This window comes from Streptomyces filamentosus, assembly GCF_014654895.1.
GTDB lineage: Bacteria > Actinomycetota > Actinomycetes > Streptomycetales > Streptomycetaceae > Streptomyces > Streptomyces filamentosus.
Window position 1 is genome coordinate 3122501 of the sequence record NZ_BNBE01000001.1, and the last position, 111014, is coordinate 3233514.

106 protein-coding genes, 2 rRNA genes and 2 pseudogenes (2 of these 110 running past the window's edge) are annotated in these 111014 nt (G+C 72.9%); 63 read left to right on the plus strand and 47 right to left on the minus strand.

The genetic code is table 11. The features are described 5' to 3' along the window. The 10 genes from IE326_RS14155 to IE326_RS14200 form a co-directional block, all read left to right on the plus strand. Positions 1 to 1168 (plus strand): 23S ribosomal RNA (locus tag IE326_RS14155); it begins 1955 nt to the left of the window's first position. A 77-nt stretch (positions 1169 to 1245) separates the two neighbouring features. Next, a 5S ribosomal RNA gene (gene rrf / locus IE326_RS14160) occupies positions 1246 to 1362 on the plus strand. A 68-nt stretch (positions 1363 to 1430) separates the two neighbouring features. Next, positions 1431 to 2078: an HAD family hydrolase gene (locus IE326_RS14165; RefSeq protein WP_150228990.1), complete on the plus strand. Its 648-nt coding sequence runs from the start codon at positions 1431 to 1433 to the stop codon at positions 2076 to 2078. A gap of 43 nt (positions 2079 to 2121) precedes the next feature. After that, positions 2122 to 3318 carry an MFS transporter gene (locus IE326_RS14170; protein ID WP_150228988.1) on the plus strand — a complete coding sequence of 399 codons (1197 nt, stop codon included), beginning with the start codon at positions 2122 to 2124 and terminating at the stop codon, positions 3316 to 3318. Then, positions 3287 to 4462, plus strand: a complete 1176-nt coding sequence (locus IE326_RS14175; RefSeq protein WP_150228986.1) for an acetoin utilization protein AcuC — start codon at positions 3287 to 3289, stop codon at positions 4460 to 4462. Before IE326_RS14170 ends, IE326_RS14175 begins: the two co-directional genes overlap by 32 nt. Before the next feature lie 97 nt (positions 4463 to 4559). Further along, entirely contained in the window at positions 4560 to 5375 is an 816-nt protein-coding gene (locus IE326_RS14180) for a phosphatase (RefSeq protein WP_150228985.1), read from the plus strand. 127 nt (positions 5376 to 5502) lie between these two features. Continuing rightward, the gene (locus IE326_RS14185; protein WP_150228982.1) at positions 5503 to 5712 is read left to right on the plus strand and encodes a helix-turn-helix domain-containing protein; all 210 of its coding nucleotides are present in this window, start codon (positions 5503 to 5505) and stop codon (positions 5710 to 5712) included. Positions 5713 to 5864: 152 nt separating this feature from the next. Then, entirely contained in the window at positions 5865 to 5963 is a 99-nt protein-coding gene (locus IE326_RS14190) for a 30S ribosomal protein bS22 (RefSeq protein WP_003948845.1), read from the plus strand. Positions 5964 to 6111: 148 nt separating this feature from the next. Continuing rightward, on the plus strand, positions 6112 to 7173 hold the full coding sequence (locus IE326_RS14195; protein ID WP_190041670.1) for an NAD-dependent epimerase/dehydratase family protein: 1062 nt from the start codon (positions 6112 to 6114) through the stop codon (positions 7171 to 7173). Between the two features lie 15 nt (positions 7174 to 7188). Continuing rightward, positions 7189 to 8274, plus strand: a complete 1086-nt coding sequence (locus IE326_RS14200; RefSeq protein ID WP_190041671.1) for a lysophospholipid acyltransferase family protein — start codon at positions 7189 to 7191, stop codon at positions 8272 to 8274. A gap of 85 nt (positions 8275 to 8359) precedes the next feature. Here the strand turns inward: IE326_RS14200 and IE326_RS14205 are convergent, their stop codons facing one another. The 3 genes from IE326_RS14205 to IE326_RS14215 form a co-directional block, all read right to left on the minus strand. Beyond that, complete coding sequence (locus IE326_RS14205) at positions 8360 to 9631, minus strand: DUF5667 domain-containing protein (RefSeq protein ID WP_190041672.1); 1272 nt, start codon at positions 9629 to 9631, stop codon at positions 8360 to 8362. Positions 9632 to 9977: 346 nt separating this feature from the next. After that, positions 9978 to 10763, minus strand: coding sequence for an ECF subfamily RNA polymerase sigma factor, BldN family (locus IE326_RS14210; RefSeq protein WP_030755383.1), 786 nt, complete (start codon positions 10761 to 10763; stop codon positions 9978 to 9980). 579 nt (positions 10764 to 11342) lie between these two features. Continuing rightward, positions 11343 to 12308, minus strand: a complete 966-nt coding sequence (locus IE326_RS14215; protein ID WP_150228975.1) for an HAD family hydrolase — start codon at positions 12306 to 12308, stop codon at positions 11343 to 11345. A gap of 101 nt (positions 12309 to 12409) precedes the next feature. On the opposite strand from IE326_RS14215, the gene IE326_RS14220 reads away from it, so the two are divergent. The 7 genes from IE326_RS14220 to IE326_RS14250 all read left to right on the plus strand — a co-directional run bounded on the left by IE326_RS14220 (position 12410) and on the right by IE326_RS14250 (position 19263). Continuing rightward, the gene (locus IE326_RS14220) at positions 12410 to 12691 is read left to right on the plus strand and encodes a glutaredoxin family protein (RefSeq protein WP_150228973.1); all 282 of its coding nucleotides are present in this window, start codon (positions 12410 to 12412) and stop codon (positions 12689 to 12691) included. A gap of 272 nt (positions 12692 to 12963) precedes the next feature. Beyond that, a complete protein-coding gene (locus IE326_RS14225; RefSeq protein WP_150228971.1) occupies positions 12964 to 13758 on the plus strand; it encodes a redox-sensing transcriptional repressor Rex in 795 nt (264 codons plus the stop codon). Then, a complete protein-coding gene (locus IE326_RS14230; protein WP_190041673.1) occupies positions 13755 to 15110 on the plus strand; it encodes a glutamyl-tRNA reductase in 1356 nt (451 codons plus the stop codon). The genes IE326_RS14225 and IE326_RS14230 overlap by 4 nt, the downstream gene beginning before the upstream one ends. Then, positions 15107 to 16084 (plus strand): hydroxymethylbilane synthase, encoded by a 978-nt coding sequence (gene hemC / locus IE326_RS14235; protein WP_150228966.1) that lies wholly within the window; start codon positions 15107 to 15109, stop codon positions 16082 to 16084. The genes IE326_RS14230 and hemC overlap by 4 nt, the downstream gene beginning before the upstream one ends. Continuing rightward, positions 16081 to 17751: a bifunctional uroporphyrinogen-III C-methyltransferase/uroporphyrinogen-III synthase gene (locus IE326_RS14240; RefSeq protein ID WP_190041674.1), complete on the plus strand. Its 1671-nt coding sequence runs from the start codon at positions 16081 to 16083 to the stop codon at positions 17749 to 17751. Before hemC ends, IE326_RS14240 begins: the two co-directional genes overlap by 4 nt. 95 nt (positions 17752 to 17846) lie before the next feature. Further along, a complete protein-coding gene (gene hemB / locus IE326_RS14245) occupies positions 17847 to 18851 on the plus strand; it encodes a porphobilinogen synthase (protein WP_190041675.1) in 1005 nt (334 codons plus the stop codon). 139 nt (positions 18852 to 18990) lie between these two features. Next, complete coding sequence (locus tag IE326_RS14250) at positions 18991 to 19263, plus strand: DUF1876 domain-containing protein (RefSeq protein ID WP_150232808.1); 273 nt, start codon at positions 18991 to 18993, stop codon at positions 19261 to 19263. 67 nt (positions 19264 to 19330) lie between these two features. Here IE326_RS14250 and argS read toward each other — a convergent pair whose 3' ends face one another. Continuing rightward, the gene (gene argS / locus IE326_RS14255) at positions 19331 to 21097 is read right to left on the minus strand and encodes an arginine--tRNA ligase (protein WP_150228960.1); all 1767 of its coding nucleotides are present in this window, start codon (positions 21095 to 21097) and stop codon (positions 19331 to 19333) included. Positions 21098 to 21329: 232 nt separating this feature from the next. Here argS and lysS point away from each other — a divergent pair, with 232 nt between their 5' ends. Further along, positions 21330 to 23051 carry a lysine--tRNA ligase gene (gene lysS, locus IE326_RS14260; protein WP_150228958.1) on the plus strand — a complete coding sequence of 574 codons (1722 nt, stop codon included), beginning with the start codon at positions 21330 to 21332 and terminating at the stop codon, positions 23049 to 23051. 135 nt (positions 23052 to 23186) lie between these two features. Here the strand turns inward: lysS and IE326_RS14265 are convergent, their stop codons facing one another. From IE326_RS14265 to IE326_RS14275, 3 genes are all read right to left on the minus strand, one after another. After that, positions 23187 to 24557, minus strand: coding sequence for a DUF2637 domain-containing protein (locus IE326_RS14265; protein ID WP_373310194.1), 1371 nt, complete (start codon positions 24555 to 24557; stop codon positions 23187 to 23189). A gap of 167 nt (positions 24558 to 24724) precedes the next feature. Beyond that, entirely contained in the window at positions 24725 to 25468 is a 744-nt protein-coding gene (locus IE326_RS14270; protein WP_150228954.1) for a DUF3558 domain-containing protein, read from the minus strand. 113 nt (positions 25469 to 25581) lie between these two features. Beyond that, positions 25582 to 26475: a DUF3558 domain-containing protein gene (locus tag IE326_RS14275; protein ID WP_190041677.1), complete on the minus strand. Its 894-nt coding sequence runs from the start codon at positions 26473 to 26475 to the stop codon at positions 25582 to 25584. Between the two features lie 173 nt (positions 26476 to 26648). Here IE326_RS14275 and IE326_RS14280 point away from each other — a divergent pair, with 173 nt between their 5' ends. After that, a complete protein-coding gene (locus IE326_RS14280; RefSeq protein WP_150228952.1) occupies positions 26649 to 27842 on the plus strand; it encodes an RtcB family protein in 1194 nt (397 codons plus the stop codon). Between the two features lie 80 nt (positions 27843 to 27922). Here IE326_RS14280 and IE326_RS14285 read toward each other — a convergent pair whose 3' ends face one another. Both IE326_RS14285 and IE326_RS14290 read right to left on the minus strand, forming a co-directional pair. After that, positions 27923 to 28684 carry an SDR family NAD(P)-dependent oxidoreductase gene (locus tag IE326_RS14285; protein WP_150228950.1) on the minus strand — a complete coding sequence of 254 codons (762 nt, stop codon included), beginning with the start codon at positions 28682 to 28684 and terminating at the stop codon, positions 27923 to 27925. A 56-nt stretch (positions 28685 to 28740) separates the two neighbouring features. Then, positions 28741 to 29076, minus strand: a complete 336-nt coding sequence (locus IE326_RS14290; RefSeq protein ID WP_190041678.1) for a YnfA family protein — start codon at positions 29074 to 29076, stop codon at positions 28741 to 28743. A 77-nt stretch (positions 29077 to 29153) separates the two neighbouring features. On the opposite strand from IE326_RS14290, the gene IE326_RS14295 reads away from it, so the two are divergent. Next, positions 29154 to 29687: a hypothetical protein gene (locus IE326_RS14295; protein ID WP_229915328.1), complete on the plus strand. Its 534-nt coding sequence runs from the start codon at positions 29154 to 29156 to the stop codon at positions 29685 to 29687. Between the two features lie 47 nt (positions 29688 to 29734). On the opposite strand, the gene IE326_RS14300 is transcribed toward IE326_RS14295, so the two are convergent. Further along, positions 29735 to 31171, minus strand: coding sequence for an FAD-dependent oxidoreductase (locus IE326_RS14300; protein WP_190041679.1), 1437 nt, complete (start codon positions 31169 to 31171; stop codon positions 29735 to 29737). 100 nt (positions 31172 to 31271) lie between these two features. Here IE326_RS14300 and IE326_RS14305 point away from each other — a divergent pair, with 100 nt between their 5' ends. Then, complete coding sequence (locus tag IE326_RS14305) at positions 31272 to 31832, plus strand: TetR/AcrR family transcriptional regulator (RefSeq protein WP_190041680.1); 561 nt, start codon at positions 31272 to 31274, stop codon at positions 31830 to 31832. Positions 31833 to 31952: 120 nt separating this feature from the next. Here IE326_RS14305 and IE326_RS14310 read toward each other — a convergent pair whose 3' ends face one another. Then, positions 31953 to 32687 (minus strand): Mut7-C RNAse domain-containing protein, encoded by a 735-nt coding sequence (locus tag IE326_RS14310; RefSeq protein ID WP_190041681.1) that lies wholly within the window; start codon positions 32685 to 32687, stop codon positions 31953 to 31955. A 76-nt stretch (positions 32688 to 32763) separates the two neighbouring features. Between IE326_RS14310 and IE326_RS14315 the strand changes: the two genes are divergently transcribed. Further along, a complete protein-coding gene (locus tag IE326_RS14315) occupies positions 32764 to 33204 on the plus strand; it encodes a GNAT family N-acetyltransferase (protein ID WP_150228938.1) in 441 nt (146 codons plus the stop codon). Here IE326_RS14315 and IE326_RS14320 read toward each other — a convergent pair. The 3 genes from IE326_RS14320 to IE326_RS14330 form a co-directional block, all read right to left on the minus strand. Next, positions 33188 to 33760, minus strand: coding sequence for a GNAT family N-acetyltransferase (locus tag IE326_RS14320; protein WP_190041682.1), 573 nt, complete (start codon positions 33758 to 33760; stop codon positions 33188 to 33190). The two genes, IE326_RS14315 and IE326_RS14320, sit on opposite strands and share 17 nt — an antisense overlap. Positions 33761 to 33774: 14 nt before the next feature. After that, positions 33775 to 34830, minus strand: a complete 1056-nt coding sequence (locus IE326_RS14325; protein ID WP_190041683.1) for a helix-turn-helix domain-containing protein — start codon at positions 34828 to 34830, stop codon at positions 33775 to 33777. Positions 34831 to 35128: 298 nt separating this feature from the next. Continuing rightward, positions 35129 to 35365 (minus strand): hypothetical protein, encoded by a 237-nt coding sequence (locus tag IE326_RS14330; protein ID WP_150228932.1) that lies wholly within the window; start codon positions 35363 to 35365, stop codon positions 35129 to 35131. Between the two features lie 255 nt (positions 35366 to 35620). On the opposite strand from IE326_RS14330, the gene IE326_RS14335 reads away from it, so the two are divergent. Further along, positions 35621 to 36484, plus strand: a complete 864-nt coding sequence (locus IE326_RS14335) for a substrate-binding domain-containing protein (RefSeq protein ID WP_229915329.1) — start codon at positions 35621 to 35623, stop codon at positions 36482 to 36484. A gap of 71 nt (positions 36485 to 36555) precedes the next feature. Here IE326_RS14335 and IE326_RS14340 read toward each other — a convergent pair whose 3' ends face one another. Both IE326_RS14340 and IE326_RS14345 read right to left on the minus strand, forming a co-directional pair. Beyond that, positions 36556 to 36987 (minus strand): MerR family transcriptional regulator, encoded by a 432-nt coding sequence (locus IE326_RS14340; RefSeq protein ID WP_190042244.1) that lies wholly within the window; start codon positions 36985 to 36987, stop codon positions 36556 to 36558. Between the two features lie 147 nt (positions 36988 to 37134). Then, entirely contained in the window at positions 37135 to 37734 is a 600-nt protein-coding gene (locus IE326_RS14345; RefSeq protein WP_150228930.1) for a hypothetical protein, read from the minus strand. A gap of 258 nt (positions 37735 to 37992) precedes the next feature. Here IE326_RS14345 and hemL point away from each other — a divergent pair, with 258 nt between their 5' ends. The 8 genes from hemL to IE326_RS14385 all read left to right on the plus strand — a co-directional run bounded on the left by hemL (position 37993) and on the right by IE326_RS14385 (position 46281). Continuing rightward, positions 37993 to 39300: a glutamate-1-semialdehyde 2,1-aminomutase gene (gene hemL, locus IE326_RS14350; RefSeq protein ID WP_190041684.1), complete on the plus strand. Its 1308-nt coding sequence runs from the start codon at positions 37993 to 37995 to the stop codon at positions 39298 to 39300. A gap of 44 nt (positions 39301 to 39344) precedes the next feature. Continuing rightward, entirely contained in the window at positions 39345 to 39992 is a 648-nt protein-coding gene (locus IE326_RS14355; RefSeq protein ID WP_150232797.1) for a histidine phosphatase family protein, read from the plus strand. Positions 39993 to 40253: 261 nt separating this feature from the next. Next, on the plus strand, positions 40254 to 41504 hold the full coding sequence (locus tag IE326_RS14360; RefSeq protein WP_150228928.1) for a polysaccharide deacetylase family protein: 1251 nt from the start codon (positions 40254 to 40256) through the stop codon (positions 41502 to 41504). Positions 41505 to 41581: 77 nt separating this feature from the next. Continuing rightward, positions 41582 to 42199: a TlpA family protein disulfide reductase gene (locus IE326_RS14365; protein ID WP_150228927.1), complete on the plus strand. Its 618-nt coding sequence runs from the start codon at positions 41582 to 41584 to the stop codon at positions 42197 to 42199. 6 nt (positions 42200 to 42205) lie between these two features. Then, positions 42206 to 42943, plus strand: a complete 738-nt coding sequence (locus tag IE326_RS14370; protein WP_150228925.1) for a cytochrome c biogenesis CcdA family protein — start codon at positions 42206 to 42208, stop codon at positions 42941 to 42943. A 3-nt stretch (positions 42944 to 42946) separates the two neighbouring features. After that, on the plus strand, positions 42947 to 44632 hold the full coding sequence (gene resB / locus IE326_RS14375) for a cytochrome c biogenesis protein ResB (protein ID WP_150228923.1): 1686 nt from the start codon (positions 42947 to 42949) through the stop codon (positions 44630 to 44632). After that, positions 44629 to 45717, plus strand: a complete 1089-nt coding sequence (ccsB, locus tag IE326_RS14380; RefSeq protein ID WP_190041685.1) for a c-type cytochrome biogenesis protein CcsB — start codon at positions 44629 to 44631, stop codon at positions 45715 to 45717. The genes resB and ccsB overlap by 4 nt, the downstream gene beginning before the upstream one ends. Before the next feature lie 36 nt (positions 45718 to 45753). Continuing rightward, positions 45754 to 46281 (plus strand): SRPBCC domain-containing protein, encoded by a 528-nt coding sequence (locus IE326_RS14385; protein WP_190041686.1) that lies wholly within the window; start codon positions 45754 to 45756, stop codon positions 46279 to 46281. Between the two features lie 22 nt (positions 46282 to 46303). Here the strand turns inward: IE326_RS14385 and IE326_RS14390 are convergent, their stop codons facing one another. From IE326_RS14390 to IE326_RS14415, 6 genes are all read right to left on the minus strand, one after another. Continuing rightward, positions 46304 to 47776 (minus strand): MFS transporter, encoded by a 1473-nt coding sequence (locus IE326_RS14390; protein WP_190041687.1) that lies wholly within the window; start codon positions 47774 to 47776, stop codon positions 46304 to 46306. Between the two features lie 172 nt (positions 47777 to 47948). Further along, positions 47949 to 49130: an FUSC family protein gene (locus IE326_RS14395; RefSeq protein WP_229915464.1), complete on the minus strand. Its 1182-nt coding sequence runs from the start codon at positions 49128 to 49130 to the stop codon at positions 47949 to 47951. A 316-nt stretch (positions 49131 to 49446) separates the two neighbouring features. Further along, positions 49447 to 50979 (minus strand): ABC transporter substrate-binding protein, encoded by a 1533-nt coding sequence (locus IE326_RS14400; protein WP_150228911.1) that lies wholly within the window; start codon positions 50977 to 50979, stop codon positions 49447 to 49449. Positions 50980 to 50983: 4 nt separating this feature from the next. After that, the gene (locus tag IE326_RS14405) at positions 50984 to 53044 is read right to left on the minus strand and encodes a hypothetical protein (protein ID WP_190041688.1); all 2061 of its coding nucleotides are present in this window, start codon (positions 53042 to 53044) and stop codon (positions 50984 to 50986) included. A 214-nt stretch (positions 53045 to 53258) separates the two neighbouring features. After that, positions 53259 to 53711, minus strand: coding sequence for a nucleoside deaminase (locus IE326_RS14410; protein ID WP_150228906.1), 453 nt, complete (start codon positions 53709 to 53711; stop codon positions 53259 to 53261). Positions 53712 to 53742: 31 nt separating this feature from the next. Further along, the gene (locus IE326_RS14415; protein ID WP_190041689.1) at positions 53743 to 54027 is read right to left on the minus strand and encodes a GntR family transcriptional regulator; all 285 of its coding nucleotides are present in this window, start codon (positions 54025 to 54027) and stop codon (positions 53743 to 53745) included. Positions 54028 to 54332: 305 nt separating this feature from the next. Here IE326_RS14415 and IE326_RS14420 point away from each other — a divergent pair, with 305 nt between their 5' ends. The 3 genes from IE326_RS14420 (at position 54333) to IE326_RS14430 (ending at position 56997) form a co-directional block, all read left to right on the plus strand. Next, positions 54333 to 54677 carry a hypothetical protein gene (locus tag IE326_RS14420; RefSeq protein ID WP_190041690.1) on the plus strand — a complete coding sequence of 115 codons (345 nt, stop codon included), beginning with the start codon at positions 54333 to 54335 and terminating at the stop codon, positions 54675 to 54677. Between the two features lie 697 nt (positions 54678 to 55374). After that, a complete protein-coding gene (locus IE326_RS14425; RefSeq protein ID WP_190041691.1) occupies positions 55375 to 56121 on the plus strand; it encodes a DUF6879 family protein in 747 nt (248 codons plus the stop codon). 24 nt (positions 56122 to 56145) lie between these two features. Beyond that, the gene (locus IE326_RS14430; RefSeq protein ID WP_190041692.1) at positions 56146 to 56997 is read left to right on the plus strand and encodes a helix-turn-helix domain-containing protein; all 852 of its coding nucleotides are present in this window, start codon (positions 56146 to 56148) and stop codon (positions 56995 to 56997) included. 86 nt (positions 56998 to 57083) lie between these two features. Here IE326_RS14430 and IE326_RS14435 read toward each other — a convergent pair whose 3' ends face one another. Then, positions 57084 to 57707: a flavodoxin family protein gene (locus tag IE326_RS14435; protein WP_190041693.1), complete on the minus strand. Its 624-nt coding sequence runs from the start codon at positions 57705 to 57707 to the stop codon at positions 57084 to 57086. Positions 57708 to 57951: 244 nt separating this feature from the next. Between IE326_RS14435 and IE326_RS14440 the strand changes: the two genes are divergently transcribed. Beyond that, positions 57952 to 58872, plus strand: a complete 921-nt coding sequence (locus tag IE326_RS14440; RefSeq protein ID WP_150228902.1) for a DMT family transporter — start codon at positions 57952 to 57954, stop codon at positions 58870 to 58872. On the opposite strand, the gene IE326_RS14445 is transcribed toward IE326_RS14440, so the two are convergent. Beyond that, a complete protein-coding gene (locus tag IE326_RS14445) occupies positions 58784 to 59665 on the minus strand; it encodes a LysR family transcriptional regulator (protein WP_150228899.1) in 882 nt (293 codons plus the stop codon). The genes IE326_RS14440 and IE326_RS14445 overlap by 89 nt on opposite strands. A gap of 55 nt (positions 59666 to 59720) precedes the next feature. After that, the gene (locus IE326_RS14450) at positions 59721 to 60119 is read right to left on the minus strand and encodes a PLD nuclease N-terminal domain-containing protein (RefSeq protein WP_190041694.1); all 399 of its coding nucleotides are present in this window, start codon (positions 60117 to 60119) and stop codon (positions 59721 to 59723) included. 90 nt (positions 60120 to 60209) lie between these two features. Between IE326_RS14450 and IE326_RS14455 the strand changes: the two genes are divergently transcribed. The 3 genes from IE326_RS14455 to IE326_RS14465 are packed head-to-tail and all read left to right on the plus strand — an operon-like array spanning position 60210 to position 63263. Further along, positions 60210 to 61661, plus strand: a complete 1452-nt coding sequence (locus IE326_RS14455) for a menaquinone biosynthesis decarboxylase (protein WP_150228895.1) — start codon at positions 60210 to 60212, stop codon at positions 61659 to 61661. Further along, a complete protein-coding gene (gene mqnP, locus IE326_RS14460; RefSeq protein ID WP_190041695.1) occupies positions 61661 to 62563 on the plus strand; it encodes a menaquinone biosynthesis prenyltransferase MqnP in 903 nt (300 codons plus the stop codon). Before IE326_RS14455 ends, mqnP begins: the two co-directional genes overlap by 1 nt. 10 nt (positions 62564 to 62573) lie before the next feature. Next, the gene (locus tag IE326_RS14465; RefSeq protein WP_150228891.1) at positions 62574 to 63263 is read left to right on the plus strand and encodes a UbiX family flavin prenyltransferase; all 690 of its coding nucleotides are present in this window, start codon (positions 62574 to 62576) and stop codon (positions 63261 to 63263) included. Here the strand turns inward: IE326_RS14465 and IE326_RS41440 are convergent. Further along, positions 63260 to 63385, minus strand: a complete 126-nt coding sequence (locus IE326_RS41440) for a hypothetical protein (protein WP_267882329.1) — start codon at positions 63383 to 63385, stop codon at positions 63260 to 63262. The two genes, IE326_RS14465 and IE326_RS41440, sit on opposite strands and share 4 nt — an antisense overlap. A 125-nt stretch (positions 63386 to 63510) precedes the next feature. Between IE326_RS41440 and IE326_RS14470 the strand changes: the two genes are divergently transcribed. After that, on the plus strand, positions 63511 to 63966 hold the full coding sequence (locus IE326_RS14470; protein ID WP_030495192.1) for an Lrp/AsnC family transcriptional regulator: 456 nt from the start codon (positions 63511 to 63513) through the stop codon (positions 63964 to 63966). Between the two features lie 49 nt (positions 63967 to 64015). Then, a complete protein-coding gene (gene mqnE, locus IE326_RS14475) occupies positions 64016 to 65179 on the plus strand; it encodes an aminofutalosine synthase MqnE (protein WP_030755248.1) in 1164 nt (387 codons plus the stop codon). Positions 65180 to 65233: 54 nt separating this feature from the next. Here the strand turns inward: mqnE and IE326_RS14480 are convergent, their stop codons facing one another. Then, positions 65234 to 66100 (minus strand): AraC family transcriptional regulator, encoded by an 867-nt coding sequence (locus IE326_RS14480; RefSeq protein ID WP_150228889.1) that lies wholly within the window; start codon positions 66098 to 66100, stop codon positions 65234 to 65236. A gap of 96 nt (positions 66101 to 66196) precedes the next feature. Then, positions 66197 to 66730: a GNAT family N-acetyltransferase gene (locus tag IE326_RS14485; protein WP_150228887.1), complete on the minus strand. Its 534-nt coding sequence runs from the start codon at positions 66728 to 66730 to the stop codon at positions 66197 to 66199. Positions 66731 to 66932: 202 nt separating this feature from the next. On the opposite strand from IE326_RS14485, the gene IE326_RS14490 reads away from it, so the two are divergent. Then, positions 66933 to 67199, plus strand: coding sequence for a DUF4229 domain-containing protein (locus IE326_RS14490; RefSeq protein ID WP_150228885.1), 267 nt, complete (start codon positions 66933 to 66935; stop codon positions 67197 to 67199). A gap of 46 nt (positions 67200 to 67245) precedes the next feature. Here the strand turns inward: IE326_RS14490 and IE326_RS14495 are convergent, their stop codons facing one another. From IE326_RS14495 to IE326_RS14510, 4 genes are all read right to left on the minus strand, one after another. Beyond that, a complete protein-coding gene (locus tag IE326_RS14495; RefSeq protein WP_190041696.1) occupies positions 67246 to 67812 on the minus strand; it encodes a GNAT family N-acetyltransferase in 567 nt (188 codons plus the stop codon). Then, the gene (locus tag IE326_RS14500; protein ID WP_190041697.1) at positions 67809 to 68363 is read right to left on the minus strand and encodes a lasso peptide biosynthesis B2 protein; all 555 of its coding nucleotides are present in this window, start codon (positions 68361 to 68363) and stop codon (positions 67809 to 67811) included. The genes IE326_RS14495 and IE326_RS14500 overlap by 4 nt, the downstream gene beginning before the upstream one ends. Beyond that, positions 68363 to 70156: an albusnodin/ikarugamycin family macrolactam cyclase gene (locus IE326_RS14505; RefSeq protein ID WP_190041698.1), complete on the minus strand. Its 1794-nt coding sequence runs from the start codon at positions 70154 to 70156 to the stop codon at positions 68363 to 68365. Before IE326_RS14505 ends, IE326_RS14500 begins: the two co-directional genes overlap by 1 nt. 75 nt (positions 70157 to 70231) lie before the next feature. Then, a complete protein-coding gene (locus IE326_RS14510) occupies positions 70232 to 70363 on the minus strand; it encodes an albusnodin family lasso peptide (RefSeq protein ID WP_190041699.1) in 132 nt (43 codons plus the stop codon). A gap of 543 nt (positions 70364 to 70906) precedes the next feature. Here IE326_RS14510 and IE326_RS14515 point away from each other — a divergent pair. The 5 genes from IE326_RS14515 to IE326_RS14535 all read left to right on the plus strand — a co-directional run bounded on the left by IE326_RS14515 (position 70907) and on the right by IE326_RS14535 (position 76952). Further along, positions 70907 to 71452, plus strand: coding sequence for a GntR family transcriptional regulator (locus IE326_RS14515; RefSeq protein WP_190041700.1), 546 nt, complete (start codon positions 70907 to 70909; stop codon positions 71450 to 71452). Then, a complete protein-coding gene (locus IE326_RS14520) occupies positions 71452 to 72219 on the plus strand; it encodes a GntR family transcriptional regulator (protein WP_190041701.1) in 768 nt (255 codons plus the stop codon). The genes IE326_RS14515 and IE326_RS14520 overlap by 1 nt, the downstream gene beginning before the upstream one ends. Positions 72220 to 72707: 488 nt before the next feature. Beyond that, positions 72708 to 74039 carry a dicarboxylate/amino acid:cation symporter gene (locus IE326_RS14525; protein ID WP_190041702.1) on the plus strand — a complete coding sequence of 444 codons (1332 nt, stop codon included), beginning with the start codon at positions 72708 to 72710 and terminating at the stop codon, positions 74037 to 74039. A 153-nt stretch (positions 74040 to 74192) separates the two neighbouring features. Next, a complete protein-coding gene (locus tag IE326_RS14530; RefSeq protein WP_190042245.1) occupies positions 74193 to 74783 on the plus strand; it encodes a TetR/AcrR family transcriptional regulator in 591 nt (196 codons plus the stop codon). A 288-nt stretch (positions 74784 to 75071) separates the two neighbouring features. Beyond that, positions 75072 to 76952, plus strand: coding sequence for an AMP-dependent synthetase/ligase (locus IE326_RS14535; RefSeq protein ID WP_150228880.1), 1881 nt, complete (start codon positions 75072 to 75074; stop codon positions 76950 to 76952). Between the two features lie 13 nt (positions 76953 to 76965). Here the strand turns inward: IE326_RS14535 and IE326_RS14540 are convergent, their stop codons facing one another. Continuing rightward, positions 76966 to 77619: a pyridoxine/pyridoxamine 5'-phosphate oxidase gene (locus IE326_RS14540; protein ID WP_190041703.1), complete on the minus strand. Its 654-nt coding sequence runs from the start codon at positions 77617 to 77619 to the stop codon at positions 76966 to 76968. 80 nt (positions 77620 to 77699) lie between these two features. Next, positions 77700 to 78878: a thiolase C-terminal domain-containing protein gene (locus tag IE326_RS14545; RefSeq protein ID WP_190041704.1), complete on the minus strand. Its 1179-nt coding sequence runs from the start codon at positions 78876 to 78878 to the stop codon at positions 77700 to 77702. Positions 78879 to 78984: 106 nt separating this feature from the next. Between IE326_RS14545 and IE326_RS14550 the strand changes: the two genes are divergently transcribed. Next, positions 78985 to 80157: an acyl-CoA dehydrogenase family protein gene (locus IE326_RS14550; protein WP_150228873.1), complete on the plus strand. Its 1173-nt coding sequence runs from the start codon at positions 78985 to 78987 to the stop codon at positions 80155 to 80157. Beyond that, complete coding sequence (locus tag IE326_RS14555) at positions 80157 to 80630, plus strand: nitroreductase/quinone reductase family protein (RefSeq protein WP_190041705.1); 474 nt, start codon at positions 80157 to 80159, stop codon at positions 80628 to 80630. The genes IE326_RS14550 and IE326_RS14555 overlap by 1 nt, the downstream gene beginning before the upstream one ends. 145 nt (positions 80631 to 80775) lie before the next feature. Here IE326_RS14555 and IE326_RS14560 read toward each other — a convergent pair whose 3' ends face one another. After that, positions 80776 to 81423, minus strand: coding sequence for a TetR/AcrR family transcriptional regulator (locus tag IE326_RS14560; RefSeq protein WP_150228869.1), 648 nt, complete (start codon positions 81421 to 81423; stop codon positions 80776 to 80778). A gap of 415 nt (positions 81424 to 81838) precedes the next feature. Here IE326_RS14560 and IE326_RS14565 point away from each other — a divergent pair. Beyond that, positions 81839 to 82612, plus strand: a pseudogene (locus IE326_RS14565) (VOC family protein); the annotation flags it as partial. Positions 82613 to 83022: 410 nt separating this feature from the next. Continuing rightward, complete coding sequence (gene afsK, locus IE326_RS14570; RefSeq protein WP_190041706.1) at positions 83023 to 85380, plus strand: protein serine/threonine kinase AfsK; 2358 nt, start codon at positions 83023 to 83025, stop codon at positions 85378 to 85380. Here afsK and IE326_RS14575 read toward each other — a convergent pair. After that, the gene (locus tag IE326_RS14575; RefSeq protein ID WP_229915330.1) at positions 85377 to 85970 is read right to left on the minus strand and encodes a hypothetical protein; all 594 of its coding nucleotides are present in this window, start codon (positions 85968 to 85970) and stop codon (positions 85377 to 85379) included. The genes afsK and IE326_RS14575 overlap by 4 nt on opposite strands. Before the next feature lie 113 nt (positions 85971 to 86083). Between IE326_RS14575 and IE326_RS14580 the strand changes: the two genes are divergently transcribed. Further along, the gene (locus tag IE326_RS14580; protein WP_229915331.1) at positions 86084 to 86752 is read left to right on the plus strand and encodes a hypothetical protein; all 669 of its coding nucleotides are present in this window, start codon (positions 86084 to 86086) and stop codon (positions 86750 to 86752) included. Here IE326_RS14580 and IE326_RS14585 read toward each other — a convergent pair. The 3 genes from IE326_RS14585 to IE326_RS14595 are packed head-to-tail and all read right to left on the minus strand — an operon-like array spanning position 86718 to position 89063. Further along, positions 86718 to 87494, minus strand: coding sequence for an enoyl-CoA hydratase/isomerase family protein (locus IE326_RS14585; protein ID WP_150228863.1), 777 nt, complete (start codon positions 87492 to 87494; stop codon positions 86718 to 86720). The genes IE326_RS14580 and IE326_RS14585 overlap by 35 nt on opposite strands. Beyond that, entirely contained in the window at positions 87491 to 87916 is a 426-nt protein-coding gene (locus IE326_RS14590; RefSeq protein WP_150228862.1) for a Zn-ribbon domain-containing OB-fold protein, read from the minus strand. Before IE326_RS14590 ends, IE326_RS14585 begins: the two co-directional genes overlap by 4 nt. Positions 87917 to 87920: 4 nt before the next feature. Further along, positions 87921 to 89063: a lipid-transfer protein gene (locus tag IE326_RS14595; RefSeq protein WP_030754648.1), complete on the minus strand. Its 1143-nt coding sequence runs from the start codon at positions 89061 to 89063 to the stop codon at positions 87921 to 87923. A gap of 91 nt (positions 89064 to 89154) precedes the next feature. Between IE326_RS14595 and IE326_RS14600 the strand changes: the two genes are divergently transcribed. Together IE326_RS14600 and IE326_RS14605 are read left to right on the plus strand one after the other, a co-directional pair. After that, positions 89155 to 90705, plus strand: a complete 1551-nt coding sequence (locus tag IE326_RS14600) for a FadD3 family acyl-CoA ligase (protein ID WP_190041707.1) — start codon at positions 89155 to 89157, stop codon at positions 90703 to 90705. A gap of 143 nt (positions 90706 to 90848) precedes the next feature. Next, positions 90849 to 91535 carry an LppU/SCO3897 family protein gene (locus tag IE326_RS14605; protein WP_190041708.1) on the plus strand — a complete coding sequence of 229 codons (687 nt, stop codon included), beginning with the start codon at positions 90849 to 90851 and terminating at the stop codon, positions 91533 to 91535. On the opposite strand, the gene IE326_RS14610 is transcribed toward IE326_RS14605, so the two are convergent. Next, positions 91520 to 92965 carry a DUF2079 domain-containing protein gene (locus IE326_RS14610; RefSeq protein WP_190041709.1) on the minus strand — a complete coding sequence of 482 codons (1446 nt, stop codon included), beginning with the start codon at positions 92963 to 92965 and terminating at the stop codon, positions 91520 to 91522. The genes IE326_RS14605 and IE326_RS14610 overlap by 16 nt on opposite strands. 95 nt (positions 92966 to 93060) lie before the next feature. On the opposite strand from IE326_RS14610, the gene IE326_RS14615 reads away from it, so the two are divergent. Together IE326_RS14615 and IE326_RS14620 are read left to right on the plus strand one after the other, a co-directional pair. Next, the gene (locus IE326_RS14615) at positions 93061 to 93735 is read left to right on the plus strand and encodes a response regulator transcription factor (RefSeq protein ID WP_150228854.1); all 675 of its coding nucleotides are present in this window, start codon (positions 93061 to 93063) and stop codon (positions 93733 to 93735) included. Then, a complete protein-coding gene (locus IE326_RS14620; RefSeq protein ID WP_190041710.1) occupies positions 93728 to 95224 on the plus strand; it encodes a sensor histidine kinase in 1497 nt (498 codons plus the stop codon). Before IE326_RS14615 ends, IE326_RS14620 begins: the two co-directional genes overlap by 8 nt. Before the next feature lie 8 nt (positions 95225 to 95232). On the opposite strand, the gene IE326_RS14625 is transcribed toward IE326_RS14620, so the two are convergent. From IE326_RS14625 to afsR, 3 genes are all read right to left on the minus strand, one after another. Beyond that, a complete protein-coding gene (locus tag IE326_RS14625; RefSeq protein WP_170313828.1) occupies positions 95233 to 95370 on the minus strand; it encodes a hypothetical protein in 138 nt (45 codons plus the stop codon). A 307-nt stretch (positions 95371 to 95677) separates the two neighbouring features. Then, positions 95678 to 95902, minus strand: coding sequence for a hypothetical protein (locus IE326_RS14630; protein WP_150228849.1), 225 nt, complete (start codon positions 95900 to 95902; stop codon positions 95678 to 95680). A gap of 214 nt (positions 95903 to 96116) precedes the next feature. Next, the gene (gene afsR / locus IE326_RS14635; RefSeq protein WP_229915332.1) at positions 96117 to 99305 is read right to left on the minus strand and encodes an SARP-family global regulator AfsR; all 3189 of its coding nucleotides are present in this window, start codon (positions 99303 to 99305) and stop codon (positions 96117 to 96119) included. A 392-nt stretch (positions 99306 to 99697) separates the two neighbouring features. On the opposite strand from afsR, the gene IE326_RS14640 reads away from it, so the two are divergent. Further along, on the plus strand, positions 99698 to 100924 hold the full coding sequence (locus tag IE326_RS14640) for an amidohydrolase family protein (RefSeq protein WP_150228847.1): 1227 nt from the start codon (positions 99698 to 99700) through the stop codon (positions 100922 to 100924). Positions 100925 to 100978: 54 nt separating this feature from the next. Here IE326_RS14640 and IE326_RS14645 read toward each other — a convergent pair whose 3' ends face one another. Beyond that, positions 100979 to 101296 carry a type II toxin-antitoxin system PemK/MazF family toxin gene (locus IE326_RS14645; RefSeq protein WP_150228845.1) on the minus strand — a complete coding sequence of 106 codons (318 nt, stop codon included), beginning with the start codon at positions 101294 to 101296 and terminating at the stop codon, positions 100979 to 100981. Further along, positions 101293 to 101595: a hypothetical protein gene (locus tag IE326_RS14650; protein ID WP_150228843.1), complete on the minus strand. Its 303-nt coding sequence runs from the start codon at positions 101593 to 101595 to the stop codon at positions 101293 to 101295. The genes IE326_RS14645 and IE326_RS14650 overlap by 4 nt, the downstream gene beginning before the upstream one ends. A gap of 162 nt (positions 101596 to 101757) precedes the next feature. Between IE326_RS14650 and IE326_RS14655 the strand changes: the two genes are divergently transcribed. The 6 genes from IE326_RS14655 (at position 101758) to IE326_RS14680 (ending at position 109962) form a co-directional block, all read left to right on the plus strand. Further along, positions 101758 to 102675 carry a TIGR03619 family F420-dependent LLM class oxidoreductase gene (locus IE326_RS14655; RefSeq protein ID WP_190041711.1) on the plus strand — a complete coding sequence of 306 codons (918 nt, stop codon included), beginning with the start codon at positions 101758 to 101760 and terminating at the stop codon, positions 102673 to 102675. A gap of 10 nt (positions 102676 to 102685) precedes the next feature. Continuing rightward, positions 102686 to 103447 (plus strand): SDR family NAD(P)-dependent oxidoreductase, encoded by a 762-nt coding sequence (locus tag IE326_RS14660; RefSeq protein WP_150228839.1) that lies wholly within the window; start codon positions 102686 to 102688, stop codon positions 103445 to 103447. A 90-nt stretch (positions 103448 to 103537) separates the two neighbouring features. Continuing rightward, positions 103538 to 104662: an LLM class flavin-dependent oxidoreductase gene (locus IE326_RS14665; RefSeq protein ID WP_150228836.1), complete on the plus strand. Its 1125-nt coding sequence runs from the start codon at positions 103538 to 103540 to the stop codon at positions 104660 to 104662. Between the two features lie 233 nt (positions 104663 to 104895). After that, on the plus strand, positions 104896 to 106623 hold the full coding sequence (locus tag IE326_RS14670) for an N-acyl-D-amino-acid deacylase family protein (RefSeq protein ID WP_190041712.1): 1728 nt from the start codon (positions 104896 to 104898) through the stop codon (positions 106621 to 106623). Next, on the plus strand, positions 106620 to 108077 hold the full coding sequence (locus IE326_RS14675) for an aldehyde dehydrogenase family protein (protein WP_190041713.1): 1458 nt from the start codon (positions 106620 to 106622) through the stop codon (positions 108075 to 108077). Before IE326_RS14670 ends, IE326_RS14675 begins: the two co-directional genes overlap by 4 nt. Before the next feature lie 319 nt (positions 108078 to 108396). Further along, the gene (locus IE326_RS14680) at positions 108397 to 109962 is read left to right on the plus strand and encodes an APC family permease (protein ID WP_150228830.1); all 1566 of its coding nucleotides are present in this window, start codon (positions 108397 to 108399) and stop codon (positions 109960 to 109962) included. A gap of 96 nt (positions 109963 to 110058) precedes the next feature. Here IE326_RS14680 and IE326_RS14685 read toward each other — a convergent pair whose 3' ends face one another. Next, positions 110059 to 110274 carry a hypothetical protein gene (locus IE326_RS14685; RefSeq protein WP_030754675.1) on the minus strand — a complete coding sequence of 72 codons (216 nt, stop codon included), beginning with the start codon at positions 110272 to 110274 and terminating at the stop codon, positions 110059 to 110061. Positions 110275 to 110333: 59 nt separating this feature from the next. Between IE326_RS14685 and IE326_RS14690 the strand changes: the two are divergent. Beyond that, positions 110334 to 110789: pseudogene (locus tag IE326_RS14690) on the plus strand (GNAT family N-acetyltransferase); the annotation flags it as partial. Between the two features lie 61 nt (positions 110790 to 110850). On the opposite strand, the gene IE326_RS14695 reads toward IE326_RS14690, so the two are convergent. Beyond that, positions 110851 to 111014, minus strand: partial view of a GNAT family N-acetyltransferase gene (locus IE326_RS14695; RefSeq protein ID WP_150228826.1) — the end only. 613 nt of this gene lie beyond the right edge of the window; the window shows 164 of its 777 coding nt (coding positions 614-777); the start codon falls outside the window, past its right edge; the stop codon is at positions 110851 to 110853.

The window sequence follows — 111014 nt, forward strand, 5'->3', positions numbered from 1 at the left end:
TGGGGGTGGCCGCAGAGACCAGCGAGAAGCGACTGTTTACTAAAAACACAGGTCCGTGCGAAGCCGTAAGGCGATGTATACGGACTGACGCCTGCCCGGTGCTGGAACGTTAAGGGGACCGGTTAGTGACCTTTCGGGGTTGCGAAGCTGAGAACTTAAGCGCCAGTAAACGGCGGTGGTAACTATAACCATCCTAAGGTAGCGAAATTCCTTGTCGGGTAAGTTCCGACCTGCACGAATGGCGTAACGACTTCTCGACTGTCTCAACCATAGGCCCGGTGAAATTGCACTACGAGTAAAGATGCTCGTTTCGCGCAGAAGGACGGAAAGACCCCGGGACCTTTACTACAGTTTGATATTGGTGTTCGGTTCGGCTTGTGTAGGATAGGTGGGAGACTGTGAAGCGGCCACGCCAGTGGTTGTGGAGTCGTCGTTGAAATACCACTCTGGTCGTGCTGGATGTCTAACCTCGGTCCGTGATCCGGATCAGGGACAGTGTCTGATGGGTAGTTTAACTGGGGCGGTTGCCTCCCAAAGGGTAACGGAGGCGCCCAAAGGTTCCCTCAGCCTGGTTGGCAATCAGGTGTTGAGTGTAAGTGCACAAGGGAGCTTGACTGTGAGACCGACGGGTCGAGCAGGGACGAAAGTCGGGACTAGTGATCCGGCGGTGGCTTGTGGAAGCGCCGTCGCTCAACGGATAAAAGGTACCCCGGGGATAACAGGCTGATCTTCCCCAAGAGTCCATATCGACGGGATGGTTTGGCACCTCGATGTCGGCTCGTCGCATCCTGGGGCTGGAGTCGGTCCCAAGGGTTGGGCTGTTCGCCCATTAAAGCGGTACGCGAGCTGGGTTTAGAACGTCGTGAGACAGTTCGGTCCCTATCCTCTGTGCGCGTAGGAATATTGAGAAGGGCTGTCCCTAGTACGAGAGGACCGGGACGGACGAACCTCTGGTGTGCCAGTTGTCCTGCCAAGGGCATGGCTGGTTGGCTACGTTCGGGAGGGATAACCGCTGAAAGCATCTAAGCGGGAAGCCTGCTTCGAGATGAGTATTCCCACCTCCTTGAGAGGGTAAGGCTCCCAGTAGACGACTGGGTTGATAGGCCGGATGTGGAAGCCCAGTAATGGGTGGAGCTGACCGGTACTAATAGGCCGAGGGCTTGTCCTCAGTTGCTCGCGTCCACTGTGTTTGTTCTGAAGTAACGAACTCGCCAAGTATCTGGCTGGAGTTCAACTTCATAGTGTTTCGGTGGTCATAGCGTTAGGGAAACGCCCGGTTACATTCCGAACCCGGAAGCTAAGCCTTTCAGCGCCGATGGTACTGCAGGGGGGACCCTGTGGGAGAGTAGGACGCCGCCGAACAATTTTTAGCCTCAACCCCAGGACAAAAGTCCTGGGGTTGAGGCATTTTTGCGTTCTAGTCTGGTCGTATGCGCTACGACCTGGTCATCTTCGACAACGACGGCGTGCTCGTCGACAGCGAGCCGCTTTCCAACCGGCTGCTCGCCGGCTATCTCACCGAACTCGGACACCCCACCACCTACGAGGACTCCCTCCGCGACTACATGGGCGCCGCCATGCACCGGGTGCACGACCTCGTGGGGGAGCGGAGCGGGCAGCGGCTGCCGGAGGACTTCGACGAGGTGTTCCACGCGCGGGTCTTCGCCGCCTTCCGGGCCGAGCTGGAGCCGGTGCCGGGGGCGGCCGACGTGCTCAAGGCGCTGGTGGCCGCCGGGGTGCCGTACTGCGTGGCCTCGTCCGGGAGCCACGAGCGGATCCGGGTCGGCCACCGGAAGACCGGGCTCGACGCCTGGTTCCCCGACGAACTCGTCTTCAGCGCCGAGGACGTGGGCCGCGGGAAGCCGGCGCCGGACCTCTTCCTCCACGCCGCCGAACGGATGGGCGTGGCACCCGGACGGTGCGTGGTGATCGAGGACAGCCGGCTCGGCGTGCAGGCGGCCCTCGCCGCCGGGATGGACGTCCACGGCTTCACGGCGATGACCCCCGAGGACCGGCTGGCCGGAGCGCGGGGCTTCTTCTCGCGGATGGAGGAACTCCCGGCGATTTTGGGTCTGTGATCCATCTACCCAGCGGTAGGTTCCGGCCCTACGCTGAGCCGCCATGACCGATGCGCGGCTGCGGCGGGGACGCGGTTCCCTGGCCTTCAGTTTCTTCGTCCAGGGCGTGGCCTTCGCCCTGCTCGTGACCCGAATACCCGGGATCCAGGACCGGTACGGAATCTCCGACGGGCTCCTGCCCCTCTTCCTGGCCGCCGTGCCGATCCTCGCCGGAGCGGCGAGCGTGGCGACGGAGAAGGTCGTCGCCCGGGTGGCGCCCTCGCGGGTGCTGCGGTGGTCGCAGCCCGTCGTCCTGCTCGCCCTGCTGGGCGTGGGCGCGGGGGACGCGCTGTGGATGGCCGCCGTGGCGCTCGGCGCGTTCGGGCTCTCCGTCGGCGCGCTCGACGCGTCCATGAACATGCTGGGGGTGAGCCTCCAGCGGACGTACGGCCGGAGCATCATGCTCGGCTTCCACGCCGCGTACAGCCTCGGCGGGATCGCCGGGGCCTCGCTGGCGTGGGTGGGGGCGCACTGGCACCTGTCGCTGTTCTGGTCCTATCTCCCGGTGGTCGTGGTCCTGGCGCCGGCCGCGTACCTCGGCAGCCGGTGGTACGTGGACGGGAAGCCGGCCGCGGACGGGGGCGCGGAGGCGAAGGGAGGGTCCCCGGCGTTCAGGCTGCTGCTGCCGCTGTGCCTGGTGATGACCTTCGCGTACATCGGGGACTCGACGGTCTCCAACTGGTCGGCGAAGTACCTCCAGGACGTGCTCGGCAGCTCCGAGGAGGCGGCGACCGTCCCGTACAACGCGTACATGGTGACGACGCTCCTCGGGCGGGCCGTGGGTGACCTGGGGGTGCGGTACTTCGGGGCTTCGGTGGTCGTGCGGGCCGGGGCCGTGCTCGCCGCCTGCGGGTTCGCGCTGGTGGCGGTGGCGCCGTCGGCGTGGGTGGGCATCGCGGCCTTCACCGTGCTGGGCCTGGGGCTGAGCGTGATCGTGCCGCAGACCTTCGCGGCGGCCGGGCGGCTCTTCCCGGGGAACAGCGACGCCGCCGTCGCGCGGCTCAACGTCTTCAACTACGTCGGCTTCCTCGTCGGCTCGCCGCTCGTGGGGGCCCTCGGGGACGCGTGGAGCTACCGCGGGGCCATGCTGGTGCCGATGGTGCTCGTCCTCGTCACGGTGGCGTATGCCACGTCGTTCGGGTCGCGGGAGGCCCGATACGGTGGCGGGCATGAGCGGCCGCGCACTGTTGATGTGGGATGAAGCTGTCACGGGGTACGACTTCGGGCCCCAGCACCCGATGGACCCGGTGCGGCTCGCGCTGACCATGGGGCTCGTCCGGTCCTTCGGGCTCGACGGGGCGGTCGACGTCGTCGCCGCCCGGCCCGCCGGGGACTCCACGCTGCGGCTCGTGCACCGGGAGGACTACGTGGCCGCGGTGAAGGCCGCCTCGGCCGACCCGCGCCACGCCGACCAGGGCTACGGGCTCGGGACGGTCGACGACCCGGCGTTCGAGGGGATGCACGAGGCGTCCGCGCTGATCGCCGGGCAGTCGGTGGCGGCCGCGGAGGCCGTGTGGCGGGGCGAGGCGGAGCACGCCGTGAACTTCGCCGGCGGGCTGCACCACGCCATGCCCGGCGCCGCCTCCGGGTTCTGCGTCTACAACGACGCCTCGCTCGCCATCGCCCGGCTCCTCGAACTGGGCGCGGAGCGGGTCGCGTACGTCGACGTCGACGTGCACCACGGCGACGGGGTGCAGGCGGCCTTCTGGGAGGACCCGCGGGTCCTGACGATCTCGCTGCACGAGCACCCGCGGACCCTCTTCCCGCAGACCGGATGGCCGGAGGAGACCGGGGCGAGCGGGCCCGGCGAGGGCGGCGCGGTCAACGTGGCGCTGCCGGCCGGGACCGGGGACGCGGGCTGGCTGCGGGCCTTCCACGCCGTCGTCCCCGAACTGCTCGCCGGCTTCCGGCCCCAGGTCCTGGTGACCCAGCACGGGGCCGACACCCACTTCGACGACCCGCTGGCGCACCTGGCGGTGTCCCTGGACGCCCAGCGGGCCGTGCAGGAGGCATGCCACGAGCTGGCGCACGCGCACTCCGGCGGCCGGTGGGTGGCGCTGGGCGGCGGCGGATACGCGGTGGTCGACGTCGTCCCGCGGTCGTGGACCCACCTCGTGGGGATCGCCGCGCACGCGCCCGTGGCGCCCGAGACGGTCGTGCCGTCCTCGTGGCGGGACGAGGTGTACGCGCGGACCCGGCAGCTGGGCCCGGGGCGGATGACGGACGGCCGGTGGCCGGTGGACTTCCGCGACTGGTCGGCGGGTTACGACCCCGCCGACCGGCTGGACCAGGCGGTCCTCGCGACCCGGCGGGCGGCCTTCCCGCTGCGCGGCCTCCTCGCCTGAGCCGCGCCCGCCCGATCCGTACCCCTTGTTACGCCAACTGTGCGGCGCCCGGCCGGTTTTGACGTTTCGGCAGGATCGATCCGGCAGCATCGGAAGGGTGTTGAGTACCGGGGCGCTGCGGGCGCATCTGTTGGCGGCGGGGTTGGCGGGGACGGTGGCTACCTCGCGGGAGGAGAGCCTGCGGAGTTACCGGCTCTTCGCCGCGCGGGACCCGCGGGTGACGCTGGGGCTCGTGCCGGCCGGAGGCTGGGGCGAGCCGGAGCTGCTGCGGCTGATGGCGGAGAAGTGCGGGGTCTCGGAGGACCCGGCGCACCGGTCGGGACCGGACGTGATCGACCCGGAGCGGACCCTGCGGGGGCTCGACGCCTTCGCGGGACGGCTCGCGGAGGCGGCGGCGCGACGGGCCCCGGTGCTCTTCGGCACGGGCCATCCGCACCGCCTGCTCGGTTTCTACGCCGCTCTCGCAGACGCCTTGTCGGCGGTGGGATGTGACGTACTCACCCCCGCGCAGGGGCGATGTGTCGACATGGCGACCCGGTTCGGTCTACGCACGCACCGCGTCGACTACGTGCGCGGCGTCGCGTTCGTACGGCAGGAGGAGCCCCCGGAGGGTGGGCGCGAGGCGGGGGCGCACTCCCATTCGGCGCTGCCGGTCAGGGCCGCGCTGGAGAGTGCGGCGCAGGCCGGCGGGCCGCTGCCCGCGCTGGTCGTGGGGGACCACGGATGGGTCTGCGGTGCTGGTCAGCTGGGTATCGAGGCGATCGGGCTGGCCGACACGGACGATCCCGCGCTCTTCGTCGGGGAGGCCGAGGGGCAGGTGGCGGTGGCCGTCCCGATCGATGACGGGGTGCGCTCGGCGTACTACCGTCCCCTCACGCGCTATGTACTCAATCGAGCGTGTCTGTCACGGTAAACGGGCGATAGGGGCTCCTCTTCCCCACTCGCACCACCCGCCCCTACTCTGATTCGTGAGCGTTCGACGACGAAGAGTCACCGGAGGGGAAGCCGGTGGGCGTCGCGGCGGAAGGTACAGGTGGGTCATGGCTGCTGGCGATCGGCCTCTCAACGAGGTCAAGTTCCTGACCGTGGCGGAAGTCGCCGCGGTGATGCGCGTCTCGAAGATGACCGTGTACCGCTTGGTGCACAGCGGTCATCTACCGGCGATCCGGGTGGGCAGGTCCTTCCGGGTCCCGGAACAGGCTGTTCACGAGTACCTGAGGGAGTCGTACGTGGGGGTGGGGACCGCGTAGCGGACGCGCGGCCGTCCTGCGGCTGAACGGTCGGTGAGAGCCGTACCGCCCTCGGATTACTCGTGTGGTGCGAGGAGCGGTAGGCTGACCCCTCGTAGGTCGTGTGGGCCCAGACGCCCCGCACCAGTGAGAAGAAGTGAGCGAGGGTAGTCGTGGGCTCTGTTATCAAGAAGCGGCGCAAGCGGATGGCCAAGAAGAAGCACCGCAAGCTGCTCAAGCGCACGCGCGTTCAGCGTCGCAACAAGAAGTAAGAGAACGGCAGCCGCCCGCGCGGCAGCCGCGAGAGGCGTGGCCCTCCACCACCAGGTGGGGGGCCACGTTTCATTGCGCCGAAATCCGCAGGCGCTACGGTGGCGGCTACGGGAAGACGCCAGGGAAGACCGACGGAAGGCGCTGATCTTGGGCAAGGTCGTGCTCGTCACCGGTGCGGCCCGGCACCTGGGGGGCCGGTTCGTACGGCGGATCCAGCGGGATCCGGGGGTGGACCGGGTGGTGGCCGTGGACGCGGTCGAACCGGCGCACTCCCTGGGGGCCGCCGACTTCGTCAGGGCGGACATCCGCCGCCCGGCCATCGCCAAGGTGCTCGCGGAGCACGGGGTGGACACGGTGGTGCACCTCGACGTGACGGGGACGGCGCTGGGCGCGGGCGGCCGGACGTCGGTCAAGGAGACCAACGTCATCGGCACCATGCAGCTGCTGGGGGCCTGCCAGAAGTCGCCGCGGGTCGGCCGGCTCGTGGTGAAGTCCAGTACGACCGTCTACGGCTCCGCACCCCGGGATCCGGCGGTCTTCACCGAGACGACGCCGGCGAAGGCGCTGCCGAGCGGCGGCTTCGCGAAGGACGCCGTCGAGGTCGAGGGCTACGTGCGGGGCTTCGCCCGGCGCCGGCCGGACGTGGCGGTGTGCGTGCTGCGCTTCGCGAACATCCTGGGGCCCCGGGTGGAGTCGCCGCTGACCGAGTACCTGTCGCTGCCGGTGCTGCCGACGGTCCTGGGCTACGACCCGCGGCTCCAGTTCGTCCACGAGGACGACGTGATCGACGTGCTGGGGCTGGTGGCGCAGGAGCCGGCCGGGGCCTCGCTGAACAGCGGCACCTTCAACGTGGCGGGCGACGGGGTGCTGCTGCTGTCGCAGTGCGCCCGGCGGCTCGGGCGGCCGACGGTGCCCGTGCTGCTGCCGGCGGTCACCTGGGTGGGCTCCGCGCTGCGGACGGTGGGCCTGACGGACTTCGCGCCCGAGCAGATCCGGCTCCTCACGCACGGCCGGGTCGTCTCGACCGCGCAGCTGCGGGAGGTCCTGGGCTTCTGGCCGCGCTACACGACGGCGGAGGCGTTCGCGGACTTCGCGGCGAGCCGGGGACCGGGGCCGCTGCCCCCGGCGGTCCTGGCGGGCGCGGTGGACCGGCTGGCCGGCCGGCTCGTCCCGGGCGCCCCCGTGACCCCTTCCGACGACGGTGCCTGAGGAGCGGCGACAGTGATGGCGGACGCCAAGGTGATTCCTTTCGACGACGACCGTTCGCGGGCCCGGCGGCGCCCGGCCCGGTCCGAGGACCCGGCCGGTCCCGACACGGGGACGGCGGCGGTACGGGCGCTGCCGGGCGCCCGCGAGGCCGGGCAGCCCGCTGCTCCGGAGCCGGCCGCCCCGGGGGTGGGTGCTCCGGGATCCGGTGCTGAGGCGTCCGGTGCTGCGGAGGCTTCCGCAGGGGAGGCTTCAGGCGGCCGGTCGGGCTGGGAGCGGCGGCTCGCGGGCGGGCTGGCCTTCCTGCGGCGGCGGGTCACCGGTGAGTACGAGGTCGACGAGTTCGGGTACGACGCCGAGCTGACCGACCAGGTGCTGATGTCGCTGCTGCGTCCGGTGTACGAGAAGTACTTCCGGGTGGAGGTGAAGGGCGTCGAGAACATCCCGGAGAAGGGCGGGGCGCTGATCGTCGCCAACCACTCCGGGACGCTGCCGCTGGACGGGCTGATGATGCAGGTGGCGGTGCACGACCACCATCCGGCGGGCCGGCACCTGCGGCTGCTCGCGGCGGACCTGGTCTTCGTGCTGCCGGTGGTCAACGAGCTGGCCCGGAAGGCGGGGCACACCCTGGCGTGCGCGGAGGACGCGGAGCGGCTGCTGCGGGCGGGCGAGGTCGTCGGGGTGATGCCGGAGGGCTTCAAGGGGATCGGGAAGCCGTTCTCGGAGCGGTACAAGCTCCAGCGGTTCGGGCGGGGCGGCTTCGTCTCGACGGCGCTGCGGGCGGGGGTGCCGATCGTGCCCTGCTCGATCGTGGGCGCCGAGGAGATCTACCCGATGATCGGCAACGCGAAGACGCTGGCGCGGCTGCTCGGGCTGCCGTACGTGCCGATCACGCCGACCTTCCCGTGGCTGGGTCCGCTGGGGGCGCTGCCGCTGCCGACGAAGTGGACGATCCAGTTCGGCGAGCCGATCCCCACGGACTCCTATCCGGCGGAGGCGGCGGAGGACCCGATGCTGATGTTCAACCTGACGGACCAGGTCCGGGAGCAGATCCAGCACACGCTGTACAAGCTGCTGGTGCAGCGGCGGTCGGTCTTCTTCTGAGGATCCCCGGATCGCCCCGGGAGCGGCCGTCTCCGGGCATGGCAGAAGGGGCGCCCCCCGTCCGTGGGGGCGCCCCTTCTGCTTGTCAGCGAGCGTCCTCGCTGTCGATGCCGAGGCCCGGAAGGAGGCCCGGCAGGAGTGGCGGGATGGTGACGTCCGGGGGCGTGGGGGTCACCTGTCCGTCCTCGGGTGCGGGCGGGGTGGTGCCCGTGGGGGACGGCAGGAGGCCGCCGGTGTTGCCGCCGAGGAGGCCGTCTTCCTCGGGGGCGGTGGTACCGGTCTCGGCGCCCGGGCTCGGGGTGGCTCCGGTGCCGGTACCGCTGTCGGGGCCCGGGCCGGCGGAGTGGGCGCTGCCGGTGGGGCGGGGGGCGGTGGCCGAGGGGTCGCCCTGGGTGGGGGCTTCCTGGGTGGCCGGGGGGTGCTGCGGGTCCGTGCCCTGCGGGCGCTGCGGGGCGGCGGGGCTGCTGCTGGAGCCGCCGGTGTCGACCGCACTCCTCTCGGGGGTGCGGGGCAGCATCGACTGGAGCGGCTCGACCTCCTGGTCTATGGCGTCGAAGACGCCGGTGACCTCTTCGCCGACGTCGGCGAGCTGGACGGGGAGGCGGTCGCGCAGGCCGTTCCAGGCGTCGCGGTGGGCCTGGGAGAACGAGTTCAGCCGGGCCATGGGGGCGATCTCGCCGTTCTGGTCGTAGGCCTGGCGGAGCAGCCGGTGGCCTTCCTCGGCGTCGTGCTTCATGCCGCCGAGGGCGCGGCGGATCTCGGCGAGGGACTCGTGGTCGAGGTCGCCGGAGCGGGTGCGCTCCATGAGGCGGCGGGCCTCGCTGAGCCGGGTGGACGCCTGGTCGAGGTAGATGCCCCCGCGGTCGGCGTCGTCGTCGGCCATGCCGAGCTTGAGGTCCTCCATGCCTCGTTTGAGTCCGTAGAGCGAATCACCGGGGAGGGCGTCGGAGCTGGCGGCGGCCACGCCGCCGAAGGCTCCGGCGGCCACTCCGACGGTGAGGCCGCCCGCGGCGAGGCCCTTGGTCCAGCGGGAGCGTGGGCGGAGCTTCCGCAGGGGTGAGGCCCGGTGGGCTCCCCGTGTGGTCCGCTGCTCCGGGACGGTGGGGCCTGCGGCGGCCGTCCCCTGGGCGAACATCGCCTCCATGGCGGCGACGAGCTGGGCTCGCTGCACCACCTTGACCTCGGGGTCGAGCTCCGGCTTCGGCAGTGCGCCGAGGTCGCTCGCCAAGGTCAACAGTCGTCCCTGGTCGCCGGTGTCGGCGGGGGCGTCGGGCCGTTCGGCTGCCGCGCCCTCGGACGTCCGGTCCTCCAGGGCCTGGGCGAAGGCGTTCGCCCGCCGGTGCACGTTCGCGATCACTGGCGGCACCTCCTCTCGTCATGACGGTCGACTCCCCAGGGGGTCCGGAAGGTTGCGCACCTTGAGCACATCCACACGAAAGAGTGAGTGTCTGCGGGCAGGGCGTGACCACAGGGAGCCTGCATTTCGCACAACGAGCGGCGCGGCACTTGGGTTACGCGCGAAAGATGATCGGACCAGTGGGTCATCGAGGCGTCACCGACTGTGATGTGGGACGGGCAGTGGTGGCGTGGGGGGAGGGGTGTGGGTGAGGGGGACACGTGACCACGGGGGAGGGGGTGGGGTGAGGGGGCGGGGCGGGGATGTGGAAGAGGTGGGGACGGCGGCGGTCGGCGGCCCGCGTGGGCTAGCGGGCGTCTTCCGGGAGGAGCCGGGCCAGGGTGCGGACGGCCCGGTACTGGAGGGTCTTGATGGCGCCCTCGTTCTTCCCCATGACCCGCGCGGTCTCGGCGACCGAGAGGCCCTGGAGGAAGCGGAGGGTCACGCACTCCTGCTGCTGGGGATTGAGCCGGCGGACGGCGTCGAGGAGCGCGGCGTTGGAGAGGGACTCGAGGACGGAGTCCTCCGGGCTGCGCTCGACCTCGTTGGCGTCGAGCATCTCACCGGTGGTGACTTCGAGGCGGAAGCGGCTGGACTTGAAGTGGTCGGCGACCAGGTTCCTGGCGATGGTGACGAGCCAGGCGCCGAAGTCGCGTCCCTGCCAGGTGAAGGTGGAGATCCGGCGCAGGGCGCGCAGGAAGGTCTCGCTGGTGAGGTCCTCCGCCGTCGCCTTCCCGCCGACGCGGTAGTAGATGTAGCGGTAGACGGTGTCGCTGTACTGGTCGTACAGCCTGCCGAAGGCGTCGGCCTCCCCGGCCTGGGCGCGTTCGACCAGGTCCATCATGCGGGCGCTGTCGCTGTCGGCGGTGGGGCGCCGGGCGGTGGTCGGGGCTCCCGCGCCGCCGCGCGCGCCCCGTCTGCCGACGGCGGCACCGCCGTCGGCCAGGGCATAGCAAGGACCGGCGAGTGCCGGTGTGGCGAAGGCGAGGGCAGGGCCGGCGTACGCGGTGGGGACGAAGCCACGCAAGTGGTCGAGGACCGTTGCGCGCAGCGTAGCCAGGCCCGAGGCGTCAACCCCGACGTGTGGGTACACGGGACTCCCAGAGGCAGAGCTTCCATCACGTGCAGTGCGGAGCCGTTCACTCGTCGTGGCGACGGGAGGGTTCCGCTGTGCGTCTGAGGAGAATAACGCTTCGTACAGGCAGCACTACACCCAGTTGCTCAAATCATCGATTACGTCGGTTCTGTTACTGCTTGTCGACAGATCAAGTCGCAGTTGGTGACCGGTTATTGATCGAATGACTTCCGAGTGTGACTGCGTCGGCGTTGCGTTGTGCTCATGTGCGGTAAGGGGGAGTGATCGGGGCCGCTCGTGGGTAAGGGCGGTGAAATGCCTGGGAGTCGAGCTGTGCGGGGCTGTTCGACCACGGACGGGTGAGTCCCTTTGGTCCGTGGTTGTCGCAGATGATCGCAGCCGAAACGTATCGCCACGGGCGTGGCGCGCGGGAAACGCGGGGCGGTTCGAGTACGGGAGGCGAAAGCGGCGCGCGCTCGGGCGTGTCGGCGGTGACCGTGCGTACGGGAGGACCGGCGGACCGTGCGTACCGGCGGTGCCCGCGAGATCGTGCGTGTCGGTGGTGCGGGGGTCCGCGGTGCGGGGCCGGCGGGGGCGTCAGCGCCGGCGGCGGTGCAGGGCGACCGCGGCGGCGGTGCCGCCGGCGACGGCGCCGAGGCCGGCGGCGGCCGGGATGCCGATCTTGGCGGCCTTGCGGCCGGTCCGGTAGTCGCGCAGCCGCCAGTCGCGGTCCCGGGCGTGCCGGCGCAGCTTGGTGTCCGGGTTGATCGCGTACGGGTGGCCGACGAGCGAGAGCATCGGGATGTCGTTGTGGGAGTCGCTGTAGGCGGCGCAGCGGGCGAGGTCCAGGCCCTCGGCGGCGGCCAGCGCCCGGACGGCCTCGGCCTTGGCGGGGCCGTGCAGCAGCTCGCCGACCAGCCGGCCGGTGTAGACGCCGTCGACGGACTCGGCGACGGTGCCGAGGGCGCCGGTGAGGCCGAGGCGGCGGGCGATGATCGTGGCCGTCTCGACCGGGGCGGCCGTGACCAGCCAGACCTTCTGGCCGGCGTCGAGGTGGGCCTGGGCCAGGGCGCGGGTGCCCGGCCAGATCCGGTCGGCCATGTACTCGTCGTAGATCTCCTCGCCGATCGACATCAGTTCGGAGACGCGGTGGCCCTTGACGATGGAGAGCGCGCTGTCGCGGGCCTCCTGCATGTGGGCCGGGTCCTCGACGCCGGCCAGCCGGAACCAGATCTGGGCCCAGGCGAAGCGGGCGAGTTCGCGGCGCTGGAAGAACTTCCGCTTGTACAGGCCGCGGCCGAAGTGGAAGATCGCGGCGCCCTGCATCACGGTGTTGTCGAGGTCGAAGAAGGCGGCGGCCCGCACGTCCCCGACGACGGGGAACTCGGGCTCCTCGGGCTCGGCTTCGGAGGCGCGTGCCGCCTCCAGGGCGGCGGCCTCCTCTCTCTCCTGTTCCAGCTGGAGCGAGGTCTTGCGGGCCGCCTCGGCGGCGGCCTCGCCTGCCAGGACGCTGCGCGCGGTGGCGGAGCGCCTACGGGGGGTGAGCCATCCCAGAGCGGCCATGTCTGGAGCATAGCCAGTCTGTTCGGTACTTCCCGACTTGTGGGGGTGCCGTCGTGTGAACAGTGCGGGTCCCCGCCGTGACCGGGCGGGACAATGGCGGCATGTTCGGACGTGCGAAGAAGAAGGACGCGGCGAAGGATCCGGCCGCGCGGACCGTGACGCTGATCGGGAAGCCGGGGTGCCACCTCTGCGACGACGCCCGGGCGGTGGTCGAGGCGGTGTGCGCCGAGACCGGGGCGCGCTGGGAGGAGCGGGACATCCTCCAGGACGAGGCGCTGTACAAGGAGTACTGGGAGCAGATTCCCGTCGTCCTGGTCGACGGGGAGCAGCACACCTTCTGGCGGGTGGACGCCGATCGGCTGCGGCGCGAACTGGGTGCGTGACCGAAAGCCGGTTACCATCGTGGACGTTTTGTTGGCATTCGGGGGCCACGTCGTGAGGAGTGTGTGCGGCTTTGCCCCCTTCGGGATCTCAACGCGTCGCACGGCTCGGCGGTTCCGTATCGACGAGAACCAGCCGCGTGACCCCGGTCACTTTGGCCGGACAAAACGGACACCATCTTTGTGCACGCGTTCACAAAGACATAGCCTGCATTCGACGGGGCGGTCCTGGGACGTGTGGCCGCCTGCAGCCCCGCTCATCCCGCAGGAGCACCGTGGCAACTGGCCGAACTCACCGACCGGCGACCCGTAGCCGAGGAATTCCCGAGGCCACCGTCGCCCGCCTTCCGCTGTATCTGCGCGCCCTGACCGCGCTGTCGGAGCGCTCCGTACCCACGGTCTCCTCGGAGGAGCTCGCGGCCGCGGCCGGGGTCAACTCCGCGAAGCTGCGCAAGGACTTCAGCTACCTCGGCTCGTACGGCACCCGCGGTGTCGGCTACGACGTCGAGTACCTCGTCTACCAGATCTCCCGTGAGCTCGGTCTCACCCAGGACTGGCCCGTCGTGATCGTCGGCATCGGCAACCTCGGTGCCGCGCTCGCCGGTTACGGCGGCTTCGCCTCCCGCGGCTTCCGCGTCGCCGCGCTCATCGACGCCGACCCCGCCATGACCGGCAAGCCGGTCGCCGGGATCCCCGTCCAGCACAGCGACGACCTGGAGAAGATCATCGCCGAGGACGGCGTCTCCATCGGCGTCATCGCGACCCCGGCCGGCGTCGCCCAGGCCGTCTGCGACCGGCTCGTCGCCGCCGGCGTGACCTCCATCCTCAACTTCGCCCCGACCGTGCTCTCCGTGCCGGACGGCGTCGACGTGCGCAAGGTGGACCTGTCCATCGAGCTCCAGATCCTCGCCTTCCACGAGCAGCGCAAGGCCGGCGAGGAGCCGGGCGACGAGCAGCCCGCCCCGCCGCAGGCCGCCGCGCCCGTGGCGCCGCCGGTCGCCACCCGCACCACCGCCGAGGGCGGCCGCAAGGGACCCGACGGGGACGTCCCCGCCGTGATGCCGGCATGAGCCTCCTCGTCGTCGGGCTGAGCCACCGCAGCGCCCCCGTCTCCATCCTGGAGCGGGCCTCGCTGCCGGCGGACACCCAGGCCAAGCTCCTCCAGGACAGCCTCGCCGCCGAACCGGCCGCCGAGGCCACCGTCCTCGCCACCTGCAACCGCATCGAGCTCTACGCCGACGTGGACAAGTTCCACGCGGGCGTCGCCGAGCTCTCCACGCTCCTCGCCCAGCACAGCGGCGTCGGCCTGGACGAGCTCACCCCCTACCTCTACGTGCACTACGAGGACCGGGCCGTCCACCACCTCTTCTCGGTGGCCTGCGGCCTGGACTCCATGGTCGTCGGCGAGGGCCAGGTCCTCGGCCAGATCAAGGACGCCCTCGCCCTCGGCCAGGAGCTGCACACCGCGGGACGGCTCCTCAACGACCTCTTCCAGCAGGCCCTGCGGGTCGGCAAGCGCGCCCACAGCGAGACCGGCATCGACCGGGCCGGGCAGTCGCTCGTCACCTTCGGTCTGGAGCAGCTCGCCCAGGACACCGCCGTCGAGACCTGGGCGCGGGGCAAGCGCGCCCTCGTCATCGGCGCCGGCTCCATGTCCTCGCTGGCCGCCGCGACCCTCGCCCGCGCCGGGGTCGCCGAGATCGTCGTCGCCAACCGGACCCTCGCCCGCGCCGAGCGGCTCGCCGAGATCCTCGCCGAGCCCGGCGGCACGGGCGTCACCGCGCGCGCGGCCGAGATGGTTGCCGTCGGCGACGAACTGCGCCGCGCGGACGTCGTCGTCTCCTGCACCGGCGCCACCGGCCTCGTCCTCACCGGCGACGCCGTCGCGGCCGCCGCCGAGGGCCGCGACGAACCCCTGTACCTGCTCGACCTCGCCATGCCCCGCGACATCGACGCCGCCGTCCACCGGATCCCCGGCGCCCGGCTCGTCGACATCGAGTCGCTGGCCGACGCCTCCGCGGACGCCCCCATGGCCGCCGACGTCGACCAGGTCCGCTCCATCGTCTCCGACGAGGTCGCCGCCTTCGGCGCCGCCCAGCGGGCCGCCCACATCACCCCGACCGTGGTCGCCCTGCGCACCATGGCCGCCGACGTGGTGGCCAGCGAGGTCGCCCGCCTGGAAGGCCGCCTCCCCGGCCTCGACGACAAGCAGCGCGCCGAGATCACCCAGACCGTGCGCCGCGTCGTCGACAAGCTCCTGCACGCGCCGACCGTGCGGGTCAAGCAGCTCGCCAGCGAGCCCGGCGGTGCCGGGTACGCGGACGCGCTGCGGACACTCTTCGACCTCGACCCGGAGACGGTGGCCTCCGTCTCCCGGGCCGACCTGAATGACGCCGACGTCAAGAACCGAGGGCGAGTATGACCGAGAGGGCACTGAGGCTCGGGACCAGGCGCAGCAAGCTCGCCATGGCCCAGTCCGGCCACGTGGCCGACGCGGTCCGGCAGCTGACCGGCCGGCCCGTCGAGCTCGTGGAGATCACCACGTACGGGGACACCTCCCGTGAGCACCTCGCGCAGATCGGCGGCACCGGCGTCTTCGTCGCCGCCCTCCGCGACGCGCTGCTCGCCGGCGAGGTCGACTTCGCCGTTCACTCCCTGAAGGACCTGCCGACCGCCCAGCACCCCGACCTGGTGCTGGCCGCGATCCCGGAGCGCGAGGACCCGCGCGACGTCCTGATCGCGGGGGAGGGCGTGACCCTCGACCGGCTGCCCAAGGGCGCCCGCGTCGGCACGGGCTCGCCCCGCCGCATGGCCCAGCTCCACGCGTACGCGCGCAGCCACGGCCTGGAGTTCACCTGCGTCCCGATCCGGGGCAACGTCGACACCCGCGTCGGCTACGTCCGCAGCGGCGAGCTCGACGCGGTGGTCCTCGCCGCGGCCGGCCTCAACCGCATCGGCGGGACCGAGGAACTCCTCGGCTCCCTGTCCCACGACCCCCTCCCGGTCGACTCCGTCCTGCCCGCCCCCGGCCAGGGGGCCCTGGCGGTCGAGTGCGCGGCGGCCTCCGCCGACCTCGTCGCCGAACTCCGCGAACTCGACGACCCGCTGACCCGGGCCGCCGTGACCGCCGAGCGGTCCCTGCTCGCCGCCCTGGAGGCCGGCTGTTCCGCACCCGTGGGTGCGCTCGCCGATCTCCTGGACGACGGGAAGCCGGCCATCACCGAAATGCGCCTGCGGGCTGTCGTCGGCACCACCGACGGATCCACGCTGGTGCAGCTGTCCACCACCGGTCCCGTGCCCGCGACGAACCGCGCGGCGATGGAGCTCGGACGCGAACTCGCGGACGAGATGCTCGCCAAGGGTGCGGCCGGTCTTATGGGGGAGCGAGCACTTTGAACCCCACCAGTCCGACCACCAGTCCCGTGTCCCCCGTCTTCGCGGGCCACGGCCACGTCACCTTCCTCGGGGCAGGCCCGGGCGACCCCGGACTCCTGACGCTGCGGGCCGTCGAGGCCCTGGCGGGAGCGGACGTCCTGATCGCCGAGCCGGAGGTCCTCGACGTCGTCCGCGGCCATGCGCGCGCGGGCGTGAGCACGCCTGAGCTGGCGGTTGTTGACGAGGCGTCAACAGCCGCCGGCGTCCCCGTGTTGAGGGATGCGGCTAATCTTGTCATGGAGGCCGCGCGCGGCGGCAGGCGGGTGGTCCGTGCGGTCACCGGCGACCCCGGCCTCGACGGCAACGCGGGCGCCGAGATGCGCGCCTGCGCCGCCGAGGGCATCCCCTTCGAGGTCGTGCCCGGCGTCGCGAACGCGGTCGGCGTCCCCGCGTACGCCGGTGTGCCGCTCCGCGACGAGCAGGGCACCGACGTCCGCTTCGTCGACGCCCGCACCGCCGACGACCGCTGCTGGAGCGAGGTCGGCGCCTCCGACGGCACCGTCGTCGTCTCCACCTCCCTCGACGCGGTCGCCGCGGCCGCCGGCGAGCTGGTGGCCGCGGGCCGCAAGCCCGACACCCCGCTCACCGTCACCATCGCCGGCACCACCACGCGCCAGCGGACGTGGAACGCGACGCTGGGGACGATCGCCCAGGTCTTCAAGCAGGGCAAGGTGCTCCCCTCCCCCGAGGGCCACCGGCCGGTGATAGCCGTGGTCGGCGAGCGCGGCGCCGCGGCGCTGCGCGACCAGCTCTCGTGGTTCGAGTCCAAGCCGCTCTTCGGCTGGCGGGTGCTCGTGCCGCGCACCAAGGAGCAGGCCGCGTCGCTCTCCGACCAGCTGCGCTCGTACGGCGCCGTGCCCCACGAGGTGCCGACCATCGCGGTCGAGCCGCCCCGGACCCCGCAGCAGATGGAGCGGGCCGTCAAGGGACTCGTGACCGGACGGTACGAGTGGATCGCCTTCACCTCGGTGAACGCGGTCAAGGCCGTGCGCGAGAAGTTCGAGGAGTACGGGCTCGACGCCCGCGCCTTCGCCGGGATCAAGGTCGCCGCGGTGGGCGAGCAGACGGCCGCCGCGCTGATCGACTTCGGCGTGAAGCCGGACCTCGTGCCGAGCGGCGAGCAGTCCGCGGCGGGCCTCCTGGAGGACTGGCCGCCCTACGACCCGGTCTTCGACCCGATCGACCGCGTCTTCCTGCCGCGCGCCGACATCGCGACCGAGACGCTGGTCGCCGGGCTGATCGAGCTGGGCTGGGAGGTCGACGACGTCACGGCGTACCGCACCGTGCGCGCCTCGCCCCCGCCGGCCGACACCCGCGAGGCGATCAAGGGCGGCGGCTTCGACGCCGTGCTCTTCACCTCCTCGTCGACCGTGCGGAACCTGGTCGGCATCGCCGGCAAGCCGCACAACGTGACCGTCATCGCCTGCATCGGCCCGGCCACGGCCAAGACGGCGGAGGAGCACGGCCTGCGGGTCGACGTCCTCTCGCCCGAGCCGTCCGTCCACAAGCTGGCGGAGGCGCTCGCCGAGTTCGGCATCCGGCGGCGGGAGGCGGCGCTGGAGGCCGGCGACCCCGTGACGCGGCCCAGCGAGCGGCGCCCCGGCGCACGGCGACGCCGCACGACCTGACCCCGTACGACCTCTGTTGCCGTCCCGCGCACCCCGCGCGGGACGGCAACAGGGTGTCGGTAAGTGGGGGCCCGGGGCGGGCGTAGCCTCGGGGGATGAACTCGTATGGAAGCTTTCCGGGGGCGCGGCCGCGGCGGCTGCGGACGACGCCCGCCATGCGGCGGATGGTCGCCGAGACCCGGCTGGACCCGGCCGACCTGATCCTGCCCGCCTTCGTGCGCGAGGGCGTGAGCGAGCCCGTGCCGATCGGGGCCATGCCCGGCGTCGTCCAGCACACGCGGGACACGCTGCGGCGCGCCGCGGTGGAGGCGCTGGAGGCCGGGGTCTCCGGGATCATGCTCTTCGGCGTGCCGGAGGACGAGAAGAAGGACGGCCTGGGCACCGCCGGGACCGACCCGGAGGGCATCCTCCAGGTCGCGATCCGCGACGTGCGGGCCGAGGTCGGCGACGAGCTCGTGATCATGTCGGACCTCTGCCTCGACGAGTACACCGACCACGGCCACTGCGGCGTCCTCGACGAGGACGGGCGGGTCGACAACGACGCCACCCTGGAGCGGTACGCCGAGATGGCGCAGGTCCAGGCCGACGCGGGCGTCCACGTCGTCGGGCCGTCCGGGATGATGGACGGCCAGGTCGGCGTGATCCGCGACGCCCTGGACACCATCGGCAAGGAGGACGTGTCGGTCCTCGCGTACACCGCGAAGTACTCCTCCGCCTTCTACGGCCCCTTCCGCGAGGCCGTCGGCTCCTCCCTCAAGGGCGACCGCAAGACCTACCAGCAGGACCCCGCCAACCTCCGCGAGTCCCTGCGCGAGCTGGCGCTGGACCTGGAGGAGGGCGCGGACATGGTGATGGTGAAGCCCGCCGGACCGTACCTGGACGTCCTCGCGAAGGTCGCCGAGGCCGTGGACGTGCCCGTCGCCGCGTACCAGATCAGCGGCGAGTACGCGATGGTCGAGGCCGCCGCCGAGAAGGGCTGGATCGACCGCGAGAAGGCGATCCTGGAGACCCTCACCGGCATCCGCCGCGCGGGCGGCCGCATGATCCTCACCTACTGGGCCACCGAGGCCGCGCGGATGCTGGCGGCGGGCCGCCGCTAGACCGCTTCCTCAGGGGCGGGCGCCCCCGAGGTGAGTGATGCGCCGGGGTGGGGGCTTCCTGGGGCGGGTGGTGGGGGGCCATCGGACGGCGCACCCTGGAGAGGTACCCGACAGGTACCTCCCGGAGGTGGTCCTCATGATGAACACGCTCGTCGGATGGCACGTCGACATGGAGTTCAAGGAGGAGGGGGACCGGACGCGGGCCGCGGCCATGGTCCGGCTCTCGGACGGCACCGAGTTCCGGGCCCACGGCACCGCCCAGCGCCACCCCTCCGACCCCGAGCAGCTCCGGGTCGGCGAGGAGATCGCCGGGGCCCGCGCCCTGATGGACCTGGCCTCGCAGCTCCTCCAGAAGGCCCACACGGAGATCGACGAGGTGTCCGGGCGGACGTCCTACCCGATCAACCGGTAGGCCGCGGGCCGCGGAGCCGCAGGGGCGAGCGGGTCGCCCGGCGGCGATCCACCCGCCCCCGGCGGCGTCAGAGGCGCTCGGGCGTCCGGATGCCCAGCAGGGCCATGCCCTGGTGGAGGGTGCGGGCCGTCAGGTCGCACAGGAAGAGGCGGTTCTCCGCGACCTCCTTCGGCGGCTCGGGCTTGATCACCGGGCACTGGTCGTAGAACGTCGTGTACAGCGACGCCAGCTGGTACAGGTACGCGGCCAGCTTGTGCGGGGCGTACTCGGCGGCGGCCTCGGCCACCGTCTCGCCGAACTGGTCCAGGTGCAGACCGAGCGCGCGCTCCGCCGGGGCCAGCTCCAGCTCCGGGTGGGCGAGCGCGGTGCGGTCGCCGGCCTTGCCGAAGATCGACTTGATGCGCGCGTACGCGTACTGGAGGTACACCGAGGTGTCGCCGTTGAGCGAGACCATCTGGTCCAGGTCGAACTTGTAGTCGCGGGCGGCCGACGTCGACAGGTCCGCGTACTTCACCGCGCCGATGCCGACCTGGGCGCCCCGCTCGGCGATCTCGGCCTCGGTCAGGTCGCGGGCCTTCTCGCGGACCACGGCCGAGGCCCGGTCGATCGCCTCGTCCAGCAGGTCCACCAGCCGGACCGTCTCGCCCTCACGGGTCTTGAAGGGCTTGCCGTCCTTGCCGAGGACCGTGCCGAAGGCCAGCTGGACGGCCTTCACCTCGTCGTTCAGCCAGCCGGCCCGGCGGGCCGTCTCGAAGACCATCTTGAAGTGCAGCGACTGGCGGGCGTCCACCACGTACAGCAGCGAGGTCGCCTTCAGGTTCTGCACCCGGTCGCGGATCGCGGACAGGTCCGTCGCCGCGTAGCCGAAGCCGCCGTCGGACTTCTGGACGATCAGCGGGACCGGGTTGCCGTCCGGGCCCTTCACGTCGTCGAAGAACACGCAGAGCGCGCCCTCGGAGCGGACCGCCACGCCGGACTCCTCCAGGAGGCGGCACGTCTCCTGGAGCATGTCGTTGTAACCGGACTCGCCGACGACGTCGGGGTCGCGGATGTCCATGTCCAGCTTGTCGAAGACCGAGTAGAAGTAGATCTTCGACTCGTCGACGAACCGCTGCCACAGGGCGAGGGTCTCCTCGTCGCCGGCCTGGAGGTCGACCACGCGGGCGCGTGCCCGGGTCTTGAACCCCTCGTCCGAGTCGAAGAGCGCGCGGGACGCCTTGTACAGCCGGTTCAGGTTCGACATGGCCTCCTCGCCGGAGACCTCCGCGCCGTCCCCCTCGTGGTCCAGCTCGTGCGGGTGCTCGATCAGGTACTGGATGAGCATGCCGAACTGGGTGCCCCAGTCGCCGATGTGGTGCCTGCGGACCACGGTCTCGCCCGTGAACTCCAGGATCTCCACCATCGCCGCGCCGATCACCGCGGACCGCAGGTGGCCGACGTGCATCTCCTTCGCCACGTTCGGCTGGGCGTAGTCGATGACCGTCGTGCCCGCCGCCTCGTTCAGCGGCACGCCGAGGCGCGCGTCGGCGGCGCGGGCCGCCAGCGTCTCCACGATGGCCGCGTCCGACACGGTGATGTTGAGGAAGCCGGGGCCGGAGACCTCGATCTCCTTCAGCACGTCGTTCGCCGGGATGGACTCGACGACCTTCGTGGCCAGCTCGCGCGGGTTGCCCTTGAACCGCTTGGCCAGCGCCAGGATGCCGTTGGCCTGGAAGTCGGCCCGGTCGCTTCGTCGCAGCAGCGGGTCGGCGGAACCGGCCTCCGGCAGGGCTGCCGAGAGGCCTTCCGCGAGGCGCTGCTGCACGGTCGAAGCGAGGGAAGGGACCGAGGCCATGAGCTTCCGTTCCTGTTGTGTCGTGTCCGGGTGTCCCGGTGGTCTATATCGCTTGTCAAGTGTCCCATGGGCGGGCAACGTGTTTTCCCCGCCTGTGGACGACCGGGGTTTCCCGCCCGTGGACGACCCCGCCTGTGGACAACCTCGGAGTGCGTCGTTCCGTCTGGGAGAATGGAAGGCGCAAGGCTTCGAGGCATTCCCGTAAGAATCCGGAAAGAAGGACGTACCGACCGTGGCTCAGAGCAGCACCGAGACCGACTGGGTCTCCCGTTTCGCGGACGAGGTCATCACCGAGTCGGAGCGACGTGCGCCTGGCAAACCGGTCGTCGTCGCCTCCGGCCTCTCCCCCTCCGGCCCGATCCACCTCGGCAACCTCCGCGAGGTCATGACCCCGCACCTGGTCGCCGACGAGATCCGCCGCCGCGGGTACGCCGTCCGGCACCTCATCTCGTGGGACGACTACGACCGCTACCGCAAGGTGCCGAACGGCATCGAGGGCATCGACGCGAGCTGGGCCGAGCACATCGGCAAGCCGCTGACCTCGGTCCCGGCCCCCGCCGGCTCGCCCCACGCCAACTGGGCCGAGCACTTCAAGGCCGCCATGATCGACGCCCTGGACGAGCTCGGCGTCGAGTACGAGCCGATCAGCCAGACCGAGCAGTACACCTCCGGCGTCTACCGTGAGCAGATCCTGCACGCCATGCGCCGCCGCGGCGACATCGACGCCATCCTCGACCAGTACCGGACGAAGAAGGCCCCCAAGAAGCAGTCCCAGAAGCCGGTCGACGAGGCCGAGCTGGAGGCCGCCGAGGGCTCCGGCGCGGCCGGCGAGGACGACGGCTCCGGCGGCGACGCCGGCTACTTCCCGTACAAGCCCTACTGCGGGCAGTGCGAGAAGGACCTCACCGTCGTCACCTCCTACGACGACGACACCACCGAGCTCAGCTACACCTGCTCCTCCTGCGGCTTCGCCGAGACCGTGAAGCTCAGCGAGTTCAACCGCGGCAAGCTGGTGTGGAAGGTCGACTGGCCCATGCGCTGGGCCTACGAGGGCGTCATCTTCGAGCCCTCCGGCGTCGACCACTCCTCGCCCGGCTCCTCCTTCCAGGTCGGCGGCCAGATCGTCGGCATCTTCGACGGCGTGCAGCCCATCGGCCCCATGTACGCCTTCGTCGGCATCAGCGGCATGGCCAAGATGTCCTCCTCCAAGGGAGGCGTCCCCACCGCCGCCGACGCGCTGGAGATCATGGAGCCGCAGCTGCTCCGCTGGCTCTACGCCCGCCGCAGGCCCAACCAGTCCTTCAAGATCGCCTTCGACCAGGAGATCCAGCGGCTCTACGACGAGTGGGACAAGCTGGAGGCCAAGGTCGCCGACGGCACCGTCCTGCCCGCCGACGCCGCCGCCCACGCGCGTGCGGCCCGCACCGCGGCCGGCGAGCTCCCGCGCACCCCGCGCCCGCTCCCGTACCGCACGCTGGCCTCGGTCGTCGACATCACGGCCGGCCACGACGAGCAGACCCTCCGGATCCTCACCGACCTGGACCCGGAGCACCCGGTCGCCTCGCTCGACGAGGTCCGGCCGCGCCTCGACCGCGCCGAGAACTGGATCACCACCCAGGTCCCGGCCGACCAGCGCACCATCGTCCGCGAGGAGCCCGACGCCGAGACCCTCGGCTCCCTCGACGACGAGGGCCGCGAGTCGCTCCGGCTGCTCCTGGAGGGCCTCGACAGCCACTGGTCGCTCGACGGCCTCACGACGCTCGTCTACGGCGTCCCGAAGGTCATGGCCGGTCTCACCCCCGAGGCCAAGCCGACGCCCGAGCTGAAGGTCGCCCAGCGCTCCTTCTTCGCCCTGCTCTACAAGCTCCTCGTGAGCCGCGAGACGGGCCCGCGCCTGCCCACCCTGCTCCTCGCCGTGGGCGCGGACCGGGTCCGCAAGCTGCTCGGCGCGTGAGCTGACGCACGCCGAAGGGCCGCCCCCGGGATCGGGGGCGGCCCTTCGGCGTGGACGGGGCGGGTCAGGAGGGACGGGAGGGGCTCAGGAGGAGGACACCGGAGGGCGGCTCCGGGCAGGACCCCGGAGGGCCGGTCAGGAGGGGTCGTACTCCACCAGGTCCTGCTGGACGCGCTCCTGGACCTCCGGCGTCACCAGTTCGAGCAGGTCGGCCTGGGGCGCCGGGAGGTGCTGGAAGCCGTACACGTCCGCCACCATCTGGTCCAGCTCGAACGGCGTGGGGAAGCGGTCGTTCTCCTGCACGAAGGCGTACATCACCTTGTAGGCGATCTCCCGGAACTCCTCCATCTGCGGATCGGGTTCCTGGCTCGGGTCGGGCTGCTGGAGCACCCCGAACAGCTCGGGACCCGCCTGCTCGCCCTCCACCGGGTGGGCGTCGCCGGGGATGGCCTCCGCGAGGTTCGCCGGGGCGCCCTCCTGGAAGCCTTCCGGAGCGGCTTCCCCGACGGCTTCCTGGGCGCCTTCCGGGAGGTCCCCCGGTTCCGTGGGCTGCGCGGTGTACGTGCCGCCGTACCCCTCCGGGGTGACCTGCTGGGCGTCGAACCAGGGACTCTCGTGGTTCGGCTGAGGCTGGGGGGAAGGCTGGGCCTGCTGGGGCACCGGGACGGGCTGCGCCACCGGCTGCCGGCCCTGCGGCTGCGGCTGCTGCTGGGCCGGGACCGGGGCCGGGGCGAGCTCCTGGACCGCCGTCGGCGCCTGGACCACGACCGGGGCCGGAGCCGGGGCCGGTTGCAGGGCCGCGTTCGGGTTCGGGGGCAGCAGGGCGGGCTCGACGCCCGCCGCCGCGAGGCCCGCCGGGGCCGTCTCCGCGAGCGGGACGCCGTACCGGGCGAGACGCAGCGGCATCAGCGCCTCCACCGGCGCCTTGCGCCGCCAGCCGCGCCCGAACCGGGCCTGGAGCCTGGCCTGGTAGATCAGCCGCTCCTGCTCCAGCTTGATCACCTGGTCGTACGAGCGCAGCTCCCACAGCTTCATCCGCCGCCACAGCCGGAACGTCGGCACCGGCGACAGCAGCCAGCGGGTCAGCCGCACCCCCTCCATGTGCTTGTCCGCGGTGATGTCCGCGATCCGGCCCACCGCGTGCCGCGCCGCCTCGACCGACACCACGAACAGCACGGGGATGACCGCGTGCATGCCCACGCCCAGCGGGTCCGGCCAGGCCGCCGCGCCGTTGAACGCGATCGTCGCCGCCGTCAGGATCCACGCCGTCTGCCGCAGCAGCGGGAACGGGATCCGCAGCCACGTCAGCAGCAGGTCCAGGGCGAGCAGCACACAGATGCCCGCGTCGATGCCGATCGGGAAGAAGTACGAGAACGTACCGAAGCCCTTGTGCACGGCAAGCTCGCGCACGGCCGCGTACGAACCCGCGAAACCGATCCCCGCGATGATCACCGCGCCGCCGATGACGAGGCCGATGAGTATGCGGTGTGTGCGTGTCAGCTCCATCGCGGCCACCCGCGATCCCCTCCCGTGATTCGACGTCTCGCGGCCCCAGAGTGGCACACATGAACGAAGCCCGGCCCCCTGGGGAGGGCCGGGCTCCGTTCGCGCGTGCCTGTCTGTGTTGATTTGTGGGTGATCCGTGTCCCCGTCCGCCCGGCGGACGGGTGCGGCTACTTGTTGGCCGCGGCCACGGCGGCGACCGCTTCCTTCGCCGCCTTCGTCGCGCCCTCGACGATCTTCTTCGCATCCGGCGTCGGCGCGCCCGCGTACCCGGCGCCGTTGTACGACAGCAGCACCAGCACGTTGCCCGTGCGCGCCACGATCGACGCGTACACGAAGTCCTCGTCGGTCTTCCTCACCGTGTACGTGACGGTCTTCGCCTCGTCGCCGATGCCCGTCGCCGAGGTCGTGGCCAGCTTCTTCGCGCCCGTGGTGGCCTGGACCTTGCCGAGTTCCTTGGCGAGGTTCTCCTGCGCCCGCTCCTGGCCGCTGCCCAGCGAGACCTCGGAGTCGTAGCGGTAGAACGACACGTCCAGCCAGCGGTACTGCGAGCCCTTGACGCCCTTGTCCTCCAGGCCGTTCCACGAGCAGCCGGCGCGGTGCGACAGGTCGGAGGAGGCCGCGGCCGTCCCCTTCGCGTTCTTCGCCTTCGGCACCAGCGAGGACGTCGTCTTCGCCGTGAGCGCCTTGCACGCCTGCGGGAGCTCCGCGAACTTCGCGGGCTCGACGGTCGGCGTCGGCGAAGGGGTCGCCGACGCGGTCGCGGTCGCCGTGCCCTTCGCAGCGGCGTCCCCGGCCCCGCCGCCACTGCCGCCGTCGCTGCCCGAGTCCGAGGAGCAGCCGGCGACGACGAGCATCACCGGGAGGGCGGCGCAGGCGAGGATGCGGGTGAGTCGCGGAGCTGATCGCTGCATGGTTCCTTCAGTCGCTTGTCGTACGGCGGCGCCGGACGGCGGCCCTGGGTACGCCGACACGTTACGTGGTCCCCCCGCCGCCCGGGGGGTCGTGCGGGGCGCGGGACGGCGGGCTACTCCTCCAGCCGGTCGGCCAGCAGCCGGGCCAGGTTCTGGGCCCTGTCCTGCAGTTCCTTGCTGTCCGGGGCCGCCACGGAACCCGTCGTCCGCTGCTGGTACTCGACGGTCACGATCACGTTCGATGTGCGGAACACCACGCTCACGACCCGCTGGTGGCCGTTCGCGCTGGCCGGTCCGAGGGTGTCGTCGACGAACGCGATGTCGCCGAGGCCGCTCAGCAGGCGCGGCTCCAGACCGGTCGTGGCCGGGGCGGAGGGGGTGGCGGGGGTGGTCGCGGGAGCGGTGGTCCCGCCGTCCGAGGGGTTCCCGGACGGGGTGCCCGTCGGCGCGGTGGTGGCCGAGGCGGGGGACACGGTGCCGGTGGGGGCGGTGGTGCCCGCGGGGGGCGTGGGGGTGGGCGTGGGCGTCGCCGGCACGGGGATCTTGGCCGCGAGCTGCTTGCGGACGTACACCTCCTGGGCGCGCGCGGCGTCGCTCACCGTGGGGTCGTACGAGACGACCCGCTCCACGTCGAGCACCAGCCGGTGCGACCCGTCGTCGGTGTCCGCGCTCCAGGCGCAGCCCACGCGCCGGTCGGTGTCGTACGTGACGGCCGCCGTGCCCCGGAACGCCTTGGCGCGGTCGGCGTCGGCCAGCGAGGCCGTGCCGGGGAGCAGGTCGCGGAGGGTGGTCTGCGGGACGGCACCGCAGGGCTCGAAGAGCGTGCGGTAGCGGCCGGGGGGCGCGACGGGCGCCGCGGCGGCACCCGCCTTCGCGTCGATCGTGACCCCCTCCGGGGAGTCCGCCGCCGAGCAGCCCGTCAGGGCACCGAGCGCGACGGCGAGCCCGGCACCGAGACCGAGCAGGGTGCCGGGGGCGCGGCCGGGTGAGTACCTCTTTCGCTGCACCGTCCCCGACTCCCTTCTCCTGAAGTCTTCCCGAAAACTGTTTGCCGCCCTCTGAGGGCGGATGGACACAATGTCTATCGCACGCACTGCCGTTGATGCCGGTCCGCCGTCACCTGTACGGGCTTTGGCTCCGGTTTTTGCGTTATCGGACTTTTCGGGGGAATCGAGGGAGTATGTCGTACGTAGAGGTACCGGGGGCGCGGGTGCCCATCCGGATGTGGGCCGATCCTTCCACGGTGGAGGGCGGCGCGATGCAGCAGCTGCACAACGTGGCGACGCTGCCGTGGATCAAGGGCCTCGCGGTCATGCCGGACGTGCACTACGGCAAGGGCGCCACGGTCGGCTCGGTCATCGCCATGCAGGACGCGGTCTGCCCGGCGGCGGTCGGCGTGGACATCGGCTGCGGCATGTCCGCCGTGAAGACCTCCCTGACCGCGAACGACCTCCCGGGCGACCTCTCCCGCCTCCGCTCCAAGATCGAACAGGCCATCCCCGTCGGCCGCGGCATGCACCGCGAGGAGGTCGACCCGAAGCGGCTCTACCAGTTCCCGACCGGCGGCTGGGACGACTTCTGGTCGCGCTTCGACGGGGTGGCGGACGCGGTGAAGTTCCGGCGGGACCGGGCCGCGCTCCAGATCGGCACGCTCGGCTCGGGAAACCACTTCGTGGAGTTCTGTATCGATACGTCCGGTTCGGTGTGGCTCATGCTGCACTCGGGGTCCCGGAACATCGGCAAGGAACTCGCCGAGCACCACATCGGCGTGGCGCAGAAGCTGCCGCACAACCAGGGGCTCGTCGACCGGGACCTCGCCGTCTTCGTCGCGGACACCCCGCAGATGGCGGCCTACCGGCACGACCTCTTCTGGGCGCAGGAGTACGCGAAGTACAACCGCGCGATCATGATGGCGCTCTTCCAGGAGGTCGTCCGCAGGGAGTTCCGGAAGGCGAAGGTGAGCTTCGAGCCGGTGATCTCCTGCCACCACAACTACGTGGCGGAGGAGCGGTACGAGGGGATGGACCTGCTCGTGACCCGCAAGGGCGCGATCCGGGCCGGCTCCGGGGAGTTCGGGATCATCCCCGGCTCGATGGGCACCGGTTCGTACATCGTGAAGGGCCTGGGGAACGCGGCCTCGTTCAACTCGGCCTCGCACGGCGCCGGCCGGAAGATGAGCCGGAGCGCGGCGAAGCGGCGCTTCACGACGCGGGACCTGGAGGAGCAGACGCGGGGCGTGGAGTGCCGCAAGGACTCCGGTGTCGTGGACGAGATCCCCGGCGCGTACAAGCCGATCGAGAAGGTCATCGAGCGGCAGACGGACCTCGTGGAGGTCGTCGCCAAGCTGAAGCAGGTCATCTGCGTGAAGGGCTGAGCGGTCGCGGGCCGAAGGGCCGGTGGGCCGAGCCGTCGGAGGGGCCGGGTGCGTCGCACCCGGCCCTTCCGCGCGTCCGGTCAGGCCTGCGGCTCGCGGTGGAGCTTGGTGTTGGATGCCTGGGCGCGGGGGCGGACGACCAGGAGGTCGATGTTGACGTGCGGGGGGCGGGTGCAGGCCCAGGTGATGGTGTCGGCGACGTCGTCGGCGGTGAGGGGGGCGGCCACGCCGTCGTAGACCTTGGCGGCGCGGTCGGTGTCGCCGCGGAAGCGGGTGGTGGCGAACTCCTCGGTCTTGACCAGGCCGGGGGCGATCTCGATGACGCGGACCGGGGTGCCGACGATCTCCAGGCGGAGGGTCTCGGCGAGGACGCGGGCGCCGTTCTTGGCGGCGACGTAGCCGGCGCCGCCCTCGTAGGTGCCGTGGCCCGCGGTGGAGGAGAGGACGACGACGGTGCCGTCGCCGCTCGCGGTGAGCGCGGGCAGGAGGGCCTGGGTCATGTGGAGGGTGCCGAGGACGTTGACCTCGTACATGCGGCGCCAGTCCTCGGGGTCGCCGGTGGCGACGGGGTCGAGGCCGAGGGCGCCGCCGGCGTTGTTGACGAGGACGGCGAGGGAGCGGAAGGCGGTGGCGAACTCGTCGACGGCGGCGCGGTCGGTCACGTCGAGGGGGTACGCGGTGGCCTGGTGGCCGGCCTCGGTGATCTCGGCGGCGAGGGCCTCGATGCGGTCCTTGCGGCGGGCGGTGAGGACCACGCGGTAGCCGGCGGCGGCCAGCTGCCGGGCCGTGGCGGCGCCGATGCCGCTGCTCGCTCCGGTGACGACGGCGATGGGGGCGGACATGGCGGAGACTCCTCGCACAGGTGGTCGGTGGATGTGGTGGCCAGGATAGGCGGCGGTCAGCGGCCGCGCGGGGCGTACATGATCACGGCCATGCCGGCGAGGCAGACGAGGGCGCCGAGGACGTCCCAGCGGTCGGGCCGGTAGCCGTCGGCGACCATGCCCCAGGCGAGGGACCCGGCGACGAAGACGCCTCCGTAGGCGGCGAGGACGCGGCCGAACTCGGCGTCGGGCTGGAGGGTCGCGACGAAGCCGTAGAGCCCGAGGGCGAGGACGCCGCCCCCGATCCAGATCCATCCCCGGTGCTCGCGGACGCCCTGCCAGACGAGCCAGGCTCCTCCGATCTCGAAGAGCGCGGCGAGGACGAAGAGGGCGATGGAGCGGGTGGTCTGCATGGGGGCAGGGTGCCATGGGGGACACGCTGACTGACGGATTGTCAGAAAAGGTGATGATCTCTGGGTATTTTTGGCTTATGCGTGCGATGTCGAAGGGTGTGCTCGGGGCCGTGCTCGCGGCGCTCGTGGTGGTGGGTGCCGGGACGGCCGCCGGGGCGGTCGGTGACGGGGCCGGCGATCCGGCCGGCGGCCCGGCGGGTGCGGTGTCCGGCGGGGTGGCGGCCGGGGCCGAGGCGGATCTGGCCCATCACGGCCATGTGTCCCTGTGGGACGGGCGGGTCGGGGTGTGGCTGGTGACGGAGAACCACGGTCCGTCCGACGTCGCGGACGCCACCGTCCGGCTGGCCTTCTCCACGCCCATGGAGGGCGGCCAGGAGCTGCCGCCGGGCTGCCTGTGGAGCAGCGCCCGGGTGGTGTCCTGCCGTACGGGCGCGCTGCCGGACGGCGGGGCGGCGGGCGAGCTGGCGCTGGACCTGCGGGCGCTGGGGCGGCCGCAGGAGCTGACGGTGGACGTCAGCACGGCCTGGCGGGCCGGCGGGGTCGACCGGAACTCCTTCAACGACCGGCACCGGGTGCTGGTGCTCGCGACCGGGGACCCGTACGTCTTCTGATCCCTTCCGGGTCCTCGCGGGTGGCGTCCCGCCCCTCGTGGGCGTGGTCATCGGTCGGTCCACAGGACGTGGCCGTCGGGGCGGACGAGGACCGAGGTGCGGCGGGCCGGGTCCGGCCAGGTGGCCCGGACGACGCGGGCGGCGGTGGTCGGGGCGATCGACGGCAGGGCCGGGGAGGCGCCCTCGGGGGCGATGAGGACGAACTCGCCCGCGCGCAGCAGCGCGTGGAGGCGGCCCTCGCGGAGCCGTACGTCGGGGGCGCGGCGCCCTGAGGAGCGGCCGCCGCCCGGGGCGGGGGCGTAGGCGATGCCGAGGCCGCTGAGCGTGGCGAGGGCCTTCGTGGAGGCGGGACGGAGGGTGCCGAGGACGGTGGCGGCGAGGGTGCGCAGGGCGCGGGCGGCGGGGGTGCGGGCCATGGCGAGGCGGACGAGGGCGCCGCTGGTGCGCAGGACCGTGGCGCCGACGGGGTGGCGCTCGGTCTGGTAGCTGTCGAGGAGGGCCTCGGGGTCGGGGGCCTCGCCGCGGTGGACGGCGACGAGCTTCCAGGAGAGGTTGGCGGCGTCCTGGAGGCCGGTGTTCATGCCCTGGCCGCCGGCGGGGGAGTGGACGTGGGCGGCGTTGCCGGCGAGGAAGACGCGGCCCACGCGGTAGGCGGGGACCTGGCGTTCGTCGCTGTGGAAGCGGGACAGCCAGCGGGGGTCGTGCATGCCGTGGTCGGTGCCCAGGGCGCGGCGGGCGAGGTCGCGGACCTCGTCGAGGCCGACGGGCTCGTCGTCGGGGACCTGGCGGGTGCGGTCCCAGCCCATGACGCGGTACCAGCCGTCTCCGAAGGGGGCGAGGAAGACGAAGGTGTCGCCGGAGCCGCTGACGGTGAGGGTCTCGGCGGGCTCGTCGGCGAGCCGGACGTCGGCGAGGACGATCGAGCGGATCACGGAGGTGCCGGGGAAGGGCAGTCCGAGGGCGGTGCGGACGGTGCTGCGGTGTCCGTCGGTGCCGACGAGGTGGCGGGCGCGGAGGGTGAGGGGGGTCTGGTCGGGGCCGGTGAGTTCGGCGGTGACGCCGTCCGCGTCCTGGCGGAGGGCGCGCAGGGCGGTGCCGTGGCGGAAGGTGACGCCGGCGGCGGCCGCGCGCTCTTCGAGGAGGCGTTCCACCTCGTACTGCGGGGTGACGAGGAGGTGGTCGAAGCGGGAGGGGAGGCGGCCGAGGTCGAGGGAGAGGCGGCCGAAGAGCCGCATCCGGGTGAGCGGGGTGCCGGTGGCCTCCAGGGCGTCGGCGAGGCCGCGGGAGTCGAGGAGTTCCAGGGTGCGGGCGTGCACGCCGAAGGCGCGGGTGAGGGAGGAGCGGCCGGCGGGGCGGCGCTCGACGAGGGTGACGTCGAGGCCCGCGGCGGCGAGGTCGCCGGCGAGCAGGAGTCCGGTGGGTCCGGCGCCGACGACGAGGACGTCCGTGTCGGCGGCGGCGGGGTGGGTGTCGGTGGTGGGCATGGCTGCCTCCGGTAGTCAACGCTTGTTGGCCTACGCTCGTTGACAAAGGTAGGGCGAGCCGCCGTGGCGTGTCAACACCTGTTGGCCTACATTTGCGGGCATGACGACCGCACGCCGTTCCGACGCCACCCGGGCCGCGATCCTGGAGGCCGCCCGCGAGCGCTTCGCCGCCGACGGCTACGAGCGCGCCACGATCCGGGCCATCGCCCGCGAGGCCGGGATCGACCCCTCGATGGTCATGCGCTACTACGGCAACAAGGAGGGGCTGTTCGCCGCCGCCTCCGAGATCGACCTCGCGCTGCCGGCCCTGGGCGCCCTGCCCTCCCGGCACATCGGGGCCGTGCTGGTGAACCACTTCCTCGACCGCTGGGAGCGGGACGACGTGCTCACCGGCCTGCTCAGGGTCGGCGTCACCAACGAGGCGGGGGCCGCCCGCATGCAGGCCGTCTTCGAGGAGCAGCTGGGCCCCGTCACCCTCGGCGTCTGCCCCAGACCTGAGGAGGCCCCGGCCCGGGCGGCGCTCGTCGCCTCCCAGATCCTCGGCATGGCGCTCGCCCGCTACGTGCTCCGCCTCCGGCCCGCCGTCGACATGGACCGGGACGAGCTGGTGGCCTGGCTGGCGCCGACCGTACAGAGGTACCTCACCGCCGAGAAGCCCTGAGGAGCCCTGAGGAGCCCTGAGAGGAGACTTGAGGTGTCCTGAGGAGCTCCGAGGCGGTTCGAGAGGTCCCGAAGCGCTTCGGAGTGCCGGGAGTCCCGGGGCGCCGTACGGGCCCCGGCCTCAGGTCGCCGGGGCGCCGAACTCCCGGACCGCCTCGTCCACGATCGCCTCCAGCCGGGCGTGGTGCGCGCCGCGCCAGTACACCCGGTCGCACTCCTCGCACCGCGCGAAGACGTCGTACGTCTTCTCGGTGCCCCGCTCCAGGCGCTCGCGCACCTCGTCCTTGCCGGTCTCCGTCAGCAGCCCGTTGCAGGCGGTGCAGCGGGTCCAGGGGGCCAGCGGCGGCGCGAAGCGCTCCAGGACGTCGCGGAGCTGCTCCTCGGGCCGGTCGCTGTACACGTACGCCCCCGCCCACAGCTCGCGGCGGCGCAGCAGCCCGCGGTCGCGGGAGAGCATGACCCGCCGCTCCCGGGCGGAGAGCGCGGCGAGCGCCGGATCCCCGATGTCCTCGCTCTCGTACGAGGCGTCCACGCCCAGCAGCCGCAACCGCCGGGCCAGCGTGCCCAGGTGCACGTCGAGCAGGAACCGGAGGGGCGCGCCGGGCACCGGCTGGGGGCGGGCGACGTCCTCGACCTCGACCGTCTCTCCGGCCGCCGGCACGTGCGAGGGGGCCACCGGACGGCCGTCGACCAGGAGCCGCCCGGCCTCGGTGAGCGGCACGCCGAGGGACTCGACGACGTGGCCCAGCGAGGAGACGCCGTCGGTGACCACGGAGGTGCGGCCCGCGCGCCGCTCGGCGGCGACGAAGACGGCCAGGCCGGGGGCGAAGCTGATGTGGATCTCCGGTCCGTTCACGGGGACAGGATCGCACCGGCCCGCGACGGCGGGCCACGGCATTTCCGGGCGGCGGAGGGTGGGTTACCGTCCCCGCATGAAGATCATCGACCTCGAGCCCGGCGACGCCCGTCTGGAGAGCGACCTCCTGCCGGTCCTCGTCGAGCTGCGCCCGCACCTCACCCCCGACCTCTTCCGCGAGGTGTACGCGCGCGGCCACGCGCAGGGCCTGCGTTTCTCCGCCGCCTACGGCGACGACGGGCGCTGCGTCGGCGCGGCCGGCTGGCGGCTGGTCTTCAACACCAGCTCGCTCAGCAAGCTGTACGTCGACGACCTGGTGACCGCCTCCGACGCCCGCTCCACCGGCGTCGGCCACGCGCTCGTCGCCCACCTGGAGGAGCACGCCCGCGCGGCCGGCTGCCACGAGCTGAACCTCGACTCCGGCACCCACCGCACCGGCGCCCACCGGTTCTACCTGCGCGAGCGCTTCGACATCGTGGCCTTCCACTTCAGCCGGCCGCTCACCGCTCCCCAGTAGTCCCCGGGGCCGTCGCGGTCCCCGGGCCGAGGAGGTCGAGCCGCCAGTCGTTGCAGCGCATCGGACGGCCCGGCGGGTATTCGAGGTCCTGCTCCCCGAGCAGTTCGAAACCGGCCCTGCGGCACACCGCGTTCGACGCGGCGTTCTCCACCGACGGGAAGGCGTGCAGGTGGCGGTGGAGGCCCGCGGCCCGGGCCCGCTCCGCCACCGCGCGCGCGGCGAGGGTGGCGACGCCCCGGCCCTGGAAGCCCGGCAGGACCGCCCAGCCCGTCTCGTACACCTGCTCGCCGTTCTCCTCGGTGCTCCAGAAGCCGATGGAGCCGGCGGTCCGCTCCTCCGGCAGCAGCACGATCCGGAACATCCGGCCCGCGGCCGTGGCGTCGGTGCTCAGGCCGACGTACCGACGGTGGCGGCGCTCCAGCTGTTCCTCGGTCTCCGGGCCGCCCAGGTGCTCCATCAGCTCCGGCGCGTTCAGCGCGCGCAGCAGTCCGGCGTCCTCCTCGGACCAGGGCACGAGACGGACGGAGGTGGCGGCGGGGCGGGTCTCCTGGCTCATGCGCGCACCGTACGTCACGGCACCGACAGTTCCCGGGCGTAGGCGGTGGGGGAGAGGCCGAGGGTGGCGGTGAAGTCCCGGACGAGGTGGGCCTGGTCGCTGTAGCCGAGTTCGGCCGCGAGGTCCGCCCACTCCGGCGCGGTGCCGGCCTCGGCCCGTTCCAGGGCCTCGTGGAGGCGGTAGCGGAGGATCACCCACTTCGGTCCGACCCCGACGTGGGCGGCGAAGAGCCGCTGGAGGGAGCGGGCCGACAGCCCCGACAGGCGGGAGAGCCGGGCCACCCGGCGGACGGTGCGGTCGGTGCGGACCAGCTCCACCAGCTCCCTTGCCTGCGCGGCGGCGGGGTCGGGGGCGGGACCGCGGGCGAGCAGGAAGGCGTCGAGCGCCGCCACGCGCGCGTGGCCGGCGTCGGGGGAGAGCACGGCGGAGAGCACGGCCTCGTCGACGGCCCGGCTCCCGGGATCGCTCTCGGGACCGGCGCCGGCAACGGCATCGGGACCGGTGTCAGGGCCGATGCCGGCATCGGTGTCGGGACCGGTGTCAGGGCCGATGCCGGCATCGGTGTCGGGACCGGCGTCGATGAGGGCTCCGCCCGTGTCTCCGCCTGTGGCCCTGGTCGTGGGTCCGCCCGTGACTCCGCCAGTGACTCCGCCCGTGGTGCCCGGGAACGCCTCGGGCAGGGGGACCCGGCGGCCCGTCCAGTCCGAGACGGGGCGGGCGGGGGCGAAGGGACGGAAGCCGCCGGGCCGGAACTGCACCCCGCAGACCCGGCCCACTCCTTCGAGCCGTTTCGTGAAGAGCCCGAGCCCGACGCCGGAGACCTCGGCCCCTGACCGGGCCGGGGAGGAGCCGTCGAGGGGGCCGTACCGCTGGAAGACGAGGTTCACCGACGGGTGCGGGACGACCCGGCTGACGTACGGCTCCGGCAGCGCCCAGTCCAGCAGCCAGTAGTGCTCCAGGTACGGGCGCAGCTCCGACGCCGGGAGGTGCCGGCGGAAGCGGACCCGGGAGAGGAGCTCGGCGGGGGCGACGATGCCCCGGGTGTCCCGGCGCGGAGCGGAGTCGGGCATGGCGCCGAGCCTAGCGGCCCGCGAGAGCTTTGGCCCTGGCTGCCCCTAGGGGCCGGGATCGGGGGCGGACCAGGGGCGGGGGCCCGTTTCCTCAGGACGGGTCCGGGGAGTTTTCCTGGTGTCGGAGGCATGACGTCGACGACGCACACGGTCGCGCAGACGACGCGCACCTTGACTTCGAGAAGAGTGGATCACCCCTCGGGCCTGGCCGAAGGTCTGAGGACAGGGAGCCTGAGGGCAGAGATCCCGAGGGCGGGGAGAGGGCGGGGAGGGGCTGTCGCCGTCCGGCGGGGGCGGGTCAGCGCAGGCGGCCCGTGGAGGTGAGGGAGAGACGGGAGACGACCCGGCCGAAGGCGAGCTCCTCGGCCGGGGTCAGCGGCACGGACTCCTGCGGGTGCCAGACGCGGGCCATCGGCGTCCGGGAGCGGCGGGCGCGGGCGCGCAGACCGGCCGCCAGCCACACGCCGGTGGCGACGGCGAGCACGGCGAAGAGGGTGAGGACGCGGGGGTCGGAGAACTGGCCGGGGTCGGACATGACGTTCACTCCAGGGCGAAAGGGCCGGTGCACGGCGCACGCCCCGGCAGGGTGGCGTGCGGGCGCGGCGGCGCAGGCGATTCCTACTGCTTCCTCCCGACCCGTTCAGTTAACACCACCGTGGGGGACTTTCGGCAGGGGGGTCCGGGACCAAAGTCCCGGGTGGCGGTGTCGGGGGAGGCCCTCTTGTGCGGGGCGGGGAACCGTCCGAAGGTGGCGGCGGAGGCAGATTCCGGCCGGGAGGGGAGCAGCCGCATGTCCGGAACGGGTGCGCACGGATGGGGTTTCACGGACGACAGGGGTACGGCGCTGGACGCGCCGGACCGGCCCGCGCGGGTGGTCGCCTATGTGAGGGCGGGCGCCGCGCTGCTGGATCTGGGGGTGGTGCCGGTCGCGGTGTACGGCTCCGGGCACGACGGGGTGGAGCCGGACCCGGCGAAGGACGGCGGGCTCGCGGCGGCCGGGGTGCCGTACCTGGGACCGGGGCGGGCCCTGGACGAGGAGCGGCTGCGGGAGCTGCGGCCGGAGCTGGTGGTGGACGTCACGTACGACGGGAAGAGCCCGTACGCCGTGGACGAGGGGCTCGTGGAGCGGCTGGGGGTGCCGCTGGCGGCGCTCTCCGTCGGCAACGACCTGAGCCTGCCGGCGATCATCGGGCGCTTCGGGGAGCTGGGCGCGGTGCTCGGCGCCCCGGTTGCCGGGCCGGGGGCCGGAGCGGGGGAGCTGGAGGCGGCGGAGGCGGCGGTGCGGGCGGCCGTCGCGGCGCCCGCGGGGGCCGGGCGCGGGGTGCTGGCGCTCTCCGGGGCGGGGGTCGAGCAGGTGCACCTGGCGCGTCCGGAGGCGTGGCCGGAGCTGGCGCGGCTGGCCGGGCTGGGCGTCCGGCTGCTCGACCCGGGGCCGGGCCCGGGGGCGAACTGGCTGACCACGGGCTGGGAGCGGGCCCTGGACCTCGCGCCCGCGCTGGTCCTGTACGACAGCCGGGCCCACGCGACCCGGCCCGAGGGTCCGCAGCGGCTGCCGGCCGGGGCGCGCCTGGTGCCGTGGAACCCGGAGATTCCCCCGAGCCCCGCCGCCTACGCCCGCTTCTTCCGCGCCCTGGCGGAGGCCCTCACGGCCTGAGCCCGCGCCCCCCGGAGGGTCCGTCCCCCCGCCGCTTCTTCCGCTCAGGCCGCTCCCGCTGCCCACGCTGCTCAGGCCGTGAGGCGGGAGCGGAGGGAGGTGGCGAACTCCTCGGCGCGGGCGAGTTCCAGGCGGAGTTCGGCGACGCGGGCGGCGGCGGCCTGTTCGTAGCGGCGGACGCGGGCGACGAGTTCCTCGCGTTCGGCGGGGTCGAGGGCGTCGTCGGTGTCGGGGAGGTCGGCGGCCAGGCGGTCCATGGCGAGGAGGAGTTCGCGGGTCTCGTCGAGGCCGAAGCCGAGCGGCTGCATGCGGCGGATGACCATCAGCCGGGCCACGTCGTCGTCCGTGTAGAGGGGGAAGCCGCCGGGAGAGGCGGCGGAGGGGCCGACGAGGCCGCGGTCCTCGTACTGGCGGATGGTGCGCAGGGGCAGTTCGGTGCGGGCGGCGACCTCGGCGAGCTGCATGGGCCGGCCGGTCGCGGCTCCGGTGCGGGCTCCGGGCATACGGGCTGCGGACGTTCGTGTTCCGGTCACGGCGGGGGCCTCCTCGTACGGCGCCTCTGTGGAGCAACGGATCAACTCCACGCATTAGATCCGATTCGTCCTAATTTCATGCGCTATGACGGTCGGAAACGCGGAGAGAGCCAGCCGTCAGGGCCAGACCAGGCAGTACGGCTGGTGGCCGGCCTCGTGGAGGCGGACGGAGAAGTCCTGCCACTCGTGGAGCAGCTGGTAGACGTCGAAGGCGTCGCGCGGGCCGCCGCGGTCGGGGACGGTGGACCAGATGAAGGCGGCGGCGCCGACCGACTCCTCGCCGATCGCGCGCAGCGGGTCGACCACGGTCGTGGGCAGCTTCACCACCGCGTAGTCGGGGTGCAGGACGACCAGTTCCAGCGGGGGGACCTTGTGCAGCGGCAGGCCCTGGATGCCGGTGAGCACCATCGCCGCTATCGTCTCGGGCTTGATCTTGGAGAACATGCCGCCCATGCCCAGCTCGTCGCCGCCGAGCTCCTCCGGGCGCATCGAGATCGGTACGCGGGCCGCCGTGGCGCCGTTGGGCGCGCCGAAGTACTTGTAGGTCACCGCCAAGCCGCGGCCCCCGGGGGACGGGTTCGACGCGGGCTGCTCCAGGGACGCGCGATCGTCCGACGCCGCGGGATCCTCGGCCCGTCGCCGCCGGTGCCTCCCCCGCCGGACAGGCTCCGGACCCAGGTCGTCCGTCCCCTCGCCCGGTCCGCCACCGCGATGCATATCTCCACCCGACTGCTTTTTCTCGGCAACACGACCCCGCCGCGCAACCCGATCATCGTGTCAGTGACCTCCCCCGCGTTCTTCCGGTGAAACACCTGTCCGCAAGAATCGCCGTGGCCTCTGACACCATGGATCGTGTGAGCCATCCCTATGACGCCCCAGTTTCGCAGACACGGAGGAGAGCCGTCCCGGCGTGATGTCCAGGGTGCCCACACCGTCCCTCCGTACCAGACGTCGTACTCGCAGGTCAGGATCGTTGTGTCGTATTCATACGAAGCCCCAGTCTCACAGACGCTTTTCGACCGCGCGTCCCTTGTGACGCCCGGCGGCGTGAACTCACCGGTGCGGGCCTTCCGGGCTGTGGGCGGTACGCCCCGGTTCATGGTGTCCGGTACCGGTCCGTACCTCACGGATGCGGACGGTCGCGAGTACGTCGACCTCGTCTGCTCCTGGGGGCCGATGATTCTCGGTCACGCCCACCCCGAGGTGACCGCCGCCGTGCAGGCGGCCGTGGCCCGCGGCACCTCCTTCGGCACCCCCGGCGAGGGCGAGGTCGCGCTCGCCGAGGAGATCGTGGCCCGGGTCGAGCCGGTGGAGCAGGTGCGCCTGGTCTCCTCCGGCACCGAGGCGACGATGTCCGCGATCCGGCTGGCCCGCGGCTTCACCGGCCGCGCGAAGGTCGTCAAGTTCGCCGGCTGCTACCACGGGCACGTGGACGCGCTGCTCGCCGCGGCCGGCTCCGGCGTCGCCACCTTCGGCCTGCCCGACACGCCCGGCGTGACCGGCGCGCAGGCGGGCGACACGATCGTGCTGCCGTACAACGACCTGGAGGCCGTGCGGGCCGCGTTCGCCGCGCACCCGGGCGAGATCGCCTGTGTGATCACCGAGGCATCGCCCGGCAACATGGGCGTCGTCCCGCCGCTGCCCGGCTTCAACCAGGGCCTCGCGGACCTGTGCCGGGAGAACGGCGCGCTCTACATCTCCGACGAGGTCATGACGGGCTTCCGCACCAGCCGGGCCGGCTGGTACGGCGTGGACGGCGTGAAGCCGGACCTGATGACCTTCGGCAAGGTCATGGGCGGCGGCTTCCCGGCCGCGGCCTTCGGCGGCCGCGCCGACGTCATGGGCCACCTCGCCCCGGCCGGGCCGGTCTACCAGGCGGGCACCCTCTCCGGAAACCCGATCGCCACCGCCGCCGGGCTCGCGCAGCTGCGGCTGCTCGACCAGGCCGCGTACGACAAGGTGGACGCGGTCTCGGCGGAGGTCCAGGGCCTGGTCAGCGACGCGCTCACCAAGGAGGGCGTGGCGCACCGCCTCCAGGCGGCGTCCAACATGTTCTCGGTCTTCTTCACCGCCGACGAGGTGCGGAACTACGACGAGGCGAAGAAGCAGGAGGCGTTCCGCTTCAACGCCTTCTTCCACTCGATGCTCGCGGACGGCGTCTACCTGCCGCCGTCGGCCTTCGAGTCGTGGTTCGTGTCGGCCGCGCACGACGAGCGCGCGGTCGAGCGGATCGCCGCCGCGCTGCCGGCCGCCGCCCGCGCCGCCGCCGGGGCGAGCGCGTGAGCGCCGCCGGGAAGGGCCCGGAGGACGTCACCGTCGTCCACCTGATGCGCCACGGCGAGGTGCACAACCCGGACGGCGTGCTGTACGGGCGCCGCGCCGGGTACCACCTCTCCGAGCTGGGCCGGGAGATGGCGGAGCGGGTGGCCGAGTCGCTGGCCGGGCGGGACATCACGTACGTCGTCGCCTCCCCGCTGGAGCGGGCGCAGGAGACGGCGGCGCCGATCGCCAAGTCGCACGGCCTGGAGCTGGCCACCGACGGGCGGCTCATCGAGGCGGCGAACGTCTTCGAGGGCAAGACCTTCGGCGTCGGCGACGGGGCCCTGCGCAAGCCGGGCAACTGGAAGCACCTCACCAACCCGTTCCAGCCGTCGTGGGGCGAGCCGTACGTGGAGCAGGTCGTGCGGATGATGGGCGCGCTGGACGCGGCGAAGGACGCGGCGCGAGGTCACGAGGCGGTGCTGGTCAGCCACCAGCTGCCGATCTGGATCGTGCGGTCCTTCGTGGAGAAGCGGCGGCTGTGGCACGACCCGCGGCGCCGGCAGTGCACGCTGGCCTCGCTGACCTCGTTCACGTACAAGGGCGACAAGATCGTCTCGGTGGGGTACAGCGAGCCGGCGATCGACCTGGTGCCGGTGCACCTGCGGGCCGGCGCGAAGCCGGTGAAGGGCAAGGCGAAGGCCTTCGGGGCGTAGCCCGCGATCCCGGGGCCTGATCCGGCGCCCGTTGCCGGACGGGCCCCCTGCGACCCCCTGGCGCCGCGCCCCCGGCGCCGGCCGCGTCGCGAAGGGACCCCGGTGCGGCCCACGATTCAGGGCGGCGGATGATGTACATGTCATTCGACCGCCCTGAAATTTTTGTGCGATTGACCGGAACCTCCGTGTTCATCCCTGCATCTCACTCATTGTCGGTTTGGATGATGTTTCGGGTCATATAACAGCGCGAATGGGGATGACATGCGCGGGATCAGTCGAAGGGGCCTTCTCGGGGCGGGTGTCGGAGCGGCGGCCGCGCTCGGCATCGCCGGGTGCAGCGACAAGGGCGAGGGCGGTACCGGAAGTTCGGGACCGGACAAGGGCGGCGCCCCCGAGACCGGGACCACCACGCCCGCCCCGACCAAGGACGACGTCCGCCTCATCGGCGACGGTTCCACCGCGGACACCGGCGAGCAGCCCCACCAGCCCGACGCCCCCGTCCCGCTGGAACCGGGCCAGACCCCGCCGCAGTTCGTGGTCTTCTCCTGGGACGGCGCCGGCGAGGTCGGCAACGGCCTCTTCCCCCGCTTCCTCGAACTGGCCCGCAACCACGACGCGGCCATGACCTTCTTCCTCTCCGGCATCTACCTGCTGCCCGAGTCGAAGAAGAGCCTCTACCGGCCCCCGAACAACCGCGTCGGCGCCTCCGACATCGGCTACCTCACCGACGCCCACATCAAGGACACCCTGAAGTACGTCCGCGAGGCATGGCTCGACGGGCACGAGATCGGCACCCACTTCAACGGGCACTTCTGCGGCGGCTCCGGCTCCGTCGGCAACTGGACCCCGGCCCAGTGGCAGAGCGAGATCGACCAGGCCGTGAAGTTCGTCACCGAGTGGAAGACCAACAGCGGCTGGACCGACCTCGAACCGCTGCCCTTCGACTACTCCAAGGAACTCGTCGGCGGCCGCACCCCCTGCCTCCTCGGCCAGGACAACCTGCTGCCCACCGCCAAGCGCCTCGGCTGGCGCTACGACGCCAGCTCGCCCGGCGGCCGCCAGACCTGGCCCGTCAAGCGCAAGGGGATCTGGGACTTCCCGCTCCAGGCCGTGCCCTTCCCCGGGCACTCCTTCGAGGTGCTGTCCATGGACTACAACATCCTCGCCAACCAGTCCCAGAACAGCACCAAGGGCATGCCCTCCCGCTACCCCGGCTGGCGCAAGCAGGCCACCGACGCGCTGATCGGCGGCTTCACGCGCGCGTACGAGACGAACCGCGCGCCCTTCTTCGTCGGCAACCACTTCGAGCAGTGGAACGGCGGCATCTACATGGACGCCGTCGAGGAGGCGCTGAAGGCGATGGCCGGGAAGAAGGACGTCCGGCTGGTGTCGTTCCGCCAGTTCACGGACTGGATGGACGTCCAGGACCCGGCGGTCCTGGCCCGTCTGCGCACCCTCGACGTGGGCCAGAAGCCGGCCGGTGGCTGGGCCTCGTACCTGAAAGCCGCTTAGGCGATCTTGACAAGGGGCGTTACGGGCACGTAGGGGGGTGCCCAAGATCCCCCAAACGCCCATGCGAAACTTTTCACATGAGCCTTAGCCGTGGCCTCCGTCCTGCCCCCCGACGCGCCGCCCTCGCCGTCGTCGGCGTGCTGTCCGCCGCCCTCGCGCTCTCCGCCTGCGGCGGCGACGGCAACGACACCTCCGGCGGCAACGGCGCCAACTTCGTCACCAGCAAGGGCGGCATCTCCACCGTCCCCAAGGGCGAGCGCGCCGGGATCGAGGAGATCGCCGGCGAGACCCTGGAGGGCGAGAAGCTCGACGTCGCCGACCTCAAGGGCAAGGTCGTCGTCCTCAACGTCTGGGGCTCCTGGTGCGGCCCCTGCCGCGCCGAGGCCCCCCACTTCGCCAAGGTCGCGAACGACCTCAAGGGCGAGGACGTGGCCTTCGTCGGCCTCAACACCCGCGACGCCAACAAGCAGCAGGCGCTCGCCTTCGAGGCCGACTACAAGATCCCCTACCCGAGCCTCTACGACCGGGACGGGAAGCTGATCCTCTTCGGCTTCCCCAAGGGCACCCTCAGCCCCAAGGGCATCCCCTCCACCGTCGTCCTCGACAAGGAGGGCAAGATCGCCGCCCGCGCGCTCATGGCCATCGACGACACCAAGCTCCGCTCGATGATCGACCCGCTCCTCAAGGAGAAGTGACCGCCGGTGAACGAGACCGTCACCAGCGGAGCGCTGCTGCTCGCCGTCCCCGTCGCCCTCCTGGCCGGGCTTGTCTCCTTCTTCTCCCCCTGCGTGCTGCCGCTCGTCCCCGGCTACCTGTCGTACGTCACCGGCGTCTCCGGCACCGACCTCGCCGACAGCCGCCGCGGCCGGATGACCGCCGGCGCCCTCCTCTTCGTCGCCGGCTTCACCGCCGTCTTCGTCTCCGGCGGCGCCCTCTTCGGCTACTTCGGCGCCACGCTCCAGGAGTACAGCGGGACGCTGAGCACCGTCCTCGGCGTCTTCATGATCCTCATGGGGCTCTTCTTCGCCGGGCTGATGCCCTGGTTCACCCAGCGCGAGTTCCGCTTCCACCGGAAGCCCGTCGCCGGCCTCCTCGGCGCCCCGGTCCTCGGCGCGCTCTTCGGCATCGGCTGGACCCCGTGCATCGGCCCGACCCTCGCCTCGGTCAACGCGCTCGCCCTCGAACAGGCCAGCGCCGGACGGGGGGCCATACTGGCCCTCGCGTACTGCCTCGGCCTCGGCGTCCCCTTCGTCCTCGCCGCCATCGCCTTCCGCAAGGCCCTCGGAGCGTTCGGCTGGGTGAAGAAGCACTACGTGTGGGTCATGAGGATCGGCGGCGGCATGATGATCGTCACCGGCGTCCTCCTCCTCACAGGCGTCTGGGACAGCATGGTCTCCACGATGCAGGGCTGGTCCAGCGGCTTCACGGTGGGAATCTGATCGATGAGCAAGACCGAAACGACCGAACAGCGCGACGGCCTCGGCGACGCCGGGGAACAGCTCTCCACCGCGCCCCGGGAGGAGACCGACGGCGTCCTCGGCGGCCCCACCCTCGGGGTCGTCGGCTGGATCCGCTGGTTCTGGCGCCAGCTCACCTCCATGCGGGTGGCGCTGATCCTGCTCTTCCTGCTCTCCCTCGGCGCCGTCCCCGGCTCCCTCATCCCGCAGACCAGCGCGGACGAGTTCAAGGTCGCCGACTTCAAGAAGGCGCACGAGACCCTCGCCCCGCTCTACGAGAAGCTCCAGCTCTTCGACGTCTACAGCTCGGTGTGGTTCTCCGCGATCTACATCCTGCTCTTCGTCTCCCTCATCGGCTGCATCGTCCCGCGCACCTGGCAGTTCGTCGGCCAGCTCCGCGGCCTGCCGCCGGGCGCCCCCAAGCGGCTCACCCGCCTCCCCGCGTACACGACCTGGCGCACCGGGGCGAGCCCCGAGGAGGTCCGCGAGGCCGCCCTCGGCGTCCTCAAGGGCCGCCGCTTCCGGACCCGCGCGGCCGGTGACGCCGTCGCCGCCGAGAAGGGCTACCTCCGCGAGGCCGGCAACCTCCTCTTCCACATCGCCCTGATCGTGATGCTGGTGGCCTTCGCCTGGGGCCAGCTCTTCAAGTCCGAGGGCGGCAAGCTCGTCGTCGAGGGCGACGGCTTCTCCAACACGCTCACCCAGTACGACGACTTCAAGTCCGGCTCCCAGTTCGCCGTCGACGAGCTGGAACCGTTCAGCTTCACCCTGGACAGCTTCACCGGCACGTACGAGACGAGCGGCCCGCAGACGGGAACCCCCCGCACCTTCGAGGCGGCCGTCACCTACACGCGGGGCGGCGGCAAGGACGAGAAGGCCGTCATCAGGGTCAACGAGCCGCTGAAGCTCGGCGACTCCAAGGTCTACCTGATCGCCCACGGGTACGCGCCCGTCGTCACCGTCCGGGACCGCGACGGCAAGGTCGTCTTCACGGGCGCCGTCCCGCTGCTGCCCATCGACAACAACCTCACCTCCAGCGGCGCGATCAAGGTGATGGACGGCTACCGCGACAAGAACGGCGAGAAGCAGCAGCTCGGCTTCAAGGCGTTCTTCGTGCCCACCTTCGCGGGCGCCGGCAAGGGCAGCATGTTCTCCCAGTTCCCGGCCCTGGTCGACCCCGTGATGGCCCTCACCGGCTACCACGGCAGCCTGGGCGTCGACTCCGGACTGCCGCAGAACGTGTACCAGCTCGACACCACCAAGATGAAGCAGTTCGAGGTCGAGGGCGGCACCGGCGTCGCCCAGCGGCTCGCGCCCGGCCAGACCATGACCCTGCCCGACGGCGCCGGCTCGATCACCTTCGAGAAGGACATCAAGGAGTGGGCGAGCTTCCAGGTCACCCAGCAGCCGGGCAACGGCCTCGCCCTCGCCGGCGCCATCGCCGCCATCGCCGGACTGACCGGCTCGCTCTTCATCCAGCGCCGCCGGGTCTGGGTCCGCGCCGTCCGCGGCGAGGACGGCACGACCGTCGTCGAGATGGCGGGCCTCGGCCGCAGCGAGTCCACCAAGCTGCCCGAGGAGCTCGCCGACCTCGCGGTCGCGCTCACCGCCACGGCGCCCCCCGCGCCCGAACCTGCCGAAGCAGAAGCCTCAGAAGGGGTCGAGAAGTGATCCTCGCCGCCCAGACCAACGAGGGCCTGGCGCAGCTCAGCAACGAGCTCGTCTACGCCTCGATGGCCGTCTACACCCTGGCCTTCCTGGCCCACATCGCCGAATGGGTCCTCGGCAGCCGCAGCAAGGTCGGCCGCACCGCCGCCGCGCTGACGGGCACGAAGACCGAAGCCGCGCCCGCCACCGTGACCGTCCGGGTCAAGCAGGCCGGCGGCGGCACCGCGGTCATCGAGAAGCCGAAGGTCGTCACCCGGTCCGCGGCCGGCACCCGTGACGTCCCTGACGGCCCCGGCGCGGCCGGCGGCACCGTCAAGGGCGACCTGTACGGCCGGATCGCCGTCTCGCTGACGGTCCTCGCCTTCGCCCTGGAGGCGGCCGGCGTGATCGCCCGCGCGATCTCCGTGCAGCGCGCCCCCTGGGGCAACATGTACGAGTTCTCCACCACCTTCTCCACGGTGGCGGTCGGCACCTACCTCGGCTTCCTCCTCGCGAAGAAGAACGTCCGCTGGATCGGCCTCCCGCTGGTCACCACGGTCCTGCTCGACCTGGGCCTCGCCACCACCTGGCTGTACACCGAGAGCGACCAGCTGGTCCCGGCCCTCGACTCGTACTGGCTGTGGATCCACGTCTCCACCGCGATCTTCTGCGGCGCCGTCTTCTACCTCGGCGCGGTCGCCACCCTGCTCTACCTCTTCCGCGACTCGTACGAGAACAAGCTCGCGACCGGCGGCAAGCCGGGGGCCTTCGCCCGCTCCGTCATGGAGCGACTGCCCTCCGCGGCCTCCCTCGACAAGTTCTCCTACCGGGTCAACGCGGCGATCTTCCCGCTGTGGACCTTCACGATCATCGCGGGCGCCATCTGGGCCGGCGACGCGTGGGGCCGCTACTGGGGCTGGGACGCCAAGGAGGTCTGGTCCTTCATCACGTGGGTCGGGTACGCCGCGTACCTGCACGCCCGTGCCACGGCCGGCTGGAAGGGCCGCAAGGCCGCGTACATCGCGCTCATCGCCTTCGGCTGCTTCCTCTTCAACTACTACGGCGTGAACATCTTCGTCAGCAGCAAGCACTCCTACGCGGGCGTCTGAGCTGGCACGGCCCCCTCGCGGGGCCACGCTGGAGTCATGAGCGAGATACCCCGGGGCAGGAGCGAGACCCACGACGGCGACGCGCGCCTGCTGCGGTACGTGATCGAGCTGCCGCACCCGCAGCCGCTGGTGTGGGCGGCGGTCGCCTCCCCGGAGGGCCTGCCGTCCTGGCTCTGCGCGGCGGACCCGCTGGAACCCAGGCTCGGCGGGGCGGTCACGCTCCGGTGGCTCAACGGCAGCGCGGAGGTCTCGGGCCGGGTCACCGCCTGGGACCCCGACCAGGTGGCCGAGTACACGGTCGACGCCCCGCACGGACGGATCCGGTTCCATCTGGAACCGGCCGCCGGCGGGGCGTCGACCGTCCTGCGTTTCACCCACGGGTTCCGCGGCGACCGGGAGCTGCTCCTCGACCGCCTGGCCGGCTGGCACGACCACTTCGAGCGGCTGCGGGACGCCCTGGACGGCCGACCGACGGACTGGCGGCAGTGGACGACCGGCCGCTGGAGCGAGCTGCGCGAGCTGTACGCCAGGGACGCCGCGCCCTGGCCGAAATGGGTCCCCTAGGACGACCCGGAGGGCGCGCCGCCTAGGACCGGTCGTCGCGGACGGCCGACAGGGGCTCGGCGATGTCCTCCAGCGAGCGGCGCTCCGCGTTCACCGCCAGGAAGGCCGCCACCAGGCCCGCCGCGCACATCAGGCCGGCGCCGATCTGGAAGGCCAGCACCGTGTCGCCGACGACGCCCGACTCGGTGAGACCGGCGAAGATCAGCGGGCCGCTGATGCCGCCGGCCGCCGTGCCCATCGCGTAGAAGAAGGCGATGGCCATGGCCCGGGTCTCCATGGGGAAGATCTCGGAGACGGTCAGATAGGCGCTGGAGGCCCCGGCCGAGGCGAAGAACAGCACCACGCACCAGCAGGCCGTCAGGGTCGTCGCGGTCAGCGAGCCCCGGTCGAAGAGCCAGGCCGTCCCGAAGAGCAGCAGGCCGGACAGCAGGTAGGTGCCCGAGATCATGATCCGGCGGCCGACGGTGTCGAAGAGCCGGCCGAGCAGCAGCGGCCCCAGGAAGTTGCCCGCCGCGATCACCGCGAAGTAGTAGCCGGTGCTGCCGGTGGGGACGTCGAAGAAGGTGATGAGGATGGTGCCGAAGCCGAAGGTGATCGCGTTGTAGAGGAACGCCTGGCCGATGAAGAGGGACAGGCCGAGGGTGGCGCGGCGCGGGTAGCGGCCGAAGACGGTCTTCGCGATCAGGCCGAAGCCGATGCTCTTGCGCTGGTGGATGGTGATCTCGCCGGCCGGCGGCGGCAGCTTCGTGCCCTTCTCCGCCTCGATCTCCCGCTCCACGGAGGAGACCAGCTCCTCCGCCTCCTCGCCGCGGCCGTGGATGAACTGCCAGCGCGGACTCTCCGGGACGTGCCGCCGCACCAGCAGGACGACCAGGCCCAGGACGACGCCGAGGGCGAAGCTGAGCCGCCAGCCCAGGTCCTTCGGGAAGATGTCGGTGTCCAGCATGACGACGGAGAGCAGGGCGCCGCCGATGGCGCCCAGCCAGTAGCTGCCGTTGATGATCAGGTCGACCCGTCCCCGGTGGAGGGACGGGATCAGCTCGTCGATCGCCGAGTTGATCGCCGCGTACTCGCCGCCGATGCCGAAGCCGGTGAGGAAGCGGAAGAGGAAGAACCACCAGGACTCGAAGGACAGGGCCGTCATCGCCGTGGCGCCGAGGTAGACGACCAGGGTGATCATGAAGAGCTTCTTGCGGCCGTAGCGGTCGGTCAGCCACCCGAAGAAGAGGGCGCCGGAGCAGGCGCCCGCCACGTAGAGGGCGGCGGCCACGCCGGTGACCTGGGCGGCGGTGATGTCGAGGCCGCTGCCCTCCTCGGCCAGCCGGCCGGCGACGTTGCCGACGATGGTGACCTCCAGGCCGTCGAGGATCCAGACGGTGCCGAGGCCGATGACGATCATCCAGTGCCAGCGTGACCAGGGGAGCCGGTCGAGCCGGGCCGGTACGGCGGTGGTGACCGTGTCTCCCCCGGTGGCGGAAGCGGGCGTCGCGCTCATGGGCGCTCCTCTCGTCGGACGTGCGGGTGCCCCCTGCCCCCCGTCGGACATCCGCGCGTCGGGCGGGCGAGTACCCCTGTTTTTCCCGGTCATCCGCCCGCCGGGCGCGCGGAGACCCTCGGTTCTTCCGGTCATCCGCCCGCCGGGCGTGCGGACGTCCCCTCCCGGCCGGTCATCGGCCGGCCCCGGCCCGGCGGCCGAAGGACTTCCAGCGGTCGCGGAGGGTGAGGCGGCGGCGGCGCTCCCGGCGCTCGCGGGTCTGCCGGTCCAGTTCCTCCATCAGCCGGCGGCCCCGGTGCCCGGGGTCGAGCTCGTCGAGGATCCGGTCGACCTCGGTGAGCAGCGCTCCGTACAGCTGCCAGCGACCGGGGTCGGCGAGGGCGAGGGCGAGGAGCCGGTCGGCGGCGTCGTCCCGGCAGGCGCGGGCGGCCCGCAGCTCGCCGGCGAGGCGGTCCTCGGCGGCTTCGGCGTCCCCGCTGCCGCGGGCGGTGACGAGGACGGCGAAGCTGACGAGGGCGTCGGCGGTGTACTGGGCGGTCTCCCGGACGGCGAGCGCGGTCCGGTCGGGGAGCAGGGTGTCCCCGGCCCGGTGTTTCGCCAGGTCGGTGAGGGTGCGGGCGAGGACCCGCAGGACGACGGCGCAGATCTCCAGGGTGTCGAGGCCGGTGCGCAGCACCACCCGGTGGAGGAGGCCCTCCTTGACGCGGGGGTTGAACCGCAGGCTGTCCTCGGCGGTGCGCAGGGCCCCGTCGACGTCGGCGACGTCGTCGTCGAGGCGGCGGGCGGCGTGGAGCCGGGCGGCGGCCCGTTCGACGGGCGGTGCCCCGCCGAACTCCTCCGCCACGTCGAGGAGGAGCAGCCGCATCCGGCGGGCGAGGTCCTCGATGGAGTCGCCGGCGGTGTCGACCCAGACGGGCGGGGCGAGCAGCAGGTTGAAGAGCATGCCGACGACGGCGCCGATGAGGGTCTCCAGGACCCGGTCCCAGGCGGTGTCGGAGACCTGGGTGACGCCGAGGACGAGCATGGCGCTGATGGCGACCTCGGGGACGAACTCCTCGACGCGGACGAGCCGCCCGATGAGCAGCGCGGCCAGGATGACGAGGGCGAGGCTCCACCAGGAGAGGCCGACGACGGCGCTGAACGCGATGGCGATGAGGACGCCGACGACGACCGAGTTCACCCGGCGGAGGCTGGTGGTGAGGGTGGAGTAGAGCGTGACCTGGACGACGAGGAGCGCGGTGAGGGGCGCGGTCAGGGGGACGGGCTCGCTGCTGAGCCGGAGGGCGACGACGTAGCTGAGCGTGGCCGCTGCCGTCGACCGCAGGGTCTGGACGGCGAAGGGGTCGCGGCGCAGGCGAGCGAGCCGCCCGCCGTCCCGCGCGCCCCGGTCGTGCCGCTCGCCCCGTTCGTCCCGTCCGCCGTCGTGCGCCACCCGTCACCTCGTCCCGTCGCCGCCCCGCGGGGCCCGTCTGGACGACCGCCTGCCCGGACGGCGCCGCGCTCATGCGCGGATGGGGCCGGGCGGCGGAGGGATCCCCCTTCTTCGGGGTCGGCCCTGGGCCAGGGGCGACCCTCTTCCGGGATCGGGGCCCTCCTCCGGTATCAGCCCTCCTCCGGGATCAGCTCTTCTCCGGTCTCGGTCCTTCTCCGGTCTCGGCCCTCCTCCGGGATCAGCCCTTCTTCGGGGGCAGGCAGCTCTCCGCGGGGGGCCTCCCCTCGGGCCAGGCGGTCTGCACGTAGCGCTGGGTGCCGTCGGGGGCCAGTTCCACGATGGGGACGGCCTTGTTGTACGGGTTGCCGTGGTTGTCCAGGCAGATCCAGCCGCTCGCGCCCTGGACCCGCAGGGAGCCCTTGACCTGCGGCCACTGGGTGACGACGTCGGCGAGCTCCGGGTAGGGGGCGTCGGGCGGGGTGGCCTGGCGGATGGCGTGGACGGCCGTCGCCATCGCGTCGTACGCGACGATCGCCTGCCCGTCGCGGAGCGGCACCGGCTTCTCGTCGGCGCGGGCGATGTCGGTGAGGAAGGTGTCGAAGGCGACGACGGAGCCGCCGGTGGCGGGCACGGTCCGGCCGGAGCCGGGCTTCCAGGCGTCGGGGTGGGCGAGCGCGGCGTAGCGGACGGTCAGCTTCCGGCCGAGGGCGGCGCGGTTCAGCTTGGTGTCGGCGCCGAGGTAGGAGCCCTCGTCGCCGGTGAGGACGGTGAAGGCGCGGTCGGCGCAGCCGCGCGAGCCGAGGGCGTTGATGAACTGGCGCAGCTGGGTGTGGCGGCCGGCGAAGAAGACGGTCTCGGCGCGGGTGTCGCAGATCAGGTGGGTGATCTGGCGGAAGGTGTTGGCGGTGTTGCCCTCCTCGGTGTTGTCGGTGGGCGAGGTGTAGAGCTGCGGCTCGTAGGGGGCGCCCTTGAGGGACTCGGCGAAGGCGGACCGCAGGGTGTCGATGTAGTGGTCGCCGGTGCGGGAGTCCTGGACGAGGATCGCGCGGGCGGCGTCGACCCTGCCGAAGTGGGCGAGGGCCCTCGCCTCGTCGCTGTTGGTGGGGGAGACCCGGGCGAGGCCGGGGAAGCGGTCGCGGCCGGGGCCGTTGGCGAGGTCGTCGGCGGTGATGGTGGTGCCGACGACGGCGATCCCGGCGCCGGTGAGGGCGGTGACCGCCTCCCGCACCTCGGCGGAGGAGGTGGCGACGCCGGAGACGGCGCGGAGCCGGTCGGGGGCGCCGGTCATGGTGGTGAGCCGGTCGACGACCGTGCGCCAGTGGGCGTTCTTGTTGCCGGTGTTGGCGAGGACCAGGCGGATCCGGGGGGTCTCGCTGTTGGACTCGTGGTTGGCCCGGTACTGGTAGGCGTAGGCGCCCTGGAGTTCGCGGAGGATCTTCTCGGCGGTGCCGGGGTCGGTGGAGGTGATCGGCAGCAGGAGCGCGACGGTGGCGTACTCGCCGGGCTTGAGGGCGGCGTTCTCGCGGCCGATGGCGGCGGTGACGGCGGTGAGCGCGGGGACCCGGAAGTCGTGCCCGGTGCCGTCGACGCCGACGCACTCCGTGCTGTTCGCGGGGCGGGCGACTCCGGGGGCGCAGGAACGGTCCTCCGGTTCGAGGACCGTGTAGAGGCCCCAGCCGCCGGCCCCGACGACGAGGGCGGTCGTGACGAGCAGGGTGAGGAACTTCTGCCGGGGCGTCCAGAAGACGCGGCGGCGCAGCCGGTCGAGCATGGCGTCAGACTCCGTCCTCGCGCCCCGGCGGGAGCGAGGGCTCCCGCCAGGCGCGGATGTCCCGCGGCCAGTGCCCGGCCGCGTCCCACAGTGGACCGCTGCCGGTGAGGTGGCGGCCGGAGAGCCGGCGCAGTTCGTGTGCCAGCCGGTCGGCGACCTCCTCGTCGGGCAGCGCGAGCGGATCGGTGAGCAGCCATACGGCGTGCAGCAGGCGCCGTACGGACAGGTGCAGTTCGGCCGAGTCGGGGTCGAGTCCCGCGGGCAGCCGCGGGTCGGGGTCCTGGCCGAGGGCGACGGCCCGGCGCGGGTCGGGGCCGGTGCGGCCGCGCTCGCGCGGACAGGGCGCGGAGGCGATGAAGCGCAGCCGGCCGAGCCAGCCGAGGACGTCGGGCTCGGGGAAGGTGAGCCGCAGGTGGGCGACGGCCTCGGCGGTCTCGCCGAGCGCCAGGTCGTGGTGGAGCCGGTACGGGCCGGGCTGCGGCCCGTAGTGGCGGCGGAGGGTCTCGTGGACGGCCCGCCAGGCGGCGTAGTGGGGGTGGTCGCCGTCCGCGAAGCGCAGCCGGTGCAGCAGCAGGGCGCGCAGCAGCGGGTCGCCGACGAAGCGGCCGGGGTGCTCGGCCCAGTGCTCGGCGCGCAGCCGGTCGCGGACGCGGAGGGCGACGTCGCCGTCGAGGGACTCGCCGGGCAGCCGGGCCTGGGCGAGGCGGCGCGCGGACTCCTCGTCGTGGGCGGCGGCGAGGACGGCGTACGGCTCCGTGCGGGGGACCGGCAGGAGGGCGCCGAGGAGGGCGGGGACGACCGGCACGGGGGCGGTGTCCTCGCGGAGTTCCACGGTGAGGTCGAGGAGGTCGCCGGGGGTGAGGCCGGTGCGGGCGTCGGGCGGGGTCTCGCCGACGGCGCGGCAGAGCAGGTCGACGCCGAGGGGGCGGCCGCCGGTGAGCCGGTGGACGGCCCGGGAGAGGTCGGCGGGGGTGCGGCCCGCCGGGTCGTGGCGGTCGAGGGCGGCGCGGGTCTGGGCGGGGGTGAGCGGGGTGAGCTCGACGGCGAGGAGACCGGAGCCGACCCGGCTGGTGCGGGGGCAGGGGGCCTGGTGGGCGGTCTCGGGCAGCCGGACGCGGGTGGCGTGGCGCAGCGCCTCGTGTTCGCGCGGCCGGGAGGTGGCGAGGACGACGGTGTGGTCGCGGCGGCCGTCGGCGCGGGCCCGCAGAATCGGTTCGACCAGGGCGCGGCCGACGGGTTCGTGCGCGTTGTCGAGGAGCAGCAGGGGGCGGCCGACGCGGCTGCCGACCTTCAGTCCGGTGTAGGCGCGGTGCAGGTCCTCGGTGAGGGTGAGGACGAGGAAGGACTCGGCCTCCTCGCGGCGCGGCCCGCCCTGCGCGAAGTCGACGGCGAGCTGCTGGAGCCCGGCGCGGCCGCGCCCGCCGGCGTTGCGGTAACCGCCGAACCAGTCCTCGGGGGCCTTCCTGAAACGGCTGAAGAACTCCTCGACGACCGTCTCGACGGTGGCCTCGGCGATCAGCCCCGCGAAGGGGGCGCCCGCCTCCGCGGCGGTGCCGGCGAGCTTGGCGAGGACCTTGCCGACCCAGGAGGCGGCGGCGGTCCGCCCGGCGTCGACGGTGGCGAGCAGCGGCCCGAGCCGCAGCAGGTCCCGGCGGGCCCGCTCGTCGTCGTCCCGGGTCCAGCCGACCGAGGTGACGGCGACGAGGCCGAGCGACAGCCGGGGGAAGGGCACCGGCTTCACGGCCTCGCCGCGCCGGCCGAGCTGCACGGCCAGTTCGGCGAGGGCGCCGGTGACGGGCGACCAGCCGGCCCCGTGGTCGGCGGGCTCCTCGACGTGCCCGCAGTCGAGCAGGGCGAGCGGGGTCAGGCCGCGGTAGCGGTTGCGGACCTCCTTGAGCAGCACCGTCTTGCCCATGCCGCGGCCGCCGGTGAAGACGGTGACGGGCGGGTCCTCGCCGTGCTCGAAGGGCACGCGCCCGTGGCCGTACGGTCCGAGCCCGACGAGCCGCGCGGCGAGCCCGCGCGCCTCCAGAACCGCCTCGCGGCCGTACAGCTCTCGGTCCACCCGCCACCCCCGTCGCAGTCAACACGAGGATATAGACGGTGTGTTGGGAACAGGAGTGTGTTTTCGGGTCTGTTGCTGAGGCGTTGTCGGTCCGTGGCGATCGCGTCGAGCCGCTCCCGGAGGTGTCGGTGGGACTCGCCGCCGTGGACCGCCGTCCCGGCCGGCGCCCGCGGCGCGGGACCGCGGGCGCGGTCGGCCAGGGGAGGGGCGGGCCTCACCCCTGGCCGATGTCCTCGTTCCACAGCTCGGGCCGATCGGCGACGAACCCCCGCATCAGCGCGGCGCACGCCGGATCGTCCAGCACGACGACCTCCACCCCGTGCTCCGCCAGCCAGTCCCGCCCGCCCCGGAAGGTCCGGTCCTCCCCGACGACCACCCGCGAGATCCCGAACTGCCGCACGAGCCCGGAGCAGTACCAGCAGGGGGAGAGGGTGGTGACCATGGTGGTCCCCCGGTACGAGCGCTGCCGCCCGGCGTCCCGGAACGCGGCGGTCTCCGCGTGCGCCGACGGATCCCCGTCCTGCACCCGCCGGTTGCGCCCCCGCCCGAGCAGCTCCCCGCCGCCCCCGTAGAGCGCGGCCCCGATCGGCACCCCGCCCTCGCCGAGCCCGGCCCGGGCCTCCTCGAACGCGGTGGCCAGCCACCGGCGCGCCTGTTCCTGGTCCATGGGGGGAGCCTTCCCCGGCGGGGCGCCGGGATCACGCCCGGTGCGTGCTTCCGTCCGCCGGGAGGGGATCGGCGACGAACGTGCCCTTGCCGTGGACGGTCACGATCAGGCCCCGCTCGCGCAGGACCCCGGCCGCGCGGCGGACCGTCAGGTAGGCGACGCCGTACTCCACGGCGAGGTCCCGCTCGGCGGGCAGGCGGGCGCCCGGTCCGAGTTCGCCTGCGGCGATGCGGGCGGCGATGTGATCGGCCACCGCGACGTAGACCAGTTGGGGGCCCTGGGGGTTGAACTCGGGGATCTTTCCGCTGTCGGGCACACGCCCAACGTAAGCATCGAATACCTGTGCGAACCACTGATGAGCTATGCAGAGCTATACATGCCTTATAGGGTTGCGGGACGCGAAGACCCCGGCGAGGTGGCTAGACCTCCCGGGGCATGGCCACCAACTTTCAACGGAGTTGATGACGTGCGGAACCTTATCGTGCACGCCCTGATCCCCTTCCTCCCTCTCCTCCTCTGGAGGCTCGTGCCGGTGGCGCGACGGCGGCGCCGGTGGACGTTGTGGCTGGCCACGGTCGGCGTGGACCTCGACCGCCGGAACATTCACGCCGAGGTCACCCGATGAGCCGGTGCGGGGCGCGGCGGTCCGTGTACGCCGTCGCGGAGGCGGTCCGGCCGGTGTGGGGCGGGTCGGTCTGCGTGCTCGACGTGGGCCACGGCGGCCTGCACCGCGACCGCGCGGGCGACGGCTGGTGGGTGACGCCGGAGATCGCCGACGCGGTCAGCGCGTCCCTGGCGGCCCGCGTCCTCGCGGTGGAGCCGGAACCCGAACCGGAATTCCGCTCGCCGCGCTGCATCGTCGGCCGCCACGACCGCTGCCGCGATCACGCACCCCGCGACAGCGGCGTGCCGGGGGTGCGGTACCTCGTGTGCGGATGCCCCTGCCATCCCGCCGCCGGGGCGTGAGGCGCCACGCTCCGCTTCCGTCGGCCGCGCCGGCGACACCGTCCGTGCCGCGCACAAGGCGGTGGGCGGGTGGGTCGGAGGTGGGAAGTAAGGCCCCGGCGAGGAGTACGTCGCCGGGACCGCCGGCTTCCGTCGCCGCCCACCGCTACCGGTCATGGCACGGGCACTGGCACTTGGGGACGAGGAGGATGTTCCCGCCCGAGTGGGGCAGGGGCACGTCCTCGGTCCGGCGGCACCATCCGTGAACGTCCCCGTAGCCGGGCCGCTCACCCAGTCGGCACTCTGGGGACAGGACGCGCGGCCGGGCCGTGGGCCGTCCGGTCATCGGGGGCGCCCTTACGCCGGGCACTTCCCCAGATGCCGGTACACGACGGAGAGAGCCCCGGACTGCCGTTCCAGCGTTCCCCTCCGGACGCGCTCAAGGGGCCCGATGGGCCTCATGCACGCCGGGCACGTCTCCCCCTTCGGGGCGTAGGTGGTGTACTCCCAGCGGCTGGCGTCGGTGTCTGCTGATGTGGTGGCCATGTCGTACCCCTGCATCGGTCGCGGTTGGTGACTCGACGTTAGGAAAGGGGAGTTGGGGACAAGGGAGAGTATTCTCGGTTATTCTCGCGCGCCCTCTTGGGATGCCTCGACATTCGCGGGCGGCCTCGGACACGCTGGGTCTCGTCGTTCCACGCGGGAGAGGTGATGGAGCATGGCGCGCAGGCTGCGGTTCAACGGCACGGGCTCGGGCGGCGGGGGTTGCCCGTCGATCCACGAGGACCTGGAGTCGGGAGAGGTGATCGTGCACGGGCCCCCGCTGACTGGCTCTCAGGACGTGGCCCAACTGCAGCATCTTTCTGATGGGGAAGTCGCTGTAGTCGTCCCCCGGGAGCTGCTGACGGACTGGACGCCGAAGGACAGGACCCGTCAGGCCCGGATCATCGACCTGGACGCCTTCGCGAAGTTGTTCGAGGCCTTCGAGCACACCGCGTGGCGGCTGGAGACCCGCAGGCGGTTCGCGTCCGACGAAGCCACCGACACGTGGGCGCAGTTCTCCGCCGGTCAGCCCATCGAATGGGACTACGAGGACGACTGGTGCGCGAACGTCCGCGCCCAGACCGCGCAGGGCAAGAGGTTCGAGCGCGTGCGCATCGTGGACAGTCCGCCCACCCCGGGGCAGCTCTACCTGATGGACAACGCCAAGAGGAACTGTGCCGTTGGCGAGGACATCAGGAACCTGTCCCGGGCGCAGGCGGATGAACTCCATCTCCCCTCCGAGGACTTCTGGTTGTTCGACAGCCGGCTCGTTGCGCTGCTGCGGTTCGGCGATGACGACGACCTCGTGGACGTGGAGCTGATCACCGAACCGGCCGAGGTTGTCCGGTACGCCGTGGTCCGTGACGCGGCATGGCATCACGCCGTGCCCTACCGGGGGTTCGGGGAAGACCTGAGCAAGTAGGACGAACGCAAGGAACGGGTACCGGTGAGCACGGACTATCAGAGGGCACGCGAGGAACTGGGACGGAGACTGCGAGAGCTGCGCTCCGAGAGTCCTCGCGGCCGTCTCACCGGTACCGCCCTGGCCGGGATGCTCGACTGGCCGCAGTCGAAGATCAGCAAGCTGGAGAACGGCCGCCAGACCCCCACGGCGGAAGACCTCCGGGCATGGGCGGACGCCACCGGCCGCCCGGAGGCGTACGAGGAACTGCACGCCCGTCTGAGGGGCTTCGAAAGTCAGATCAGGTCGTGGCGTCGCCAGCTCGCCCGGGGGCACCGCCCCGTGCAGGAGGCGTGGAGTGCGATCACCGACGACGCCCACGCACTGCACGTGTGGGACTCGTTCGTCGTGAACGGCCTCCTCCAGACCCCGGACTACGCCCGCGCCGTCTTCGGGCACTACTCCATGCTCCAGAACTCCCCCCGTGACACCGAGGACGCGGTACGGGCCAGGATGAAGCGGCAGGAGTGGCTGTATCGGCCGGGCCGGAAGCTGCACCTGCTGATGTGGGAAGGGGCGCTGCACGCCAGGGTGGCCCCTCCCGAGGTCCTGGCGGCACAGTGCGACCGCCTCGTGGGAGCTGTGGGGCTGGACACCGTGGACCTCGGGATCGTGCCTCTGGACGCCGCCCTGAGCATTCCGCCCGCCAACGCGTTCTGGATCTTCGATGACCGTCTGGTGATCACCGAGGACTGGCACGCGGAGCTGTACCTGGACGACGCCCCCACCGTCGCCCTCTACCGCCGGGTCTGGGACACCCTGCGCGAGTCGGCCGTCTACGGCGCGGCTGCGCACCGCGCGATCAGCCGAGTCCGGCGCTCGCTCGACGCCGGCTGAGAACTCCCCTGCCCCCTTGATCGGAAACGCAGGGGGTTCTCGTCCAGGAGGTGGTGGACGCACGGGACCGGGCCCGGCCGCCGGGATCACGCCCCCGTGAGCGCCTCCTCCTTCTCGTACGCGAAGAGGGCGGGCGGGGCGTCGTTCTCGAAGAAGGTCCTGGCGCGGGTGAGGGCGGGCTCGTCGGCGCGGATGCGGCCGGGTCGGGAGGCGGTGCCGAGGAGGACGCCGCCGAAGCGCATGCGCAGGTAGGCGGCGGAGTTGTGGAGGGCGGTGGTCAGGCCGTCGGCGACGACGTGTTCGTCGTGGGCCATGGCGGTGACGCCCCAGAGGGTGCGGCCGGCCATGTGCTGCTTGAAGTCGGAGCCGGGGACGTTGAGCCAGCCGGACCAGTAGTCGAGGTAGCGCTTGGTCTGGGCGGAGAGGGTGTACCAGTACAGGGGGGAGACGATGACGATGTCGGTGGCCTCCCTGGTCGCCCGGCGGAGTTCCTCCTCGACCTCGCCGGGGCGGTGGTCCTCGTCCTCGTGGCGGCCGTCCTGGAAGTCGGGGAGGTCGAGGCGGTTCAGGTCCACCCAGCGCTGGGGCACGGAGGCGGGGAGGTGGGCGGCGGCCTCGCGGGCGAGGATCTCGGAGTTGCCGTCGGGGCGGGAGCTGCCGAGGACGAAGAGGAAGGAGCGGCCGGGGCCGGTCGCTGCGTCGGGGGTCATGTCTGCTCCGGTTTCCTGGGGGCACGGGGCCGTGTGCGGGACGGTGGGGTGGTGCGGGGCGGTGCGGGGCAGTACGGGGTGGTGCGATGGTGCCAACTGCACGTCGTGCGCGGGTATTCCGCCTCCGCTGTGTTTTCTGGCGGCGGGTTCCCTCCCGGCCCATCGGTTTCTTCGATGGGGGCATCGGGAGGACGGTGCGGTGGCCCGTGGACCGGGGCCGGGCCGCCTCCGTAGCGTCGCCGGCATGAGAAACGAGACCAGGGGAACCGTCGAACTGACCCTCGCCATGGTGCTGTCGGGCACCCTCGGCGTCTTCGTCGTCGAGTCCGGGGCGTCGCCCTTCGAGGTGGTGTTCTTCCGCTGCCTCTTCGGGGCGGTCGCGCTCGGCCTGTACAGCCTGGCCCGGGGGTACTTCCGGGGGCACGGCTTCACGCGGCGGTCGTTCGGACTCGCGCTGCTCGGCGGGGTGTTCATCGTCTTCAACTGGGTGTTCCTCTTCGAGGCGTACGCCGCTTCCTCGATCTCGCTGGCCACCGTCGCCTACCACACGCAGCCGTTCTTCCTGGTGCTGCTCGGCGCCCTCCTCCTGCGGGAGCGGATCCCGGCGGGGAAGCTGGGCTGGCTCGCGGTCGCCTTCGCCGGGCTCGTGCTCGTCTCCGGGGTGCGGCCGGGCGACACCGCCTCCCTGAAGGGGCTCGGGTACGCGCTCGCCGCCGCCGTGCTGTACGCCCTCGCCACCTTCGTCACCAAGCGGGTCACCGGTGTGCGGCCGCACCTGATCGCCCTCGTGCAGGTGGTGGCCGGGGTGCCGCTGCTGCTGCCGTTCGCCGACTTCGGGGCGGTCGCCGGGCTGGGCGCGGGGTGGGGGTGGCTGGCCGGCCTCGGTCTGATCCACACCGGGCTGATGTACGTGCTCATGTACGCGGCCTACGCCAAGCTGCCCACCCCGAAGATCGCGGTCCTCGCCTTCACCTACCCGGCGGTCGCGATGGTCGTCGACTGGGCGGTGTACGGGCACCACATCGGGCTCGTGCAGGCGCTCGGCGTGCCGCTGATCGTCCTGGCGAGCCTGCGGGTCACTCTCGCGCGAGCCGCCGCGCCTGCTCCACGAACAGTCGCACGTGGGCCGGAAGCCGCTTCCCCCGCCGCCACGCGAGCTGCGTGAAGAGGGTGAAGGGCGGCTCCCAGCCGAGCGCCACGAGCGCCCCGGACGCCAGTTCCTCCTGGACGGTGATCCGGGGCAGCAGCGCGATCCCGAGCCCGGAGGCGACCGCCCGCTTGCTCGCCTCGATGGTGCCGAACTCCAGGAACGCCGGGGCCGCCGCGCCGCCGGCCGCCAGCTCCGCCTCGAAGAGGTCGCGGTAGGCGCAGCCCGGCTCGGTGCCCACCAGTGCGGCGTCCACGAGGTCGGCGGCGGTCAGTCCCGTACGGCCGGCGAGGGGGTGGCCCGGCGCGGCGACCAGGGCCAGCGGTTCGGGCGCCAGGACCTCGGACTCCAGGCCCTCGTGCTCGGTGCCGGCCTCCATGAGGAACCCGAGGTCGTACGTGCCCTGCCGCAGGGCCTGCCGGGTGGCGTCGCCGAGGGTGGGGCGCAGCGAGAGCCGGACGCCCGGGTGGCGGTGGTGGACGTACTCCAGGAGCGGCGGGAGCCGGTAGGTGGTGAGGGACTCCATGGTCCCGACGGTGATCGTCCCGGCCGCCTCCCCGTCGGCGACGGCCGTCCGGGCCTCCTCCGCGAGCTCGGCCATGCGGCGCGCGTACGGCAGCAGCCGCTCGCCGGCCGGGGTGAGCCGGATGCGGCCGCCGAGCCGGTCGAACAGCCCGGCGCCGAGGGAGGTCTCCAGGGCCTTGATCTGGGCGGTCACGCTGGACTGGGCGTAGCCGAGTTCGGCGGCGGCGCGGGTGAAGGAGAGCACTTCGGCGACCTTCTCGAAGGTCGCGAGGAGCCGCAGCTCCATCAGACGTCCCCGGAGCGGGCGGGGGCCCGTCGGGTGGTGGCGGGCCGGGGCGCCGTCACGAGTCCTTGTCCCCGGCGTCGCCCTCGCGGCCTTCCCGGTCCTCCCCGGCCTCGCGGCGCCTCAGCTCGTCCTCGCGGCGCTTCAGGTCGTCCTCCCAGTCCTTGAACAGGGCCTCGTCCCGCTGCTTGCGCTCATCGGAGAGCGACTTCAGGAACTCCGGGTTGTCGTCCGGGGCCACCCAGCCGCCGGACCGCCGTCCGGCGCCGCCGACGCGGTGCCGTTCCTTCCCGGCGACGAGCCAGCCCACCGAGCCGACCAGCGGGAAGAGGAGGATCACGAGGACCCAGATCACCTTCGGCAGGTGCTTGACCTCGTCCTCGGGCGTGTTCAGGCAGTCGATGAAGGCGTAGATGAGCAGTGCCAGCGGCAGGATGAACAACAACGCCCTGAGCATGTGGTGCGGCCCCCTGGAAGCGGTGGCGGGGGCGCGTCGAGTCGGCCCCGGTGACACCTCCAGCGTAGCCGGTGACCGATACTTGCCCGTATGGCTCACGACGATCTCCGCTCGCTGCTCAGGGCGCTGGAGCGCGAAGGCGACCTCAAGCGCATCAAGGCCGAAGTCGATCCGTACCTTGAGGTCGGGGAGATCGTCGACCGGGTGAACAAGGCGGGAGGCCCCGCGCTCCTCTTCGAGAACGTGAAGGGCGCCTCCATGCCCCTCGCGATGAACGTGTTCGGCACGGACCGGCGGCTGCTCAAGGCCCTCGGCCTGAAGTCGTACGGCGAGATCAGCGAGAAGATCGGCGGACTGCTGAAGCCGGAGCTGCCGCACGGCTTCGTCGGCGTCCGGGAGGCCTTCGGCAAGCTGGGCTCGATGGTCCACGTGCCGCCGAAGAAGGTGAAGGACGCCCCGGTGCAGGAGGTGGTCCTCACCGGCGACGACGTCGACCTCGACCTCCTCCCCGCGCTCTTCACCTGGCCGAAGGACGGCGGCTCCTTCTTCAACCTGGGCCTCACCCACACCAAGCACCCGGAGACCGGCGTGCGGAACCTGGGGCTCTACCGGCTCCAGCGGCACGACAAGCGCACCATCGGCATGCACTGGCAGATCCACAAGGACAGCCGGAACCACTACGCGGTCGCCGCCGAGCGCGGCGAGCGGCTGCCGGTCGCGATCGCCTTCGGCTGCCCGCCGGCCGTGACGTACGCCTCCACCGCGCCGCTGCCGGGCGACATCGACGAGTACCTCTTCGCCGGCTTCGTGCAGGGCAAGCGGATCGAGATGGTCGACTGCAAGACCGTGCCGCTCCAGGTCCCGGCGAACGCCGAGGTCGTGATCGAGGGCTGGCTGGAGCCGGGCGAGATGCTGCCGGAGGGCCCCTTCGGCGACCACACCGGCTTCTACACCCCGCAGGAACCGTTCCCCGCGCTGAAGATCGACTGCATCACCATGCGGAAGCGCCCGCTGCTCCAGTCGATCGTGGTCGGCCGGCCGCCGACCGAGGACGGGCCGCTGGGGCGGGCGACGGAGCGCTTCTTCCTGCCGCTGCTCAAGATCATCGTGCCGGACATCGTGGACTACCACCTGCCGGAGTCCGGCGGCTTCCACAACTGCGCGATCGTCTCGATCGACAAGAAGTACCCGAAGCACGCGCAGAAGGTCATGCACGCCATCTGGGGCGCCCACATGATGTCGCTGACCAAGCTGATCGTCGTGGTCGACAAGGACTGCGACGTCCACGACCTGCACGAGGTCTCCTGGCGGGCGCTCGGGAACACCGACTACGCCCGCGACCTGACGGTCGTCGAGGGCCCGGTCGACCACCTCGACCACGCCTCCTACCAGCAGTTCTGGGGCGGCAAGGCGGGCATCGACGCCACGAGGAAGCTGCCCGAGGAGGGCTACACCCGGGACGGCGGCTGGCCGGACATGGTGGAGTCGGACCCGGCGACGGCGGCCCTGGTGGACCGCCGCTGGAAGGAGTACGGGCTGTGATGGCCACGGCCGCCGTGCCCGGCGCGCAGCCGGGCCGCACCAAGGCGTTCCTGCGGCTCGTGATGATCGAGCACTCGGTCTTCGCGCTGCCCTTCGCCTACATCGCCTCGCTCACCGCGATGTTCCAGCTGGACAAGGAGATCCACTGGTGGACCCTGTTCCTGGTGACGGTGTGCATGGTGGGGCTGCGGACCTTCGCGATGGCCTGCAACCGGATCATCGACCGGGAGATCGACGCGCGTAACCCGCGCACGGCCGGCCGCGAGCTGGTCACGGGCGCGGTGTCGGTGCGCTCGGCGTGGACCGGCGCGGGGATCGCGGTCGTCGTCTTCCTCGGCGCGGCGGCCCTGCTGAACCCGCTCTGCCTGGCGCTGGCGCCGCTGGCCGTCATCCCGATGGTCGTCTACCCGTACGGCAAGAGGTTCACGAACTTCCCGCACGCGATCCTGGGCCTCGCGCAGGCGATCGGCCCGATCGGCGCCTGGCTCGCGGTCACCGGTGCGTGGTCGTGGGACGCGGTGATCCTGGGCCTGGCGGTCGGCGTCTGGATCGGCGGCTTCGACCTGATCTTCGCCTGCCAGGACGTGCAGGCGGACCGGGCGCACGGCGTGATGTCGGTGCCGGCCCGCTTCGGCATCCCGGCGGCCCTGTGGGGCGCCCGCGCCTCCGCCGTCGTCACCACGGGACTGCTGGTCTGGTACGCGCTCGCCACCGGCGCCGGGATCTTCTTCTGGGTCGGCCTGGTGATCGTCGCCGCCGCCTTCTGCTACGAGCACTCGATCGTGAAGCCGCACGACCTGTCGCGCCTGAACAGGGCGTTCTTCACGACCAACGGCTTCATCGGCATCTCGCTCTTCCTCTGCGCCCTGCTCGACCTGCTGGTCCGCGGGCTCACCCCGTAGGCTCCGCAGCATGAACGACGGCAAGCGCACCCCCTGGGTCGTGGGGGTCTCCGGGGCGTCGGGTACGCCCTACGCGGCGTCCGTGCTGAGGGGGCTGCTCGCGGCGGGTGAGGGCGTCGACCTGGTGGTGTCGCGGGCCTCGCGGCTCACCCTGCTCGACGAGACGGGCATCGGCTTCCGCGACGCGCACTGGCGCGAGGACCTGGCGGCGTGGCTGGCGCGGGGCGCGGACGGCAAGCCCGACGCGTACGACGTGCCGGTGGAGGCGCTGGAGGACGTGCGGTACTGGCCGGCGGGCGACCTGGCGGCGGGGCCGTCCTCGGGGTCGTACCCGGCGAAGGGGATGCTGATCGTGCCGGCCTCGACCGCCGCGGTGGCGGGAGTGGCGCTCGGTCTGTCGAAGGACCTGCTCCAGCGGGTGGCGAGCGTGACGCTCAAGGAGCGGCGGCCGCTGGTGGTCGCGGTGCGGGAGACCCCGCTGAGCGGGCAGACGCTGAGGCAGATGGTGGCGCTGGACGAGGCGGGCGCCGTGGTGCTGCCCGCCTCTCCGGCGTTCTACGCGGGGGCGACGCACATCCAGGACCTGGTGGACTTCGTCGCGGGGCGGGTGCTCGACGCGGCAGGGGTGCCGCACGAGCTGTACCGCCGGTGGCGGGGGGAACTCGGAGGAGGAGCTCCGGGGGTTCCCCGTGCCGGTTAGCGCTTCTTCGCGGCCTTCTTCGTGGCCCGCTTCGAGGCGGAGGCGGTCTGGTGGGCACGCGAGCGGTTGGCCAGGTCCTGAAGCTCGCGCATACGGGCGTAGGCCATCTCGATCGTGTACACGGTGTTCTCACTCCTGAAAGATCGTCTTTGATCTGTTGAAAGATTCGCAGGGCTGCAACCCCTGCATGCCTTAGATTCTATACCTAAACTTGCGGTATCGCTGGACAATGGAAGGTCGTATACCTATGGACGCCGTGGACAGGCAGCTCATCCAGGCCCTGCGCGAGAACGGCCGCGCCTCCTACGCCGAGCTGGGCCGGCTCGTCGGGCTCTCCGGCCCCTCCGTCACCGACCGCATCAACCGCCTGGAGGCGGCCGGGGTCATCACCGGCTACCGCGCCACCGTGGACGCCGCCTCCCTCGGCCTCGGCGTCACCGCCCTCATCGGCATCTCCCTCTCCGACGCCGCCGACCACGAGGACGTGGCCCGCCGCCTGAAGGACCTCGCCGAGATCGAGGACTGCTGGTTCATCGCCGGCGACGACTCCTTCATGCTCAAGGTCCGCGCCAGCGACGTCGACGGTCTGGAGAAGACGATCCGCCGCCTCTCCGGCACCAAGGGCGTCTCCCGCACCCGCACCACGATCGTGCTCTCCACCAAGTGGGAGAACCGGGTCGGAGATCTGCCCGAGGAGGGCTGAGAGTACGGTGGGTGAAGCCTGATTTCGGAGATATGGGAGGCGGCCGGAGATGGACGCTGGGCTCAAGCGGGAGCTGGAGCAGAAGGTGCTCGCCGGGGAGCGGCTGAGCCGTGAGGACGGCATCGCCCTCTACGACTCCGACGACCTCGCCTGGCTCGGCGGGCTGGCCCACGAGGTCAGGACCCGCAAGAACGGCGACGTGGTCCACTTCAATGTCAACCGGCATCTGAACATGACCAACGTGTGCACCGCCTCCTGCGCCTACTGCTCCTTCCAGCGCAAGCCGGGGGAGAAGGACGCGTACACGATGCGCATCGAGGAGGCCGTCCGCCTCGCCAAGGCGATGGAGAACGAGAACCTCACCGAGCTGCACATCGTCAACGGGCTCCACCCCAACCTGCCCTGGCGGTACTACCCGCGCTCGCTCTCCGAGCTGAAGAAGGCCCTGCCGAACGTCTCCCTCAAGGCCTTCACCGCCACCGAGATCCACCACTTCGAGACCATCTCGGGCATGTCGGCCTCCGACATCCTCGACGAGCTCATCGAGGCGGGCCTGGAGTCGCTGACCGGCGGCGGCGCCGAGATCTTCGACTGGGAGGTCCGGCAGCACATCGTGGACCACCGCACCCACTGGGAGGACTGGTCCCGGATCCACCGCCTCGCCCACGAGAAGGGCCTGAAGACCCCCTCGACGATGCTCTACGGGCACATCGAGGAGCCGCGCCACCGCGTCGACCACGTGCTGCGGCTGCGGGAGCTCCAGGACGAGACCGGCGGCTTCCAGGTCTTCATCCCGCTGCGCTACCAGCACGACTTCGTGGACATGCAGGACGGCAAGGTCCGCAACAAGCTCCAGGCGCGCACGACGATGGCGACCGGCGCGGAGGCCCTGAAGACCTTCGCGGTCTCCCGGCTCCTCTTCGACAACGTCCCGCACGTCAAGGTCTTCTGGGTCATGCACGGCGTCCAGACCGCGCAGCTCGCGCTCCAGCACGGCGCGGACGACATGGACGGCTCGGTGGTCGAGTACAAGATCACGCACGACGCCGACAACTACGGCACCCCGAACAAGCTGACCCGCGAGGACCTGCTGGAGCTCATCCGCGACGCGGGCTTCCGGCCGGTCGAGCGGAACACCCGGTACGAGATCATCCGCGAGTACCCGGGCCCGGACGCCGACCGGCGGGAGACGCCGCAGGCGATGCGCGTCTGAGGCCCGTCCGCGCGGGACGGAGAGGCCCGGCGGGTGATCCCCGCCGGGCCTTCCTCACGCCCCGGTGCGCTCCACCGGGATCCACAGCTCCGCCGCCGCCGTCGTCCAGTCCGCCGAGGGGCGGACCGAGAGGATCTCGGGGCCGGGGCGGCTCTCGTACGGGTTCGACGGGAACCACTCGGTGAAGACGTCCCGCCACAGGTACTGGAGCGCCTGCGGGTAGGGGCCCTCGTTCTCGAAGACGGCCCAGGTGCCGGCGGGGACGTCCAGGGTCTCGTACGGCTCCGGCGCCCGGTCCTTCGCGACCGCGCCGTACCAGTGGTCGAGCTCCACGCCCTCCTCGCGGCTGCCGGAGAGGTGGACGACGGCGGAGACGAGCCCGGCGGGCTCCCCGGCCGACAGGGCGGCGAGCCGGCCCAGCGCCTCCTGGCCGAGGCCCCGGATCTGGGCGGCGATCGCCGGGTTCTCGCCCTGGTGGACGAGCGGGACCCTGGCCCGGTCCCCGACGATCCGGAAGGCGTCCCTGGTCACGGTGCGGTACTTCATGCTGCTGTTCCCTTCGACGACGAGCCGGAAGGACATGCGCGGCTGGGCGGTGAGCGCGGCCCCGGTGCGGCGGGCCTCGCCGGGGCCGACGCCGTGGAACGCGCGGAACGCGCGGGCGAATGCCTCCCCGGAGCCGTAGCCGTACCGGACGGCGATCTCCAGGAGCGTCCGCTCCCCGGCGAGCACCTCGGCGCCCGCGACGGTGAGCCGTCTGCGCCGCACGTACTCCGACAGCGGCATCCCCGCGAGGGCGGAGAAGAGCCGCCGGAAGTGGTACTCGGAGGTGGCGGCGATCCGGGCGAGCGCGGCGGGGTCGAGCTCGCCGTCGAGGCGCGCCTCGACGTGGTCGAGGGCCCGGTTCAGTCCGTCCAGCACGGGGCCTGTCCTTCTCTCTCTGGTTCGGTCCCCCCACCGTAGGAACGGGGCGCGGCCCCGGACCCGACAATCCCTGCCCGATCGGGTCGGGTCGGGTCAGGTCAGGGGCAGCAGCATGGTGATGTCGTCGCGGTCGTCGCCGGGGGCCACGCGGATCGCGCCGGGCACCCGCCCGACCTCCTTGTACCCGGCCCGGGCGTAGAAGGAGTCGACGCCGGTCCCGCCGCGGACGCCGAGCCGGATCGCCTCGACGGCCTCGAAGCCGGGGGCGGTGCGGGCGGCGTGCTCCACGGCGGCCATGAGGTCGAGACCGTACCCCTTGCCCTGGTGGCGGGGGTGGACCATCACCGTGTACAGCCACACCCAGTGGGTCATCAGGCGGTGCGCGTTGAAGGCGAAGAAGGCGGTGGCGGCGATCCGGCCGTCCTCGTCGCGGCCGACGAGGAGCCGGGTGGTGCCCCGGTCCATGCCGGTGAGGTGCTTGAGGAGGGAGGGGCGGATCTCCTCGGGGGTGACGGGCGGGACGAAGCCGACGGCGCCGCCCGCGTTGGAGACGTCGGCCCAAAGGGCGAGGACGCCGTCGGTCAGGGAGCGGTCGACCGTCGGATCGACCTCGAAGGTAAGGGTCATAGATGGACTGTATCTATTACTTCAGGGAGGGCTCAAGAGGATTCCGTCCCTCGGACGCCCCGCCCGGCGCCCGCGACCCCCGGCCGGTCCGGCCCGCCCCGTCCCCACCCCCCTTCGGGCGGCCGCCGCCCCCCGTGCTTCACTGGAGGACGGCTCGTCCCGTATGGGGAAGATTCGGAACCTCGGAACGAAAGAGTGGGTCATGCTCCGCTACTCGCTGATGCGGCTCGGCATCTTCGCCGGGTGCTTCCTCGCCCTGTGGGGCCTCGTCTACGCCGGCGTGCTCCCGCGCGGCCTCGGCGACTCCAACCTCCTGTGGGTCCTCCTCCTCTCCATCGTCGTCTCCGCCCCCCTCAGCTTCGTCCTGCTCCGCAAGCAGCGCGACGACCTGAGCGCCGAGATCGTCGAGAAGGTCGACCGCGCCAAGGGCCGCCTCGACGCCAACCGGACCCGCGAGGACGCGCTCTGAGGGAGCGGCCGGGGGTGGGATCCGGGAGTGTACCCAGGGCCGGGCGTCACTCCCCGGAGAGCAGGGCCCTCACCGCCGAAGGCCCGTTGAAGTCGGCCGAGAGCGCGTCCATCAGCACCTCGTCGCAGACCTCTCCGAGCCAGTAGCCGGACTCCCGCAGCCTCCCGGCGTGCCGGAAGCCGGCGCGTTCGTACGCCGCGACGGCCGCCGAGTTGGGCGCCAGCACCTTCAGCCAGACCATGCGCAGGGCCGACACGTGGAACGCGTAGTCGAGGGTGAGGCGGGTCGCCTCCGCGCCCAGGCCGCGTCCGCGCGCTTCCCTGGCGAGCATGACGACGAACTCGGCCGTGCGGACGGAGTCGTCGGGCAGGAGTGTGGTCACGCCCACGGGGACGGGTTCGTCGCCGGTCAGGTCGTAGACCGTGAAGCGGATGTTGGCCCCCCGGAGCTGGTGCGCCATGCCCTCGGCACGGGCTTCCAGTGACTCGGGGACCTGTCGGCCGTAGCCGACCATCAGCGTCGGGTCCTGTTCCCACCGCCAGTAGGTCTCGGTGAGGTCCGCCCGGTAGGGGCCCAGGGCGCAGGTGGGGGTGGAGAGCCAGAGGTCGGTCACGGAGCAGCTCCGATGGTGAGGGCCGTGGTGCAGGCGCGGGTCGATGCGGGCTCGGCGATGGGGACGCCGTCGTGAGTGGCGATCCAGGCGTGGAGGCGGACGGGGTCGGGGGCGACACCGTGGTGCCAGACGACGGAGCGGCGGCGCAGGGCGAGGAGCAGGACGGCGGCGGCCGATTCTTCCAGGCAGGCGGTGCGGTCGGGAGAGCTCCAGGCGGCGCGCCGTACGGCGCCGACGGCTGAGGCCGCCTGCCGGGTGTCGGCGGGCCCGACGGTGACGGAGTGGGCCGCACGCACGATGCGCAGGACGCGTCGCATGGCAGTCCGCCGGGGCCCCGCGCGTTTTACGGCGAGGACGAGGAAGAGAGCGGTGGCCGCCAGGGGGCTCCACGCGCCAGGTGGCCGGGTCAGCCCGGCGGGATGCTCCGTGCTGCCCCAGCTCGCGGCCGGGGCGGTGGTCGGGCCGGACCTGGCCGGGAGCGCGCAGCGGACGCGGCCCGTGTCGTAGTCGATGAGGACGCGGACGTGTCCGAAGTCGACGAGGGCGTCCATCAGACCGCCTTCCCGGGGACGGGGGAGGCCCATACCGGTGGGGGTGTGCGGTCGATCGCGTGCAGCCAGGCGTCCACGGTGAGCGCCTGCTCGATGGTGGCCAGCGGCATGGGCACTCCGGCAGAGGCCCGCCGCACGTCGGCCCGGAAGCGGGCCAGGTCGAGCAGGCCGAGTGCGGCGAGGCGCAGGCCCGCCGAGTCGAGCAGTTCGGGCAGGGCGGCGCGCATGCCGCTGTAGTGGTCGGCCTCGAAACCGCCCTTCGTCGTGCGGGCACGGACCTCGGCGGGCAACGTGTCGGCGAACGCCTTGGTCAGGGTCGGCTTGTAGGCGTGGAGCGGAGGCCGGTCGCGGAGCGGGGTCCGCAGGATCGCGTCCACCACCCGGGCGTCCAGGAAAGGGTTGTGCAGGTCGATTCCTTCGCTCGCCGCCAGTTCGGCGTCCGCGGCGGCCGTGCGGGCCACTTCCCGGATCTCGTCCACGAGGACGCGGACGGAGGCGTCCAGCCCCGGGAGGACGTCGGGCCGGGCTGCGGCCCGTTCGGCGGCCCGTGCGAGGAGCCGGAGGGCGTCCGGAGTCGCCCAGGGCGGGACGGGCAGGGTGGGGAACCAGCGGACGTCGCCCGTGCCCAGGCGCTCGCCGGGGTTCGTGGCCAGGCGGGCCAGCGCCTGGGCGCGGGTGGTCCGCGCCATGGCCGCGGCGTCCCGGAGCAGGGGCGTGACCGGAGTGCGGCGGAGCCGAGCCCAGCCGACGGCCTCGCCCGCCGCCCGGCGGTAGTGGCCGTGGTGTACGAGATCGGCGAGATGAGCGGGCGGCTGGAACAGGACGCTGTCGCCGCCGTCCCCGGTCAGATGGGTACGGGTTCCCAGCGTTTCCCGCATCCATCGGAGCTGTCCGAGGAGACGAGTGTGCGTGAGCGTGGACGGAGCGGGCTCGTCGGTCACGGGTACGCCGTGCAGGCGGGTGTACGGCCGGTGCGCGGCGGTCAGGGGAAGCGGCCGGTGCGCGATGCGTCCGTTCGAGGCGGCGACGGCGAGCCGGGCGTACGAGAGGTCGGCTCCGTCCGTCATCCCCTCCGGGTGGACGGTGACGGCGTCGAGTGGGCGGTCGAGCATGGAGGCGGCGACGACGGAGAGCGTGGTGGAGTCCAGCCCGCCGGACAGGTCGCCGGCGAGCGCCGGGTCGGCGGTGGCCCGGAGGCGTACGGCTGAGGTCAGTGCATTGCGCAGCCGCAGGTGCGGCGGTCCGCCGACCGGGTCGGGACGCCAGGTGGCAGAGGCCGCGTACGGACTGCCGTCAGGGGGAAGTGCCACGCGGCAGCCCGGCGGGAGCTGTTCGACCCCGTCGAAGTGGCTCCGGCCTTCGGCGAGGACCGGTAGGGACGGGGCGAGCACGGCACAGGCCAGTCGTTCGACGTCGATCCGGGAGCCGGCCAGGGCCGCGAGGAACCTCGCCGACGTGGACCAGGCCCACGTTCCTTCCCACGCGACCGCGTACACGGGCAGCGCGCCCACCGGATCGGTGTGCACGACCACGCCGTTCCCCGCGTCCTCCATCACCGCGTACGCACCGGGCCACCGCCACGCGACGGACGCGGGCACCGCCCGGCGGGCCAGGCCCCGGACCTCGCCGTCGTCCGCCCCGCACGGTCCGGCGACGAGCACGCACCGGTCGGCGTGCCGCGCGACGCGTACGGGAATCCCGCCCGACCGCCAGGCGGTCGGCGCGGCGAGGACGTGCGCACCGACCGGGTGGGGCAGGCCGGGCCGGTTCGCGCTGAATCCCCCGATGGGCATCCGGTCACTCCTTCGTTCCGAGGGGTCGGGGATCGGGGAGTGGCCCCGGCGGGAAGCCGGGGCCACTCGACGGGGTCAACAGTTGTAGGCGCGCCGCTTGTCCTCGCTCTGGCCGCCGCCCTGGCCCTCGGTCAGTTCGGCGGCGTCCCCGATGTCGAGGACCTCTGCCTCGGCAGGGGTGTCCTCCGTGTGCGACAGATCGGTCATGGCTGTTCCTTTCCGTGGTCGGTCCGTGCGGATCCCGTTCGTCGGAACGGGACGATCTCCCTCCCCTTCCGCGGGGAGGTCGCGGCCCGGGGCGGGCCGGATGTTGTCGGCCGCCGTGGTCCAGGCGATGCCTGCGGCGGGTTGGAGGTGTGCGATGCGGAGGAGCCGGCCGTCGTGCCGTTCGTGGACGACGGCCGTCAGCACCCCTTCACCTCCGCTCGCGATGTCGCGGACCCTTCGGCGGAGGAGAGGGTGCCCCTCCAGCCCTTCCGCGTCCGGCTCGTTCACCGCTCGGGCTCCTCCTCGGCATCGGACCACCGGTCGAGGAAAATCCGCCACCCGGCCTCGGCACGGGCTCGGAGGGCCGGGCTCAGGCCTGCCGGTGGCACGGGGGCAGCGGGCTGCGCCGCGTCAGGGTCCGTCGTCTCCATGCCTCAGACTTTAAGCGCAAGCCGCTTTAAGTGGCAAGCCCTTAAGGTTGAGCTCGGCTCTTCGGGGGTGAGGAAGTAGGGTCACTGGCAACAGTGAGCTGGAGGTAGGCACATGTCGGGCGATGCGTGGATCAGTGAGACCGCGCCGTACCTGGCCCCGCGCGAGCCCGGTCGGAGCGACGCGTGGACCGATGAGGCCGCCCGCCGGGGGCGTCGTGGTGGCCAGCGGCTTCTCCACGCGGGCGAGGTGGAGGCACCCGAGGCGGTCCGTGTCGCTCTGGGGCTCGCCGAGGGAGAGCGGGTGGTCGTCAGGCGTCGGTTGATCCTGCTGGACGACCACCCCGTGGAGCTGGCCGACTCCTACTATCCGCTCTCCGTCGCGGGCGGCACGCCCCTCGCGGAGCCGCGCAAGGTGCCCGGCGGCGCCGTCACCCTGCTCAAGGAGCTGGGGTACACCGGCGCCGAGGTCGTCGAGGACGTGAGCGCCGCCCTGGCCGGCGCGGAGGAGCGCGGACACCTGGAGCTGGCCGAGGGGAGCGCCGTCCTCCGGCTTCTCCGGCTGACACGGACCGCCGACGGGGTGCCCATGGAGGCGTCCCTGATGACCATGCCGGCCGGCAGGCACCTCACGTACCGGCTCGGGAAGCAGGGTGCGTGATGGCGAGGGAGATCAAGGACCCGAGATCGCCGCACCAGAAGATCGCGGCGGAGCTCCGGCGGCGGATCACTCGCGGAGACCTCCTGCCCGGCAGCAAGCTGGGCTCGACGGCCGAACTGATGGAGCAGTACGGCGGCGTGGCCAACACGACCGTCCAGAAGGCACTTCAGATGCTGAAGGCCGAGGGGCTCCTCGAAGGGTTGCCGGGCAAAGGCGTGTACGTGCGGCAGCACGCACAGGAATGCGTCGAACCGGTCGCCTACATGAGGCCGGCGAGGCCGGGCGAGCCCTACCCGTGGGTGTCCGAAGCCGCGAAGCGGCAGCAGGTCGGCAGATCCCGGCTCCTCGACGTCGAGGTCGTCGTCCCGCCGGTGGAGGTGGCCGAGGCCCTGCGGCTCGGGGACGGCGAACGGGCCGTGCTCCGCAAGCAGCTCCTGTTCCTGGACGAGGAGCCGACGGAGCTCGCGCGGTCGTACTACCCGCTGGGTCTGGTCGAGGGCACCGCCGTACTGGAGCGGAAGCTGATCCGGGGAGGTACGCCGGCGCTGCTCGACTCGATGGGGCTGCCCCCGCGCGAGTTCGTGGACGAGCTGTCGTCCGAGATCCCGACGGAGGAGGAGGTCGTGGCGCTGGAGCTCCCGAAGGACATGCCCGTCCTCGTCGCCTTCAGGGTCGTCTACTCCGACGGCGGGCGTCCGATCGAGGCCACGTTGATGACGAAGGCGGCGCACCGGTACCGGATGCGCTACCGGCTGCCCGTCCCCTAATCCCGTCCCCTAATCCCGCCCCCTGGCCCCGTCCCTGATCCCTTCCCCTGTTCCCGCCCCACGGCCCCGCCCCGTGCCCCCGTCCGGAGGCCCCGTGAGGGGATTCCGTATGCGGGGGAGGGGTGTAAGGGCTGCGTAAGGTTCCTCACAGGTGGGGTGCCCCTGGTGTGAGTCGCATGGGTTTCCATGGCTCTGGCCAGGGGCTTTCTGCGTTTCGGTCGGGGGTGGCCGGTTCCTGCCCTCAAAGAACAGCTTTGAGGTTCTCAAAGTTCAAGTGTTAACGTATCGGCCATGACGACAGCAGTGCGCCTCTCTCACGCCCCGGGCACCCCGCTCGTGGCGCGCCTGCACGTCGACCTCTGCCGCTGTATGTCCGCGGTCTGTTGCCGCGTGCTCTGACCCGGCATCATGCAGCGGCCCGCGTGAAAGCGTGTGTGTGCCGCACCCCCGTCCCCGTATTCCCCCCGATACGCATCTGTGGAGTGCCCGTGTCCGCGTCCGCCACCGAGGCCAAGCCCTCGTCCCGGATACCCAAGGTCCCCTTCTGGGCCCAGATCGTCGCCGGTCTCGTGCTCGGCGTCCTGCTGGGCTGGATCGCCCGCAGCCAGGACGTCGCCTGGCTCAAGGAGACCCTGATCCAGGTCGGCGGCATCTTCGTCCAGCTGCTGAAGCTGGCCGTCGCCCCGCTCGTGTTCTTCGCGATCCTGGTCTCGATCACCAACCTCCGGAAGGTCAACAACGCGGCCCGCCTCGCCGCCCAGACCCTCCTCTGGTTCATGATCACCTCGCTCGTCGCGGTCGCCATCGGCATCACGATCGGCCTGGTCACCAACCCCGGCGCCGGCACCGGCCTCACGCCCGCCGACGGCAAGGCCCCCGAGGGCCAGGGCAGCTGGATCGACTTCCTCACCGGCATCATCCCGACGGACGTCATCACGCCGTTCACCGAGCTGAACGTCCTCCAGATCGTCTTCATGGCCGCCGTCGCCGGCATCGCCGCCCTCCAGCTCGGCGAGAAGGCCCAGCCGATCCTCTCCCTCTCCGAGTCGATCCTGGAGCTGCTCCAGAAGGCCCTGTGGTGGGTCATCCGCCTCGCCCCGATCGGCACCGCCGGCCTCATCGGCAAGGCGATCGTCAACTACGGCTGGGACCTCCTCGGCAAGTACGCGACCTTCACCGCCGACGTCTACATCGGCTGCGCCCTGGTCCTCTTCGGCGTCTACCCGCTGCTGCTCGCGACCGTCGCCAAGGTGAACCCGGTCCAGTTCTTCAAGGGCGCCTGGCCCGCCATCCAGCTGGCCTTCGTCTCCCGCTCCTCGGTCGGCACCATGCCGGTCACCCAGCGCGTCACCGAGCGCCTCGGCGTCCCGAAGGAGTACGCCTCCTTCGCCGTCCCGTTCGGCGCCACCACCAAGATGGACGGCTGCGCCGCGATCTACCCGGCGCTCGCCGCGATCTTCATCGCGCAGATCTTCGACGTCCAGCTGGGCGTCAAGGAGTACCTGCTCATCGCCTTCGTCTCGGTGATCGGCTCCGCCGCCACCGCCGGCCTCACCGGTGCCACGGTCATGCTGACGCTGACCCTCTCCACCCTGGGCCTCCCGCTGGAGGGCGTCGGCCTGCTCATGGCGATCGACCCGATCCTCGACATGATCCGGACCGCCACCAACGTCGCCGGCCAGGCGCTCGTCCCGGTGATCGTCTCCGCCCGCGAGAAGATCCTCGACCTCACCGCGTACGAGAACGCCTCGGCGTCCCCGATCGACGGCCCCGAGGACACCCGCGAGGCCGCCCCGGAGAAGGTCGCGGTCGCTGCCTGACCCCGTCCCCCGACGCCTGCGTGCCCCTCGCCCCCGTCCGGGCGGGGGGCACGTAGGCTTTCGCGGACGACTCGGCGATCGATCTTGGAAGCGGGGCGGAGAAGACGCGTGGCGGGGACCAAGAGGCTGCCGCGGGCCGTGCGGGAGCGGCAGATGCTGGACGCCGCCGTGGCCTGCTTCGCGCGGCAGGGGTACCAGGCGGCGTCGATGGACGAGATCGCCGAGCTCGCGGGGGTGTCGAAGCCGCTCGTCTACCTGTACCTGAACTCCAAGGAGGAGCTCTTCACCGCCTGCATCCGGCGGGAGGCGCAGGCGCTGCTCGCCGCGGTCGCCGAGGTCGTGACCGACGTGTCGGTGCCGCCGGACGAGCGGCTGTGGGCGGGGCTCCTCGCCTTCTTCGAGCACACCGCGGGCCACCCGGACGCCTGGGCGGTGCTCAGCCGGCACGCGCGGACGCAGGGCGAGCCGTTCGCGACGGAGGCGGCGCGGATGCGGGAGGAGATCGCCGACTTCGTGACCGGCCTGATCGGGGAGGCCGCGCGGGCGGCCCACGGGCCGGTCGAGATCGGCCCGCGCGACGTGGCGGCGCTGGCGCAGGCGCTGGTGGGCTCCGCCGAGTCGCTGGCGACCTGGGCCAACGGGACGCCGGGGGCGACGGCCCGGGAGGCGGCGGCCACGCTGATGAACTTCGCCTGGTCCGGGCTCGGGAACCTCATGAAAAACGAGCGATGGTCTCCCCGCTGAGCCTTACCGCGCAGTAAGGTTACCCGCTAGTCAAGACGGCGCCCCCGCGCGCCGCCCCTCCCGCCGTGCCGGGGCGCCCCGCCGTACCCGCGCCACCGCCGTACCCGCGCCCCACCGCCGTACCCGCCCCACCGCGCCACCCCGCCGCGCTCCCGGCCTCCGCCGGGGCCCGCGCCACCGCCGTACCCGCCCCACCGCCGTACCCCCACCGCGCCACCCCGCTCCGCCGCACTTCTGCTCCACGACGCACGACCTTTCGTTCATCGCGCAGAACCGAGGAGCCGCCCCGTGCCGCCCGATCCCGCCGCCGTCCCCGCCGCCCCCGTCCTGACCCTCGTCGACGGCCGGGTGCGGGAGGTCTCCGTCCCGGCGCTCGTGCCCCGGGTGGACCGCGGCTCGCTCGCGGACCTGCCGTACGACAACGCCCGGCAGGAGCCGGACGCGGTGGTCTTCTCCCGGAAGGACGCGGCGGGGCAGTGGCAGGACGTCACCGCCGCCCGCTTCGCCGCCGACGTGCACGCCGTCGCCAAGGGGCTCGTCGCGCACGGGCTCGGACCCGGCGACCGGCTCGCGCTGATGGCCAGGACCACCTACGAGTGGACGCTGCTCGACTTCGCGGCCTGGGCCGCCGGGCTGGTCACCGTCCCCGTCCACCCGACCTCCTCCGCCTTCCAGACCCGCTGGATCCTCCAGGACTCGGGGGCCGTCGCCTGCGTCGTCGAGGACGCGGACCAGGCGCGGACCGTCTCCGCCGAACGCCGGCAGCTGCCCGGCCTCGCCCACCTGTGGGTGATCGACGCAGGCGCGGTCGAGCAGCTGCGCAGGGCGGGGGCGCGGGTCCCGGACGAGGCGGTGACGGCCCGGCGCGGACTGCTCACCCCCGGTGCGCTCGCCACCCTCGTCTACACCTCGGGCACCACGGGCCGCCCCAAGGGCTGCGCCCTCACCCACGCCAACTTCTTCGCCGAGGTCGACAACGCGGTCCGCCTCCTGCACCCGGTCTTCGCCCCCGAGGGCGGCGAACCGCCGTCCACGCTGCTCTTCCTGCCCCTCTCGCACGTCTTCGGCCGGATGGTGGCGGTGGGCTGCGTCCGGGCGCGGGTACGGGTCGGGCACGCGCCGTCGGTGGAGGGCGAGGCGCTCCTCGACGACCTGGCGGCCTTCCGGCCGACGTTCCTGCTCGCGATCCCGTACGTGATGGAGAAGGTCCACGACCGGGCCCGGGCCGCCGCCGAACGCGCCGGGAGGGGCGCCGCCTTCGACCGCGCGGCCCGCGCCGCCCGCCGCTTCGGCGCCACGGACGCGCCCTCGCTCTCCGCGCGGGCCGCGCGCGCCCTCTACGACCCGCTGGTCTACCGCCGGATCCGGGCCGCGCTCGGCGGGCGCGTGCGGTACGTGATCTGCGGCGGCTCGCCGCTGGGCGTGCGGCTCGCGGAGTTCTTCCGGGGCGCGGGCGTCGAGGTCTTCGAGGGGTACGGCCTGACGGAGACGACCGCCGCGTCCACGGTCACCCCGCCGCTCGCGCCGCGCACCGGCACGGTGGGCCTGCCGCTGCCGGGCACCGGGGTGCGGATCGCCGCCGACGGGGAGGTGTGGCTGCGCGGCCCGCACGTCTTCGCCGGCTACTGGGACGCGCGGCGCGGCACCGCGGTCCCGTACACGGACGACGGCTGGTTCCCCACCGGCGACCTCGGCGACCTCGACGGCGACGGCTACCTCACGATCACCGGCCGCAAGAAGGACCTCCTGGTCACCTCGGCCGGCAAGAACGTCGCCCCGGCCCCGCTGGAGGACCGGCTGCGCGCCCACCCGCTGGTCGCCCAGTGCATGGTGGTCGGCGACGACCGCCCGTACGTCTGCGCCCTCGTCGTCCTGGACCACGAGGGCCTCGCCCACTGGCGGCGGATGCGCCGCAAGGACCACCTGGCCCTGTGGGAGCTGGCCCGGGACCGGGAGCTCCTGGCGGTGGTGCAGAAGGCCGTCGACGACGCCAACCGCCTGGTCTCCCGGGCCGAGTCGATCCGCGCCTTCCGCGTCCTGACCACCGAGTTCTCCGAGGCCTCGGGCCACCTCACCCCCTCCCTGAAGCTCCGGCGGCGGGCGGTCCTGCGGGACTTCGCGCGCGAGATCGAGGAGCTGTACGAGGACGGCGGGAGGTACGCGGAGTAGGCGCCGGCTCCCGTCAGGGCCACAGGAGTTCGCGGGTCCAGGCGTCGCCCTCGCGGCGGTAGCGGAGGCGGAGGTGGCGGCGGCGGGCGTCGCCCTGGAAGAACTCGACCTCGGTGGGGGCGAGGACGTACAGGGTCCAGGTGGGGGCGTCGGCGGCCGGGTCGGCCTCGGCGCGGGCCCAGGCGGCGGCGCTCGCCTCGGCGAGGGCCTCCGGGGAGTCCAGGGGCTCGCTCTGCCGGCCGGTGAGGGCGGCGGCGAGGGCGCCGGTGGTGCGGGCGTGGAGGTCGGCGTACGCCTCCTCGCGGCTCGCGGTGCCGACGGGGCCGCGGACCCGGACCTGGCGGCCCCGCACCGGCCAGTAGAAGCCGAGGGCGGCCTCGGGGCGGGCCGCGAGCTGGCGGCCCTTGGCGCTGGTGGCGTGCGAGGCGAAGTGCCAGCCGCGGGCGTCGGCGTCGTGCAGCATGACGGTGCGGACGTCGGGGCGGCCGTCCGCGCCGGCCGTGGCGAGCGAGGGCGTGTGCGGCTCGGTCTGCCCGGCGGCGACGGCGTCGAGGAACCAGGCGTGGAAGAGCGCGAGGGGCTCCTCGGGGGCCGTCGCCGGGTCGAAGGGGGGCAGCTCGGTGTCCCAGACGCGCAGCGAGCGCAGGGCGTGGTGGAAGTCGCTCATGGGGCGAGGGTAGGCGGCGGTGGCGCCGCCGGGAGGCGGGCGCGGTCCTCCCGGCGGGTCCCGCGCGGCCCCCCGCGGCGTCAGGTCCTGCCCAGGACCACCGTGCCCGAGGAGCAGAACCAGCCGCCGGTGCCGGAGGCCACGGCCAGTTCGGGGAGGGAGCCGTCGGGGCGGCGGACCTGGCGGCCGGGGGCCTCGCCGCGGAGCTGGCGGACGGCCTCGACGAGGAGGAAGAGGCCGCGCATGCCGGGGTGGCAGGCGGAGAGCCCGCCGCCGTCGGTGTTGACGGGGACCGCGGACCCGTCCGCGAGGTACGCGCCGCCCTCGCCCTTGGCGCAGAAGCCCAGGTCCTCCACGGTCACCAGGGTCATGTAGGTGAAGGCGTCGTAGATCTCGGCGACGTCGACGTCGGCGGGGGTGACCCCGGCGCGCTCGAAGGCGAGGCGTCCGCTGACGGCGGCGGGGGAGACGGTGAAGTCCGCCCACTCGGACATCGTGGTGTGGGAGGTGTGCTCGCCGGTGCCGAGGACCCAGACCGGGGCCTTGCGGGTGTCGGGGACGTACTCCTCCGCGACGAGCAGCACCGCGCAGCCGCCGTCGCTGCGGATGCAGCAGTGGAGCTTGGTGAAGGGGTCGGCGATCATCGGGCCGCCGAGGACCTCGTCGACGGTGACGGGGGTGCGGAACATGGCCTCGGGGTTGAGCGCCGCGTTCTCCCGCGCCCGGACGGCGACCCCGGCGAGCTGCTCCAGGGTGGTGCCGTACTCGTGCATGTGGCGGCGGGCGGCCATCGCGTACTTGGCGACGAGGGTGTGGCCGTACGGCACCTCGAACTGGAGCGGGCCGCGGGCGCCGAAGGAGAGGTTGGCGGTGCGGCGGCGGGCCTTGATGTCGGCGCGCGCGGTGGAGCCGTAGACGAGGAGCACGGCGTTGGCCCGGCCCGCCGCGATGGCGTCGGCGGCGTGGGCGGCCATGACCTCCCAGGTGGCGCCGCCGACGGAGGTGGAGTCGACCCAGGTGGGGCGCAGGCCCAGGTATTCGGCGACCTCGACGGGGGCCAGGGTGCCGAGTCCGGCGGAGGCCAGGCCGTCGACGAGGGAGCGGTCGAGGCCGCTGTCGGCGAGGGCGCGGCGGGCGGCCTGGGCGTGCAGGGCGTAGGGGGTGGCCGTGTCGACCCGGCCGCAGTCGGAGAGGGCGACGCCGGCGACGGCGACCCGGCGCCGGCCGGGCGGGGGCGGGGTGGTGCCGGAGGCGGTCATGGATCTGACGGTACATCAGATCGCTCCGATCGGGACCCGCGCTTCTCTGGGCAACCGGCCTTCCCCCGCCCTAACATGACGCACCGTCAGATACGGAGGGAGCCCCATGGACACCGCCGCCGAAGCGGACACCGCCGCGCTCACCGAGGAACAGCGGGAGATCCGCCGCACCCTGCGGGAACTGCTCGACCGCCGCCCCCGCACCACCCCCACCGCCCCCGAGGGGTACGACCCCGACCTGTGGGCCCGCATGTCCGGCGACCTCGGCCTCGCCGGACTCGCCCTCCCCGAGGAGTACGGGGGCACCGGACGCGGCACCCACGAACTCGCCCTCGCCTGCGAGGAGACCGGCCGCGCCCTCGCGCCCTCGCCGCTGCTCGCCACCAGCGTCCTCGCCGCCCCCCTCGTCGCCGCCCTCGGCACCCCCGCCCAGCGCGCCGAACTGCTGCCCCGCATCGCCGACGGCGGCCTGACCTGCGCGCTCGCCGCCCCCGGCGGCTCCCTCGCCCACGCCCTCGGCCTCACCGGCGACAACACCACCGGCGCCTGGTCCGGCGACGGCCGGGCCGGCGGCGTCCAGGCCCGCCCCGCCCCCGGCGGCGACGGCTGGCTCCTCTACGGCGAGGCGGAACGGGTCCTCGACGGACACAGCGCCGGACTCCTCCTCGTCGCCGCCCACACCGGCGGCTTCGCCCGCAGCCGCACCCTCCTCTACCTGGTGCGCGCCGACGACGCGGGCCCCGGCCTCGTCCGCACCCGCGAGACCGGCCTCGACCCCACCCGCGCCCAGGCCACCGTCCAGCTCCGCGACGTCCCGGCCGCCCTCCTCGGCGAGGACCCCGCCGACCCCGCCGCCGTCCTCACGGTCCTCGCCGCCGTCGGCCGCACCGCCGCCGTCCTCCTCGCCGCCGAGGCCACCGGCGCCGCCCGGGGCGCCCTGGAACGCACCCTCGGCCACGCCGCCCGCCGCGCGCCCGGCGCCACCGGAACCCCGGCCGCCCGGCACCGCCTCGCCGACGTCCACGTCCAGGTCGAGACCGCCCGCGCCCTGACGTACTGCGCCGCCCGCGAACCGGGACCCGGGCCCGAGAGCGGCCCCCTCGCCCTCGCCCAGGCCCTCGAAGCCCTCCGCGCCGCCGCCGGCGAAGCCGTGCCCCCGCAGGAGGCCGACCGCTACGGCCGCCGCGCCGCCGCCGACGAACTCCTCTTCGGCCCCGCCGGACGCCTCCGCGCCCGCGCGGCGCAGCGCACCGGACTCCCCGGAGAGGCGGCCGCCTGATGCGCGTCGGAGTGAAACTCGTCCAGAAGGTCTCCTCCACCCGGACCTTCGCCCGGATCGCCCCGCACGTCATCCCCGCCCTCGACAAGGCGGTGCACCGGCTCAGCGGCGGAAAGAAGCTGCTCAGCACCCAGATGCTGCCCGGGGTCGTGCTCACGGCCACCGGCGCGAGGAGCGGACGGCGGCGGACCACGCCGCTCGCCTGCATGCCGGAGCCCGAGCGGGGGACCTGGCTGCTCGTCGGCTCCAACTTCGGCCGTCCCGGACACCCCTCCTGGACGGCGAACCTGCTCGCCCATCCGGACGCGGAGATCAGCTGGAAGGGCGAGACCGTCGCCGTGCGGGCCGAACGGCTGACGGGGGAGGAGCGGGCGGCGGCCTGGAAGGCGGCCCTCGCCTTCTGGCCCCCGTACGCCTCCTACCAGGCGCGGGTGGACCGCGAGATCCGGCTCTTCCGGCTCACCCGCAGGTGAATCCGGGCCCCGGCGGGACGGCGGCGCCCCCCCGGGGGCGGGCCGGGCCCCGACACGACGGCGCCGACGGCGGTCCCGTCTCCCGGGGGAGGCGGTGACCGGCGCCGGCGCCGACGACAGGACGGGGGAAGGAACGGGCTCCGGGTTATCTGACCGGCTTCTTGCCGGTGATGCCCAGGTGCACCAACAGGGCCAGGTTCGGCTTGAGTTCGGCCTGCTTCACGCCCCAGGTGGTGAAGCCCTTCTGGTGGCCGGCGACCGAGGCCAGCATCGCCACGAGGGAGCCCGCCATCGCGGCGGCGCTGACCTCCTTGTCGACCTTGCCCTTGGCCTGGAGCTCCTTCACCGCGTCCGTCAGGGAGTTGGTGACCGAGTTCAGGATCTTCATGCGGATCTTGTAGAACCGCTTGTCGCCCTCGGCGGCGCCGAGGTCCACGACCCGCAGGATCGCGTCGTGGCGCCGCCAGAAGTCGAGGAAGCCGTCGACGAGGTCCTCGGAGGTCTGCCAGGCGGCCTTGCCGACCCAGGAACGGCCGGAGACCAGCTCGGTCAACCCGGCGCCCTCCTTGGCCATTTCCTCGGCGATCTCCAGGACGGCGCCCTCGACGTCCGGGAAGTACTGATAGAACGTCGCGGGTGAAGTGCCCGCCTTCCGGGCCACGTCGATGACCTTGACGTCCCGGTACGGCGAGGAGCTGAGCATCTCGGCGAGGCAGTCGAGCAGCTTCTGCCGCGTCGCCTGGCCGCGTCGTCCGGCCACACGGCCGTCGACGGTGCGTACTTGTCCTGTCATGCCGTCAGCTTACCGAGGGGGGATCGGCGCGCGATTCGGCCGACTGCAAATGGGGTGCGGACCGTTCCCCGAGGTCGGCGGGGGTGTCCCCGGCGGGTCGCGGGGGCCGGAACGCGCCACGGAGGGCGGGGCGGGGGCGAGGTCCCTTCCCGGGGGCCGGTTCTTGAACAGCCTGTGGACAACCCCGTGGACAAGTCGATCAAGGCCGGCCACCCCGGCTCCGTGCGGCCTCCCGGTCCCGTACGGCCCCCCGGTCCCGCACGGCCCCCCGGCCCCGCACGACCTCCCGACTCCGCACGGCCCCCCGGTCCCGTACCGCCACTCCCCCCGGCGCCCGCCCCTCCCGCCCCGAGCGCCCGCCCCGTACGGCGCACACCGGAGCGCGCCCCCGACCCCGCCGCCCTAGCGTGGAGGCATGGCCGGTTACACAGAGGGCACCCCCTGCTGGGTGGACGCGCAGCTCCCCGACCTGGAGGCGGGCAAGCGCTTCTACGGCGAGCTCTTCGGCTGGACCTTCGACGACGACCGCGACGAGGCCCTGCTCGGCGGGCGCCGGGTCGCCGGGCTCCTCCCCAAGCGGGACGGCCGCATGCCCACCACCTGGACCGTCTACCTCGCCACCGGCGACGCCGGCACCGTCGCCGCCCGGGTGAAGGCCGCCGGCGGGCGGATGGTCATGGAGCCGTACCCCGTCGGCCCCTTCGGCGTCCTCGCCCTCGCCGCCGACCCCGGCGGCGCCGTCCTCGGCCTGCGCCAGTCCGGCGACGACGACGGCTTCGAGGTCGTCAACGAGCCGGGCTCCTTCTGCTGGATGGAGGTCTACACCCGCAGCCCCGGCGCCGTGGACACCTTCTACGCCTCCGTCTTCGGCTGGCTCGGCCGCCAGGCCGACCCGGCGGAGGAGGGCCGCGAACCCGGCTTCGACTACCGCGTCTGGTCCCCGCCCGGCTCCCGCGCGGGCGACGACACCGCCTTCGGCGGCCGGGCCGTCATCACCGACGCCTTCCCCGCCGAGATGCCGGACCACGTCCTCGTCTACTTCGCCGTCCGCGACTGCGACGAGGCGTGCGCCACCACCGTCCGGCTCGGCGGCCGGGTCGCCGAACCCCCCGCCGACACCCCCTACGGCCGGATCGCCGTCCTCCACGACAACCAGGGCGCCCGCTTCGCCGTCCTCGCCGAACCGGCCGCCGGGGCCCCCGCGGGGCCCGCCCGCGCCACCACCCCCGCCGGGGAGGACACCGCGGGGGAGCCGCCCGCCGAGCCCCTCCTCTCCGAGCCGGGCTCCGGCGCCCTCTCCACCGACACCGTCCCCCTCACCCGCCCGGCGTCCGGCGCCTCCGAACTCTCCGGGCCGTCGTCCGGGCCGCCGTCCGAGCCGCGGTCCGGGCCGCCCTCCGGCCGCTCGAAGCCGTCCTCCGATCCGTACGCGAAGCCGTCCTCCGGCCTCTCGGAGCCGCCGTCCGGGGCGTGAGGCCGCTCCTCCGCGTGACCCGTGACACCCCGATCCGCCCCCGGGTTCGCAACCGGGGCTCCGGACAGGAAGAATCAGGGGTCCGGGCCGTACCGTCATGGCCCGTACGGGGAGGTGGCAGGCAAGTGGAACAGCTGACGCAGCACGACCCGAGACGCATCGGGCCCTTCGAGGTGCTGGGCCGGCTCGGCGCGGGCGGCATGGGTCTGGTCTATCTCGCGCGCTCGGCGTCCGGCCGGCGCGTGGCGATCAAGACCGTGCGCACGGAGCTCGCGGAGGACCAGCTGTTCCGGGTCCGCTTCACCCGGGAGGTCGAGGCCGCCCGGGCGGTGTCCGGGTTCTACACCGCGGCCGTCGTCGACGCCGACCCGCGCGCCGCCGTGCCGTGGCTCGCCACCGCGTACGTGCCCGCGCCCTCGCTGGAAGAGATAGTGAACGAGTGCGGGCCGCTCCCGGCCCAGGCCGTCCGCTGGCTCGCCGCCGGAGTCGCCGAGGCCCTCCAGTCCATCCACGGCGCCGGGCTCGTCCACCGCGACCTCAAGCCGTCCAACGTCCTCGTCGTCGAGGACGGCCCCCGGGTGATCGACTTCGGCATCGCGTCCGGCGTCTCCAACACACGGCTGACGATGACCAACGTCGCCGTGGGCACCCCCGCCTACATGTCGCCCGAGCAGGCCCGCGACTCCCGCAGCGTCACCGGCGCCAGCGACGTCTTCTCGCTGGGCTCCATGCTGGTCTTCGCCGCCACCGGCCACGCGCCCTTCCACGGCGCCAACCCGGTCGAGACCGTCTTCATGCTGCTGCGCGAGGGCCCCGACCTGGAGGGCCTGCCCGAGGAGCTGCGGCCCCTCATCGAGGCGTGCATGAAGATGGACGTGGCGCAGCGGCCCACCCCGGCCGACCTCCAGGCCATGCTCGCCCCGCACCTCTTCGGCCCGGGCAGCGACGACAGCGGCACCGCCTCCGCGTGGCTGCCCGAGAGCGCCGTCGCCATGATCGAGACCCGCCGCGGCGGCCGGCCGGTCCCGCAGCCGCCGGTCTCCCCGCCGCCGATGCCGCCGCGCCCGCCCGTCCCGTACGACGGCCGCGATCCGCGCGACCCGGAGCCCGCCCACGCGGGCGGCCGGCACGCGGGCCCGGCGGAGGGCTCCGGCGGGCCGGTGCGGCTCGGCGGAGCCACCGTGCCGATCGGCCCCGGGCCCCGGGTCGCCGACACCCGGGCGGCGCTCGCCGTGGGCCACGCCGCCGACCCGCACGCCACCGGCTGGGTCCGCCCGCCCGGCGGCGAGGTCACCCCGGCGCCCGCCCCCGCGCCCGTGCCGCAGCCGGCCGCGCAGCCGGAGCCCGGCCCGTGGCGGCCGTGGCGCTTCCGCATGTCGAACGACGTGTGGGGCACGCCGGTCGTCGACGGCGACCTGCTCTACGTCACCTCCTTCGAGGTGCACGCGCTGGACACCGGCTCCGGCCGGCGCCAGTTCAAGACCCGGGACGTGGCCTGGTCGATGGCGGTGGCCCAGGGCCGCATCCACGCCTCCGACGGCCCCACCCTGTACGCGCTGGACGCCACCGACGGCGGCGAGCGCTGGCGGCACCGCACGGACGCCTGGGTGTACTCCCTCCGGGTGGACCGGGGCACCGTCGTCACCGGCACCCGGGGCGGCGGCGTGCAGGGCTGGGAGGCGTCCAACGGCGCCAAGCTGTGGGAGGTCACCGGCTGCCAGACCGACTTCGAGACCCCGGAGGCGGGCCCGGCGATCCACGGCGACACCGTGTACGTGTGGCAGGACGCCCGGCTGAAGGCCCTGGACGCCCGCACGGGCGTCGAGCGCTGGTCGTACCCGATCGGCGACGCGGCCTCCTGCGGGCACGTGCCGGTCCGGGTCGCCCCCGCCGAGGACGGCTGCGTGTACGTCTCGGCCGGCACCCGCGTCCTGTCGATCGACATCGCCGCCGGGCACGTCCGCTGGCACTTCGAGGCGCCCGCCGTCTTCCTCTCCCCGCCCGCCTTCGCGCCCGGCCCGGCCGTCACCGGCGGCGGCGTCTACCTCGCCGACCACCTCGGCACGGTCTACGCCCTCGACGCCACCACCGGCCAGGACCGCTGGCGGATCGCGACCGAGCAGCGCCAGTCGGCCGAGCCGGTGCTCGTCGCGGACGGCAACGTCCACGTCGGCAGCGGCAGCGCGCTCTACACCCTGGACGCGGTCACCGGCACCCCGAGGTGGCGGTTCGCGGCCGGCGCCGAGCTGGTCGGCACCCCCGTCGTCGCCGACGGCCGGGTCCACTTCGGCTCCGCCGACCACGTCCTCTACACCCTGGACGCGACCGGCGGGCAGCTCCGCTGGAAGCTCGCCACCGGCGGCGAGATCACCGGCTCGCCGGTGGCGAAGGGCGGGGTCGTGTACGCGTGCAGCAAGGACCGCTGCGTGTACGCGCTGGACGCCGCGAAGGGCACCGCGACCGGCCGGGGCGCGGCCCGCTAGACGCCGGGGCGCCCGTCCCGGTCGTGGCCGTCGCCGGGCGGTTCGGCCGGGACGTCGAAGCGGCCGGGGGCGGCGTAGGGCATGGAGCGGGTCTCGGCGTCGTACGGGGCCGCGGGCGGCGGTCCGTCGAGCGTCGGACGCGTGGGCGGCGGTCCGGGCGGCAGGCGGTGGGAGGCGGCCCGGCGGCCCGACATGACGAGGGCGCCGAGCAGGAGCAGCACCCCGCCGCCGAAGGCGTTCGCGACGCCGTCGCCGAGCCCGCGGCCGTCCCCGGAGACCACCAGGCTGCCCTCGGCCTGCCCGACCCGGACCATCCACAGGACGGTGAAGCCGAGGACGACCACCCCGGCGGCGGCGACGAGCAGCCGGGAGCGCAGCACCACGCCGAGCAGGGCGACGAGGGCGGCGAAGGCGAAGGGCAGCAGGATCGAGCGGAGCACCCCGGCGTCCTCGCCGGTGATGCCGGTGAAGAGGTCCCCGATCGCGTAGTCGCTGCCGTGACGGCCGTCGTACCAGGCACGGAAGGGGCTCCAGACGGCGGCCGTCGCTCCGGCGAGGGCCAGGACCGAGCCGACGACGTTGCGGATCATCGGTGGGCCTCCTCGGGGGGCTCTCGCGGTCCGGCTCTCTCGCTCTCGACGCTACGCCCGCCGGGCGGGACCCGCCATGCGGGCCGGGGGCCCCGCTAGGGTGTGGCGCGCACATGACGGACGGACGGGACGGGGAGACGACGATGGTGCGGACCCGGGTGAAGATGGCCGCCGTGCTGACGGTCGTGGTGCTGGCGCTGACCGGCTTCCAGACCAGCAGCAGCGGCGGCGGCAAGGGCGGAAGCGGCAAGAGCAAGAGCAAGAGCAAGAGCAGCGGCGGCGGGGGCGGCTGCTCCAGCGACAAGAAGGACAACGACGACTACGAGGGCTCGGGCTCCGGCGGTTCCGGCTCGGACTCCGGTTCCGGCAGCGGCTACACCGCCGACCCCGCGCCCTCCGTCTCGGCCACCACCACCGCCGGCGCCAGGGTGACCGTCGTCGACTGCGTGAAGCCCGCCCAGAAGAAGCGCAAGGGGAAGCCCGCCCGCAGGGCCGACACCACGGCGACGCTGCGGATCGCCGACGAGGGACGGTACGGCTCCAGCGGCACCTACCGGGTGACGCTGGAGTTCCGGGACGGCACCGGGTCCCCGGTCGACACGGCGGTGACGACGGTGAGCCCGGGGGCCGGGGGACGGCTGGACTTCGAGCTGGGGATGACGAAGCCCCGGGCCGTCGACAAGGTCAGGAAGTGCGTGGTCCGGGACGTGACCGAGGTCCCCGCCCCCACCGGCACCCCGTCCGCCGCTACCGCGTCCGGTACCCCGTCCGCCGGCTCGTGAACAGCTCCGCCTGCCGGTCCGCCGGCAGGTTGCCGAGCGTCACCAGGTGCGGGGCCTGGGCGAGGGCCTGGGACCTGACGGCCTCTTTGGCGGACCACAGGGCCCGCACCGTGCCCTGCACGGCCCCGGTGGGGTAGGAGGCGAGGACGGCCGCCGCCTCCCGCGCGGCGGCCAGCGCCCCGCCGGCCTCCGTCACCTCGCTGACCAGCCCCGTCTCGTACGCCCGGCGCGCGGACACCCGCTCGGCGGAGCCCATGAGCGCCATCCGGGCGACCTCGCCGAAGGGCATCCGCTGCGCCATGTGGACGGTCTCGAAGGCGCTGACCATGCCGTAGGTGGTGTGCGGGTCGAAGAAGGCCGCGGTCTCGCCGGCGATGAGGAACTCGGCCTCGCCGAGCAGGTAGAAGGCGCCGCCGCAGGCCATCCCCTCCACCGCGGCGATCACCGGTTTCCACAGGTCGTTGGCCTTGGGGCCGATCGCGACCAGCGGGTCGTCGATGGTGTACGGGGAGGAGGGCTGCGGCACCCGTCCGGCGTCGTCGCGGTCGATGCCGGTGCAGAAGGCCCGCCCGCCGGCGCCGGTGACGACGATCGCCCGGATCCCGTCCTCGTACCGGAACCCCCGCCAGACCGCGCCGAGTTCGCGGGCCATGGCGAGGGTGAGCGCGTTGTGCCGCTCGGGCCGGTCGAGGGTGACGACGGCGACGCCGGTCTCCTCGTCCCGTTCCAGCGAGATCGTCATCCGCGCTCCAGGAGCCAGCGGGGCACGGCGATGCCGTCGATCTCGGTGAAGGCGACGCGGACGGGGGCGCCGATGCGGAGCCGGGCCGGGTCGACGGAGTCGAGGCGGGCGTCGGGGGCGGCGACGACGTTTCCGGCGAGGCGGATGCGGGGGGCGTCGGCGAGTTCGACGAGGACCGCGTTGTAGGGGGCCTGTTCGGCGTAGTCGGGGAGCAGCGGCGGGTGCGGGAGCACGTACGACCAGATGCGGCCGCGCCCGGACATGAGCCGCCACTCGGTGGCGAAGGACTGGCAGTGGGGGCAGCAGGGGCGGGGCGGGAAGCGGAGCTCGCCGCAGTCCGCGCAGCCTTGCACGCGCAGTTCGCCGCGGGCGGTGAACTCCCAGAAGGGGGCGCCGTCTTCGTCGATGACGGGGTTCAGCATCGGGTCAGCTCCTGAGGAGTAGGGCCGAGGTGGGGACGCCCTCGCCGGCGGTGACGAGGCAGGTGGCGGCGTCCGGCACCTGGGCGGTGGAGGTGCCGCGGAGCTGCTTCACGCCCTCGTTGATGAGGTTGAAGCCGTGGACGTATGCCTCGGAGAGCCCGCCGCCGCCGGTGTTGAGGGGGAGCCGGCCGCCGAGTTCGAGGGCGCCGCCCTCGGTGAAGGAGGCGCCCTCGCCGCGCTTGCAGAAGCCGTAGCCCTCCAGGGAGAGCGGCACGAGCGGGGTGAAGGCGTCGTAGATCTGGGCGACGTCCACGTCGTCCGGGCCGAAGTCGGCGGTCCGCCACAGGTGGCGGGCGGCGGTCCAGGCGGGGCCGGAGAGCGGGTCGTCGTTCCAGTAGTTGACCATGCCGTGGTGCTGGGCGGGCAGGCCCTGGGCGGCGGAGTGGACGTAGACGGGCCGCTGCCGGCAGTCGCGGGCCCGTTCGGCGGAGACGACGACGCAGGCGAGGGCGCCGTCGGTCTCCAGGCAGTTGTCGAAGAGGCAGAGGGGCTCGCTGATCCAGCGGGAGGTCATGTACATCTCGCGGGTCAGCGGGCGCTCGTACATGATCGCGTCCGGGTTCTGGTTGGCGCGGTTGCGGCAGGCGAGGGCGACGTTGAAGAGGTGGTCGCGGGTGGCGCCGTACTCGTGCATGTAGCGGCGGGCGAGCATGCCGATCTCGTCGGCGGGGCGGAGCAGCCCGTAGGGGCGGGTCCACTGGCCGGGGGTGGGGAGCTGGACGGCGGTGTTCTTCCAGGGGCGGGGGCCGGAGCCGCGCTTGCGGGACCGCCAGGCGACGCCGACGCTCGCCTGGCCGGTGGCGACGGCGGCGGCGAGGTGGCCGACGGTGGCGCAGGAACCGCCGCCGCCGTAGCCGACCTTGGAGAAGAAGGTGACGTCGCCGGCGCCGATGGCCTTGGCGACCTCGACCTCGTCGGTCTCCTCCATGGTGTACGAGGCGAAGGCGTCGACCTCGGACGGGGCGATGCCGGCGTCGTCGAGGGCGGCGAGGATCGCCCGGCAGGCGAGGGCCTTCTCGGTCTCCGGGAGCTGTTTCGCGAAGGCGGTCTGTCCTATGCCGACGATGGCGGTGGCGTCCTTGAGCACCGGACCTCCTCATGGGGCAGCACTGCTGACAGCGCGTCAGGCTACAACTAATCTGACGGATAGTCAGCTACACCGAGGCTGGGGGTTCGACATGCGTGGTGACCTGGAGTGGGGCACGATCCCGGGACTCGTCCGGGCGGCGGGGGAGCGGTGGGGCGGACGGGAGGCGGTCGCCGAAGGGCGCGTCCGCGTCTCGTACGCCGAACTCGCCGCCCGCGTCGAGCGGTCCGCCGCCGCCTGCCTGGCCGCCGGGACACGGCCCGGGGACCGGGTCGCGGTCTGGGCGCCCAACAGCCTCGACTGGATCGTCGCCGCCCTCGGCGCCGTCACCGCCGGCGCCGTCCTCGTCCCGCTCAACACCCGCTTCAAGGGCACCGAGGCCGCCGACGTCCTGGCCCGCTCCCGCGCCCGGCTCCTCTTCGTCACCGGCACCTTCCTCGGCACCTCGTACGTGGCCTCCCTGCGCCGCGCCGGGGTGCCCCTGCCGCACCTGGAACGGGTCGTCGTCCTCGGCGACACCGCCCCCGAGGAGACCGGCTGGACCACCTGGAAGGCGTTCCTCGCCGAGGGCGACCGGATCCCGGCGGAGCGCGTACGGGCCCGCGCCGACGCGATCGACCCCGACGCCCCCTCCGACGTCATCTACACCTCCGGCACCACCGGCCGCCCCAAGGGCGCCGTCATCACCCACGCCCAGACCCTGCGCTGCTACGAGGACTGGGCGGCCCTCGCCGGACTCGCGGAGGGGGACCGCTACCTGGTGGTGAACCCCTTCTTCCACACCTTCGGATACAAGGCGGGCGTCCTCGCCTGTCTGATGCGCGGGGCGGTGATCGTGCCGCAGCCCGTCTTCACCGCCGACACCGTCCTCGCCAACGTCGCCGCCGAGCGGATCAGCGTGCTGCCCGGCCCGCCCACCCTCCACCAGGCGCTCCTCGACCACCCGGCCCGCGCCGCCCACGATCTGTCCTCCCTCCGGCTGGTCGTCACCGGCGCCGCCGTCGTCCCGCTGCTCCTCGTCGAGCGCCTCCGCTCCGAGCTGGGCATCGGCACCGTCCTCACCGCCTACGGCCTCTCCGAGGCGAGCGGCCTCGTCACCATGTGCCGCCGCGACGACCCCGACGCGACGATCGCCACCACCTCCGGCCGCGCCGTCCCCGGCACCGAGGTCCGGCTCTCGGACACCGGCGAGGTCCTGGTCCGGGGCCACAACGTGATGCGCGGCTACTTCGAGGACGAGGCGGCCACGGCCGAGGCGATCGACCCGGACGGCTGGCTGCGCACCGGCGACATCGGCGTCCTCGACGGGGCGGGCAACCTCCGGATCACCGACCGCCTCAAGGACATGTTCATCGTCGGCGGCTTCAACGCCTACCCCGCCGAGATCGAGCAACTCCTGGGCCTGCACCCGGACATCGCCGACGTCGCCGTCATCGGCGTCCCCGACGCCCGGCTCGGCGAGGTCGGCAAGGCGTTCGCGGTGCGGCGGCCGGGTGCGCGGGTCACCGCCGACGACCTGATCGCCTGGTCCCGGCGGGAGATGGCGAACTACAAGGTGCCCCGGCAGGTCGAGTTCGTCACCGAACTCCCGCGCAACGCGAGCGGGAAGGTGGTCAAGGGGGAGCTGCGGAAGCGGGGTTGACCCCGTGGGGGCGAGGCGGCCCCCTACCGAATTTCCGGAGTACTGGAATCCGTTTATGGAAAGAAGGGCGGGGCCGCAACCACCTGACGACGTGTCCACGTCATAAAGACGCCACGTGCCCCCTCTCCCTCCGAGGAGCAGCAGTGTCCACGCAGGAGATCCCCCTCACCCTCACCCCGCAGCAGGCCGCCACCGGCGTCGTCATCCCGGTGACCCTCCCGGGGAACCTCCCCGGCGGCGGCCGCACCGAGATCCACGTCCCGCCCTGCCGGAACGGCGACGTCGTCCCCGTCCCCTTCGCGGGCACCACCGTCCTCCTCCGCATCACCGTCGCCGGCGGCCAGGCCCCCCGGCAGCGGAAGTCCGGCGTCGCCGGCTGCCTCGTGCCGCTCCTCGTCATCGGTGCGATCGTCGGCGGCTCGTACCTCCTGGGCGACGACGACGACGAGGAACCCACCGTCTCCCGGCCGACGATCCCCACCTTCTCCGTCTCGCCCTTCCCCAGCCTCGACCTCGGCCTCCCGACCGACCCCGCCGCCACCCCCACCGAAGAGGAGCCCGACCCCTACGAGAAGGGCACCTGCCTCAACGGCACCCTCCCCGACTCGGAGACCGCCCAGTCCGTCAGCGGCGTCGACGAGGTCCCCTGCTCGGCCTCGGACGCCCACTACAAGGTCATCCAGACCTTCCCCTTCACCTCCGACATGAACAAGTGCAACGCCAACCCCAGGACCCAGTACGCCTTCTCGCACCGCTACACCATGAACGGCACCACCATCAGCGAGTACGTCTACTGCCTCGTCGGCCTCGGCTCCTACGCCCGCGGCTGACCCTTCTCGCGGTGCAGCAGGACGATCCCGTCGCCGTCCCGCACCACCCGCCAGGCCGGATCCCCGGCCACCGCGCGCAGCACCCCGTCCGTCGCCCCCGCCGGGAAGCCGTCCGCCCGGTCCAGGACCAGCCATTCCACGGCCGGCGCCCGGTCGAGGAGGGCCGGGGTCGCGAGCCGCACCGTCGTGCGGTCCGTCAGGTGCGGGGCGAGCGCGTTGCTCGCCGCCACCCGCGCCCCGTCCGGCACCCGCCCCACCGCCGCCCGCGCCGCCGCCTCCCTCGGCCCCTCCCGCCAGAAGCCCGGGGTGGCGAGCTGCGCCGTCGGCTGGAGGGGCAGCAGCAGGAGCACGGCCCCGAGCGCCGCGAGCAGGGGCCCCCGGCCGTCGCCGCGCGGCCACGGCACCGGCGGCCGCGCCCCGCGCCGCACCGCGTCCACCAGCGCCGCGAACGCCACCGGCACGAGCACCGCCGAGTAGTGCAGCCCCGGCTCCCAGTGCGACGGCACCGACGAGGTGAACCGCCAGGCCAGCGTGGGCAGCAGCAGCCACGCCAGCGGACTGCGCACCACCAGGCCCCCGGTGACCGCGAGCAGCGCCAGGACGGTCAGCGCCTTCACGGGCCAGCCGTCGAGGAACCCGTACGCGCCCCCGATCCGTTCCGCGTACAGGTACCGCCCGTCCGGCGCGAAGCCCGGGACCACCACCTTCAGGACGAGCAGCGCGGCGAGGACGGACCCGCAGGCCAGGAACCATCCGGTGCGCCGCTCCCGCCGGTCGCGCGCCCGGTGGACGATCAGCAGCCCGAGGACCGCCGCCGTCGCCCCCAGGTCCTCCTTCACGAGCAGCAGCCCGGCCGCCCACCAGGCCGCCGCCCGCGACCGCCCGTCCAGGTACGCCCGGCAGGCCAGCGCCAGCAGCGGCAGCGCGAACGCCACCTCGTGGAAGTCGAAGCCGATCAGCGTCTGCACGCCCCACGCCAGCCCGCAGGCCGCCGCGACCACCGGACCGGCGAACTCCCCGTGGGGCAGGTGCCGTCCGGCCGTCCGCCCCGTCACGTACACCGTCGCCGCGACGAGGGCCGCCTGCGCCACGAGCAGCACCTCCACGTGCGGCACCAGCCGGTACACCGGGCCGAGCAGCGCGAGCACCGGATGGAAGTGGTCCCCCAGCAGCGGCAGCGCCTCCCCCTCGAAACCGGCCGGCGCGGTCGCCGTCCGGATCTCCGACGCGGGCAGCCGCCCCTCCGCCCACGACCGCACCGCCTGCCCGAAGATCCCCAGGTCGTAGCCGGTCGTCCGGAACCGGGCGTGGTTGCGCAGCGCGAAGGCCGCGTGCAGGACGAAGAGGACGAGGGCGACGCACGCGGGCCCGGCCCTGCCGACCGGGGCGGCGACGCGCCGGGGCTTCTCGACGGCGGTGATCATGAGCATGGGGGCAGCCTCGGCGACACCCCCTGAAGGGCCCCTGAAGCCCCCTGAGGATTTCCTCAGGGGACCCCGTCCGGCGACCGGCGATACTCGGACCCATGCGCATCCTGGTGATCGAGGACGAGGAACGGATGGCCGCCTCGCTGCGGCGCGGCCTCACCGCCGTCGGCTACACCGTCGACACCGCCCACGACGGCGTCACCGGCCTCCACCTCGCCCGCGAACACCGCTACGCCGCCGTCCTCCTGGACCTCATGCTGCCCGGCCTCAGCGGCTACCAGGTCTGCGCCCGGCTGCGCGCCGAGGGCAACGACGTGCCGGTGCTGATGCTCACCGCGAAGAACGGCGAGTACGACGAGGCCGAGGGCCTCGACACCGGCGCCGACGACTACCTCGCGAAACCCTTCTCGTACGTCGTCCTGGAAGCCCGGCTGCGCGCCCTCGTCCGGCGCGGCGGCGCCCGCGTCCCCACCCTCCTCGAAGCCGGCGACCTGTGGCTCGACCCGGCCCGCCGCACCTGCGGCCGGGGCGCCGAACAGATCGCCCTCACCCCGAAGGAGTTCGCCGTCCTCCACTGCCTGCTGGGCCGGCTCGACGAGGTGGTGCCCGTCCTGGACGTCCTCGACGAGGTCTGGTCGGCGGACTTCACCGGCGACCCCAACATCGTGCACGTCTACATCAGCGCCGTGCGGAAGAAGATCGACGCCCCCTTCGGCCGCGAGACCATCGAGACGGTGAGGGGCGCGGGCTACCGGGTGAGCGGCCGTGCGTGACTCCTCCGCCCCTCCCGCGCGCCCGGTCTGGGCGACCCGCCCGGTGTGGGCCTCCGGCCTGGCGGCGGCCCTGGTCGTCGGCACCGCCGTGGCCTGGCTCCAGTACGCCGACCGCGCCGCCGGACCGCGCTCCCCCTGGCCCGCCGTCCACATCAACCACGACCGCGTCGGCCCGCAGATCGAGCAGATCACCACCTGGGGCACCTGGGCCGGAGCGCTGTACGTCGCCTCCGTCTGCCTCCTCGCGGGGAAGGGCGGCCCGTGGTGGGTACGGCTCCGGGGCGCGGCGGTCGCCGGAGCGGTGACGGCCTGCCTGTACGCCACCTACGGCAGCTGGCTCGTCCGCGAGAACGAACAGCACAAGGTCGACGTCGCGGAGAAGGCGTTCCGCTGGGCCCTCGTCTGCATCGGCCCCTCCGCCGGCCTCCTCACGGCGGCGGCCGTCGCCGCAGCGGTGGGCCGGGGCGGCGCCCGGATCTCCTTCCGGGGCCGGGTGGCGCTGACGGCCGCAGCGGCGACCGGAGCGCTGTTCCTCGGGGGCGTCCACACCTTCCAGACCCTGAACGACGCCTACGACTCGCTCGACAAGGTCTACTGGATCGCCCTCACCACCGGCGTGCCGCTCACGGCCCTGCTCACCGGCTTCCTCGTGCACGTCATGGTCGCGCGGGCGCTGCGGCCGGTCGACGCGATCCGGCGCGAACTCGCCGACATCACCGGGCAGTCACTGGACCGCCGCGTCCCGGTCCCGCCCACGGAGGACGTCATCGCGGACCTCGCCCGCACCACGAACGCCACCCTCGACCGGGTCGAGGCCGCGGCCACCCGGCAACGCGAGTTCACCGCCGACGCGGCCCACGAACTCCGCAGCCCGCTCGCCTCGCTGCGGGCCCAGCTCGAATCGGCGCTGCGACACCCGGAGTCGGTGGACGACTGGCGGCAGGTCGTCACGGAGGCGGCCACCGACGTCGTCCGCCTCCAGCACCTCGCCGACGACCTCCTGCTCCTCGCCGGCCACGGCGCGGCCCCGCCCGTCCGCATCCCCGTCGACCTGTCGGCCCTCGCGGAGGACCTGGTGCGCGAACACCAGCACCTCCCGGAGTCCGCCGCGCTCCGTCTCCGCTGCGAGGCACCCGCCCCCGCGGTCCTCCCCGGCAACCCGGCCCACCTGGACCGGCTCCTCCGCAACCTCCTGGCGAACGCCTGCCGCCACGCGCGGACGGAGGTCACGGTGACGGTGACCCGCTCCGGCCCCGAGCTGCTCCTGTCCGTCCACGACGACGGCCCCGGCATCCCGCCCGCCGACCGCACCCGCGTCTTCGACCGCTTCACCCGCCTCGACGAGGCCCGCACCCGCACCACCGGCGGCGCCGGACTGGGCCTCCCCATCGCCAGGGACCTCACCACCTCCCATGCCGGCACCCTCTCCATCGAGGACGCGGAAACCGGCGGAGCCCTGTTGGTGGCGCGGTTCCCGGCCGGGGGGTGAGGGCTGGGTCAGCGGCCGGCGCGGAGGTCGTCGTGGGAGGTGTCGGCGGTGGTGATGTGCACGTTGGCCGAGGCGGGTGCGGCCGCGCCGAAGGCGAGGGCGACGGCGACGAACGTCAGGGCGAGCAGGCGTGTCGTGCTGCGCATGGGGACTCCTCATGAAGCGGGGACAATCGGGCAGATCGATCCTCGCGGCGGCGTTCGGACGACCGCGAAGCGGAACGGACTACTTCGTCAGGTGGTCCGCGCACGCGGGAAGGGGCCGGGCAGATGCCCGGCCCCTTCCTGTCGGTGGCCCGATCGCGTTGCGCACGGTCCTCGCCGGACGGATCCCCCCTGGTTCCGCCGGGCGTTCCCCCGGACCGTGTGCTCCCCCGTCGACCGGGCCCCGGTGGATGGCACCGGCGGCTCCCCCGATGGCGCCGCCGGTGCCGTCAACCCCGTGGGGAGTGGTCTACTTGGCCGGCTCGGTGGTGACGTGCACGTTGCCGAGCGGCTCGGCCGTCACGGCGTCGCCGAGGGGCTCGGTGGTGACGTGCACGTTCTTCACACCGATCTTCTCGGCTATCGCCTCGGCCGCGTCCTCACCGCCGGTGACGTGCACGTTCTTCACCTCGATGTCGACGGGCTCGCCCGTGACGTGGACGTTGGCCGGCTTGATGATCTGGTCGTCGCTCATTGCTGTCTCCTGTCGTTCGAGATCAGGTAGGTCCGAGGTCCGTCCGGCCGTTCCCCCATGGACAGCCGGACGGACCTTTGCTCAGGGGCCGCTCACCCTATTGCCTGCTGGTGACAGCCTCTTCGCTGACCCGCCTGCCCCCCGACGCGACGGATCGATGAAGGAAGCATCGCGCGGGGCGATAAACGAACGATGAACGCCGTGGTCCCGCTGGTCAGGCCGCGGCGGCGGGGTGCAGGAGGGCGCGGACCTCGGCCGCCTCGGGGGAGCCGAGGCGCGTGTAGATGTCGAGGGCCTCCGCCCAGCAGACCTGGGCGCGGTCCCGCTGGCCCAGGCCGCTGAGCGCGCGGCCCAGGACGGTGAGCACGTTGCCGCGCCGCCACTCCCCGCCGATGTCGCGCAGGACCGTCAGCGCCATCTCGGCGTTGGAAGCCGCCTGGGCGTTCTTGCGCCCGGCGAGGTCCACCTCGGCCAGCCGGAAGAGGGCCATGCCCTGCCACAGGCGCTGCCGGCTGCTGGTGAAGACGGCCAGCGCGTCCCGGAGTCTGCTCGACGCCTCGGAGAGCTGCCCGCTGCGGGTGAGGGCGACTCCCAGGGCGTACCACCCGTTCGCCCCCTTGAGGGCGTGGCCGAGCGCGTCGTACATCTCCGCTCCCTGGAGCGCCAGTCGTACGGCGCTCTCGGTGCGCCCCGTCAGCAGATGGATCCGGGAGAGGTTGCAGAGGGCGCTCGCCTCGCCCGCGGAGTCCTTCGCGGACCGGAACTCCGTGATGGCCTGCTGGAGATGGGTCTCGCCCTCGGAGTAGTGGTTGCGGTAGATGGCGGTCACCCCGAGCAGGTTGGCCGACCAGCACAGGGACATCGGGTCCGCGTTGGCGGTGGCGAGGCGGCGGGCCTCACCGGCCTCGGTGTCGGCCTGGTCGAAGCGGCCGGACAGCTGGTGGACGTACGCCAGCGTGATCGCCGCGCGGCCCTCCGCCCGTACGTCCCCCGTCTTCGACGCCGCGCCCCGCAGGACCGTCGCCACCGCCTCGTACTCCTTGGAGTTGGCGCCTGACTCGGCGAGGTCCAGGGAGGCCCAGAGGAGGTCGACGGCGCGGCGGAGGGTGGCGGGGGCGGCGGCGGACTGGCGGACGCAGGCGAGGAGGCAGTGGGACTCGGCGTAGAGCCAGTCCTGGGCCTGGTGGCGGTCGGTGAAGGTCAGGCCCTGGTGGGTGGTGGGTTCCAGGTGGTCGACGAGGCGGTCGCCGGGGCGTTCGACGGCGTAGACCCCGGCGGCCGTCGAGAGGTAGAAGTCGAGGAGGCGGGAGAGGGCCGCCTCCTTCTCCGACGGGGGGTGCTCGTCGCGGTCTGCGCAGGCGCGGGCGTAGAGCCGGACCAGGTCGTGGTAGCGGTAGCGGCCGGGGGCGGCCGACTCCAGGAGGGACGTGTCGACCAGGGCCTCCAGGAGGTCCTCGGTGTCCCAGAGGGGGAGGTCCAGGACGGCGGCCGCCGCCGCGAGGGAGATGTCGGGGCCGTCGGCGAGGCCGAGGAGGCGGAAGGCGCGGGCCTGGTGGGGTTCGAGCTGGCCGTAGCCGAGCTCGAAGGTCGCCTTGACGGCGAGGTCGCCGGCCTGGAGCTCGTCGAGGCGGCGGCGCTCGTCGGCGAGCTTCGCGGCGAGGACCGAGACCGTCCAGGTGCGGCGGGCCGCGAGCCGCGACGCGGCGATGCGGATCGCGAGGGGGAGGAAGCCGCAGGCGGCGACGACGTCGAGGGCCGCCTCGCGCTCCGCCTGGACCCGCTCCTCGCCGACGATCCGGGTGAAGAGCTGGAGCGCCTCCTCGGGGGACATCACGTCGAGGTCGACGAGGTGCGCGCCCGCGAGGTCGACCATGCGGATGCGGCTGGTGACGAGGGCCGCGCAGCCGGCCGTGCCGGGCAGCAGGGGGCGGATCTGGGCGGCGTCCCGGGCGTTGTCGAGGAGGACCAGGACGCGGCGGCCGTCGAGCGTGGAGCGGTAGAGGGCGGCCCGGTCCTCCAGGGAGTCGGGAATGGCCGAATCCGGTGTGCCGAGGGCGCGGAGGAAGGAGCCGAGGACGGTCTCGGGCGCGGCGGCGCGGGCGCCCGCGCCCTGGAGGTCGACGTACAGCTGCCCGTCCGGGAAGTGCGGGCGTGCCTCGTGGGCGACGTGCACGGCGAGCGTGGTCTTGCCGACGCCGCCGATGCCGGCGAGCGCCGAGACGGCCATGACCGAGCCCTCGGCGGTCGCGAGCTGCGCGCCCAGCTCCCGTACGAAGGCGGCCCGGCCCGTGAAGTCGGGGACCGTTGCGGGTAGTTGAGCCGGCCGGGAGACGGGGGACGCGGCCGGGGCCTGTTCCTCGACGGGACGGGCGAGTTCGGCGTCGCCCTGGAGGATGCGCTGCTGGAGCCGGGAGAGTTCGGGGGTGGGGTCGACGCCGAGCTCGTCGGCGAGGAGCCGGCGGGTGTCGGCGTACACGGCGAGGGCCTCGGCCTGCCGTCCGCCCCGGTAGAGCGCGAGCATCAGCAGTTCGCGCAGCCGCTCGCGCAGCGGGTGCGCGGCGGTGAGCGCGGTCAGTTCGGAGACGGCCTCGGCGTGCGCGCCGGTCTCCAGGTCGACGTCGAGGCGGGTCTCCAGGAGGGTGAGCCGCCATTCCTCCAGGCGGGTCCGCTGGGTCTCGGCGTAGGGGCCGGGGACGGAGGCCAGGGCCTCGCCGTCCCACAGGTCGAGGGCCTCGGCGAGCCGGGCCCGGGCGGCGGACCGGTCGCCGCCGGCCCGCAGCTTCTCGGCCTCGGCGGCGAGTTGCTGCGCGCGGGTGAGGTCGAGCGCGCTGGTCTTCAGGGAGTACCCGCCGGACTCGCTGGTCAGCACCTCGGCGCCGAGGACCTTGCGGAGCCGGGAGGCGTACGTGCGGAGCGCGGCGAGCGCCTGGGAGGGGGGCTCCTCGCCCCAGAGCGCGTCGATGAGTTCGGAGGCGGTGGCGGTGCGGCCGCGGCGGAGGAGCAGGGCGGCGAGGAGGGCGCGCTGCTGCGGCGACCCGGTGGCCAGCGCCTCTCCGTCCCGCCAGGCCCGCACGGGCCCGAGCACGCCGAACCGCAGTCCGGTGCCGGGCTCGGCCGCGGTCCTCGCACCGGCTCCCGCGGCGGTGTCCGTGACGGTTCCCGCGGCGGTGTCCGTGACGGCTCCCGTGACGGCTCCCGTGCCGGCCCCGGCGGCGGTTCCCGTGCCGGTCCCGGTGTCCGTACCCGCGTGCGCTTCCGTCCCGGCCCCGTGGATGGCCGGTTCTTTTCGGTCCGTCCCCGGCCGGTCCGTGCCCTCCCGGTGCCGGGGCACGCCGAAGTCCGTTCCGGCCCCGCTCCGGCCGGAGCCCTGCGCCGGGACGCGTGGCCCGCTCTCCTGCCCCATTGGCTCCCCCTGCCCGTACCGCTGGTATCGCCCTGGACAGTCTGCCTTGTCCGGAGGGAGCGCGTCAGCATCGGGTCGGCCGTTGTGGACAACTGCGGACGAGGGCTGTGGACGGCCACGGACGGCTGTGGACGACGCCGGGGACGGCTGTGCGCGACGCCGCGCATGGCTGTGGACGGCGCCAAGGAGCGCGGGAGAGGGGGGGAGGGGGGAGGGGACGGCTGTGGACAAGTGCCGGCGACGCCCCCGCGAAGCCCCGCGCCCGCCCCGTACTCGCCCTCGCACCCACCCCGAACCCGCCTCGCGCCCACCCCACCCCGCGCCCGCCCCGTCCGCACCCCCCGCCGCCGCAGTAGCTGACGGTTCGTCAGATCGGCGCTACCGTGAACGGCATGGAGACCCAGGAGACCTTCCCCAGGATCATCTCGGTGGACGACCACACCGTGGAGCCCCCGCACGTCTGGCGCGACCGGCTCCCGTCCCGGTACCGCGGCACCGGCCCCCGGATCGTCCGGGCCCCGCTGAAGGAGATGACCTTCCTCGGTGGCAAGTTCGCGCCCGTCATGGGCGCGAAGGGCGACGACGGGCCGATCGGCGACTGGTGGGTCTACGAGGACCTGCACCGGCCGCTCACCCGGCTCGACACCGCCGTCGGCTACGACCGCGACGAGATACGCCTCGAAGTCATCACCTACGAGCAGATGCGGCCGGGCTCCTTCTCCGTCCCGGACCGGCTCGCCGACATGGACGTCAACCACGTCCAGTCCGCGCTCTGCTTCCCGACCTTCCCGCGCTTCTGCGGGCAGACCTTCACCGAGGCGTCCGACCGCGAGCTCGGGCTGCTCTGCGTGCGCGCGTACAACGACTGGATGGTGGAGGAGTGGTGCGGGCCCGAGGCGCGGGGCCGCCTGATCCCGCTCACCCTCATCCCGCTCTGGGACCCGGAGCTGGCCGCCGCCGAGGTGCGGCGCAACGCCGCCCGGGGGGTCCGGGCCGTCGCCTTCTCCGAGATCCCGCCGCACCTCGGGCTCCCCTCGGTCCACACCGACCACTGGGACCCCTTCCTCCGGGCGTGCGACGAGACCGGCACGGTCATCGCCATGCACATCGGCTCGTCCAGCCGCATGCCGTCCACCTCGGCGGACGCCCCGCCGGCGGTCGGCTCCACGATCACCTTCGCCAACTGCTGCTTCTCGATGGTCGACTGGCTGATGAGCGGCAAGTTCGAGCGCTTCCCGAACCTGCGGATCATGTACGCGGAGGGCCAGATCGGCTGGATCCCGTACATCCTGGAGCGGGCGGACGTGGTCTGGGAGGAGAACCGCGCCTGGGGCGGCGTCGCCGACAAGGTCACCCGGCCGCCGTCGGAGCTCTTCGCCGGGCACGTCTTCGGCTGCTTCTTCGACGACGCCTTCGGGCTGCGCAACCTCGACGCGATCGGCGCGGCGAACGTCCTCTACGAGACGGACTACCCGCACTCCGACTCCACCTGGCCGAAGTCCAAGGAGGTGGGGGAGGCGCAGATGGGCCACCTGCCGCCGGACGTCGTCGAGCGCATCGTGCGCGGCAACGCGATCGACCTGCTGGGGCTGAGCCCGGAGGGCCTTTGGAGGCCGTGACGTAGAGGGCCGTGGAACGGCCCCCGCCGGTTGCGCCCGAGCGGGGGTCCTCCGCTAGATGGCCAGGACGTGCCGCAGCGCTGTGGCCACCTGCGTCATCGTCTGTGCGGAGAGGGCGCCGAGGTCGGCTTTGATGTCGTCCCGGTACATCGGGCCGAGGTCGTCGCAGAGAATCCGGCCGACCACTGGGTCATTCGGCCCCAGCTTGACGATGCTCGCGATGTCGGGCTTGTCGCTCGTGGTGATGCGGACCACCAGGCACTCGTCCAGCTTCTGGTTGCGCGCATTGTTGGAGACGACGAGCCAGGGCTTGAGGCCGAACCCCAGATCGGCGCGGTACAGCCGTCCCCGCACGGGAACGATCTCCGTCACTCGCCCGCTCCGCCGCTTCGCCTGCGAGCGCGACGTGCGGCGGCGTAGGCGCGGTCCTCGTCGTCCTGAGCCGCGGCCAGTGCCGCGTAGCCGTTCTCCAGGGCCTTCTCCTGGACGGCGACCCGGCCGGCGTTGAGCAGTGCGCGGAGGATCTCGGCATCCGAGGTGTCGTCGCTCACGTTTATCCCGGTGACCTGACGCAGGGCCGTGTTCTCCGGGCTGTCATGGCGGCGTACGCGTTCCATCGCCTCTTCGACGAGTGCGTCGAGGGGGACGCTCTTTCGAGTCATGGTGGCCATGCTTCACAGTGTGCGGCAGATTGTGCTGCATATCAAGTCGGAGGCGATGCGGCAAGGCGTCGGGCGGTCGTCGCTCCCCCGGAGGCCCTTGCCTGATGGCCCGTCAGGCGACAGCATGACCCCGTCGCCGTAACTGACGATGCGTCAGACAAGGGGGTCCCCATGGTGGTCTACGGCATGCAGCTGCCCGTCCAGTCCCAGTCCGTGATCTACGCCGAGCCCTGGGAGGCCGCCGCGGGACCCGCCGACCTGGTCGCGATCGCCCGCGCCGCGGACGCGCACGGCTTCGACTACGTCGCCTGCTGCGACCACGTGGCCATCCCGCGCCGGCTCGCCGCCGGGATGGGCACGGTCTGGTACGACCCGGTCGCCACGCTCTCCTTCCTGGCCGCCGCCACCGAGCGGGTCCGGCTGCTCTCGCACGTCGCCGTCGTGGGGCTGCGCCACCCGCTGGTCACCGCGAAGGCGTACGCGACCCTCGACCACCTCTCCGGCGGCCGGCTGGTCCTCGGGGTGGGGGCCGGGCACGTGCAGGAGGAGTTCGAGGCGGTCGGCGCGGACTTCGCGGGGCGCGGCGGGGTGCTCGACGAGACGCTCGACGCGCTGCGGGCGGCGCTCGGCCCGGAGGAGTACCCGGAGCACCTGGGGGAGCGCTTCTCCTTCAAGGACCTGGGGCAGCGGCCCCGGCCCGCGCAGGAGCGGGTCCCGGTCTGGGTGGGCGGCTCCTCGCCGGCGGCGGTGCGGCGGGCCGCGCTCAAGGGCGACGGCTGGCTGCCGCAGGGCGACCCCCGGGACGTGCTGGCCCGCCGGATCGGGCGGATCCGGCGGCTGCGCGAGGAGGCGGGGACCTCGGGCCCCTTCGTCTTCGGCGCGATCGCCGAGCCGCTGTACGTCGGCACCCCCGCCTGGGAGACCGGGCGCCGCACGCTCACGGGCCCGCCCGAGGAGCTGGCGGCCTCGCTGCGGGAGTACGGGGCGATGGGCGTCGGCCAGATCCAGGTGCGGTTCCGCAGCCGGAGCCGCGGCGAACTCATCGACCAGATGGCGGCCTTCGCCGAAGGGGTCGCCCCGCATCTGTAGGGAGTACGGCATGGGCAAGCTGGACGGACGGGTCGTCGTCGTCACGGGGGCCGCGCGCGGGCAGGGCGAGCAGGAGGCGCGGCTCTTCGCCGCCGAGGGGGCGCGGGTGGTCCTCGCGGACGTGCTCGACGGCCCCGGGGAGGCCCTGGCGAAGGAGCTGGGGGAGGAGCGGGCCGCGTACGTCCACCTGGACGTGACCCGCGAGGAGGAGTGGGCCGCCGCCGTCGCGGTGGCGAAGGAGCGGTTCGGGCACGTCGACGGCCTGGTGAACAACGCCGGGATCCTCCGCTTCAACGAGCTGCTCTCGACCCCGCTGGAGGAGTTCCGGGCGGTCGTCTCGGTCAACCAGACCGGCTGCTTCCTGGGCATCCGTGCGGTGGCGCCGGAGATCGCGGCGGCCGGCGGCGGCACGATCGTCAACACCGCCTCGTACACGGGCGTGACGGGGATGGCCGGGGTCGGCGCCTACGCGGCCTCCAAGCACGCGGTGCTCGGGCTGACCCGGGTGGCGGCCCTGGAGCTGGCCCCGAAGGGCATCCGGGTGAACGCGGTCTGCCCGGGGGCGATCGACACGGCCATGAGCAACCCGGAGGGGGTGGACCCGGCCGCCACCGGCGGGCTGTACCGCAAGCTCGTGCCGCTCGGCCGGATCGGCCGCCCGGAGGAGGTGGCGGCCCTCGCCCTCTTCCTGACCTCGGACGACTCCTCGTACGTGACGGGCCAGCCGTTCGTGATCGACGGCGGCTGGCTGGCCGGGGTCTCCCTGTTCTGAACGCATCTGACGATCCATCAGGTATTGACAGGGCGCAGCTCATCCAAGAATCTGACGACACGTCAGAAACTCACGAGGACGGTGACTTCCGTGGAATTCGGGATCTTCGTACAGGGATACGTCGGCAAGCGCGCCGAGACCGATCCCGAAGCCGAGCACAAGGCACTCATGGAGGAGACCGAGTACGTCATCCAGGCGGACAAGTCCAACTTCAAGTACGCCTGGGCCTCCGAGCACCACTTCCTGGAGGAGTACTCGCACCTCTCGGCCAACGACGTCTACCTGGGCTACCTCGCCCACGCCACCGAGCGCATCCACCTCGGCTCCGGCATCTTCAACCCGCTCGCCCCGGTCAACCACCCGGTGAAGGTCGCGGAGAAGGTCGCCATGCTCGACCACCTCTCCGAGGGGCGCTTCGAGTTCGGCTCCGGACGCGGCGCGGGCAGCCACGAGATCCTCGGCTTCTTCCCGGGCATCACGGACATGAACCACACCAAGGAACTCTGGGAGGAGACGATCGCCGAGTTCCCCAAGATGTGGCTCCAGGACGAGTACGTCGGCTTCCAGGGCAAGCACTGGTCCCTGCCGCCCCGCAAGATCCTCCCCAAGCCGTACGGCTCCTCCCACCCCGCCATGTGGTACGCGGCCGGCTCCCCGTCCTCGTACGCCATGGCCGGGAAGATGGGCCTCGGCGTCCTCGGCTTCAGCGTCCAGAAGGTCTCCGACATGGAATGGGTCGTCGAGTCCTACAAGAACGCCATCAAGGAGGCCAAGGCCGTCGGCGACTTCGTCAACGACAACGTCATGGTCACCTCCACCGCGATCTGCGCCGAGACCCACGAGAAGGCCGTCGAGATCGCCGCGGGCGGCGGACTGAACTACCTCCAGTCGCTGCTCTTCCGCTACCACGACACCTTCCCCCGCCCCGAAGGCGTCCCCGAGTGGCCCGAGCTGCTCCCCGAGTACTCCGCCGAGATCATCGAACTCCTCATCGCCGAGGAGCTGATGATCTGCGGCGACCCGGGCGAGGTCCTCGCGCAGTGCCGCCGCTGGGAGCGGGCCGGTGCCGACCAGCTCTCCTTCGGCCTCCCGGTGGGGATCGGCTACGAGGACACGATGAACACGATCAAGCTGATCGGCGAGCACGTGATCCCCGAGATCGACACCGACCCGGTCCACCGCACCACCCGCTTCCGGCAGGCCGCCGGGCGGTAGCGGAGGGGGCGGGGCGCCGGGCGCGGGCACGGACGCCCGCCTCCCCCCTCCCGACCACCACAGCGCGGGGCGGTGTCTTCCCGGACCGCCGCCCCGTACCTGCCCCGGCCGGAAGCCGTTCCGCGGCGGCCCCGAGCCGGGGCACACCCGCGTACCGAGCACGTCCACGCACCGAGCGCGCCCGCGCGCGAAAGCCACGCACCGAGCACGTCCACGTACAGAAAGGGACCGCCATGCTCGACCACCTCATCAAGGGCGCCACCGTCGTGGACGGCACCGGCGGCCCCGCGTACGTCGCGGACGTGGGGATCCAGGGGGGACGGATCACCTTCCCGCCGCCCGGCGCGGCCGCCCGCACCACCGAGGACGCCACCGGACTCGTCCTCGCCCCCGGCTTCGTCGACCCGCACACCCACTACGACGCCCAGCTCTTCTGGGACCCGTACGCCACCCCCTCCATGAACCACGGCGTCACCACCGTCGCCGGAGGCAACTGCGGCTTCACCCTCGCCCCGCTCCACCCGGACCGGCCCGAGGACGCCGACTACACCCGCCGCATGATGTCCAAGGTCGAGGGCATGGCGCTCAAGGCCCTCGAAGAGGGCGTCGACTGGAGCTGGTCCTCCTTCGGCGAGTACCTCGACGCCCTGGAGGGGCGGATCGCCGTCAACGCCGGCTTCATGGTCGGCCACTGCGCCCTGCGCCGCTACGTGATGGGCGCCGACGCCGTCGGCGGCCGGCCCACCGAGGCGCAGCTCGCCGAGATGACCGCCCTCCTCAAGGAGGCCATGGAGGCCGGCGCCTGGGGCCTGTCCACCACCCAGTCGGCCACCCACTCCGACGGCGACGGCGCCCCCGTCGCCTCCCGGCACGCCGCCCCCGACGAGCTGATCGCCCTCGCGAAGGCGGTCGGCGAGCACGAGGGCACCCAGATCGAGGCGATCCTCGCGGGCTGCCTCGACCAGTTCTCCGACGCCGAGATCGACCTCTTCGTCGAGATGTCCGCGGCAGCCGGACGGCCCCTGAACTGGAACGTCCTCACCATCGACGCCGCGGTCCCCGAACGCGTCCCCCGCCAGCTCACCGCCTCCGAACGGGCCCGCAGGTCCGGCGGCCGGATCGTCGCCCTCACCATGCCGATCCTCACTCCCATGAACATGTCCCTCGGCACCTTCTGCGCCCTCAACCTCATCCCCGGCTGGGGCGAGGTCCTGGGCCTGCCCGTGCCCGAGCGGATCGCGCGGCTCCGCGACCCGGAGGTGCGCGCGGAGATGCTGCGCCGCGCCGACTCCAAGGAGGCCGGCGTCTTCCGCCGCCTCGCGGACTTCGGCCGGTACGTCATCGGCGACACGTACAGCCGCGAGAACGAGGGCCTGACCGGCCGCGTCGTGGAGGACATCGCCGCCGAACGCGGCCAGGACCCCTTCCAGTGCCTCGTCGAGATCTGCGCCAACGACGACCTGAGGACCGTCCTGTGGCCGATGCCCACCGACAACGACCCGGCCTCCTGGGCGCTGCGCCGCGAGACCTGGGACCACGAGGACGTCCTCCTCGGCGGCTCCGACGCCGGCGCCCACCTGGACCGCATGTGCGGGGCCCCGTACACCACCCGCTTCCTCGGCGACTGCCTGCGCGGCCGGAAGCTGGTGCCGCTGGAGCGGGCCGTGAAGATGCTCAGCGACGACCCGGCCCGGCTCTTCGGCCTGCGCGAGCGCGGCCGGATCGCCGAGGGCTTCCACGCCGACCTGGTCCTCTTCGACCCCGGGCGGATCGACGCGGGCCCCGCGACCCTCGTCCACGACCTGCCCGGCGACAGCCCGCGCCTCGACTCCCGCGCGGTCGGCGTCGTCTCCGTGCGCGTCAACGGCGTGGAGACGGTCCGCGACGACGAGGTGACCGGGGCCGTTCCCGGGCGCGTCCTGCGCTCGGGCCGCGACACGAGGACGGTGGGCACCCGATGACGATCACCGAGAAGCTGTACGTCGGCGGCGCGTGGACCGAGCCCGAGGGCGGCCACTACGAGGTGGTGAACCCGGCCACCGAGGAGGTCGTCGGCCTCGCCCCCGAGGCGTCGAGGGCCCAGGTGCACGAGGCGGCCGCCGCCGCCCGGGAGGCCTTCGCCGACTGGTCCCGGACGAAGCCCGAGGAGCGGGCCGCGATCCTCGACAGGGCCGCCGGCCTCATGGCCCGCGACGCCGCGGCCCACGTCGAGCTGGCCCGCGCCGAGACCGGCGCCACCACCGCCACCGCCCGGAGCATGCAGGTCGCCGTCGGCTCCGCCCGCTTCCGCCGGTACGCCCGGGGCGCCCTGGAACCGGTCGAGCAGGCCCTGCCGCCGCAGATCAGCGAGGCCGGGCCGATGGGACGGGCCGGCGTCCTCGGGGCGGTCGCGGTGCGCCGCCCGGTCGGCGTCGTCACCTGCATCACCTCGTACAACAACCCCTGGGCCAACCCGGCGGGCAAGATCGCCCCCGCCCTCGCCATGGGCAACACGGTCGTGGTGAAGCCCGCCCCGCAGGACCCCCTGTCGGTCTTCGCGATGGTCCGCGCCCTGGAGGAGGCGGGCGTCCCCGCCGGGGTGGTCAACCTGGTCACCGGCTCGGCGCCCGCCGCGGGCGAGGCGGCCGTCGACTCCCCGGACGTCGACATGGTCTCCTTCACCGGCTCCACCGCCGTCGGCCAGGCCATCGGCGAGGTCTGCGGCCGCACCCTCAAGCGGCAGCTGATGGAACTCGGCGGGAAGGGCGCGGCGCTGGTCTTCGACGACGCCGACCTGGACGCGGCGGTCATGGGCATCGGGACGACCTTCGCCTTCTACAGCGGCCAGATCTGCACCGCCCCGACCCGGGTCCTCGCCCAGCGCGGGATCCACGACCGGCTGGTCGAGAAGCTGGCCGCCTACACCGGCCACCTGAGGGTGGGGGACCCGGCGGAGAGGGGCACGGTGGTCGGCCCGGTGATCTCGGCGGCCCACCGCGACCGGGTGGAGTCCTACGTGGAGCTCGGCCGGAAGGAGGGGGCGCGGGTCGTCGCGGGCGGCGAGCGCCCGGACCTCGCGAAGGGCTTCTACGTGGCCCCGACGCTGCTCGCCGACTGCACCGCCGGGATGCGGGTGGTGCGCGAGGAGATCTTCGGCCCGGTCGTCGTGGTCGTCCCCTTCGACGACGAGGAGGAGGGGATCGCGCTCGCCGGGGACACCGACTACGGCCTGATCGACTACGTGTGGTCCGGGGACGTCGCCCGCGCCTTCCGGGTCGGCGCCCGGCTGCGGTCCGGCGGGGTCGGGATCAACACCATCGGCCGGAACATGGAGGCGCCCTTCGGCGGCTTCAAGAAGAGCGGCGTCGGGCGGGACGTGGGCTCGTACGCGCTCCACGCCTACAGCGAGCTCCAGGCGATGGTGTGGCCGGGCTGAGGGGGCCGGGCTGAACGGGTCGGGCGGGCCGGGCCGAGCGGGCCGGCCGACCGCTGGAGAGGCCGTGCCGCAAGGGCCGGACGTTCTCCCGGAAAATTCCTCGGGAAAATTTTGAAACGGACATTTCGGGCTCTGCTGCGGTTCCCGCATATCGGACACTCGGCGTCCGACCTACCAGTTGGTCGGTCCGCCGGGTTCGTCGATCTTTCAATCATTGGCGGGTGTCCCGATCTGCCCTCGCAATGCAAGGCGATGATCGATCAAGTGAGCGGAGTCAAGCGCTCCGGATAAGGAAACCGCAGCATTTAACGTCACGTTCATGACTCAGGTGGACGTGCGGCCCCAGGCCGGAGACACGGTAAGGGGCGTCGATGCCCCGGGGGACACGCAAGGCGTGCGCAAGAAGGGCCTCGGCGGCAACTCCGTCGGCCTCTTCGGCAACGCGGTCATCGGCATATCCACCGTCGCCCCGGTCTACTGCCTGACCTCCACACTGGGCTCCACCGCCGGCGAGGTCGGCCTCCAGATGCCCGCCGTCTTCCTCGCGGGCTTCCTCCCCATGCTCCTCGTCGCCTTCGCGTACCGGGAGCTCAACAAGGTCATGCCGGACTGCGGCACCTCCTTCACCTGGACGGTGAAGGCCTTCGGCCCCAAGATCGGCTGGATGTGCGGCTGGGGCCTGGTGATCGCCACGATCATCGTGCTCTCCAACCTGGCCGGCGTCGCCACCTCGTACTTCTGGCTCCTCGCGGGCGAGATCACCGGCAACGGGTCGATCGCCGCCCTGGACGACAACAAGGCCGTCCACATCGTCACCTGCCTCGCCCTCATCGCCGCCGCCACCGCGATCAGCTACCGCGGCATGACGGCCACCAAGGGCGTCCAGTACACCCTCGTCGTCCTCCAGCTCGTCGTCCTCGCCGTCTTCGTCGCCCTGGCCCTCTCCAAGGCCGGCTCCTTCGAGACCTCCGTGGACTTCTCCTGGTCCTGGATGAACCCCTTCGCCGTCGAGTCCTTCGCGGCCTTCACCGCGGGCCTCTCCCTCTCGATCTTCATGTACTGGGGCTGGGACACCTGCATGGCGTCCAACGAGGAGACCGTCGGCAGCGACAAGACCCCCGGCCGCGCCGCACTCATCGCGATGGTCGTCCTGGTCGGCTCCTACCTGGCCACCGGCATCGCCGCCCAGATGGCCGTCGGCTCCGGCGACCAGGGCCTCGGCCTCGCCAACCCGGAGACCTCCGACAACGTCTTCGCCGCCCTCGCCGGCCCCGTCATGGGCCCGGTCCTCGGCATCCTGCTCTTCGTCGCGGTCCTGGCCTCCGCCGCCGCGAGCCTCCAGACCACCTTCATCCCGGTCGCCCGCACGGTCCTCGCCATGTCCACCTACGAGGCCCTGCCGAAGTCCTTCACGAAGGTGCACCCGGTCTTCAAGACCCCCGGCAAGGCCACCGTCGTCGCGGGCGTCGCCACCGGCGTCTTCTACACCGTGATGACCCTGGTCAGCGAGCACGTCCTGGTCGACACCATCTACGCGCTCGGCCTCATGATCTGCTTCTACTACGGCATCACGGCCTTCGCCTGCGTCTGGTACTTCCGCGCCGAGCTCTTCCGCTCCTTCCGCGACCTGGCCTTCAAGGGCCTCCTGCCGGCCCTCGGCGGCCTGATGCTCACCGCCGTCTTCGGCAAGACCCTCTACGACATGTGGGACCCGGCCTACGGCTCCGGCTCCGCCGTCTTCGGCGTCGGCTCCGTCTTCGTCATCGCGGTCGGCCTGCTCGTCCTCGGCGCGGTCCTCATGCTGGTCATGCAGCGCCGCAGCCCGGCCTTCTTCCGCGGCGAGGTCCTCACCAAGGAGACCCCGTCGCTGGTGGTCGCCGACTGACCCGGGGCCGCACGCGCCCCTGAGTCACCCAGAAACGCGAAGGTGACGGCCCCGTGGGGGGTGCCGTCACCTTCGTGCCTTTTTCCGGTCCCGGTGCTACTTCCCGACGGGCAGCAGCCCGCTCACGGCCTGGTTGGCCGGGGGCAGGTCGGCGGCCTGCGGCGGCAGGGGCTTCGGGTTCAGGACGCCGCTGAGGGGGACGACCGAGGGCAGGTTCATGCCGCCCGTGTCGGCCGCCGCGGTGCCGGCGGCGGCGAGGCCCCCGGCGGCGGCGAAGGCGGTCAGGGCGGCTGCGGTGAGGATCCTCTTCATGGCCCGTCCAACGCGCCCCGGGTGCGGGCGGTTACGAGCCCGCTCCCTACGATCCCGCCATGGACGAGGAGTACGGGAACGGGGGCTGGCGGCTGCGGCCGGGCCGGCCCGGGGACGTCGAGGCCGTGGCCGAGCTGCGGGCGGTCGTCCTGCGCGCCGACCTGGAGCGGCTCGGCCGCTACGACCCGCACCGGGTGCGGCAGCGGCTGCGGGACGGGTTCTCGCCCGCGCACACCTCGGTGGTCGAGACCCCGGACCGTCCCCTCGCCGGGTGCGTCACCTTCCGGCCGGGGCCGGACCACTTCCGCCTGGAGCACTTCTACCTGGACCCCGCCCTCCAGGGCCGGGGCCTGGGCACCGCCGTCCTGCGGCGGCTCCTGGACCGGGCCGACGCGGAGGGCGCGGCCGTGCGGCTCGACGTGCTCCGGGGGAGCCCGGCCCGCAGGCTCTACGAGCGGGCGGGATTCGTGGCGGAGGCGGAGGACGGGGTGGACGTCTCCATGGTCAGGAGGCCGGAGCCCCCGCACCCGCCCCCGGGGTGCCTGGGACTCCCGCTGCCTCCGGGGCCTTCCGGGCCTACGGGGCTTCCGGTGCCTCCGGTGCCTCCGCGATGAGGGCGGTGGCGACCGTGCGGAAGCCGAGGCGGGCGTAGAGGCGCTCCACGTCCGCGTCCGAGGCCGTCAGGAAGACCACTTCGGTCCCGGCCGCGCGGGCCTCCGCGACCAGCGCGGCCGTCACCG

What these genes read in the sequence shown, in the direction of transcription:
- IE326_RS14465 (WP_150228891.1), top strand. Translation starts at nt 62,574, where the DNA reads ATGAACGACGGCAAGCGCACCCCCTGGGTCGTGGGGGTCTCCGGGGCG.
- IE326_RS14445 (WP_150228899.1), bottom strand. Translation starts at nt 59,665, where the DNA reads ATGGAGCTGCGGCTCCTCGCGACCTTCGAGAAGGTCGCCGAAGTGCTC.
- IE326_RS14420 (WP_190041690.1), top strand. Translation starts at nt 54,333, where the DNA reads ATGAGCCGGTGCGGGGCGCGGCGGTCCGTGTACGCCGTCGCGGAGGCG.
- resB (WP_150228923.1), top strand. Translation starts at nt 42,947, where the DNA reads ATGAGCAAGACCGAAACGACCGAACAGCGCGACGGCCTCGGCGACGCC.
- IE326_RS14655 (WP_190041711.1), top strand. Translation starts at nt 101,758, where the DNA reads ATGGTGGTCTACGGCATGCAGCTGCCCGTCCAGTCCCAGTCCGTGATC.
- IE326_RS14520 (WP_190041701.1), top strand. Translation starts at nt 71,452, where the DNA reads ATGGCGAGGGAGATCAAGGACCCGAGATCGCCGCACCAGAAGATCGCG.
- argS (WP_150228960.1), bottom strand. Translation starts at nt 21,097, where the DNA reads ATGGCCTCGGTCCCTTCCCTCGCTTCGACCGTGCAGCAGCGCCTCGCG.
- IE326_RS14455 (WP_150228895.1), top strand. Translation starts at nt 60,210, where the DNA reads ATGGCTCACGACGATCTCCGCTCGCTGCTCAGGGCGCTGGAGCGCGAA.
- IE326_RS14185 (WP_150228982.1), top strand. Translation starts at nt 5,503, where the DNA reads ATGGCTGCTGGCGATCGGCCTCTCAACGAGGTCAAGTTCCTGACCGTG.
- IE326_RS14680 (WP_150228830.1), top strand. Translation starts at nt 108,397, where the DNA reads ATGACTCAGGTGGACGTGCGGCCCCAGGCCGGAGACACGGTAAGGGGC.
- IE326_RS14250 (WP_150232808.1), top strand. Translation starts at nt 18,991, where the DNA reads ATGAACACGCTCGTCGGATGGCACGTCGACATGGAGTTCAAGGAGGAG.
- hemC (WP_150228966.1), top strand. Translation starts at nt 15,107, where the DNA reads ATGACCGAGAGGGCACTGAGGCTCGGGACCAGGCGCAGCAAGCTCGCC.
- IE326_RS14545 (WP_190041704.1), bottom strand. Translation starts at nt 78,878, where the DNA reads ATGACCGCCTCCGGCACCACCCCGCCCCCGCCCGGCCGGCGCCGGGTC.
- IE326_RS14360 (WP_150228928.1), top strand. Translation starts at nt 40,254, where the DNA reads ATGCGCGGGATCAGTCGAAGGGGCCTTCTCGGGGCGGGTGTCGGAGCG.
- IE326_RS14345 (WP_150228930.1), bottom strand. Translation starts at nt 37,734, where the DNA reads ATGCATCGCGGTGGCGGACCGGGCGAGGGGACGGACGACCTGGGTCCG.
- IE326_RS14610 (WP_190041709.1), bottom strand. Translation starts at nt 92,965, where the DNA reads ATGCTCATGATCACCGCCGTCGAGAAGCCCCGGCGCGTCGCCGCCCCG.
- IE326_RS14435 (WP_190041693.1), bottom strand. Translation starts at nt 57,707, where the DNA reads ATGACCCCCGACGCAGCGACCGGCCCCGGCCGCTCCTTCCTCTTCGTC.
- IE326_RS14365 (WP_150228927.1), top strand. Translation starts at nt 41,582, where the DNA reads ATGAGCCTTAGCCGTGGCCTCCGTCCTGCCCCCCGACGCGCCGCCCTC.
- IE326_RS14410 (WP_150228906.1), bottom strand. Translation starts at nt 53,711, where the DNA reads ATGGACCAGGAACAGGCGCGCCGGTGGCTGGCCACCGCGTTCGAGGAG.
- afsR (WP_229915332.1), bottom strand. Translation starts at nt 99,305, where the DNA reads ATGGGGCAGGAGAGCGGGCCACGCGTCCCGGCGCAGGGCTCCGGCCGG.
- IE326_RS14340 (WP_190042244.1), bottom strand. Translation starts at nt 36,987, where the DNA reads ATGCCCGGAGCCCGCACCGGAGCCGCGACCGGCCGGCCCATGCAGCTC.
- IE326_RS14230 (WP_190041673.1), top strand. Translation starts at nt 13,755, where the DNA reads ATGAGCCTCCTCGTCGTCGGGCTGAGCCACCGCAGCGCCCCCGTCTCC.
- IE326_RS14220 (WP_150228973.1), top strand. Translation starts at nt 12,410, where the DNA reads ATGTTCGGACGTGCGAAGAAGAAGGACGCGGCGAAGGATCCGGCCGCG.
- IE326_RS14485 (WP_150228887.1), bottom strand. Translation starts at nt 66,730, where the DNA reads ATGACCCTTACCTTCGAGGTCGATCCGACGGTCGACCGCTCCCTGACC.
- IE326_RS14600 (WP_190041707.1), top strand. Translation starts at nt 89,155, where the DNA reads ATGCGTGGTGACCTGGAGTGGGGCACGATCCCGGGACTCGTCCGGGCG.
- IE326_RS14215 (WP_150228975.1), bottom strand. Translation starts at nt 12,308, where the DNA reads ATGGCCGCTCTGGGATGGCTCACCCCCCGTAGGCGCTCCGCCACCGCG.
- IE326_RS14285 (WP_150228950.1), bottom strand. Translation starts at nt 28,684, where the DNA reads ATGTCCGCCCCCATCGCCGTCGTCACCGGAGCGAGCAGCGGCATCGGC.
- IE326_RS14270 (WP_150228954.1), bottom strand. Translation starts at nt 25,468, where the DNA reads ATGCAGCGATCAGCTCCGCGACTCACCCGCATCCTCGCCTGCGCCGCC.
- IE326_RS14305 (WP_190041680.1), top strand. Translation starts at nt 31,272, where the DNA reads ATGACGACCGCACGCCGTTCCGACGCCACCCGGGCCGCGATCCTGGAG.
- IE326_RS14490 (WP_150228885.1), top strand. Translation starts at nt 66,933, where the DNA reads ATGCTCCGCTACTCGCTGATGCGGCTCGGCATCTTCGCCGGGTGCTTC.
- IE326_RS14290 (WP_190041678.1), bottom strand. Translation starts at nt 29,076, where the DNA reads ATGCAGACCACCCGCTCCATCGCCCTCTTCGTCCTCGCCGCGCTCTTC.
- IE326_RS14510 (WP_190041699.1), bottom strand. Translation starts at nt 70,363, where the DNA reads ATGACCGATCTGTCGCACACGGAGGACACCCCTGCCGAGGCAGAGGTC.
- IE326_RS14175 (WP_150228986.1), top strand. Translation starts at nt 3,287, where the DNA reads ATGAGCGGCCGCGCACTGTTGATGTGGGATGAAGCTGTCACGGGGTAC.
- IE326_RS14315 (WP_150228938.1), top strand. Translation starts at nt 32,764, where the DNA reads ATGAAGATCATCGACCTCGAGCCCGGCGACGCCCGTCTGGAGAGCGAC.
- IE326_RS14165 (WP_150228990.1), top strand. Translation starts at nt 1,431, where the DNA reads ATGCGCTACGACCTGGTCATCTTCGACAACGACGGCGTGCTCGTCGAC.
- IE326_RS14530 (WP_190042245.1), top strand. Translation starts at nt 74,193, where the DNA reads ATGCTGGACGCCGCCGTGGCCTGCTTCGCGCGGCAGGGGTACCAGGCG.
- IE326_RS14300 (WP_190041679.1), bottom strand. Translation starts at nt 31,171, where the DNA reads ATGCCCACCACCGACACCCACCCCGCCGCCGCCGACACGGACGTCCTC.
- IE326_RS14325 (WP_190041683.1), bottom strand. Translation starts at nt 34,830, where the DNA reads ATGCCCGACTCCGCTCCGCGCCGGGACACCCGGGGCATCGTCGCCCCC.
- IE326_RS14500 (WP_190041697.1), bottom strand. Translation starts at nt 68,363, where the DNA reads ATGGACGCCCTCGTCGACTTCGGACACGTCCGCGTCCTCATCGACTAC.
- mqnP (WP_190041695.1), top strand. Translation starts at nt 61,661, where the DNA reads ATGGCCACGGCCGCCGTGCCCGGCGCGCAGCCGGGCCGCACCAAGGCG.
- IE326_RS14385 (WP_190041686.1), top strand. Translation starts at nt 45,754, where the DNA reads ATGAGCGAGATACCCCGGGGCAGGAGCGAGACCCACGACGGCGACGCG.
- IE326_RS14555 (WP_190041705.1), top strand. Translation starts at nt 80,157, where the DNA reads ATGCGCGTCGGAGTGAAACTCGTCCAGAAGGTCTCCTCCACCCGGACC.
- IE326_RS14670 (WP_190041712.1), top strand. Translation starts at nt 104,896, where the DNA reads ATGCTCGACCACCTCATCAAGGGCGCCACCGTCGTGGACGGCACCGGC.
- IE326_RS14330 (WP_150228932.1), bottom strand. Translation starts at nt 35,365, where the DNA reads ATGTCCGACCCCGGCCAGTTCTCCGACCCCCGCGTCCTCACCCTCTTC.
- IE326_RS14470 (WP_030495192.1), top strand. Translation starts at nt 63,511, where the DNA reads ATGGACGCCGTGGACAGGCAGCTCATCCAGGCCCTGCGCGAGAACGGC.
- IE326_RS14320 (WP_190041682.1), bottom strand. Translation starts at nt 33,760, where the DNA reads ATGAGCCAGGAGACCCGCCCCGCCGCCACCTCCGTCCGTCTCGTGCCC.
- IE326_RS14515 (WP_190041700.1), top strand. Translation starts at nt 70,907, where the DNA reads ATGTCGGGCGATGCGTGGATCAGTGAGACCGCGCCGTACCTGGCCCCG.
- IE326_RS14335 (WP_229915329.1), top strand. Translation starts at nt 35,621, where the DNA reads ATGTCCGGAACGGGTGCGCACGGATGGGGTTTCACGGACGACAGGGGT.
- IE326_RS14560 (WP_150228869.1), bottom strand. Translation starts at nt 81,423, where the DNA reads ATGACAGGACAAGTACGCACCGTCGACGGCCGTGTGGCCGGACGACGC.
- IE326_RS14450 (WP_190041694.1), bottom strand. Translation starts at nt 60,119, where the DNA reads ATGCTCAGGGCGTTGTTGTTCATCCTGCCGCTGGCACTGCTCATCTAC.
- IE326_RS14650 (WP_150228843.1), bottom strand. Translation starts at nt 101,595, where the DNA reads ATGGCCACCATGACTCGAAAGAGCGTCCCCCTCGACGCACTCGTCGAA.
- IE326_RS14280 (WP_150228952.1), top strand. Translation starts at nt 26,649, where the DNA reads ATGTCGTACGTAGAGGTACCGGGGGCGCGGGTGCCCATCCGGATGTGG.
- IE326_RS14615 (WP_150228854.1), top strand. Translation starts at nt 93,061, where the DNA reads ATGCGCATCCTGGTGATCGAGGACGAGGAACGGATGGCCGCCTCGCTG.
- IE326_RS14550 (WP_150228873.1), top strand. Translation starts at nt 78,985, where the DNA reads ATGGACACCGCCGCCGAAGCGGACACCGCCGCGCTCACCGAGGAACAG.
- IE326_RS14200 (WP_190041671.1), top strand. Translation starts at nt 7,189, where the DNA reads ATGGCGGACGCCAAGGTGATTCCTTTCGACGACGACCGTTCGCGGGCC.
- IE326_RS14170 (WP_150228988.1), top strand. Translation starts at nt 2,122, where the DNA reads ATGACCGATGCGCGGCTGCGGCGGGGACGCGGTTCCCTGGCCTTCAGT.
- hemB (WP_190041675.1), top strand. Translation starts at nt 17,847, where the DNA reads ATGAACTCGTATGGAAGCTTTCCGGGGGCGCGGCCGCGGCGGCTGCGG.
- IE326_RS14505 (WP_190041698.1), bottom strand. Translation starts at nt 70,156, where the DNA reads ATGCCCATCGGGGGATTCAGCGCGAACCGGCCCGGCCTGCCCCACCCG.
- IE326_RS14440 (WP_150228902.1), top strand. Translation starts at nt 57,952, where the DNA reads ATGAGAAACGAGACCAGGGGAACCGTCGAACTGACCCTCGCCATGGTG.
- mqnE (WP_030755248.1), top strand. Translation starts at nt 64,016, where the DNA reads ATGGACGCTGGGCTCAAGCGGGAGCTGGAGCAGAAGGTGCTCGCCGGG.
- IE326_RS14675 (WP_190041713.1), top strand. Translation starts at nt 106,620, where the DNA reads ATGACGATCACCGAGAAGCTGTACGTCGGCGGCGCGTGGACCGAGCCC.
- IE326_RS14640 (WP_150228847.1), top strand. Translation starts at nt 99,698, where the DNA reads ATGGAGACCCAGGAGACCTTCCCCAGGATCATCTCGGTGGACGACCAC.
- IE326_RS14685 (WP_030754675.1), bottom strand. Translation starts at nt 110,274, where the DNA reads ATGAAGAGGATCCTCACCGCAGCCGCCCTGACCGCCTTCGCCGCCGCC.
- IE326_RS14590 (WP_150228862.1), bottom strand. Translation starts at nt 87,916, where the DNA reads ATGCTGAACCCCGTCATCGACGAAGACGGCGCCCCCTTCTGGGAGTTC.
- IE326_RS14390 (WP_190041687.1), bottom strand. Translation starts at nt 47,776, where the DNA reads ATGAGCGCGACGCCCGCTTCCGCCACCGGGGGAGACACGGTCACCACC.
- IE326_RS14265 (WP_373310194.1), bottom strand. Translation starts at nt 24,557, where the DNA reads ATGGAGCTGACACGCACACACCGCATACTCATCGGCCTCGTCATCGGC.
- IE326_RS14575 (WP_229915330.1), bottom strand. Translation starts at nt 85,970, where the DNA reads ATGATCCGCAACGTCGTCGGCTCGGTCCTGGCCCTCGCCGGAGCGACG.
- IE326_RS14540 (WP_190041703.1), bottom strand. Translation starts at nt 77,619, where the DNA reads ATGAGCGACTTCCACCACGCCCTGCGCTCGCTGCGCGTCTGGGACACC.
- IE326_RS14625 (WP_170313828.1), bottom strand. Translation starts at nt 95,370, where the DNA reads ATGCGCAGCACGACACGCCTGCTCGCCCTGACGTTCGTCGCCGTCGCC.
- IE326_RS14585 (WP_150228863.1), bottom strand. Translation starts at nt 87,494, where the DNA reads ATGACGATCTCGCTGGAACGGGACGAGGAGACCGGCGTCGCCGTCGTC.
- IE326_RS14295 (WP_229915328.1), top strand. Translation starts at nt 29,154, where the DNA reads ATGCGTGCGATGTCGAAGGGTGTGCTCGGGGCCGTGCTCGCGGCGCTC.
- IE326_RS14425 (WP_190041691.1), top strand. Translation starts at nt 55,375, where the DNA reads ATGGCGCGCAGGCTGCGGTTCAACGGCACGGGCTCGGGCGGCGGGGGT.
- IE326_RS14400 (WP_150228911.1), bottom strand. Translation starts at nt 50,979, where the DNA reads ATGCTCGACCGGCTGCGCCGCCGCGTCTTCTGGACGCCCCGGCAGAAG.
- IE326_RS14660 (WP_150228839.1), top strand. Translation starts at nt 102,686, where the DNA reads ATGGGCAAGCTGGACGGACGGGTCGTCGTCGTCACGGGGGCCGCGCGC.
- IE326_RS14355 (WP_150232797.1), top strand. Translation starts at nt 39,345, where the DNA reads ATGCGCCACGGCGAGGTGCACAACCCGGACGGCGTGCTGTACGGGCGC.
- IE326_RS14630 (WP_150228849.1), bottom strand. Translation starts at nt 95,902, where the DNA reads ATGAGCGACGACCAGATCATCAAGCCGGCCAACGTCCACGTCACGGGC.
- IE326_RS14580 (WP_229915331.1), top strand. Translation starts at nt 86,084, where the DNA reads ATGACGGACGGACGGGACGGGGAGACGACGATGGTGCGGACCCGGGTG.